This is a genomic window from Bosea sp. RAC05 (genome assembly GCF_001713455.1).
Taxonomy (GTDB): domain Bacteria; phylum Pseudomonadota; class Alphaproteobacteria; order Rhizobiales; family Beijerinckiaceae; genus Allobosea.
This window is the reverse complement of sequence record NZ_CP016463.1, coordinates 57,672-170,290: the sequence shown is the minus strand read 5'-3', so window position 1 is coordinate 170,290 and position 112,619 is coordinate 57,672. Positions and strand designations below refer to the sequence as shown.

109 protein-coding genes, 1 tRNA gene and 2 CRISPR repeat arrays (2 of these 112 cut by a window edge) are annotated in these 112,619 nt (G+C 62.3%); of the genes, 61 read left to right on the top strand and 49 right to left on the bottom strand.

Going from position 1 to position 112,619, the window contains the following annotated elements:
* The 3 genes from BSY19_RS00850 to BSY19_RS00840 all read right to left on the bottom strand — a co-directional run.
* Nucleotides 1–274, bottom strand: partial view of a helicase HerA domain-containing protein gene (locus tag BSY19_RS00850; RefSeq protein ID WP_069052421.1) — the beginning only. 1,316 nt of this gene lie to the left of the window's left edge; 274 of the gene's 1,590 nt are visible here — the first part of the coding sequence; the start codon lies at nt 272–274; its stop codon lies beyond the left edge, outside the window.
* Nucleotides 271–987, bottom strand: a complete 717-nt coding sequence (locus BSY19_RS00845; protein ID WP_150129355.1) for a hypothetical protein — start codon at nt 985–987, stop codon at nt 271–273. Before BSY19_RS00845 ends, BSY19_RS00850 begins: the two co-directional genes overlap by 4 nt.
* A 112-nt stretch (nt 988–1,099) precedes the next feature.
* Nucleotides 1,100–1,717, bottom strand: coding sequence for a hypothetical protein (locus BSY19_RS00840; RefSeq protein ID WP_069052419.1), 618 nt, complete (start codon nt 1,715–1,717; stop codon nt 1,100–1,102).
* A gap of 142 nt (nt 1,718–1,859) precedes the next feature.
* On the opposite strand from BSY19_RS00840, the gene BSY19_RS27270 reads away from it, so the two are divergent.
* The 3 genes from BSY19_RS27270 to BSY19_RS00830 all read left to right on the top strand — a co-directional run bounded on the left by BSY19_RS27270 (nt 1,860) and on the right by BSY19_RS00830 (nt 5,041).
* Nucleotides 1,860–3,749: a hypothetical protein gene (locus tag BSY19_RS27270; RefSeq protein WP_150129354.1), complete on the top strand. Its 1,890-nt coding sequence runs from the start codon at nt 1,860–1,862 to the stop codon at nt 3,747–3,749.
* A gap of 81 nt (nt 3,750–3,830) precedes the next feature.
* The gene (locus BSY19_RS00835; protein WP_069052418.1) at nt 3,831–4,100 is read left to right on the top strand and encodes a hypothetical protein; all 270 of its coding nucleotides are present in this window, start codon (nt 3,831–3,833) and stop codon (nt 4,098–4,100) included.
* Nucleotides 4,097–5,041, top strand: coding sequence for a hypothetical protein (locus BSY19_RS00830; RefSeq protein ID WP_150129353.1), 945 nt, complete (start codon nt 4,097–4,099; stop codon nt 5,039–5,041). The genes BSY19_RS00835 and BSY19_RS00830 overlap by 4 nt, the downstream gene beginning before the upstream one ends.
* Before the next feature lie 140 nt (nt 5,042–5,181).
* On the opposite strand, the gene BSY19_RS00825 is transcribed toward BSY19_RS00830, so the two are convergent.
* Together BSY19_RS00825 and BSY19_RS00820 are read right to left on the bottom strand one after the other, a co-directional pair.
* Nucleotides 5,182–6,600, bottom strand: coding sequence for a type II toxin-antitoxin system HipA family toxin (locus tag BSY19_RS00825; RefSeq protein ID WP_171905051.1), 1,419 nt, complete (start codon nt 6,598–6,600; stop codon nt 5,182–5,184).
* Nucleotides 6,597–6,911 (bottom strand): helix-turn-helix transcriptional regulator, encoded by a 315-nt coding sequence (locus BSY19_RS00820; protein ID WP_069052415.1) that lies wholly within the window; start codon nt 6,909–6,911, stop codon nt 6,597–6,599. The genes BSY19_RS00825 and BSY19_RS00820 overlap by 4 nt, the downstream gene beginning before the upstream one ends.
* A gap of 384 nt (nt 6,912–7,295) precedes the next feature.
* On the opposite strand from BSY19_RS00820, the gene BSY19_RS00815 reads away from it, so the two are divergent.
* The 4 genes from BSY19_RS00815 (at nt 7,296) to BSY19_RS27265 (ending at nt 9,623) form a co-directional block, all read left to right on the top strand.
* Nucleotides 7,296–7,790 (top strand): LexA family protein, encoded by a 495-nt coding sequence (locus BSY19_RS00815; protein ID WP_335622295.1) that lies wholly within the window; start codon nt 7,296–7,298, stop codon nt 7,788–7,790.
* Nucleotides 7,787–9,070: a Y-family DNA polymerase gene (locus BSY19_RS00810; RefSeq protein WP_069052413.1), complete on the top strand. Its 1,284-nt coding sequence runs from the start codon at nt 7,787–7,789 to the stop codon at nt 9,068–9,070. Before BSY19_RS00815 ends, BSY19_RS00810 begins: the two co-directional genes overlap by 4 nt.
* 11 nt (nt 9,071–9,081) lie before the next feature.
* On the top strand, nt 9,082–9,393 hold the full coding sequence (locus BSY19_RS00805; RefSeq protein ID WP_150129352.1) for a hypothetical protein: 312 nt from the start codon (nt 9,082–9,084) through the stop codon (nt 9,391–9,393).
* A gap of 80 nt (nt 9,394–9,473) precedes the next feature.
* Nucleotides 9,474–9,623, top strand: a complete 150-nt coding sequence (locus tag BSY19_RS27265; RefSeq protein ID WP_150129351.1) for a transcriptional regulator — start codon at nt 9,474–9,476, stop codon at nt 9,621–9,623.
* Nucleotides 9,624–9,628: 5 nt separating this feature from the next.
* Here BSY19_RS27265 and BSY19_RS00800 read toward each other — a convergent pair whose 3' ends face one another.
* The 5 genes from BSY19_RS00800 to BSY19_RS00775 are packed head-to-tail and all read right to left on the bottom strand — an operon-like array spanning nt 9,629 to nt 19,741.
* Nucleotides 9,629–11,269, bottom strand: coding sequence for a Na+/H+ antiporter (locus tag BSY19_RS00800; protein WP_069052411.1), 1,641 nt, complete (start codon nt 11,267–11,269; stop codon nt 9,629–9,631).
* Between the two features lie 48 nt (nt 11,270–11,317).
* Nucleotides 11,318–12,175 carry a hypothetical protein gene (locus tag BSY19_RS00795; RefSeq protein ID WP_069052410.1) on the bottom strand — a complete coding sequence of 286 codons (858 nt, stop codon included), beginning with the start codon at nt 12,173–12,175 and terminating at the stop codon, nt 11,318–11,320.
* Between the two features lie 53 nt (nt 12,176–12,228).
* Nucleotides 12,229–12,483, bottom strand: a complete 255-nt coding sequence (locus BSY19_RS00790) for a hypothetical protein (RefSeq protein ID WP_069052409.1) — start codon at nt 12,481–12,483, stop codon at nt 12,229–12,231.
* Nucleotides 12,483–19,265, bottom strand: coding sequence for an ATP-binding protein (locus tag BSY19_RS00785; protein ID WP_150129350.1), 6,783 nt, complete (start codon nt 19,263–19,265; stop codon nt 12,483–12,485). The genes BSY19_RS00790 and BSY19_RS00785 overlap by 1 nt, the downstream gene beginning before the upstream one ends.
* Nucleotides 19,262–19,741, bottom strand: a complete 480-nt coding sequence (locus BSY19_RS00775) for a hypothetical protein (RefSeq protein ID WP_069052406.1) — start codon at nt 19,739–19,741, stop codon at nt 19,262–19,264. The genes BSY19_RS00785 and BSY19_RS00775 overlap by 4 nt, the downstream gene beginning before the upstream one ends.
* 176 nt (nt 19,742–19,917) lie before the next feature.
* Here BSY19_RS00775 and BSY19_RS00770 point away from each other — a divergent pair, with 176 nt between their 5' ends.
* The 5 genes from BSY19_RS00770 to BSY19_RS00750 all read left to right on the top strand — a co-directional run bounded on the left by BSY19_RS00770 (nt 19,918) and on the right by BSY19_RS00750 (nt 23,186).
* Nucleotides 19,918–20,220 (top strand): hypothetical protein, encoded by a 303-nt coding sequence (locus tag BSY19_RS00770; protein ID WP_069052405.1) that lies wholly within the window; start codon nt 19,918–19,920, stop codon nt 20,218–20,220.
* Nucleotides 20,220–20,714 carry a hypothetical protein gene (locus tag BSY19_RS00765; RefSeq protein WP_069052404.1) on the top strand — a complete coding sequence of 165 codons (495 nt, stop codon included), beginning with the start codon at nt 20,220–20,222 and terminating at the stop codon, nt 20,712–20,714. The genes BSY19_RS00770 and BSY19_RS00765 overlap by 1 nt, the downstream gene beginning before the upstream one ends.
* A 122-nt stretch (nt 20,715–20,836) precedes the next feature.
* Nucleotides 20,837–21,652, top strand: coding sequence for a hypothetical protein (locus BSY19_RS00760; RefSeq protein WP_069052403.1), 816 nt, complete (start codon nt 20,837–20,839; stop codon nt 21,650–21,652).
* Between the two features lie 34 nt (nt 21,653–21,686).
* Nucleotides 21,687–22,235, top strand: coding sequence for a hypothetical protein (locus BSY19_RS00755; protein ID WP_069052402.1), 549 nt, complete (start codon nt 21,687–21,689; stop codon nt 22,233–22,235).
* 147 nt (nt 22,236–22,382) lie between these two features.
* Entirely contained in the window at nt 22,383–23,186 is an 804-nt protein-coding gene (locus tag BSY19_RS00750; RefSeq protein ID WP_069052401.1) for a hypothetical protein, read from the top strand.
* Between the two features lie 12 nt (nt 23,187–23,198).
* On the opposite strand, the gene BSY19_RS00745 is transcribed toward BSY19_RS00750, so the two are convergent.
* Nucleotides 23,199–24,551 (bottom strand): hypothetical protein, encoded by a 1,353-nt coding sequence (locus BSY19_RS00745; protein ID WP_069052400.1) that lies wholly within the window; start codon nt 24,549–24,551, stop codon nt 23,199–23,201.
* A 253-nt stretch (nt 24,552–24,804) separates the two neighbouring features.
* Here BSY19_RS00745 and BSY19_RS00740 point away from each other — a divergent pair, with 253 nt between their 5' ends.
* Both BSY19_RS00740 and BSY19_RS00735 read left to right on the top strand, forming a co-directional pair.
* Complete coding sequence (locus tag BSY19_RS00740; protein ID WP_150129349.1) at nt 24,805–26,289, top strand: exonuclease domain-containing protein; 1,485 nt, start codon at nt 24,805–24,807, stop codon at nt 26,287–26,289.
* Nucleotides 26,286–27,206 (top strand): hypothetical protein, encoded by a 921-nt coding sequence (locus tag BSY19_RS00735; protein ID WP_150129348.1) that lies wholly within the window; start codon nt 26,286–26,288, stop codon nt 27,204–27,206. The genes BSY19_RS00740 and BSY19_RS00735 overlap by 4 nt, the downstream gene beginning before the upstream one ends.
* On the opposite strand, the gene BSY19_RS00730 is transcribed toward BSY19_RS00735, so the two are convergent.
* The gene (locus BSY19_RS00730; protein WP_069052397.1) at nt 27,187–27,528 is read right to left on the bottom strand and encodes a hypothetical protein; all 342 of its coding nucleotides are present in this window, start codon (nt 27,526–27,528) and stop codon (nt 27,187–27,189) included. The two genes, BSY19_RS00735 and BSY19_RS00730, sit on opposite strands and share 20 nt — an antisense overlap.
* Before the next feature lie 379 nt (nt 27,529–27,907).
* On the opposite strand from BSY19_RS00730, the gene BSY19_RS00725 reads away from it, so the two are divergent.
* Entirely contained in the window at nt 27,908–30,655 is a 2,748-nt protein-coding gene (locus tag BSY19_RS00725) for a putative Ig domain-containing protein (RefSeq protein WP_069052396.1), read from the top strand.
* A gap of 187 nt (nt 30,656–30,842) precedes the next feature.
* Here BSY19_RS00725 and BSY19_RS00720 read toward each other — a convergent pair whose 3' ends face one another.
* The 3 genes from BSY19_RS00720 to BSY19_RS27255 all read right to left on the bottom strand — a co-directional run bounded on the left by BSY19_RS00720 (nt 30,843) and on the right by BSY19_RS27255 (nt 32,785).
* Entirely contained in the window at nt 30,843–31,922 is a 1,080-nt protein-coding gene (locus BSY19_RS00720; RefSeq protein WP_069052395.1) for a sigma-70 family RNA polymerase sigma factor, read from the bottom strand.
* 396 nt (nt 31,923–32,318) lie between these two features.
* A complete protein-coding gene (locus BSY19_RS27260; protein ID WP_150129347.1) occupies nt 32,319–32,573 on the bottom strand; it encodes a hypothetical protein in 255 nt (84 codons plus the stop codon).
* Nucleotides 32,570–32,785 (bottom strand): hypothetical protein, encoded by a 216-nt coding sequence (locus BSY19_RS27255; RefSeq protein ID WP_150129346.1) that lies wholly within the window; start codon nt 32,783–32,785, stop codon nt 32,570–32,572. Before BSY19_RS27255 ends, BSY19_RS27260 begins: the two co-directional genes overlap by 4 nt.
* A gap of 230 nt (nt 32,786–33,015) precedes the next feature.
* Here BSY19_RS27255 and BSY19_RS00710 point away from each other — a divergent pair, with 230 nt between their 5' ends.
* Both BSY19_RS00710 and BSY19_RS00705 read left to right on the top strand, forming a co-directional pair.
* A complete protein-coding gene (locus tag BSY19_RS00710) occupies nt 33,016–33,429 on the top strand; it encodes a hypothetical protein (protein WP_150129345.1) in 414 nt (137 codons plus the stop codon).
* A gap of 11 nt (nt 33,430–33,440) precedes the next feature.
* Nucleotides 33,441–34,088, top strand: coding sequence for a hypothetical protein (locus tag BSY19_RS00705; protein WP_069052392.1), 648 nt, complete (start codon nt 33,441–33,443; stop codon nt 34,086–34,088).
* 18 nt (nt 34,089–34,106) lie between these two features.
* On the opposite strand, the gene BSY19_RS00700 is transcribed toward BSY19_RS00705, so the two are convergent.
* Both BSY19_RS00700 and BSY19_RS00695 read right to left on the bottom strand, forming a co-directional pair.
* A complete protein-coding gene (locus BSY19_RS00700) occupies nt 34,107–36,359 on the bottom strand; it encodes a hypothetical protein (RefSeq protein ID WP_069052391.1) in 2,253 nt (750 codons plus the stop codon).
* Nucleotides 36,360–36,432: 73 nt separating this feature from the next.
* On the bottom strand, nt 36,433–36,612 hold the full coding sequence (locus BSY19_RS00695) for a hypothetical protein (RefSeq protein ID WP_069052390.1): 180 nt from the start codon (nt 36,610–36,612) through the stop codon (nt 36,433–36,435).
* A gap of 80 nt (nt 36,613–36,692) precedes the next feature.
* Here BSY19_RS00695 and BSY19_RS00690 point away from each other — a divergent pair, with 80 nt between their 5' ends.
* A complete protein-coding gene (locus BSY19_RS00690) occupies nt 36,693–37,427 on the top strand; it encodes a hypothetical protein (protein WP_150129344.1) in 735 nt (244 codons plus the stop codon).
* A gap of 9 nt (nt 37,428–37,436) precedes the next feature.
* Here BSY19_RS00690 and BSY19_RS00685 read toward each other — a convergent pair whose 3' ends face one another.
* The 3 genes from BSY19_RS00685 to BSY19_RS00675 all read right to left on the bottom strand — a co-directional run bounded on the left by BSY19_RS00685 (nt 37,437) and on the right by BSY19_RS00675 (nt 39,952).
* Nucleotides 37,437–37,727 carry a hypothetical protein gene (locus tag BSY19_RS00685; protein WP_150129343.1) on the bottom strand — a complete coding sequence of 97 codons (291 nt, stop codon included), beginning with the start codon at nt 37,725–37,727 and terminating at the stop codon, nt 37,437–37,439.
* A gap of 117 nt (nt 37,728–37,844) precedes the next feature.
* Entirely contained in the window at nt 37,845–38,915 is a 1,071-nt protein-coding gene (locus tag BSY19_RS00680; protein ID WP_069052387.1) for a hypothetical protein, read from the bottom strand.
* An 8-nt stretch (nt 38,916–38,923) separates the two neighbouring features.
* Nucleotides 38,924–39,952 carry a hypothetical protein gene (locus tag BSY19_RS00675; protein ID WP_069052386.1) on the bottom strand — a complete coding sequence of 343 codons (1,029 nt, stop codon included), beginning with the start codon at nt 39,950–39,952 and terminating at the stop codon, nt 38,924–38,926.
* A 207-nt stretch (nt 39,953–40,159) separates the two neighbouring features.
* Here BSY19_RS00675 and BSY19_RS00670 point away from each other — a divergent pair, with 207 nt between their 5' ends.
* The 3 genes from BSY19_RS00670 to BSY19_RS00660 all read left to right on the top strand — a co-directional run bounded on the left by BSY19_RS00670 (nt 40,160) and on the right by BSY19_RS00660 (nt 42,664).
* Nucleotides 40,160–40,639, top strand: coding sequence for a PH domain-containing protein (locus tag BSY19_RS00670; protein ID WP_236840363.1), 480 nt, complete (start codon nt 40,160–40,162; stop codon nt 40,637–40,639).
* A 181-nt stretch (nt 40,640–40,820) separates the two neighbouring features.
* Nucleotides 40,821–41,591, top strand: coding sequence for a DUF6088 family protein (locus tag BSY19_RS00665; protein WP_083247297.1), 771 nt, complete (start codon nt 40,821–40,823; stop codon nt 41,589–41,591).
* A complete protein-coding gene (locus tag BSY19_RS00660; RefSeq protein ID WP_069052384.1) occupies nt 41,588–42,664 on the top strand; it encodes a nucleotidyl transferase AbiEii/AbiGii toxin family protein in 1,077 nt (358 codons plus the stop codon). The genes BSY19_RS00665 and BSY19_RS00660 overlap by 4 nt, the downstream gene beginning before the upstream one ends.
* Here BSY19_RS00660 and BSY19_RS00655 read toward each other — a convergent pair whose 3' ends face one another.
* Nucleotides 42,665–43,603, bottom strand: coding sequence for an AAA family ATPase (locus tag BSY19_RS00655; protein WP_083247296.1), 939 nt, complete (start codon nt 43,601–43,603; stop codon nt 42,665–42,667).
* A gap of 1,418 nt (nt 43,604–45,021) precedes the next feature.
* Here BSY19_RS00655 and BSY19_RS00650 point away from each other — a divergent pair.
* The 3 genes from BSY19_RS00650 to BSY19_RS00640 all read left to right on the top strand — a co-directional run bounded on the left by BSY19_RS00650 (nt 45,022) and on the right by BSY19_RS00640 (nt 48,034).
* Nucleotides 45,022–46,032 (top strand): replication initiation protein, encoded by a 1,011-nt coding sequence (locus BSY19_RS00650; RefSeq protein ID WP_069052382.1) that lies wholly within the window; start codon nt 45,022–45,024, stop codon nt 46,030–46,032.
* A gap of 212 nt (nt 46,033–46,244) precedes the next feature.
* On the top strand, nt 46,245–47,315 hold the full coding sequence (locus BSY19_RS27250; protein ID WP_150129342.1) for a hypothetical protein: 1,071 nt from the start codon (nt 46,245–46,247) through the stop codon (nt 47,313–47,315).
* A 284-nt stretch (nt 47,316–47,599) separates the two neighbouring features.
* On the top strand, nt 47,600–48,034 hold the full coding sequence (locus tag BSY19_RS00640) for a hypothetical protein (protein WP_069052380.1): 435 nt from the start codon (nt 47,600–47,602) through the stop codon (nt 48,032–48,034).
* Here BSY19_RS00640 and BSY19_RS00635 read toward each other — a convergent pair.
* On the bottom strand, nt 47,996–49,672 hold the full coding sequence (locus BSY19_RS00635; RefSeq protein WP_150129341.1) for a hypothetical protein: 1,677 nt from the start codon (nt 49,670–49,672) through the stop codon (nt 47,996–47,998). The genes BSY19_RS00640 and BSY19_RS00635 overlap by 39 nt on opposite strands.
* 1,051 nt (nt 49,673–50,723) lie before the next feature.
* On the opposite strand from BSY19_RS00635, the gene BSY19_RS00630 reads away from it, so the two are divergent.
* The 8 genes from BSY19_RS00630 (at nt 50,724) to BSY19_RS00595 (ending at nt 57,800) form a co-directional block, all read left to right on the top strand.
* Nucleotides 50,724–51,260, top strand: a complete 537-nt coding sequence (locus BSY19_RS00630; protein ID WP_069052378.1) for a DotD/TraH family lipoprotein — start codon at nt 50,724–50,726, stop codon at nt 51,258–51,260.
* A 94-nt stretch (nt 51,261–51,354) separates the two neighbouring features.
* Nucleotides 51,355–52,368, top strand: coding sequence for a type IV secretory system conjugative DNA transfer family protein (locus BSY19_RS00625; RefSeq protein WP_069052377.1), 1,014 nt, complete (start codon nt 51,355–51,357; stop codon nt 52,366–52,368).
* A gap of 5 nt (nt 52,369–52,373) precedes the next feature.
* Nucleotides 52,374–53,606: a type IV pilus twitching motility protein PilT gene (locus BSY19_RS00620; protein ID WP_083247294.1), complete on the top strand. Its 1,233-nt coding sequence runs from the start codon at nt 52,374–52,376 to the stop codon at nt 53,604–53,606.
* Nucleotides 53,607–53,661: 55 nt separating this feature from the next.
* Nucleotides 53,662–53,892 (top strand): IcmT/TraK family protein, encoded by a 231-nt coding sequence (gene icmT / locus BSY19_RS00615; protein ID WP_236840355.1) that lies wholly within the window; start codon nt 53,662–53,664, stop codon nt 53,890–53,892.
* Nucleotides 53,893–53,910: 18 nt separating this feature from the next.
* On the top strand, nt 53,911–54,942 hold the full coding sequence (gene parM / locus BSY19_RS00610; RefSeq protein WP_069052375.1) for a ParM/StbA family protein: 1,032 nt from the start codon (nt 53,911–53,913) through the stop codon (nt 54,940–54,942).
* Nucleotides 54,943–54,955: 13 nt separating this feature from the next.
* Entirely contained in the window at nt 54,956–55,522 is a 567-nt protein-coding gene (locus BSY19_RS00605; protein ID WP_069052374.1) for a hypothetical protein, read from the top strand.
* A gap of 18 nt (nt 55,523–55,540) precedes the next feature.
* Entirely contained in the window at nt 55,541–56,686 is a 1,146-nt protein-coding gene (locus BSY19_RS00600) for a secretion/conjugation apparatus DotM-related subunit (RefSeq protein ID WP_069052373.1), read from the top strand.
* 82 nt (nt 56,687–56,768) lie between these two features.
* Nucleotides 56,769–57,800, top strand: a complete 1,032-nt coding sequence (locus BSY19_RS00595) for a hypothetical protein (RefSeq protein WP_069052372.1) — start codon at nt 56,769–56,771, stop codon at nt 57,798–57,800.
* Nucleotides 57,801–58,891: 1,091 nt separating this feature from the next.
* Here BSY19_RS00595 and BSY19_RS00590 read toward each other — a convergent pair.
* Both BSY19_RS00590 and BSY19_RS00585 read right to left on the bottom strand, forming a co-directional pair.
* Complete coding sequence (locus tag BSY19_RS00590; RefSeq protein WP_069052371.1) at nt 58,892–59,476, bottom strand: hypothetical protein; 585 nt, start codon at nt 59,474–59,476, stop codon at nt 58,892–58,894.
* A 77-nt stretch (nt 59,477–59,553) separates the two neighbouring features.
* Entirely contained in the window at nt 59,554–60,243 is a 690-nt protein-coding gene (locus tag BSY19_RS00585) for a hypothetical protein (protein WP_150129339.1), read from the bottom strand.
* A gap of 152 nt (nt 60,244–60,395) precedes the next feature.
* On the opposite strand from BSY19_RS00585, the gene BSY19_RS00580 reads away from it, so the two are divergent.
* Nucleotides 60,396–61,472 carry a hypothetical protein gene (locus tag BSY19_RS00580; RefSeq protein WP_150129338.1) on the top strand — a complete coding sequence of 359 codons (1,077 nt, stop codon included), beginning with the start codon at nt 60,396–60,398 and terminating at the stop codon, nt 61,470–61,472.
* 18 nt (nt 61,473–61,490) lie between these two features.
* Here the strand turns inward: BSY19_RS00580 and BSY19_RS00575 are convergent, their stop codons facing one another.
* Nucleotides 61,491–62,291, bottom strand: a complete 801-nt coding sequence (locus tag BSY19_RS00575; RefSeq protein ID WP_150129337.1) for a hypothetical protein — start codon at nt 62,289–62,291, stop codon at nt 61,491–61,493.
* Between the two features lie 256 nt (nt 62,292–62,547).
* On the opposite strand from BSY19_RS00575, the gene BSY19_RS00570 reads away from it, so the two are divergent.
* From BSY19_RS00570 to BSY19_RS00560, 3 genes are read left to right on the top strand one after another with little or no spacing between them, the layout of a single operon-like run.
* A complete protein-coding gene (locus BSY19_RS00570; protein WP_150129336.1) occupies nt 62,548–63,303 on the top strand; it encodes a hypothetical protein in 756 nt (251 codons plus the stop codon).
* On the top strand, nt 63,303–65,420 hold the full coding sequence (gene ligA / locus BSY19_RS00565; RefSeq protein ID WP_069052366.1) for an NAD-dependent DNA ligase LigA: 2,118 nt from the start codon (nt 63,303–63,305) through the stop codon (nt 65,418–65,420). Before BSY19_RS00570 ends, ligA begins: the two co-directional genes overlap by 1 nt.
* Nucleotides 65,421–65,455: 35 nt before the next feature.
* Nucleotides 65,456–66,133 (top strand): hypothetical protein, encoded by a 678-nt coding sequence (locus BSY19_RS00560; protein WP_150129335.1) that lies wholly within the window; start codon nt 65,456–65,458, stop codon nt 66,131–66,133.
* Nucleotides 66,134–66,136: 3 nt separating this feature from the next.
* On the opposite strand, the gene BSY19_RS00555 is transcribed toward BSY19_RS00560, so the two are convergent.
* Nucleotides 66,137–66,736 (bottom strand): hypothetical protein, encoded by a 600-nt coding sequence (locus BSY19_RS00555; protein WP_150129334.1) that lies wholly within the window; start codon nt 66,734–66,736, stop codon nt 66,137–66,139.
* A gap of 126 nt (nt 66,737–66,862) precedes the next feature.
* On the opposite strand from BSY19_RS00555, the gene BSY19_RS27245 reads away from it, so the two are divergent.
* Nucleotides 66,863–67,267 (top strand): hypothetical protein, encoded by a 405-nt coding sequence (locus BSY19_RS27245; protein ID WP_150129333.1) that lies wholly within the window; start codon nt 66,863–66,865, stop codon nt 67,265–67,267.
* A 154-nt stretch (nt 67,268–67,421) separates the two neighbouring features.
* Here BSY19_RS27245 and BSY19_RS00545 read toward each other — a convergent pair whose 3' ends face one another.
* Nucleotides 67,422–67,715, bottom strand: coding sequence for a hypothetical protein (locus tag BSY19_RS00545; protein WP_069052362.1), 294 nt, complete (start codon nt 67,713–67,715; stop codon nt 67,422–67,424).
* A gap of 244 nt (nt 67,716–67,959) precedes the next feature.
* Between BSY19_RS00545 and BSY19_RS00540 the strand changes: the two genes are divergently transcribed.
* Nucleotides 67,960–68,997, top strand: a complete 1,038-nt coding sequence (locus tag BSY19_RS00540; RefSeq protein WP_150129332.1) for a DNA cytosine methyltransferase — start codon at nt 67,960–67,962, stop codon at nt 68,995–68,997.
* Here the strand turns inward: BSY19_RS00540 and BSY19_RS00535 are convergent.
* From BSY19_RS00535 to BSY19_RS00525, 3 genes are all read right to left on the bottom strand, one after another.
* A complete protein-coding gene (locus BSY19_RS00535) occupies nt 68,994–69,692 on the bottom strand; it encodes a DUF262 domain-containing protein (RefSeq protein WP_171905050.1) in 699 nt (232 codons plus the stop codon). The genes BSY19_RS00540 and BSY19_RS00535 overlap by 4 nt on opposite strands.
* Before the next feature lie 75 nt (nt 69,693–69,767).
* Complete coding sequence (locus BSY19_RS00530; protein ID WP_150129331.1) at nt 69,768–70,658, bottom strand: DnaJ-like cysteine-rich domain-containing protein; 891 nt, start codon at nt 70,656–70,658, stop codon at nt 69,768–69,770.
* A 51-nt stretch (nt 70,659–70,709) separates the two neighbouring features.
* The gene (locus tag BSY19_RS00525; RefSeq protein ID WP_150129330.1) at nt 70,710–72,677 is read right to left on the bottom strand and encodes a hypothetical protein; all 1,968 of its coding nucleotides are present in this window, start codon (nt 72,675–72,677) and stop codon (nt 70,710–70,712) included.
* Between the two features lie 186 nt (nt 72,678–72,863).
* Between BSY19_RS00525 and BSY19_RS00520 the strand changes: the two genes are divergently transcribed.
* The 9 genes from BSY19_RS00520 to cas2e all read left to right on the top strand — a co-directional run bounded on the left by BSY19_RS00520 (nt 72,864) and on the right by cas2e (nt 83,491).
* On the top strand, nt 72,864–73,619 hold the full coding sequence (locus BSY19_RS00520) for a hypothetical protein (protein WP_069052357.1): 756 nt from the start codon (nt 72,864–72,866) through the stop codon (nt 73,617–73,619).
* A gap of 94 nt (nt 73,620–73,713) precedes the next feature.
* Nucleotides 73,714–74,717: direct repeats of the CRISPR family, unit length 28 nt; unit sequence GTCTCCCCCGCACGCGCGGGGATGGACC.
* A 141-nt stretch (nt 74,718–74,858) separates the two neighbouring features.
* Nucleotides 74,859–77,456, top strand: a complete 2,598-nt coding sequence (locus BSY19_RS26815) for a CRISPR-associated helicase/endonuclease Cas3 (protein WP_083247292.1) — start codon at nt 74,859–74,861, stop codon at nt 77,454–77,456.
* Between the two features lie 90 nt (nt 77,457–77,546).
* Nucleotides 77,547–79,091 carry a type I-E CRISPR-associated protein Cse1/CasA gene (locus BSY19_RS00510; RefSeq protein ID WP_150129329.1) on the top strand — a complete coding sequence of 515 codons (1,545 nt, stop codon included), beginning with the start codon at nt 77,547–77,549 and terminating at the stop codon, nt 79,089–79,091.
* Nucleotides 79,088–79,654, top strand: a complete 567-nt coding sequence (locus tag BSY19_RS27240; RefSeq protein WP_150129328.1) for a type I-E CRISPR-associated protein Cse2/CasB — start codon at nt 79,088–79,090, stop codon at nt 79,652–79,654. Before BSY19_RS00510 ends, BSY19_RS27240 begins: the two co-directional genes overlap by 4 nt.
* A 26-nt stretch (nt 79,655–79,680) precedes the next feature.
* The gene (gene cas7e / locus BSY19_RS00500) at nt 79,681–80,802 is read left to right on the top strand and encodes a type I-E CRISPR-associated protein Cas7/Cse4/CasC (protein WP_069052353.1); all 1,122 of its coding nucleotides are present in this window, start codon (nt 79,681–79,683) and stop codon (nt 80,800–80,802) included.
* 2 nt (nt 80,803–80,804) lie between these two features.
* Complete coding sequence (gene cas5e / locus BSY19_RS00495; protein WP_069052352.1) at nt 80,805–81,515, top strand: type I-E CRISPR-associated protein Cas5/CasD; 711 nt, start codon at nt 80,805–80,807, stop codon at nt 81,513–81,515.
* Nucleotides 81,515–82,288, top strand: a complete 774-nt coding sequence (locus BSY19_RS00490) for a type I-E CRISPR-associated protein Cas6/Cse3/CasE (RefSeq protein ID WP_069052351.1) — start codon at nt 81,515–81,517, stop codon at nt 82,286–82,288. Before cas5e ends, BSY19_RS00490 begins: the two co-directional genes overlap by 1 nt.
* A 1-nt stretch (nt 82,289) precedes the next feature.
* Entirely contained in the window at nt 82,290–83,180 is an 891-nt protein-coding gene (gene cas1e / locus BSY19_RS00485; protein ID WP_069052350.1) for a type I-E CRISPR-associated endonuclease Cas1e, read from the top strand.
* Nucleotides 83,177–83,491 carry a type I-E CRISPR-associated endoribonuclease Cas2e gene (cas2e, locus tag BSY19_RS26810; RefSeq protein WP_171905049.1) on the top strand — a complete coding sequence of 105 codons (315 nt, stop codon included), beginning with the start codon at nt 83,177–83,179 and terminating at the stop codon, nt 83,489–83,491. Before cas1e ends, cas2e begins: the two co-directional genes overlap by 4 nt.
* A gap of 60 nt (nt 83,492–83,551) precedes the next feature.
* Nucleotides 83,552–84,433: a CRISPR direct-repeat array (repeat unit 28 nt; unit sequence GGCTCCCCCGCACGCGCGGGGATGGACC).
* Between the two features lie 64 nt (nt 84,434–84,497).
* Here cas2e and BSY19_RS00480 read toward each other — a convergent pair.
* From BSY19_RS00480 to BSY19_RS00465, 4 genes are read right to left on the bottom strand one after another with little or no spacing between them, the layout of a single operon-like run.
* A complete protein-coding gene (locus tag BSY19_RS00480) occupies nt 84,498–84,740 on the bottom strand; it encodes a hypothetical protein (RefSeq protein WP_069052349.1) in 243 nt (80 codons plus the stop codon).
* Nucleotides 84,741–84,758: 18 nt separating this feature from the next.
* The gene (locus BSY19_RS00475; RefSeq protein ID WP_150129327.1) at nt 84,759–85,139 is read right to left on the bottom strand and encodes a hypothetical protein; all 381 of its coding nucleotides are present in this window, start codon (nt 85,137–85,139) and stop codon (nt 84,759–84,761) included.
* Nucleotides 85,136–86,887, bottom strand: a complete 1,752-nt coding sequence (locus BSY19_RS00470) for an SNF2-related protein (protein WP_069052347.1) — start codon at nt 86,885–86,887, stop codon at nt 85,136–85,138. Before BSY19_RS00470 ends, BSY19_RS00475 begins: the two co-directional genes overlap by 4 nt.
* Complete coding sequence (locus tag BSY19_RS00465; RefSeq protein WP_069052346.1) at nt 86,884–87,234, bottom strand: hypothetical protein; 351 nt, start codon at nt 87,232–87,234, stop codon at nt 86,884–86,886. The genes BSY19_RS00470 and BSY19_RS00465 overlap by 4 nt, the downstream gene beginning before the upstream one ends.
* A gap of 245 nt (nt 87,235–87,479) precedes the next feature.
* On the opposite strand from BSY19_RS00465, the gene BSY19_RS00460 reads away from it, so the two are divergent.
* Nucleotides 87,480–87,854, top strand: a complete 375-nt coding sequence (locus BSY19_RS00460) for a hypothetical protein (protein WP_150129326.1) — start codon at nt 87,480–87,482, stop codon at nt 87,852–87,854.
* A 7-nt stretch (nt 87,855–87,861) separates the two neighbouring features.
* On the opposite strand, the gene BSY19_RS00455 is transcribed toward BSY19_RS00460, so the two are convergent.
* The 4 genes from BSY19_RS00455 to BSY19_RS00440 form a co-directional block, all read right to left on the bottom strand.
* Nucleotides 87,862–88,395 (bottom strand): hypothetical protein, encoded by a 534-nt coding sequence (locus BSY19_RS00455; RefSeq protein WP_069052344.1) that lies wholly within the window; start codon nt 88,393–88,395, stop codon nt 87,862–87,864.
* A 59-nt stretch (nt 88,396–88,454) separates the two neighbouring features.
* On the bottom strand, nt 88,455–88,991 hold the full coding sequence (locus tag BSY19_RS00450) for a hypothetical protein (RefSeq protein ID WP_069052343.1): 537 nt from the start codon (nt 88,989–88,991) through the stop codon (nt 88,455–88,457).
* Between the two features lie 67 nt (nt 88,992–89,058).
* Entirely contained in the window at nt 89,059–89,625 is a 567-nt protein-coding gene (locus tag BSY19_RS00445) for a type 4 pilus major pilin (protein WP_069052342.1), read from the bottom strand.
* 218 nt (nt 89,626–89,843) lie between these two features.
* Nucleotides 89,844–91,424 (bottom strand): AAA family ATPase, encoded by a 1,581-nt coding sequence (locus tag BSY19_RS00440; protein WP_171905048.1) that lies wholly within the window; start codon nt 91,422–91,424, stop codon nt 89,844–89,846.
* A gap of 101 nt (nt 91,425–91,525) precedes the next feature.
* On the opposite strand from BSY19_RS00440, the gene BSY19_RS00435 reads away from it, so the two are divergent.
* Nucleotides 91,526–92,182: a hypothetical protein gene (locus BSY19_RS00435; RefSeq protein WP_069052340.1), complete on the top strand. Its 657-nt coding sequence runs from the start codon at nt 91,526–91,528 to the stop codon at nt 92,180–92,182.
* Nucleotides 92,183–92,211: 29 nt separating this feature from the next.
* On the opposite strand, the gene BSY19_RS00430 is transcribed toward BSY19_RS00435, so the two are convergent.
* From BSY19_RS00430 to BSY19_RS00420, 3 genes are read right to left on the bottom strand one after another with little or no spacing between them, the layout of a single operon-like run.
* The gene (locus BSY19_RS00430; protein WP_069052339.1) at nt 92,212–92,559 is read right to left on the bottom strand and encodes a hypothetical protein; all 348 of its coding nucleotides are present in this window, start codon (nt 92,557–92,559) and stop codon (nt 92,212–92,214) included.
* On the bottom strand, nt 92,549–93,130 hold the full coding sequence (locus tag BSY19_RS00425) for a 3'-5' exonuclease (protein WP_069052338.1): 582 nt from the start codon (nt 93,128–93,130) through the stop codon (nt 92,549–92,551). Before BSY19_RS00425 ends, BSY19_RS00430 begins: the two co-directional genes overlap by 11 nt.
* A complete protein-coding gene (locus BSY19_RS00420; RefSeq protein WP_069052337.1) occupies nt 93,127–93,522 on the bottom strand; it encodes a hypothetical protein in 396 nt (131 codons plus the stop codon). The genes BSY19_RS00425 and BSY19_RS00420 overlap by 4 nt, the downstream gene beginning before the upstream one ends.
* 176 nt (nt 93,523–93,698) lie before the next feature.
* Here BSY19_RS00420 and BSY19_RS00415 point away from each other — a divergent pair, with 176 nt between their 5' ends.
* Nucleotides 93,699–94,628, top strand: coding sequence for a hypothetical protein (locus BSY19_RS00415; protein WP_069052336.1), 930 nt, complete (start codon nt 93,699–93,701; stop codon nt 94,626–94,628).
* On the opposite strand, the gene BSY19_RS00410 is transcribed toward BSY19_RS00415, so the two are convergent.
* The gene (locus BSY19_RS00410) at nt 94,594–96,912 is read right to left on the bottom strand and encodes a hypothetical protein (RefSeq protein ID WP_069052335.1); all 2,319 of its coding nucleotides are present in this window, start codon (nt 96,910–96,912) and stop codon (nt 94,594–94,596) included. The two genes, BSY19_RS00415 and BSY19_RS00410, sit on opposite strands and share 35 nt — an antisense overlap.
* 294 nt (nt 96,913–97,206) lie before the next feature.
* Here BSY19_RS00410 and BSY19_RS26805 point away from each other — a divergent pair, with 294 nt between their 5' ends.
* A complete protein-coding gene (locus tag BSY19_RS26805) occupies nt 97,207–98,226 on the top strand; it encodes an RNA ligase family protein (protein WP_236840354.1) in 1,020 nt (339 codons plus the stop codon).
* Between the two features lie 117 nt (nt 98,227–98,343).
* A complete protein-coding gene (locus BSY19_RS00400; RefSeq protein ID WP_069052334.1) occupies nt 98,344–98,661 on the top strand; it encodes a hypothetical protein in 318 nt (105 codons plus the stop codon).
* Between the two features lie 86 nt (nt 98,662–98,747).
* Here BSY19_RS00400 and BSY19_RS00395 read toward each other — a convergent pair whose 3' ends face one another.
* Entirely contained in the window at nt 98,748–99,455 is a 708-nt protein-coding gene (locus BSY19_RS00395) for a hypothetical protein (RefSeq protein WP_069052333.1), read from the bottom strand.
* Between the two features lie 185 nt (nt 99,456–99,640).
* On the opposite strand from BSY19_RS00395, the gene BSY19_RS00390 reads away from it, so the two are divergent.
* The 6 genes from BSY19_RS00390 (at nt 99,641) to BSY19_RS26800 (ending at nt 103,522) form a co-directional block, all read left to right on the top strand.
* On the top strand, nt 99,641–100,309 hold the full coding sequence (locus tag BSY19_RS00390) for a hypothetical protein (RefSeq protein WP_210184375.1): 669 nt from the start codon (nt 99,641–99,643) through the stop codon (nt 100,307–100,309).
* Nucleotides 100,310–100,391: 82 nt separating this feature from the next.
* Complete coding sequence (locus BSY19_RS00385; RefSeq protein ID WP_069052331.1) at nt 100,392–101,543, top strand: hypothetical protein; 1,152 nt, start codon at nt 100,392–100,394, stop codon at nt 101,541–101,543.
* Nucleotides 101,544–101,658: 115 nt separating this feature from the next.
* Entirely contained in the window at nt 101,659–102,306 is a 648-nt protein-coding gene (locus tag BSY19_RS00380; RefSeq protein WP_069052330.1) for a DsbA family protein, read from the top strand.
* 84 nt (nt 102,307–102,390) lie between these two features.
* Nucleotides 102,391–102,468, top strand: a tRNA-Ile gene (locus BSY19_RS00375).
* Nucleotides 102,469–102,600: 132 nt separating this feature from the next.
* Nucleotides 102,601–102,930: an aminoacyl-tRNA hydrolase gene (locus tag BSY19_RS00370; RefSeq protein ID WP_069052329.1), complete on the top strand. Its 330-nt coding sequence runs from the start codon at nt 102,601–102,603 to the stop codon at nt 102,928–102,930.
* A 13-nt stretch (nt 102,931–102,943) separates the two neighbouring features.
* Entirely contained in the window at nt 102,944–103,522 is a 579-nt protein-coding gene (locus tag BSY19_RS26800) for a hypothetical protein (RefSeq protein ID WP_236840353.1), read from the top strand.
* Nucleotides 103,523–103,578: 56 nt separating this feature from the next.
* Here BSY19_RS26800 and BSY19_RS27235 read toward each other — a convergent pair whose 3' ends face one another.
* The 3 genes from BSY19_RS27235 to BSY19_RS00355 all read right to left on the bottom strand — a co-directional run bounded on the left by BSY19_RS27235 (nt 103,579) and on the right by BSY19_RS00355 (nt 105,518).
* Nucleotides 103,579–104,052, bottom strand: coding sequence for a hypothetical protein (locus BSY19_RS27235; protein WP_150129324.1), 474 nt, complete (start codon nt 104,050–104,052; stop codon nt 103,579–103,581).
* Between the two features lie 125 nt (nt 104,053–104,177).
* Nucleotides 104,178–105,143, bottom strand: a complete 966-nt coding sequence (locus BSY19_RS00360) for a S1 family peptidase (RefSeq protein ID WP_069052328.1) — start codon at nt 105,141–105,143, stop codon at nt 104,178–104,180.
* Between the two features lie 15 nt (nt 105,144–105,158).
* A complete protein-coding gene (locus BSY19_RS00355; RefSeq protein ID WP_150129323.1) occupies nt 105,159–105,518 on the bottom strand; it encodes a hypothetical protein in 360 nt (119 codons plus the stop codon).
* A 240-nt stretch (nt 105,519–105,758) separates the two neighbouring features.
* On the opposite strand from BSY19_RS00355, the gene BSY19_RS00350 reads away from it, so the two are divergent.
* Nucleotides 105,759–106,982 (top strand): RNA-guided endonuclease InsQ/TnpB family protein, encoded by a 1,224-nt coding sequence (locus tag BSY19_RS00350; protein WP_069052326.1) that lies wholly within the window; start codon nt 105,759–105,761, stop codon nt 106,980–106,982.
* Nucleotides 106,983–107,037: 55 nt separating this feature from the next.
* Here the strand turns inward: BSY19_RS00350 and BSY19_RS00345 are convergent, their stop codons facing one another.
* On the bottom strand, nt 107,038–108,090 hold the full coding sequence (locus BSY19_RS00345; protein ID WP_150129322.1) for a hypothetical protein: 1,053 nt from the start codon (nt 108,088–108,090) through the stop codon (nt 107,038–107,040).
* The gene (locus BSY19_RS27230) at nt 108,087–109,127 is read right to left on the bottom strand and encodes a hypothetical protein (RefSeq protein WP_150129321.1); all 1,041 of its coding nucleotides are present in this window, start codon (nt 109,125–109,127) and stop codon (nt 108,087–108,089) included. The genes BSY19_RS00345 and BSY19_RS27230 overlap by 4 nt, the downstream gene beginning before the upstream one ends.
* A gap of 211 nt (nt 109,128–109,338) precedes the next feature.
* On the opposite strand from BSY19_RS27230, the gene BSY19_RS00335 reads away from it, so the two are divergent.
* Entirely contained in the window at nt 109,339–110,289 is a 951-nt protein-coding gene (locus tag BSY19_RS00335; RefSeq protein ID WP_083247289.1) for a crotonase/enoyl-CoA hydratase family protein, read from the top strand.
* A 62-nt stretch (nt 110,290–110,351) separates the two neighbouring features.
* Nucleotides 110,352–111,953 (top strand): hypothetical protein, encoded by a 1,602-nt coding sequence (locus tag BSY19_RS00330; protein WP_069052323.1) that lies wholly within the window; start codon nt 110,352–110,354, stop codon nt 111,951–111,953.
* Between the two features lie 372 nt (nt 111,954–112,325).
* Here BSY19_RS00330 and BSY19_RS00320 read toward each other — a convergent pair whose 3' ends face one another.
* Nucleotides 112,326–112,619 carry the 3' end of an ATP-binding protein gene (locus BSY19_RS00320; RefSeq protein ID WP_069052321.1) on the bottom strand. 1,572 nt of this gene lie beyond the right edge of the window, so only the last 294 of its 1,866 coding nucleotides appear in the window; the start codon falls outside the window, past its right edge — the gene reads right to left on this strand; the stop codon is at nt 112,326–112,328.

Below are 112,619 nucleotides of genomic sequence, written 5' to 3'. Positions count from 1 at the left end.
CAGGCAGCGACATGTCGAGGAGCAGGACATCGTCCTCACGCCCGGCGTCGCGCGCCATCTTGCGGATCTGACGGTAGGCGCTCCTGTCGCCTTTTCCGTCGATGAAGATGAGACCCCGCCCGGCGCCGATCGCATCCCCGGCCATAGAGCACAGCAGATTCGTCTTGCCGCTACCTGTCGCGCCGAGAACGAAGATGTGCCGCTTCAGCGCTTCGTCGTCGATATGCACGGCTTGGCCGCGATCATCCAATCCCAAGCGAACAACGGCGGTCATCGGCTTTTCTCCACGACCCGGAAGCCACCGAATGTGCCGCCACTCTCAACCCAAGAGACGACCTCCATAGGGTCGACGTTCAAGACGATTGTCCGGACACTGGGCGCGATCTCTGCGACCAGTTCCTGGGGGAGGGTTTGAATTGCGCTGGCCCAGTCTCGCCCCTGCAGAGCGCTTTTCAGCGTACGACCACGGGCCTCCACGAGAGACAGCAGCGACTTGGCCTGAGCCGACAAGTCCGACGAGGGCTTGAGCCAGAGCATGATCTGCGCTGTGCGAACCATCTGCGAGATCTCCTTTTGCCCAATCTCAGGGATCCAGGCATGCACAAGGCCCCATGCCCTGGCCGCTTCCGGATTGTCATGAGCAAAACAGGGCTCGCATGTGGGCGGGCCTTTGGGGCCGGCGAACCGGATCGCAGCCTTTGCGGAGAAGCCGCAGTGACTGCATTTGGCGATGCCAGTCTTAACTCCCAGGCCATGCCAATGACGGACGGGCCACGTCCGGAGGAAAACCTGGTCGCCCTCACCCGCCCCGGTCTCTAGCTCCTTTAAGAATTCGTCGATCCAGGGGGAACTCAACGCAGCGTCCGACATGCCTGCTCCATTGACTGATGCCGACTCCAGCATCACCGCGCAGGTATCATTGCGGAAGATTCCGTCGATGACGAATCGCAGATTGCGATTCCTGTGTGGATTGAGCCGGCGATCCAATCATCGCGCACGCCGAGCCGATCACGCTCGTGGATCAGTACGGACAGCGATCCATGTTATCGGACGACAGACATATGGAGCCTGTGCCGGCCGCTTATTGTCAGACTCGATATTATGGCGCAGGCGAGCGCGGTGCCAGGACGGGCTTGCAGACGCTGCGGGGATCGTCTTCGAGGCGGATATAGGTTACCACCTGACCATGCTCGTACTTGTCGCCGAGCTTGGACGTCAGCAGACGGCAGCCGTTGAACTCTCCGCTGCTGGCATAGGTCTGGACGCTTGAGTACTGCTCGTGACGGCGCTCGATGACGCTACCGTTCCGGTCGAAAACGTCCTGCAGCTCCTCGGAGTGGAATCTGGTGCCGCCATAGGCGTCCGACTCCGTATAGGTGCCCTTGCCCTGGTAGGTGTTGATGTAGAAGCTCGGCAGGCGGAACGAGATGCGCGCACCGGCCCACAAAGGCGCTCCATCGGCATCGAAGACAGGCTGACGACCCTTGTTCGCGGGCCCAAGCGCCTGATCGCTGGTCGGAACGTCGAAGGCGAAGACCTCAACGTCGGCTGCTCCTTCCAGCTCTCCGAGCGCGTCGATATCCTTGACGCGGGCCACGACCCGGAAACGACCCTCTTCGGACTGTTCCCAGAGCAAAACGTTCCCCGACAGCGGGTGAGCCTTGCCCTTGGCCCGCGGCTCCTCAGGCGGGAGCGCGATGGTCGCAAACCTGGTCATGTCCGAATCTCCTCCTGGGCAGGATGAACATCGCGCGCGAAACCGACAACCTATTGGTGGATAGCCGGTTGGCCACATGCATCAACGATTGCCCCCGTAATGTATGCATCGCAGGATAGAAGGTAAGATTCACGAGGTCCCGATGCTGTTTGATAAAGTTCAATCCTTGGGCAGGACGATCGGATCGAGAGTCATGCTGGCTCTGTGCGCAAAAAATGCTGGCCGGGCTATGCCTCCTTGTCCTTCCACGCCTCCTTCTCCTTCCGAGGGGCACGGGATTGTCAATCTCGGCGAACGAACCGCTATTTTCATTCGCTCCGGCAGTCTCTGGCATGGCGGATGCCGTCTTTTCGTCCTTGGCTTCGAATACGGGAAGCTGATCGGACTTCGCGATTTTGAAAGCACCTGCACATCCCCTGAGAAGGCCCGAGAAATCGCAATCGGTGCCGTTTCCGAGATGAATTTGAGTTCATTCAAGGATGAAATGCGGCAAAATTCACATCCATTTTTCTCTATTGGAATTGCTATATTCCCATTTCTGAGTTCGTTTACTTCATCTGAATTTCAATACGATGACATAGCTTCGTCTATGGCGATATCATTGAACACAAGTGAACGAATTTCATATAACTGCGCAGAGATCTTGTATTCTGTTTTCAATTCGGCGCTTTCGAATTCAATAAAGCACGTATTTAATCATACCTATCCAAGATGCGACCGTTATTCGATGATTGAATTTGAAGTCGGCGTTAGAATACTATCCAGCAATATCGTCAATTCTGATGCTCATATTGAGGCTCATCGCGTATATAAGATGCTTCGTATTGCTATCGCCGATAGTGATAGTTGCTCTGATTCGGCGTTTGGGCTTGCTTCAGACGCTCTTATTGATATTGACATTCCCGACGATAAAATTAAAATTCTTCTCAAACGGATGAAACATGTCGATTTATCGCCTCTCTCGCCATCATACATAAAACTAATATCTCAGCTTCCGACCGATTATATCCCGTTGAAAGGTGATATTGTCGGATGGAAGCATCTGTGCTATTTGTTGCCTATCATAGCTAATTTTGTTGATTCTGGAGTTGCTCTGAATAGCCTTTTGCGTGGCTTGAAACCCGACTGGCGCGCGCTCTCTCAGCGTCTATTTCCAGAAATGAAATTTGATTCTGCGTCAAATGCGTCCGACGATAGGAGGCTATTTGTACAGCTTTTAATTGCGGTTATGGATGTAAACACACATTTTACAAACACTTTGTATAGTCCTTTACATGCTTATCATAACAATGGAATTGGACGTGATTGCGCCGATATCAATGTAATTTTTGACAAACAAAATCTATATAATTGCGTTATGGTTTCGCGCCGTTGGCATGCTGCTATGCCAGTCATGCCATATGGCCCATCTGTTGCTTGGGGTCGCTACATCGCAGATTGGTCTGATCCTGAAACAGGGCTTGTTATAACGCAACTTATCAGCGCCCAGATGATGAGCGACGAAGGGGGATCAGGGCCAGATTCTTCAGGCGTTATGGGGCTTGACCACTGCGTTGCGACCTATGTCCCAAAAGCTGCATCTGGAAAGAGTACGATCGTTTCGGTCCGCCGTCCGATAGGCACCTCGATGGAGCGCGTTTCGACCGCCGAGCTCATGCTTGCGCAAGCGGGCGAGAATTCTTCGTATGTCGACGTCGTTCAGCATCAATCGCATGCCAATGCCAATCCTCCCGAAGATGCGGTTAGAGCTCTTTCTAACTATGTGAAGAAGATACAGATTGGTGAGATAGAGGTCGACTTCAATAAGCTTGAATCGATGGAATCCAGCGGGATAGATGTCGAGGCGAAGTGTGGCTACGATTGGCGAAATGCAGATAACCTGAGCGCTGCGGTACGTGCTTGGGAGCCTTTCCTCCCTCGACGCTATCGCGGTCTGGACTTGACCTCTCTCTATGGGATGTTCGCAGAGCAGGTGTCGAAACGAGGCAATGCGGCCAATCCACGTGTTTCTGAGGTAGCCAATCAGGATTGACTCGCACAACGCGTCCTGGCGGCTATCCTCGCGACTTATTAGACTTCTCACGCTTTCCGCGCAACGGAGACCCATCAATCCATGACCTCCTGGGTCAATTCACTCGACAACGTCGATCCAGCGGTGGTCGCAAGAGCAACCGCCCTGGAGGCCGAGAAGCAGCAGATCATAGGCATGCTCGACAGCTGCCTGAATGAAGAAGCTGCACTGTTCATGGAGCTCTATCACTCCGGCCAGTGGACGCGTCGGCAGATGATGATCGCGGCCGGCTCCACCATGAGCCACGAGGTGGTGAACCGACTGCCGCCAGTCCTGCCGCGGCAGCGTCGCCGTCCTCAGATTGCAGCGTGAGCGCCATGACACAGGCACAGGCTATCCAGAAAAGCGGCGGTTCCTGGCGCATCCATGACACCAAGCTGCTCGTGCAGTGGCCCAATGCCATTCCGATGCATGTCGGCGAGGATTCCAGGAAGAAGTTCGGTCACATCCTCAAACTGCTCCGCGATCGCGGCTTCAAGGTCACGGCCGACCCCGAGATCAAGGCGCGCAGCCTGCTCATCTCGCCAAGCTATCGCTATGGCCGCCGCGGTGACCTGCAGCTCAACACGCATGTCTACCCGACCGGCGCCGAGTTCCATTTCTACCAGGACACAAACCGCACCCACGCCCGCTCGGGTCGGTACGACTTCGACCAGCGTCAGAAGATGCCCTACCTCACGGGGAAGCTCTTCGATCTCGTGATCCGCGACATCGAGCGGTACCTCGCTGGCGAAGGCTTCGTGAAGCACACGAAGATCGAGACCGCGAACCCCGACCCTCTCGCGTACTTCAACGCTCATTGGTCAATGTCATCCGACCCGACGCGTGGACCGCTCCGGTTCAAGCGGGGAGCCGACGGCTGGCCCGCCGACAGCGAGATCAATTGCTGGGACCGCAAGGATGCCGACGGCATCGTCCTGAACCATGGCGACACACGCCACTACCGCAACCACAAGGGTCAGCTGTTCAAGGGTCGCGTCTATGGCGGGATCAATGGGCGCTGGCTTTACGTCTACGGGCCCGGGGCACGCGACTTCACCCATGTCAGCAATTGGGAGTTGTTCACGGCCGCGCCTGGAGCACCGCGGCGCGACTTCGGAAAAGCGAAACGCGACGCACGTCTCGACAAGGATCTGCAGGCTGCCCTCAAGGACAAGGACTACGGGAAAGCCGCCAAGCTCATCGACGTGATCAAGCGCCTGGCCGAGCGCGAGAACTCCGTCGCTGCTGCCCAGGTCCAGCAGGCGGCCTAGAACTCGGTTCCGTTCATCACTCCGATAGCATCCCCCGCCGCACCCAGCGGCCTATAACACGCAGGCAATCGCAATCGGTGTCGTGATCTGGTACCCGCCGCCCCGGAAGGGGCGGCTTTTCCTTGTCCTCGACGGATTCGTCACATCGAAAAAATGTGGGACGACCCGTCTGCCCCTTCGTCCCGATCGCGCGTCTGATCCGGCGCCGGCACCTGATCGGGCTCGCGAGCCAGCATGGCCGGGATATCGGCACAGCGCGCTGCGATATCGTCGATTGCGATCCCGATGCGCGGCGACCATTCCGGCGTTCCCTTCATCGAGGCCTCGACATCGACGGCAATGTCGGGAAGGCGCTTGGCCATCGCCAGGAGCTCGCTGCGAACCAGGCCTGGCTGAACCCTGGCGTCGGAGGCGAACCGCGCCCAGTGCTGCCCGGTGAGCCTTGTGGGATCGAACTCTCCACCAACTGACATGGCCAGTCGGGGCTTCACGGTCTTGAAGCAGTCCCGGAACGCAGCAGCCGAGTTGATGTCGTACAGCGGCGCCAGACGATAACCGTCAGCTCTGCAAATAAGCGAATAGTTTTTACCATGCGCGTCTGGGTTGTTCCAAAGCACTTGACCCAGAGCCCGGCGCAGCAGTTCGATCTTGGATTCTGATGGATTGACCGTGCTCTCCATCAGCTTGAACGCCGACCTCCAGCTCGGCCCACCCTCGTCCTCGTACTTCTGCGTCGGCTTCACGTTCATGGCCTGGCAGAAATCGATCTGGTGGATGCGTCGCAGCCGCGGCTTGCCGTTCACCTGGCTGATGACGCGATCATAGCGCGCGATCAGCATGTAGTGGACGTCCTCCGCCATCAGCACACGCGACTTCGGGACCTTCAGCCCCATCGCGCTCGCGACGCGCAGACAATAGTTCTCCAGGCGGATCGAGTCGGGCAGCCGCTGGATGTCGGCCTTCAGGATCTGAGCAGACGGGTAGCCGTTGCGCGGCAGGCAGACCTTGCCGTTCTTCACGAGAACGGCCGCCTTGTCGTTGACGCCGGCGAGCGACAGCCGAAAGCTCTCCTCGGCTGCAAACAGCGGCCGTTGAGGGAGCTCGCGGATCAGCTTGGCAAGGTCGGCCTCGCTCAGCTCCTGATAGTCCTCCGGCACGTCGTCCTCGAGGACGATCGGCTCGTCTTCGGCCACGATCGAGACTGCGCCCGCACAGTCGCGGCCGATTTCGCCGAGCAGGGAGAAATCGTTCTCGCCGGTGACGCCGAAGATCGATCCCAGGATCTTCCGATGATTGGGGTTGTCGGGCAGAAGTCCGGCGAGGAACGGTTCGACAACGGTATGGCCGTGCACGCCTTCGCGGACCGGCAGCGAAAGCGACAGGGGATAGGCGCCAGAGCCCGCCTTATCGATCCAGCTGTCGAGATAGCGCAGGGACAGCCGGCCGTTGCGATGATGGCTCAGGCGAGCGATCGGAACGCCGCCGATCCGGACCGAGAGCGCCTTGACCTCGTCACCGCCGGAGGGCCGGCCACGCCGGATGGTGGTCTCTGCATTCACCACTTCGGTCCTCCCTGGTCGACGTCGATATCCATCTCATCGACTGCCATCTCATCGTCGGCCTGGAGATCTGGCATCGGGGCCGGTTCGCTCTCCCAGATCATCCGGATCCCGAGCGCCCGTGTCAGCGCGAGAGCCGTCTCCAGGCGCAGCGACCCTTCGCCCTCGGCCTCGGCTACCGTTTTTCGCGATACGCCGGCCATAGCCGCCAGCTCCTCCTGCGAAATCTTTGAGCCGTTCGGACCTGCAGCCTCGCGCGCGGCGCGCAGGAGAACTTTGAATTCGCCGATCGACCTGATCTCGGTGCTCATGGCGCCCATCATTATGAACCGAATTGCAGCCTTATGGCCGCTACAGGTTACATATTGCGCCCCATGATCGACAAAATCAAGTCAGACACCTACGGGTTACATTATGGGTTTCGTGTTTAATGAACCTAACCCTAGTCACCTATGGGTTACACATTGCCATATATCCTTCGATAACTGATCGCGTGTAACCCATGGGTTTCAACGTTCTCGGTTACGTCGCTGCCTCGTAGCCTGGTGGCATGACCGTTCAGCCCATATCCTCGTGACGCCGCTTTCGAGCACTGCCTGAGGCCGCTTTCAGGCCCTGCGCGATTGCGCGGCCGACAGCTTCAAAGGGCCCATAGCACGCAGGCAGCTGGCCGCGTTGCCTTCCCCCTGAGGGGAATGTCGCAGCCCTCGGCGCTTGACTCCAAATCGCGTTTGTTCCTTTTATGTTCTCATCAAGGGAACGCTCCGATGCATCTTTCACCCGTCTTCATGGGCCCTATTGTCATGCTTCCGCTCTATCGGAAGCCTGTCTGCGCCGGCTTCCCGTCCCCGGCCGACGATCATCTCGACTCTCCGATCGATCTGGCGCGCACGCTGATCCGCAATCCCCCGGCGACCTTCATCATGCGCGTCGCAGGCGACAGCGCCATCGACGTCGGGATCTTCGATGGCAGCCTCGTGACTGTCGATCGCTCTCTCATGCCGCGCGATGGCGATGCCGTTGTCGTCGACGTCAATGGCGAGCGATCCGTGAAGGTGTTCAAGCTCTCCGGCGGCCGATCAAGTCTCGCGTTCGGCAACCGGCGATACCCGGCCTATGAGCCTGGCCCAGACGCCGAGATCGAGATCTTCGGGGTGATCACCAATGCTGTGCGACGTTTCCGTCCATGACGGGGTCGTTTGCCCTCATCGACGGCAATTCCTTCTACTGCAGCTGCGAGCGCCTGTTCGAGCCACGGCTGCTACGCCGGCCTGTGATCGTCCTGTCCAACAATGACGGCTGCGCAGTGGCCAGGACGGCTGAGGCCAAGGCGCTCGGGATCAAAATGGGTGACCCCATGTTCAAGATCCGAGACCTGTGCAAGCGGGAGGGCGTCACGGTTTTCAGCAGCAATTACACGCTGTACGGCGACATCAGCCGTCGCATGAACGAGGTCTATCGCGACTTCGCCGCCCAGATCGAGATCTACTCGATCGACGAAAGCTTCCTCGATCTCACCGAAGTCGCCGAGGCAGATCGCGAGGAGCTCGGCCGCGATCTGCGGTCAACCGTGTCGCGTTGGACCGGCATCCCGACCTGCGTCGGAATAGGCCCGACGAAGACGCTGGCCAAGCTCGCCAACAAGGTCGCCAAGTCGACCCCGCAGCTCAACGGCGTCTGTGACCTGACACATGCACGCGCCCGGGAGGAATGGCTCGCCCTGGTCGATCTCGAAGACATCTGGGGCGTTGGACCCGCCAGCCAGGCCAAGCTCAGGGCCATCGGCTGCAATACCGCTGCTGACGTCGCCTCAATCGATCCGAAGCTGGCGCGCAAGCTGCTGACGGTCGTTGGCGAGCGCATCATCCACGAATTGCGCGGCACGCCCTGCATCGAGCTGGAAAGCCTGGCTCCAACGCGAAAGGGCTGCGCCGTCACCCGCAGCTTCTCATCCAGGATCGAGGACCTCGACACCCTGCAGCAGGCCGTCGCTGCCCACGCCACGCGGTTGGGCGAGAAGCTGCGCAGGCACGATCTGGCGACCGATCACATCACGGTCTTCTACCACACCAGCCCCTTCGACAGCGCCGGACCTCAACGGTCTGCATCGACGACGGTGCGGTTCCCCGAGGCCACCAACGACACCCTTGTCCTCGTGCGCGCAGCGCGCTGGGCGACGCGACGCCTCTGGAAGCCGGGATATCGCTATAGCAAGGCCGGCGTCGTCACCACGGATCTGGTGCGGCCGCAATACGCGCAGCGCGCGCTGATCGGAGGCTTCGACCAGGAGCGCGGCGCCAGGCTCATGGCGGCCATCGATCTGTGCAATGCGCGCCACGGCCGCGGCACTGTCGCGCCGGCGTCCGCCGGTATCGCGCGCCAGCAGCAACGCTGGACGACCAAATTCGAGATGAAGTCGCCGCGGTACACGACCCGGCTGGAGGAAGTGCCCGTTATCGGCAGTGCGTAGGAGTGAGCGTGATGAGTTTCGACGACGTCTACCCGTACCAGATCGAGGTCGAGATGCCGTCATCGGGCGCCGATGACTGTGTGGCAGCCATGACGGAGTGGCTTGCCTACTGGGAGGTCGAGCATGCGGTTCGCCCGTCGAGCGCCGGCGCCAGGCATCTCACGCGATTTGGCTTCACGGATCTGCGATATGCGCGGGCGTTCAAGATGGCGTTCGGGGGCACACTCTACCTCCCGGAGGACGAGATCGAAGCCCTGAAAGTGCAGATGGACATCGAGGAGGAGGATCGCCTGGAGCGCCTGGCACGGTCTTATCCGGACTGAACCGGGCTACTCGACGTCCGATCCGGAACAGGCAATGCTGCCGCCCGTTTCCGCATCAAGCCGACGCGAAGGAGACGACGATGGTCATCGCAACCCATGAGGACTATCAGGCCGCACTTGTGCGCGTCGCAGAGCTGGCAGGTGCACTCGAAGACACGCCCGAGGATGCCGAGCTAGCCGCCCTGTCCGAGGCCGTTCTGGCCTGGGAGGAGAGCCACCCAGAAGCGTGACGCGATCAGGCCGGCGTCAGCCTGGCTTCCAGCAGATCGATCTCGCGCACGAGCTTGCGCCCGATCTCGTCAGGGATCTGGTTCGAGCGCACGAAGCGAAAAACAGCCTCACGTTCGGCACGCAGTCCCGCCAGCCGCAGATCACGCTCGATCTGATCCATACGCTTGACGAGATCGGCCTCCTCGCCCGTCTTCATTCGACCATCGATGCGCTGCCTGTAGATCTCCATGATCCGGGCGCCGACGTCGGCGTAGAGGTCTGCGTCGTTGCGACCCTCGCTGAGACTGTGCTGGGCGCTCTCGATCGAGCGGATTGCGGCCTCGGCTGCAGCATTGCGGACCTTGTCTTCCTGCGCCTCGTGCGACGGCTCGGGCGGCAACTCCAGGTTCTTCAGCAAGAAGGGCAGGGTGACGCTGGCAGCGATGAGCGAGGTGATGATCACGCCGGCAGCGAGCAGGATGGCGAGGTCTCGGGCCGGGAAGGCGGCGCCGCTCGACAGGGTCAGCGGTAGCGTCAAAACGCCTGCAAGCGTGATCGCGCCGCGGACGCCGGCCATCGACGTTGCCGCGATCAGCCGCCACCCCGGAATGAATGGCTTTTCGCCGCGGCGGGCCGCGCGAGCGAGCGTGAAGCGCAGCGAAACCCAGACCCAGCCGAACCTCAGCGCAGCAAGGGCGATGTTGATGGCGGCGATATAGACCAGCAGCCAGAGCGGATCCTGGTGCCCTGTCTCGCGGACGACCTGCGCAGCGCTGGCCCAGAGCTGTGGCAGCTGCTCGCCCAACAGAACGAAGATGATCCCGTTGGCAGCGTACTGGATCGTGTCCCAGACCGCGTTGCGCCTGACGCGCGTCACCGCCAGGGCCTGACCTCGCTGCTCGACATAGCTCATCGAGATGCCGGCAGCGACCGCAGCCAGAATGCCGGAGCAGTGGAGGTGCTCGGCCAGAATGTAGGCACCGAAGGGGATCAGCAGGCTGATCAGGATCTGCGAGCCGGTGTCCTCACCCAGCCGCCGGGAGATCCAGTTCTTCAGAAGCGCTGTCGTCCAGGTCGTGAGAATGCCGATGGCAATGCCACCCAGAGCCACCCACAGAAACGTCCCGAAAGCGTCGAACAGCGAGAAGGTACCCGACACAGCCGCGGCGACGGCAAACCGCATGCACACCAGCCCGCTTGCATCGTTGAGCAGGCTTTCGCCTTCCAGGATGTGCATCAGGCGCTTGGGAATCGGAACACGCGCGGCAATGGCAGAGACGGCGATCGGATCGGTCGGAGACACGATGGCCGCCAGCGCGAACGCGACCGGGAGCGGCATGCTCGGGATCAGCCAGTGAATGAAGTAGCCGACTCCGACCACGGTCAGGATTACGAGGCCCAAAGCGAGTTCAAGGATCGTCCCCTTGTCGCGAAACAGGCCCTCCTTGGGGATCCGCCAGCCGTCGAGGAAGAGCAGGGGTGGAAGGAACAGCAGGAAGAAGATGTCCGGCTTCAGCTCCAGCGCCACATCGGCAAAGGATGCGATGACCGCGCCCAGGGCGATCTGAACCAGCGGAAGCGGAACAGGTGCCGGCGACAGCCTGACCAGCATACCGCTGACCACGACGGCCAGCAGCATCGTCAGGATAATGGCGATCGTCTCCACGAAGTCTCCAGTCTCGAACTCAATTGGCGCTACGCATGCCGGCCACCGTCAGGGCCCGGTGATGGCAGGGGCGCCCGCGCGCAACGCCTCGACCTGGTCGAAGATGAACTCTCCCTTGTAGAGCGGTCGCATATCTTCCATGTCGCACGGCTGGGTCGAACCATGTACGAGACACTGGAAGACGTCCCTGGCCCGAGCGAAGGTGTCGAGGAAGGTTTCGCCCGGCCGGCTATGGGCGATGAGGTCAGACCAGGACGAGCGCAGCTTCTCCGTGACCGGTTCTCCGTAAGTCAGGAAGAACGAGAAGCCGAGCCGGGGCTGGACCGAGATGTCGATGTGATCGAAGCAGCGCAGGTCCGGATGAGCTGGGTTCAGCGACACCGCCATCTCGGTGCCGTGAGCGCCCGTCAGCACGTCCTCAAGCTGATCGATGACGGCGGCCTCGCTGGTGAAGCCCAGCTGCGGAACGGCATGGAACGCCTTGTAGACCGGTGCCTTGATCGTCAGGCTGCTGTTGACGTCGATGCGATGGTCGCGGCGCCAGGCAACCTGCCCATCGCTCTCAGGCGATGACAGGATTGCGTAGTGGAAGCGCTTGCGCAGATCGTCGAGGGACTGGATCGGCTTGATCTGGGTGAAGCCACGGACGGACCCGCCACTCAGCATCTCCTCGACACCGCACTTGCCCCACTTCAGCTGGGTGGCATAGCTCGGGTCCGATCCCTTCTCGACCATCCAGCGCAGCAGCTCGAAGGCCATCTCGACGCTGATCGGGTGTGGCCAGAAGGAATCGGGACGGACCAGATCGATCAGCGAAACCCGGAAGTTCCGCCTGCGCGCCGCAGGCTCGCCGCCTTCGGCGAAGTAGTTGTTCCGGAGCGCGGCAGCCTGTGCAGTGCGGGACATGGGTGTTCCTGACTTCTGATGCCTGGCCAGTGTCCGGGCCAAGCGCGAAATGATCAAACGCCCGCCATCTCGCGACCGCGCTTGGTCAGGCTCCAGATCGTCGTGCGCCCGACTCGCTTGAGCTCGATCAGCCCATCCTTGCGCCAGCGCTGGATCAGCCGATCGGCTTCTCGATAGCCGGGACCATTCGAATCCCCGCAGGTCCAGAACACCTGGGTGAAGGTGAAGGGCTCGCCGCTCTTCATCCTGGCTTCCATCTTGGCGCGCCTCTCGGCCGCCTCAAGCACCTCGCTCTCGGTCATCGGCATCAGGCTGCGAGCCTTCCGTCGGCGCGCAGCTTCTCTGCCGTGTCCGCGATCGTCTTCAGGATCGGGTTGAAGACGACGTACTTGCGCTCGCTGCTCGCCGTCTGCACCGAAGCCAGACCGATGCGCTGCGCGAAGTTGATGAAGCGGACGGTGTTCGGGCAATCCTCCAGGAAGTCCTGCACCATCTTGAGCGTGAGATCCTCGCCCATTCCGACCATGGCGCCGGCCTTGGTGAACCACTTCCTCGTCGGGATCAGGATGCCGAGGCGCTCCAGCAGATTGCCGTTGATCATCTCGTTCTCGAACCAGCTGCGCAGGCTCGTCTCCTTGTCGTCGACACCAGCCACATGGCGCATGGCATCGGCCGCGAGGTTGTTGAAGTGCCCGGTGACAGCCTCGAACACATCGCGCTCGGCCCCGATGAGCGTCGCTCCGAATTTCGAACCCGCCCTGTCCAGCATACCCTCGGACCACCGCCGCAGGTTCAGCCAATCGAAGGCGACCTTCCTGTTGTCCTGGTCCTGCGACAGCCGCATCGTCTTCGTGGCGCCGGCGACGAACAGCACGCGCACCTCGGGCACCCCCATCATGCGCTTGTTGTTCAGGACGACGCTCGCCGCCTCGCGGATCCAGTCCATGCCCCAGTCGAGCTTGTCGTCGATGACGATGAGGTGCTTGCCCGTCTGAGCGCAGAGCTTGCGGATCAGGGCCCCGAGATCGCCGATGCGCTGGAACGTCGCCGGCAGATGGACTTCGTACTTGAAGCCGTCCTTCTCGCCCTCCAGAGCCTTGGCTGCGAGCTTGATATCGGACGCGTCGGTTCCGCTCAGCACCATGATCGGGTTCTCGCCGCGGAAGATCTTGTCGATCTGGCTGCCCGTGAGCGGCGAGATGTGATCGGCCTCAGCGCCCTGGGCCATGCAGCCGGTCCGGCTCATCGAGCGGCGGTTCTGGCGGAAATCGAAATCCTTGGTCGGCGGTGCCGACAGGAAGCCCTCCAGACGACGCTCGATGGTCTCCCGCGATCCGAGCAGGCGGCGAATCGACGGCGAGCGCAGAGCCCAGCGATCATCACCGACGCGGCGGATCAGGCCGAGGCCCTCCATCTCATCGACTGCATCCTCGACCAGGGCCAGACCGTCGATGCCACCGAACATCGAAGCCCAGAAGGACTGCGCCTCGTGATGGACCTCGCCGATGGTCATGCCCTCGGTGTACTCACCGCTGGCGGCCCGGCTGAGATCGCCGCTGGCGATCACGTTGGCCAGGAGCAGATAGCGGCGATCGTGCTCGATCGAAATGAAGAACTGCCTCGTGACCTTGTCCAGGATGTCCTTGTTCATCAGCGCGTCTCGGACCATCGTCTCGTCGATGATCACGGGCAGGGTGGCATTCGCCGGCATCGGCCGATTGTAGAAGTGCTCGACGAGCTCGGCCGCCATGACCTGGAGGAGAGAGGGGGCATAGTTCGCCCGGCTCAGCAGCCGCCAGACAAGATCACGACTGGCAAAGGCGAAGCCCAGCGCCGCCATCGGACGGGTCAGCAGACGCTCTGCCTCCGACAGCTCCGCGCCGACGAACGGGCCGATGCGGACCGCCCTGTTCAGCTGACGAAGCGGCGCGTTGCCGTCGCGAGCCAGGCGCGACACGTTCTGAAGACCGGCGAAGACGACCTTGAAGCGGCGCTGGGACTGCTCCATCAGGTCCTGCAGGGCGAGGAATGCCTTGTAGTCGTTGGCCGCATCGACCTCGATCAGGTCATCGCACTCGTCGAGCATCAGGAGAACGCGACGGCTCGCCTTGGTGTCGAGGAAGCGCCGGATCCCGTCGGTGAAGGCCTCGCTGGTCGACACCTTCGCCTTGAACACCTCCGGCATGGCCTCCGAGATCTTCGACCAGACATCGGACACGCGGCCACCCTCGGACTTGCCGACGCCCTGGACCGACAGGTGGGTGATGACGAGCCCGGTCTCGGGGCTGTGGCGGGTGCCGACGATGTGCAGGAGGGTCGCGGTCTTGCCCGAGCGGCGGGCGCCGTAGACGATGCACGGGCCAAAGGGATCGGTGATCAGCTCGATCTCCGACTGACGCCCGACGAACAGCTCGCCGACGGCACCCTTGCCATGGTCACGGAACGGCGCGGCGAAGCTGAAGGGCTGCGCGAGCTCGATGATGGAACCAGCACGCAGCGACGGCTCGGCCGCAGCGGCCGCGGCAATCGCCATGTCGACCACCAGCACCTTGCGGCGGTGCTTCCGGCAGGCCTGGCTGAAGCGCAACCGGTCGGTCGCCGGCACGAGGCTCGTCACGATGACCATCGAGCCACCCACGCCACGCCCACTGAGGAACTTCGCGATCTCCTGCTCGCCGGGCAGGGTCGGAGCCACCAGCAGGTTCCAGCGGCCGAGCGTCTGGCTCCCGAAATCAGGCAGAACGCTGGACAGGTCGTCCTTGGGCACGTCGAGCCCGATCTGGAAGGAGATGCCGCGCTCGCCGCCGATCGGGAAATCGATCACGCGCTCAGCACTGCCCTCGGTCGTGATGCCGAGCTTGGCGAACCACTCCACCAGATTGCGCATGATGGCGGGCGTCGTGGCGCGCTGATCGCGAACGACCTTGGCGAGCTTGTCGAAGCCGTCCAGGAAATCGCGGGCGGCACCGCGACGCCCGGCGCCGATGCGGCCGAAGGCGAGGGGGCCGAAGTTGCGACCGTTACCGGCATGCTCGATGGCATTGCTCAGTGCATTGGACTTCTGGCTCTCCAGGAAGTCAGGCACCTGGGGGAAGAACGACTTCAGGCCGGTCTCGTTGGTCCCTTCCTCTGGGATCTCGACCCCCGCCTCAAGGTGCGAAATCCACTCGGCGGCAACCACCAGGTCGTCAGCTTCCACGATCTTGCGCACCCGGTCGATGGACTTGCGGTCAGCCTTCTGAGCCAGCTCCACGGCATCAAGCTGCGCGTTCATCTCGGTGCGGCGGCGAGCGTTCATGGACCGGCCGCGGGTCGAGATGAAGTCGATGACCTCGGAGACGCCGGCGAAGTCGACGATGGTGCCGGGCACGTCGTCCTCTTCGGTGCGCAGCTCGCTGACGATGTCGAGCGGCAGCACGGACGTGTCGATGATGTCGATCCGGTCCGCGAGGCGGGCGGCCTCGTCCTGCTCGGCAGGATCGCCGCTGCGCTCGATGGTCTCCAGGGTGCGACGAGCCTGCTCCATCCGGCCATTGATCTCGGCCCGGACACTGGCGACCGAAGCCGGCAGGGATTTGGTGAGATCGGTGGCGTACTGGCTCTCGCCTGAAGCCTGCAGGTAGTCGATCAGCAGCTGGGCCGACGAGAACGAGCCGCGCTTGACGTGCTCATTGTAAGCGGCGCCGACGGACTCCTTATCGAGCGCGATACCCTTGGCCTCGACGATAGCCGTGCCGATCTGGAAAGCATCGACACCCGCCGGGAGCCAACCACGGCCGTGGCGCATCCCATCGACCAGCGCCATCGGTGCATGCAGAGCGAAGAGGTGATCGAGGCTACCGGCCTGGGTCACGGGCTCGCCGTCGATGATGTTGCGAACGCGATTGAGGGCTTCGAGAACGGTCGCCACGGCAGCATGCAAAATGGCCTGCGTCGGACGGATCGAGCGCGTTGCGACAATAGCCGCATCGAAGGAGGTGAGCAGCAGCGTACGGATTTCGTCGTAACGCTTGCGCCCGGCCTTCTCCAGCTCCTGACGCGCAGCACAGGCCGAGACGTAATGAGCGCACCAGTCCGCGATATCCATCACGGCGCCGACCAGCACATTACGGAACGAGCCGATGATGGGAACGCGGCGGCTCGGGCCCTTGGCGATGGACTCCTTCGTCGACTGCACGAGCCTGTCGGCTGCGTCCTCGGTGCCGTACCGCTCGGCGAAATTCCGGGCCGCGTTCAAAGCAGCGGTCTCGGAGATTTCGAGCTGAGCGACCAGCGACCCGACCGGGCCGGACCGGTTGGTCAGGGCCTTGGCGGTCTCGGCGCCGATGGGCCAGTTGCCGAAGTTGATGCGAGCCAGCTTCGAGCTCGCCTGGATGATGCTGCTCTTGGCATCGTTGAGATCGGAACGGGCTTCGGCAGTGTCCTTGAGGGACCGGAACAGCTCGATCGTGAGCGGCTGCCCATGCTTGTTCACGGAGCGAACGGATTCCTTCAGAGGAAAGACATCCTTGTTCCAGCCTGCGTCGAAGGTCGTGCGCTCGACGATGAGCATGGCGGCCTCATGCCGGCCGATCAGGGCCGGCTCGATGGCCCCTGCAAATGCCAGGAGGCGCCGGGCCTGCGAGGTCTCATCCGACGGGAAATGAGCCGGATCGATCTCGAAGACGCTGTTGAGGGCGGTGTCGACCTCCTGGGGCATGCCGCTCACCGAAATGGTCGACAGGTTGAGCTTGCCGACCATGGCGGCAACGCGCATCTCAGGCGCCGAGAAGGGCATTACCTCTCCCACGGCGTCGGCCGCGACCGCGAGGTGATAAGCCAGGCCGAACTGACGATCGGCAACGTGACGGGCCATGGCCTGACCCCACTCGCCCAACGCCTCCTCGGCCTCCTCGGCTTCGGCGGCCAGATCGCTCGATGCATCGACGACAGGCGTTTCCTCGACGACCTCTGCAACAGCAGGAGCACCAGCCTCGAGGCTGATATCCCTTGCAGCCGCCGGCAGGATCTCAACCTCGACCGCGGCCAATTCGACGGCGGGCGCAGCCGTCGGCTCGTCCACGGCGACGGCCTTTACAACCGGCTTCTCGGCCGACCGATCCGAACCCTTGAGCCATGCCGACAGGGCATCATAAGCCACGCTGTAGGCCGTGCTGGTCCGTCCGGTGGCGACACTGATGTCATGCACTATATCTGGGCTGAACTCCGAGGCCTTCATCTTCTCGTACAGCCCAGCCAGCGTGACGCCCGCAGCCTCTGCCTCGGAGATGGCCGCGACCGGCGCCTCCATGTCGGACTCATCCAGGATGCGGCCAGCGGACCTCACCTCGTCGAGCATCGTCGCCAGAGCGGTAGCGGTCCGGGGATCGTCCTTGGTGCGATAGCGTTCGATGCGCGCCAAACGCTCGATCTGCACCTGTGCAGCTTCCAGCACCCGATCGGCACCAGCTGCCCTGTCGGCGGCCGCACCGGCATCCATGGCCGCGACGACTATGGCATCGAGCTCCGACACCTTGGTCTGCAGCACCACCATCGACGTCATCGCCTGATCAAGGGAATTGCGCGATGCAGGAAACGACCCGGCGGCCAGTGCCTGTGCTTCGCCGATCAGATCCGCCAGCGTCTGCTGCCATGCAGCCTCCGCAGCGCTGACGATCTTCACTTCCTCCGAAACGGTCGAACCGAGATCGGTCAGGGAGGACGGCAGCGGGCGAGTGGCGGTGTCGATGGTGATCAAGGCAGCTTCCTCAATGACGGGCAGGGCCGCGGTCGTTTCGGGATCGATTGAAAGGGTGGGGAGGGACTGAAGGGGCAGAAGAGGCGCCGCCGGAGTGCCATCCTCCAAGGGAAGAGACTGCACTGAAGCGAGGCAGACCTCAGCTCGTTGGAGCCACTCTTCGTGACTGGCCAGCTGACCCCGGACTTTCATTTCGCGGCCCGATAGCTTGTAATTCAGCCAGTACAATGACCCGAGCTTCTCGTAGTAAATCTGGAATAACTTCGCTCTGCGCACACATGTCGGATCCACCAGCATGTGCACCAATAATGCTTCCGCACTCGACCTCTCGATGCCGTCATTCTGGAAAAGCGCGACATCAACAACGATATCTGTGATCTTGCCGATCTTATCGCCATTCTTTAGGGAGATCTCTCCATATTCTTCTTTTTTGCCAAACAGAGTGACATTGTCTCCCGTTTCCTTAAACAGATCTGCGACAATCCTCTTCAGCTCCATAAGCGCTGATGCGTCGTCGATGATGTCGAGAATGTAGTTTGCAAGATCATCCGTGTTGGCGTTCGTGCCCGTGCGCCCGATCTGCGCAAAAACCATTTCCACCTGATGATCTGAAAGCGCGATGCACGACCCAATCATCTTGCGATCAATGCCGTAATCGATCGATCGCGACCTCGCGATCATATCGTCAGATAGGGCGATCATTTTCAGGTAGGCGGAAATTGCGGTCTCATGGAAATCCCTGACGAATCTCCGCGCAAAATCACCGATCTCACCCGTGCACTCCCAAAGCGTCTCAACGACGCAGTCGCACAGGGGCGGGCAACCGACCGTCATGATCAGAAGACCAAAAATCAGCTCCTGCGCGAAATCGTTGGTCTCAGGATCATCGACAAGCGTGGGCAGCTCAACGAGAATCTCATCGAGATACTCTGCCAGGGTCGCAGTTCCGGGCTTGAACTCCGGCCCGAGGATTTTAACGGCTCGGTCGAACAGCGGCGCAAGCGCTGTCTTCGTAGCCTTCACGTTGATAATGTCCGGCTCAGCAGCCAGTCCGATATTGAAAGCGATCGCCCATTGATCGAGCTTTCGCAGCAGCGCTGGGAGGAAATCGGCCCGGCGCTTGCAGCTTGCTAATTCAAGATCACTCGTCGTCGCCCGCGTTTCTTTCGCGAATAGGGACGCAATCCGGTCTACCCGGTCTTTCGGAAGATGAAGATTGGACTCAAACCAAGCCTGGTCGGCGAAGGCAGGAAGCTTGGGCAGAAAGACTATGTCATGCCTAAGGTTAACAAGTTGCTCATCGGTCACGATGAGCCGCGGTGGCTGCGCGAGGCCCTGTGATGCGCTGATCATTGAGCGCCCCCGTTGAGGAGCGCGCGACAGGCCGCAATCTTCCCGCTGATGAAGGCGTACTCGTCTGACGACAGGCGAACACATGTTCCGCCATCGTGCAGGCTGACGACGATGCCGCCGCCCTCAGACGGCGCCGCGCAGATAACGCGCTGACGCGACAGCGCCTCTGACAGGGTGGCGACGTCGCTGCTGATCATGACCTCGCCGACAAACAGGAAGACACGCTCACCGTCGAACGCCAGGGCGATACGCCGCTCGACGTCCTCGACAACGGTCAGCTCGACGGCCGTTCCAGCCAGGGCAAGGAGGGTTTCCCGCAGCCACCCACGGAAGGCAGTCGCGACCGTCGTGTTCCCGATAGGCTTGAGGCGCTCGGCAATCTCACGAACGGTCGGACGTCGACCGGCCTCGATGATGGCTGCCGCTGCAGAGGCAACGTCGCCTCGCATGGGAATGGATGTTGTGATCGCGCTCATAGTCCATGGACCCAATTTCGTCCCGGACCCTAACCGCCTATGGATCGAATATGCAATCCATAAGCGAGTTCAGATCGCAGCAATCCCCGGGTTGATTAACGGTGCATTCCGAGATTGCCGTGGCTTCAATCTTTCGATGCCACAGGATAGCGTCGAGGGGTGACAGGAGATGGGAAATGAATAGGCCGATTATCGAGATCGCCGCGCCGGTCATGGAAGGGCTGGCGCGGATCGACATCAAGGACGCTCAGCGCTCGGACATGCTTCATCTCGACCACGAAGAGGTCGTCGAGACACTCGCCATTGGCGACGAAGCGCTCCTCGACCTGATCCTGGAGAATTGCGGTTCTGACGGCGTCGAGATCCTGAAGTCTGCTGCAGATGCCGGCGTTGGGATCAACCTGGATGGGCACGACGTCGAGGCGGACGTTCTGATGCGCTCGCTTGGGCGTCTCGAAGCGAATGGGAACACGCTCTGATGGTCGACTTCGCGAAACTGAATGCCGAATGGCGCGCGGCAATGACCCCCGAACAGCGCGAGCGCGCCGATCGGATCGAGGCGGAAATGGCTTTGATCAAGGCGACGTCGCGCCCGATCACAGCCGAGTTCGAGCGCCTCGGCTGGAAGACGGCGCCCGGTGGCCTGGCTGCGATCAAGAGCGGAAAGCGCGTCGAGCGCGAGCGCCATGTGGAAAGCCGATACACGCGCGAAATCAGCATCCAGATCGAGCCTCGTGATGGTGGAGCGCGCGAGGTCATCCAGTTCTGCGGTGCCGTGACCGGCTACGAGGCCTTCGAACTGTCGACAGATCTGTGCGGACAGATCGTGGGAGCGCCGACCGGCGATCGCTGGTACATCTGCGCCGGGACGCCTGAGCGCTATGACGCCTGCTCGGTCGCAACATCCGATGTCGTCGCCTATCTGCGCGAGATGCGACCCGACCTGGTCGGTAGTCCCAGCCCCAGCCTCTGACAGCGCGATAAAGGATCTGCTGAGCGATCCTTGCCAAGGTTACCTTGCGTGCTATCCAATGCCTGTCCGGCTCACGCAACCGATAGCCTGATTCACAAACTCATCCGGAGTAGAGGTCGACCATGGGCAGTCTGACGACATGGTTTGCCTCAACTGCCGCGGCGATCAATCCAAAGATCGCTTCACATCGCAGCGCTGGTCACTTCGCAGCAAGCTTCCTGGCCTTTGGCGCCTTCGTCATCGCGACTCAGGCGGCTCTACCCGAGGGTGCGCGAACATCGGTAATCCTGCTGTTCTTCATCGGGTACCCGGCCGTCCTGCTGGGCGCAGCAGTGGCAGCAATTCGCCTCAATGCACCTGGGTTCGTCGCAGGCCCGGCCGCCTACACGATCGCCAGCATCGCCATCATCGGGCAACTGATGCCGCAGGCGTTGGCCCACGCTCGGCCTGATCAGGCAGTGTTTCGGATCCGCGCGCCGCAAGGCAGCCACGATATCGTTCTGGACGCCTCCAACGCCGAACGCCTGGCCAGACGCCTCGTGCAGGAAGGCAAAGCCCAGTCCGTCTTCTACGTCCAACGCCGCCGAATCCAGCGTGTCGTCGCGGCAAGCGTACCGGATTGCATTCCCGAACAGAGGTGCCTGACCAATCGCAATGCGTCTCCGGGCGACGAGCACATCGAGTATTCCAGCCAGTGGTCCCCGGCGGCAGGGTTCAACCGTGAAATCTTGCGGGAAAAGATCGATTTCGTGGGCACTGGAGGGCGAAGGACGCTAGCCGAGAAAACGACACTCGGTCGCCGCGATGTCCTGTTCATCGTCCCCATGCCGGTTTTCATCTTGCTGCCGTCGCTGGCATCATCGGGCCTCACAGGCGAGTCGGCGTTGCGCGATACCGCGCCTCTGCTGAGCGAGTTCTTCGACCAGGTTCGGCGCTGAAACGACAGGCGCACATCGGTAAGGTCATCTCTCTATGTCGAGTGTGCATTGGGCAGCCGTCGTCGCCTCGGGTTCCAGGGAAGATGTGGCCAGCTTCGCCGAAGCGGCCCGGTCCGGCTCAACCCCCTTCGCCCTCTCCAGCCTCGCACCCTTCCCGCCCAATCTCGACGAGCCCCAAGCTACTTTTTGGCGCGAGAGAAACTGGGGCTGCGCTGAGATCAGTCCCGATGACGTTCATGGCCCTTACGATCTCAATCTCGACGGATCGGCGCTGAGGTGGAACTTCTTCTGCTCGGGCTCACCCTGGCCCGTATTTGTGAATGCGAGCCTCCTTCATCCAGACCTCTCGATCGACGTCGTCATCGTCGAGCCCGATACGGGCATCGCCTGCGCCCGTCGCTACCACGCAGGAGCGCAGATCAAGGTCGTCGAGCTGTCTCCTGAGGCCTTGGGCGAGATGATGGATGAAGCAGATCTCACGGAAACGTACCCTGAGGCCGACGTCCTGGAGAAGCTCGTCGAAGCTCTTTCATCCGGACCAATTGAACAGATGTGTTCCAATTCATCCCTTAAGCCCCAATAAACTGGGGCACGGCTGTGTATCCTGACATGATTTGTCAGCAAGAACGGCCGTCCGGATGAAATTGGCCCCATAAGTTCCTAAGCCATCTTGCTGCATGCAACCTTTCCGGGAACAAACGAACCTAGCCGGCTATTCGCGGAGAGTTCGTTGCCTCGCCAGTTTTTCGACCAGTATTACGACTTGATTGCGAGGCGAGGGGAGGCTGCTGCGCTTCTGCCAGAAGTCGTTCTCGGCAACAGCCGCTCGCATTCGCTGATTTATGTCCCCTTCGAGCATGTCAACTCGGCGGCGAAAATCTGCTTCGTCGGCATCACGCCTGGCCCCAATCAGATCAGCGATTCTTATGCTGCCGTACGCAATTTGGCATTGCGAGACGAGCCTCGCCAGGACATCCCCGAGCGCGTGAAGCGATACGCAGCGTTCGGTGGCCCCGCGATGCGTCCCAATCTGCTGCGGCTGATCAATGGGACGGGCCTGTCGGATCTCCTCGAAATCAGCGATGCAAGTCAGCTCTGGGGCGATGCATCGCACCTGATCCACTCGACATCCGTGGTCCCTCACGCGGCTTTCAATGCCAACAGCAAGCCATTCAACGGCTCCTTCGAGGAGGTTATGCGCTCTCCTCTCCTGAGGGAGAGCTTCGAGCTCGACTTCGTCGCCAGCCTGCCTGCTCTTTCCGATGAATGCCTCTTCGTCGCGCTTGGCCCGACACCGCTCGACGCCCTGCGCTGGTGCGTCGAGCGCGGGCATATCGCTGAAGATCGCCTCCTGGGCGCCTTCCCGCACCCGTCGAGCAATGGTGGATCGCAGACCGACCTCTACCTCGGGACCAAATCGATCGAGGACCTCAAAGATCGCGATCCGGTCCGGCTGCGGGGATATCTCATCGACTGGGCATCCGAGCTGCGACAGAAGATCGAAACCCTCAGGTCCGCGAATCCGCGGCCCTGAGGGGCTTCCCGATCAGGCGGGCTTCGGGCCAGCGGTTGGCCTCAGGTCGAGCGACGCAGCCAGTGCGGCAGCCTGCGCACCGACATCGGGACTTACCCCGCTGACGAAGGCCAAAACACCGACAGCATCAAGCCTGGCGAGCCATTCGAAGGGCACACTGCCTGCATTGTCGATCCAGATCATCTCGGGATCCATCCGAATCCCGCTTTTGAAGCGCTGCTCGAAGTCCTCGCTTGCTGCGTCCAGGATCATGATCCTGTAGCCGGCCTCGGCCATCAGCTTCGCAGCACGGGAGGCTGTATCGACGTCGGCCAAAACGATCGATGCCTTGCTCCAGAACTCGAACCCTCCCGGCCGGATCTCGTCGAGCGCATAGGGAGAAGCAGAGTGTCTCACGAGCTCCATCTGACCGACGTCGGCTCCATTCTCGTCGAGGAGCTGAACTCCTGGCGCCAGATCGCCATACCCGGATTTCCTGATCCTCTGATCAAGTCGCGCCAGTTCCTCGTGCGAGGCGCCTGACATCCAGTGCGCCATCAGCGCCAATCCAGGTATCGCTTGCTCGCTGAATTCTTCGAGACCGGTGTCCCAAAACGAGAGAGGTCCGACGGACTTGAGGGATGTTGAAATGGTGAGATGGTCGCGCTTGTCTGCGACGTAACGCTTGCCAGTCGGACGAAGGGTCAGTGGATCGATTTCCTCGTCCCACGTTCTGCAGATGGCTTCCATGAAGGCTTTGATCCGCGGACGAAAGGTCTCGTAGATCGCATCTCCCCACTCGACGTCATGCTTGGCCGCTGCGGCGAGCAGCCAATCGCAGAGAAATCCCGCGATCAACGGATCGTAATCGGCATGGCGCCCGAAAACGGCCGCCAGTCGGCCGGCGACGTCGACCTCGTCGGAGTAATCCTCAACCAGGTTGGCAATCATCCCGGTCATCAGCATGCGCCAGCGCAGCAGGAAGGCCAGCTGGGTGTATTTCTGCCGAGGCGTCAGCGCTTGCCAGTCCCCTGCGGGCTTCTCAGCAAAGAAGGCCTTCTGTCCGACAGACAGCACCTCTTCGAACGATGGCCCAGTGACCGCAGCCAAGCAGCCGGCGGCTGCAGATCCGGCAAGTCCACCGTCGATATTCGTAATCCCAGACAGAACCTCCAGCCGCTCGGCAAATGCGTTGGGATCAAGATCGCGCAACCTGACTTCAGAATGAGCCACAGCCTTCTGCCAGGCTATCAGCGCGGCATTGCTGTTGAAGCCGAGTCCCAACGCGATCGCTTCGGCACGATGCGACGATTTCGCTGCTGGGATGCTGGCACCGAGGAGCGTGCGCATGCGCGCAAGAAGTTGAGCCGAGACGATGATCTGCATGGCGGACACCTTTCCACAGAGGCTCTCGGCTGCCGATTCCGCGAGGCCCCCACTGGTCGGGTAGCCGCAAAACCATGGTCTCGAAGTTCAAAACCCGTCTAACCCGGCAGCAGGTTGGGTGGGCGATACCTGCAATCAGCATGCCTGAGGCGCTCGACGATTTCAAGAATTGATGGCACGAATCGAGATGTGATCCACAACGTGGTTTCGGATCATCCTTGGGCGCTTGCCTGCACACCCAGACAGAGGCCCCATGGCTGATCGCGATCTCTTCGAAACGGCTCCCACCGGCGGCCTTGCCGCCTTGAAGAGAGCAGACGCTTCGATGCCAGCAAACGACGCCCGGCCGGCACCCGTGTCCGACCTGGTCTGTTACGATGCCGAGACGTCCGATGCGGATGTCCGGCATGGTCAGATCCTCCAGTTCGGAGCGGTCTCGGCCGACGCCAACTTCCGGCCCTGCGCCGAGACGCAGATCAGGATCCGGCGCTTGCCCTACATCGTCCCGGCGCCAGAGGCACTGTCTGTCACGGGTTTCGACCCATACGACCTCGATGACCCATCGCTGCCGACTGAATTCACGGCGGCCCAGCAGATCCGGAAAGCGCTGGCTGTTCCCCATGGCGGGACGCGAATCTTCCTGACCTTCAACGGGATCCGGTTCGACGATGAGATGATCAGGACCATGCTGGCGCGCAACCTGCTGGACCCATGGGTCACATCTGGCCGGGGCAATCGCCGCGTCGATGTTCTCTCTCTGCTTCAGGTCGTGAATGCAGGCGAGCCTGGTGCGATCGCAGTTCCACTCGATCTGTCGACCGGCAAGCTCAGCTTTCGCCTGGGCGCCGTAGCCACGGCAAACGCGATCGACATCGTCGCTCATGATGCAATGGGAGACAGCCGCGCAACGCTCGACCTCGCGCACCTGATCCACACGCGCTGCCGTTGGGCCTGGGACGTCGTGCTCGCCTGCGGCAATGCCGATCTGGTCGAACGCCAACTCCGGGCCGCATCAACTGGCTCGATCGTGTGGGCCTTCTCGCATTTCGGCGAAGCGGACTTGGCACCGTGCCTGCCAATCTGCGCAGACGGAGGGCGCCGGTGGATCCTCGCAGATCTTCGACATGCTCCGAGCGCCATCCCGTCCAGCCTCGACGATCTCGGCCCGCTCAGTTTCGGGCGAAGCACGCCTCTCAAGGTCATGAGGGCAGCCGCAGCCCCTGTCATCATTCCCGGTCATGAGATCGCGCGCTTTGGAGCGTCCGTGACCGATGATCTCATGGCCAACGCTCAGGCCTGGCGGGATGCAACAGCGACGCGTGAACGCATCACAGCTGCTCACCAGAGCCACAGCTACACCGATCGAACCGACCCGACTTCAGAGGAACGGCTCTATGACGGCTTCTATGGGAACCAGGACAAGCAGGCTGTCAGTCGCTTCATCGCCGCTGCAAGCTGGGACGAGCGCTCTCGCATTGCATTCCAGGACCCAAGGCTGAGCGACTACGCGGCGCGCCTTGTCCTGACCAATCTGCCCCCTGGAACCGAACTCGACGCACGCCTGGACCAACTCTCGGCCAGATGCGCTTCGGCACTTGCCCGGCCATTCGCCGGAAAGGACAGCCGTTGGATGACCATCGATGCAGCAATCGACACAGCTGACGCCCGCTGGATTCAATGGGCAAGCGAAGCGTTCCCCGCTCTTGGACTCAGCCCGCCGGCCGGGGTTCGCCCGTGACCGACCCCAAAGGCTTGCCAGCCTTGTTCGATGTGATGCCAGGTGTCCGTCGGCCGACGACAGGTCCAGTTGCCCGAATCCATGAACCACGGATCCGCACCCTGCTGCCTCGAGGCTTCGGCGGCGAGTGGCCTGGGCCGGGTTACATCGGGCTGAACGTGCCGCGATCATCACGAGCTGCAGCGCTGGCGCTGGGCGCCGGCCATGACGAATACCAGCGCTTCTTCGTCGCGCGCAGCCAGGCTGTCGACCCCAAATGGCAGCCTTACCTGCCGCTGATCGCCCGCAAGCACTTCAAGCCTCTGTGCGTCGACATGATCCCCGAGAGTTCGTTTGGGGCGTCCTTGAAGAACCTGCTCACCGATTCCAGCTGGAACGAGATCAGGCGCTCGTCCTACCACGCCTCAGGAACCGTTTGCCTTTGCTGCGGCGAGGGCAGTGGGGCGCTGCAGTGCCACGAGGTCTGGGACTTCGACGATCAGCCGGCGGGCGATGGGTGGCAGACGCAGAGGCTGAAGGGCCTCCTGGCGGTCTGCGGCCCCTGCCACATGATGTTCCATCCCGGGCTAGCGAACATCCGCGGTCTGTCCGAGGACATTCAGAATCGCCTGCGGACGATCAACGTCTGGTCGTCGGACGAGTACAATCAGCACGCCCAGCACGGAAACCGCATGCACGCGATCCGCAGCCGCGTATCCTGGCGGCTGGATTTCAGCGATTTCAAATTGCCCGAGCTTGAGATCGACCCCCAATGGCAGCAGGTCGATGACGCTGGGACCTTCTCGCGCACCCTGCCAATCGGCCGTTGCGTGACGCGTATCACAGGGGTCGCCTACCGCTACAAAGGAAAGCCCCGCATCCCCGGTGAAAGTCCGGAAACGCGGGGCTTTGATACGATCATGCGGCCCGGCGTGTGAGGCCGGTCCGGCTGGTGCGACCAACCGGACTGAAACGGCGGCTCGCACCCTCCCGTCCGCTCTTGAGGCGATGCCCGACCGTCACGATTTTGCCCGCGGATCCCAGGACCACGTAGACATCGAGGTGCTCCTCGATGGCCTGGTAGCCTTCGTCGCCGAGATAGCGCCGCAGTGACTGACGGCTTTTGCGATCCATCTCGACCACGACCGCCCCAGCGTGATGACGTTCCCGGCCGAAAGTCGTCACGTGGTCGATGACGTCGAGGGGAATCGCGCGATTGCGCTGGCGGTGCTGTGCGTGGCTTGAAAGCTGCAATTCCATGACGTCCTCCTGCGATCCGAGTGATGTGCTTCCGCATTAAAGGAAAGATGGCGCAATTCAATAGAATGGGGCGTGCAACCAAGGACCGTGCCTAAGGCCGCCTTACCAATTCAAAGATAGTTCGATTCGGGCCAAGGACCGCCCGCCTATTGGCTCCGCTGGCGAGCCTCTGGGCCCAGACCTGGCTGGGGATTCGAGTTTAGCGATCAAATTGGTGGATATCGGTATCGGGCGAAGTGACGTGTTGATCCTTGGTGTCTGATCACGCTATCTTTGATCATTCCATTGTGGGATGCTTGAGGCGAAGTTCAGAGGTCGGATAAGGCCCTGATTCAATCTCCTGGGTAAGCCACAATCCATTGCCAGAGACGGACTCGCCATGAACTACCTGAAGCACGGACGCATCGCCCTTGCAGCCGTCATGTCCCTGACAGCCGTCATTCCTGCTGGATCCCAGGAATCGAGCTACTACTACCGGCAGCTGAAGTCCGGCCCGACGGGCACGGCAACGCCGCCGTCAGAGAACTCCAGCCCCCTGGCATTCAGCCTCGCAAGCCAGATGCCGGCCGAGGCGATGACCGGTGTCTCGATCCCGCAGGTGAGCTGGACGCTTTCGGGGGGCAAAGCCCCCTATTCGGTGACCGCGACCGGCGCGCCATCCGGACTGGGCGCGACGTCCGTCTTCGGCGGCATCCCCACCCAGGCCGGCGATTACACGGTCACACTCACGGCACGGGATTCGAGCTCGCCCGCAAAGACGCAGTCGATCTCGCGCCCGATCACGGTTTACGCTCCGCTCAACGCTATTCCCAGCGCAACCCCGCAGGGCACAGCCGTCGTCGGGCAGCTGATCTCGCCGGTGAACATCGTCGCCAGCGGCGGCAAGCAGCCCTATGCCTTCAGCGTCGACGGGGCGCTGCCTCCCGGCGTGAGCTTCAATCCGACGACAGGCGTGCTTTCCGGCGCGCCCAGCGCTCCCGGCACCTATTCCTTCCGTCTTCGCGCGGCTGAGGCTTTCCAGCCTGCCGCGATCATCGCCAGCGACCAGTACACGATGGTCGTCTCGGCGGCGGCGATCACGTTCGATGTCTCGCAGGCTCCCCCGAGCGAGGTCTTCGTCGGAGCTGGCTTCTCGACGCAGCTGTCGGCCGGCGGCGCCCCCGGACCGTACGTCTATTCCGGTTCGGATCTGCCTCCCGGGATGTCCGTCAGCGGCAGCTCGTTCAGTGGCACGTTCTCCACGGCAGGCACCTACACCTACCGCCTGAAGGCGGACAACGGTCAGAACGATGCGACCCGCCAGTACACGACCGTCGTCTACGCGCCGTTCTCGGCCTCGCTGTCGGGTGTCCCTCAGAGCGACGTTGTGGCCGGCACGCCGATTACCAGCGTGACGCTGACGCCGATCGGAGGCAAGGAGCCCTATACCTACGGGACGACCGGATCTCTGCCGTCCGGCGTGGCGTTCTCCAATGGCGTACTGTCGGGAACGCCCACGACCCCAGGCCTCTACAGCTTCGGTCTGAGCGCATCGCAGTCCTTCGGCAACACGCCTGCGTTCACCACGCCGACGTTTACGATGAACGTCGCGGCTGAACCCATCACGCTGACCTTGGCGCCGACGCCGCCGACCGAAGTCATGGCCGGGACGGCTTTTTCAACAACCCTGTCGGCGACCGGCGGGCCGTCTCCCTACACCTACAGCGGAATCGATCTCCCGAATGGGTTCAGCCTCGCGGGTGGGACGCTCACGGGCACGTTCAACACGCCCGGCACCCAGAACTACTCGCTGAAGGCAGTGAACGCTCACACCGAGGTGACCAGATCCTTCGAGACGATCGTCCATGCCCCGTTTTCGGCGAGCCTGTCAGCCGCTCCGCAGTCTTCGGCTCTGACCAACCAGAACATCGCCCAGGTCTCGGTTCAGACGACCGGCGGAAAGCAGCCCTACGTCTTCGGCTCGACGGGCACGATCCCGCCCGGTCTGAACTACACGGGTGGCGTTCTGTCTGGCAGGCCCAGCACGCCTGGGACGTACACCTTCGTTCTGACCGCTTCCCATTCATTCGCCGGCGCCCAGACCATCCCGAGCGCCGAATACACGATGGTGGTCTCCAACCCGCCGCCGCTCGCGTTGGCTGCTCAGGCGCCTGTCGTCGAGCAGACCAGGAATGTCGCGATCACGCCTGTCCCCATGAACCCGTCAGGTGGCACGGCGCCCTACAGCTATACGCTGATCGGCACACCGCCTCCGGGGATTTCGGTCGACACCAACGGCCAGATGAACGGCGCTCCGACAACAGTCGGCTCCTACACCTTCCAGGTTCGCGCGACCGATTCGACGCCCGGAACTGCCCAGGTCCAGGATACGCAGCAGTTCTCGATGACTGTGCGTGAGCCCGTCAACCTCACCTCGACTGCCCTGCAACTGGCGACGGTCGGTACCCCGTACAGCTTCCAGCTGACGGCAACGGGCGGACTCGGGCCGTATACGTACCTGATCACTGGTCTGCCGGCGACGCTCAATGGCCCGACCTCTGGTCTGATCACGGGCACGCCGACCGAGGCCCAGAACTACACCAGCCTCGTCGTCAGGGTTGTCGACAGCGTTGGGCGGAGCCAGACAGTCAACACCGTGTCACTGACAGTCCAGCCGCCTCCGGCCGCGGCCATTCCGCGTCCGACCTCGGTCACTGCTGCAGGTATCGACGCTGGCCAGGGTCAGTGGGTGTTGGCTGCGGGGGCCAATGGCCTTTACGACGCCAACGATGCAAGCGGAGGGCGCTCGTTCGCTGGATACGAGAGCGGTGGTTTTCCGAGGGCTCTGTTCCAGTACAACTGGTCAACAGCCAACAAGGCGAACTGCGTAATCGTCGGCATCAACAACTACGGTGCACAGATGAGCTTTGCGATCTCGTTCAGGCTGAACGGCAGCCCTCTCGGAACTACGAGCTCCGTAACCATCCCCAGTGGTTTGAGCACACGTACGCTCCAGCTGGTCGGCGCGACCGGCAACCCCGATATCAACCAGCTTCTCCCGCAGGCCATGGGACCGCACACCAACTACCTGATCCACACCTTCAAGGCTGGATCATGGGACGGGTCGGTCTGCCAGACCTCGTCCTGATCGCTCAGGAGTTCCATCAAGGGCCGGCGCAAGCCGGCCCTTTTCGTTTGTGATCTCAGTGGCGTGCGGTGATCGTTCGGTCGATTTTATCTGCGGATCGTCAGGCCAATGCGAACCAACGCCGCTTCACCCACACTCATCCCGAGCAAGTAAAAATCCCCGGCAGCGATGCCGGGGATTTTTGTTCTTAGGCCGCTTTGCGCATCGCACTTCGCCTCGATCTGGCTGCGACGATGATCGACACCACCTGCTCGCGGTCGCAGCCGAGCTGACCTGCAATTCGGGACGCCGACATCCGCTTGGCGTGAAGTCGCTCAACCTCGTTTGCCACGACTGCAGTTTCACTGGCGCCAGGTTGGGCGCTGGATGGAGCGCGTTCAGCCGCGCTTGCAAGAACCCCGACAGAATCCCGATTGCTGGCGCTGCGCAGACGAAGGATTGATCGGCGCAACTCGCCCATCGCCTTGACCTCGATCTGGCGGATCCGTTCCCGCGTGACCCCGAACTCGATCGCGATATCCTCCAGAGTTGCCTTGTCGTCTGCGTCCGCCAAATACCGCCGCTCGATGACGTGGCGCGACCGAGGGTCGAGTCCTTCGACAGCCCGACGGACGATCATACGGTTGCGTTCTCCGTCGATGGCATGTTCTGCGGCTTCGTCTGGCAGCGGAGCCTCGTCGATGAGGAGATCGCCCCGCTCTGTCCCGGTGTCGTCATCACTCGCGGGCGCGTTCAGCGACAACTCCCCGGAGCTTGCCAGCACGATCACCTCGACCTCATCGATTGGCGCGCGCAACTCGGCCGCGGCGCGTTCCAGCACCTCGCGGTTGGAAAGCTCGGGGTGGCGGGAGGAGATCTGGGAGCAGACGGCGCGCGCCTTGAAGAACAGGCTCTTGCGCAGCTGCGATCTGGCCGACCTCACCAGTGACGCATGCTTGACCACGTATTCGCTCAGCCCGGCTTTGATCCACCAGGTGGCATATGTCGAGAAACGAACCTTGTGATCGGGGCAGAATTTTTCGGCCGCGGTCATGAGCCCGATCTGCGCTTCCTGAAACAGGTCGTCGAAAGGAACCCCGTAGTGCCTCAGCCTGATCACGTGTTTCATGACCAGACGCCCATGGGACCGGAGGATGACGTCGAGAGCGGCGCGATCGCGCGTCTCATGCCATCGCCTCAGCAGGTCGGCTTCGACCTCGGCGGTCAGATAGGGGGCAGTGCGAACCTGCTGTGAAAGGGCCAGGCTCAAGCCTTCAGTGGAGGACATCGACGACCTTCGGACGAATCCTTCAGCCGAGGACCGGCCTGCTCACATCGGATTCGCCAATCCATGGTCAGGCACACCCATGACTCCAACAAGCGCCGGATCAGCGAAATTCGACGCAGTAGCTTGCGCTGGCAAATGAGCCTGAGGGGCAGGTACTGCCTTGCTTCGGGAAAGCGCGCCTGGACTCAGATCGAAAGGCCTCGCAGCATTCGCCGGACGCGAAGTAGCCCGTCGGGCAGGTCCCGACCCGCACGATACGGTCTTTCCCGTTTTTGGGGAGGCAGTAGATCCCCTGTGCTGCCACAGCAGAGGCTGCCACCAAGAGCACGACAAACGATGCCAGCACGCGCATTCAGATCACTCCAAGCGGCCTGACCCGGACAGTTCGCTCCGTCATCAATGCAGAGAACTCGACCTGGTTTCGTCAGGTGTATCGAGGAGAGCCACACGATATCCGACGATGTCGTCATCGCTGCCATCATGCGTCCAGTTCAGCCGGCTTGCTCGCGCACAGCGGATGCGCTCACCGAAGGCCGGATTTGAAGGCCCGCGGTAGATCGGCCAGATCACAGCCTCATCGGTCTCCGGAGAATGATCTCCACCCTCCCAGGTTTTGAGCACGGCACTGTCGAAGTCAGGAAGGTCGCTCATAGGGCACCGAGCAGCCGGTCGGCCGCCTCGAGGCGCGCGTCGCTGACGCCACGACCCAGGCCTTCGCGATAGACGTTGACCAGTCCGGCGAGGTAGCCACGCTGATAGTCGCTGTCCGGCGGATCGTTGAGGAAGCCCTCGATGGCCTTCATTACGAAGGGCTCGACACGCCTGGCGTCGAAATCGATGACATTGGAAGAACTGGGGGCCATTGACTGTGATCTCTCGATGAATGTCTCGCAGGCTACGGAGGCTCGCGCGACACAGCAAATGGCGATCGTCGCAATCCACCAAGAACTGACCCTTGAATCCTCGCATCCCTGCTGACTTGCGAGAGACCGCGATAGCGTGAGCCATCATCAGGAGATCTCTCGCAATGCCCGGGTACAACGTCTCATTCGACGAGGCCTCGACCGACATCACCGCGGCCGAGACCGGCGGCGTGCCATTCGCGATCGCGAAGAAGGCTGCTCTGGAAGAGCTCGCCGGCGTCCTCGGCGATATCAACGAAGGCGATGCCAGCGGTCGCCTCGATGACGACCCGGACATGGAGACCACGATCGAGGAGCAATCGACCAAGATCGAAGCAACAACCGAGACAGACTACCGCCCAGATGCAATCGCGCTGACCGATGACCAGCAGAAGCTGGTCGATGCGCTCGTCGAGGATGGCGACGGGATCGGCTTCTACACCCAGATCGTCGACGAGACGATCAATGTCCCGGCGACCGTGCAGAGGTGGATCGACGGCGAAGCGTCACTCCAGGACGTCATCGACGATGCCGAGGAGTGCGGATACCACGAGAAAACGGTCGAGATCGCGAACCTCCTCCTTTCCCCGGCTCCGACAGTCTGAGGCTCACGACAATGGCGAAGGTCTCAGAAATCAATCAGCACGACTGGATGGCCGTCCGCACGACCTTCACCGACGGCACGAAAGCCAACATCACATGGAACTACGGCGGCGTTTCGGTGAGCGTCCGCCCGCTCGACCCGACCCGCAGTGAACAACTCGCTTTGATCGCGTCGCAGGCATGGGACCGAATGGCCGAGCCGTCCTATGTGCACACCAATCCCGGCAAACAAGCGAAAGCATTCGCAGAAGCTGCCAGGGCAGCGCTCTCGCTCGACCATTTCCTCGAACTGTCGCGAGCGGCTCTGCAGGTCACCGGTGAGCGACCCAAGCCCCGAAACGCAGTGGCGGCCCCGAGCACCGCAACCGTTGCCATGCGTTCGCTGAGAGGCGGAACGGAGTTCAAGCTGGCATTCCCGACCGGCGAACGCATCGAGCTCAAGATCAACAAATCCAGCGTGGGTATGCGCATGGATCCGCCGATCCAGTCCCGGCAGGATGAAATCCTGAGGGCCATTCTGACGGCCAAGATGAAGAAGACGCTCGACGACGAGGCCATCATCGAGATCGTACAAGCGACCGTGCCGGGCTCACCCGACATCGCCACGTGGCAGGACGAGTTCATTGCCGGGCTGAAGCCGGCGGCAGCTCCCAGGCCCTGAGGACGATGCGTGTCTCGGTCATCCCGGCTTCGGACCGGGATCCGCGCTGCTCGCCAGGTACTCCTTGCCTCCATAGCGGCGACCGGTCGTCCTGACGATGAGAAGCCCTCTTTTGACGAACTGGGGCGCCTGAAGCTTGATCGTGCGCCCGAACTGCCTCTCGATCTCCTTCGCGTTCCGCCACTCACGGCAGAACTCCATCAGCTCCCGAAATCGGGTCGCCGTCCGGGTGTCGCCATCAAGGATGACGCTGGCGACGACGGCAGGTGATGGCGGTTCGATTTGAGGGGCCTGGCCGGCAGCCGCCCAGAAGCTGAAGCCTCCAGCAATGGCCTCTGTCAGCACCCGCCGGTCGGCTGTGATCGCAACGAACGCCTCTCTGGACTGGATCGCGAAGCGGCTCCGGATCGCCTTCTCGCTGCGCCACTGGCTGCAGAACTGGACGACATCACGAGCAAGCACCGGACGCCGATACAACCCGGAATCCAGCACGATCTGGCCGAGCTCCTGCATTTGGCCGAGCGCTATCCCCATCAGAAGCTCGCTTCCCCCAAGCTCGTCGACGAGCCCTTTGAAGCCGATAGGACGGTACGCGATAGCGTCCAGAACACGCCTGCGCATCGCGGCCAGATCTTGAGGCGATACCCCCAGCTTGAGTGCGCGCTGCGCGCCCAGATATCGCACTGGGGTTCCGGCGTGACCGGTCACGAGCACCATGGCCGACGGAGGTACGGATGCCAGGATCTGGTAGATGCGCTCCCTCGACAGCCCGAGCGCTTTGGCCAGCGCCGGCATTGCTACAGGCTGGGTCATCCGATTCAGTGCTGCAACGAACTTCGCAGTCGCCACCCCTTCTCGACGTGCCCCATGCTCCCGTCTTGAGCGATGAATCGGAGTGTGTTCAAGCGCCATCTCCCCAGCCAGTGACTGCATCGTGGTGCGCTCGATTTCCTCATCCCAATCGCCGACTGCCCCGCTCCAGACGTACCGCGGTGCGGCCGCTTCACTGCCGTCGCGTTTGATGCAGGCCACTTCGCCGGCGCGCGCCATGTCCATGATGGCTTCGACGACACGGTTCCGTGGTTGCCCGGCCATCTCGACCAGCTCGTCGATGGAAGTCGGCTCGGCCATCAATTCGAGCAGGTCGCTCGTCGCGATCACCCCATGGTCGCCGTCGTTGGGGTCCACATGGTCGGGGAGCTTTGGATCGGGATGATCGCGAAGCGACACGCTGTAGGCGATGTGCTTGCTCGCCCTGACTGGCCCCTTGGCTTCATGGCCCGATCTCAAATCGACTGCTTTGACGATCGAGGCGTTGCGCCGCCCAAGTTCCAGGGCGGCGCATACGCGCCCCGAACTGAGCCCGGTTTCGGCTGCCCAACTCGCGACCGGCTTCCATTCGCCTCCAGCTCGAACCAGCTGCACCAGGTCTGAGATCCAGACGAGAGGGCGATCTGATCCTCGTGAGAGGCGCGGAACCGACAGCCTCACATTGTCGCTGTAGACGATAGCTGGCCGCTGATCCTGGAAAGCGTGGAACAGGGGAGGGGCCGACCGGAGGCCACGATCGATCAATTCGACCGCGAGTGCCTTCGGCATCTCCCACCATTGCCAGGGTATCAATTTGCCAGGCTTGTCGGTGGGTAGCGCGTCGAGTGCCTGAAGAAGCGCCCACAGTCTGTCGGGGCTGTTGCAGAAATTCCGTATGAGGAAGTCGTCGATGTCGGCCGGGGCGTAATCGACTGCAGCGACGTTGACCCTCGAATCCCATCTCGGCTCGCAGCGTTTCCCGTTCGGGTCGATGCAAGCCAGGGCGCCGGAGCGCATGCCGAAGCGCACGACCTTGAGGAGCGAAGACCTGGGCACGTCAGGTAGCGCAACCTCACTGATCGGGGTCCAAGCTCGCAACATCGCAGCCAACTCGACTGCCTTCGCCTCGACATCAAACGCTGGCAGAATGGGCTTTCGATACGAGTGGGCCGACGGGGCTGTCCGACCAGCACTTTCCGGCGACTTCCGAACAGCGGTTGCTGGCTTCGCTTCGCTGCCGGTTTTGTCGACGAGCTTGAGGTGGGGGCGAATGCCGTTCGGATAGGCTCGGCCATTGGGGTATCGAGCCAGCTCGACGATCTTCTCGCGCTTCAGCCGATTGACGGCAGAAAGGGCCCTCTTCCGGCCGGCCGTATCGAGAATACCGAGATCCGTGCAGATTTCGCTCAGGGATGCCTGCCGGCGAGCAATCTCAAGAAGCAGGGTCTCCCGCAAATCCATCTCAACATCCCTGCCGGGCCGAACCGGTGTCTCGCTGACCTTGTACGCCGCAGCCAGCGAGACGCCAATCTGGTTACCGCTCGTCGCGATCGTCGACCCGCTCGCAGCGGATCTGGTCGAGGACACCCTGGAAGCGGCGACGGTCGCCGAAAGACATGTTCTTGTCAGGATGAACGCAGCCGTTGGCTTTCCAGCCCTTGCACATGAGGCATCCGGCTCGCGCGTTCTTGGGACGCTTGCGCTTGTGGTTCATGACGATCGTTCTCCGGGTATGCCGGTGCGCCCCGATGGCGCCCGCATATGTTCCGAAGGCTGAAGATCAGAGCCATTGAAATGACCGCCCTATCCAGTGACGCAAAAGGATTTACGCCTCGATCCCTGAAAATCAAGTCGAACTCGATCCAGTTCCATCAGGAGACTGCCGGTCATTGCCGTGTCTGCCTGAAAGCGTTAATGCACAATCAAAATCGATCTTCGGAGATCACCATGAAACTGGCTGTCCACGTCCCGAAAATCGGATCCAAGGCTGCCGGTGTCATTGCTCCCCGTAGCGCGATCGTCTCCGATCCCAGCACGAACAATGAGCGCGGCATCCTTTGCTATTTCGAGGGCAACATCCTCGGCGCACCAAACATGAAGGCCTTTCACGATCGCATCTGCGTTGCTGCCGGGCGCCTCGAACAGGACTATCCCACCAAAGCCGTCGCTCGATTTCCCGTGGCGGACCTCGTGCCGGTCGCGCTTTACGACACAGCGCTCAGGGCGATCACGACCGTCTACAACGGAGAGATGCTCGCCAACTGGGCCGATGAGCCCTTGATCGAGATCACGGGCCGTCGGCTGCCGGCGGGCCAGGCGGAATGGGATCTCGCGATCATTGCCGCCAAGGGGGCCAGGCCTGTCGCGCATGGTCAGATCGACCATGTCCTGCCCTTCAGGACACGCGCAGGGCAGCTTTTCTTCTTCTACAACGATGGATCGAAGCAGGTTGAAGTGCTTGGGGACGACGATCCCCGGCTGATCCTGTTTTCGCCCGAAAGCGCTTCTGCTCCTGGTCTGCTCAGCTGAATTCCGGCGTCAGGCGCTTTTCTGGGAGCGCAGCTCGTTGCGACGGGCAATCGCGTTCGTCGCCGCCTGGGCCAGCGTCCGGCCGAAACCCAGAGCGTCCTCGGTCAGAAAGGGCGCCTTCGCGACATAGGACTTGTGGTCGATCACAGCCTTTGCTCCCGGCATGCGCACAAGCCAGGGCGACGGGCAATTGGGATTGTATTCGACAGCAAAAGTCATATCGAGCAGGATCGCCGGCACCTCGATTGGCGTCATTTCGATCTCTTCAGGGGATTTATTCCCGGGCGTGGCATCAGTCATCCAAGCGCTCCTTCCGTCAGGTCTGGATAGAAACGCCGCTGCATGAATGGGACAAGCGATCTCGACTGAAACAGCTCCTTAATCCACCATTCCATTATGGAATTTGGTTACCGCAGCTCAGAACGTGAGCGCGCCGAGCCCGTCGTCGTTTTGCGGGATGACCAGCTCTGGTGATTTTGGAGAGATCCGGATCCCGGCAATTCCAATTTCGAGCTCTCGCTCGATCTCGACGCGCTTGGCATCCTTCACTTTGTCCAGCAGGCCGGATGTCGCGAAGAGATCCAGCTCTCGCTCGATGGCCTCAGGAGCGTCAACGTTGTTCTCCCGAACCAGAACCAGCCCCCTGGAGAGCCTGGCCATAGCGTCGAAGCCTTCCGGAGGAATGGCCGGAAGGCAATGGCCCACAAGGCGCAAGAACCGGTAAGCAGCAGCTTCAGCGTTGCGCTCCTTCTCGAAGACAGACGGCACGAGGTCCTCGTCGTAAGCTTCGACGGCATAGGAGGTGAGGCTGGAACTGAACATCACCTCGCCACGGAACCGCTTCGCCAGAGCCGCTCCAAATTCGCAGCCGGTTTCATATCTCAAGGCCGAAAACATCGTCGAGCTCGGCGACCAGTGATTGTCGACCGTGAGCGAGCCATGCCCGCCGCCGTCCGGATAATAGACATGGAGATGGGGCGGGCCGCGGCGATCATGCAGCAGACCATCGACCAGAAGCATTTCCGAGCACATGGCCCTCACTTTGGCTTGGATCTCCTCGAGGCCTGAACTGATGACGCGGTCGACGTTGAGTGGCAGGGCATCGAGGATACCATCGGCCGGATAACCCCAAGGGCTGTTCCTCAAATGGTTCGGCCCATCCAGAAGCTTTCTGGTCTCCTCGACAGTTGCAATCTGCAGCAACTGCCCAACATCGGTGTGCAGAACCCAGCCTCGACCCTGCCTGTTTCCCAACCCTTCATGCTGAGCATAGAGATGCCCTTCGTGGGAGAGCCGCGAAAAGACGCGCTCAGGCTGGGCGCCGGTCGTCGCCCTCACGCGGACCGCTTCCACCAAGTCTGATCTGGACACGGACGGGATATCGACATCGATCTCGGCCTTGACGTGAATCGTCCGCTCAGTGCGGCCGCGCCGAATGACGCATTTGACCGGGTAAGCGATCGGAACCTTGAAAGAGAGCTTGTTCATGGGATTTCTCAGAGACCGGGAGTGATTTGGCCAAGACCGTCGTCTTCGACAGTCGGCGGCGCCGGATCGCTGGGCATCATGCTCAGCCCAACATTCGCCATGCGGACCTGGCGATCCATCTGCCGGCGCTCGTCGTGGCTCGGCTTGAAGAAGTAGTCCTGCGCCCCAAACGCATCGATCTCCGCGCAGAGCGCGCTGGAGATGTCGGAGTGACGCTCACGAGCCTCGTTTCGCAGCCGGGACAGGTTCGCCAAGGCTTCCAGGCCTTCCGGGCGCATGCGGGCCACGAACTCTCCCGCTTCTCGAAGGAAAGTGGACGCCGCCACATCGCACATCATCGCCTTCAGGGGCGTTGGAGGCAGCAGCTCGGGTCTCCAGATCCTCAGCCGGACCGCTGAGGCATAAGCATTGGCGAACGGATCGTGGACTTTGGCGAGATAGCATTCCTGCAGGAAATGCCGGGCCTCGACCATGCAATCGAGAGGGAAATTCCAATGCATGACGAGCGGCCGCTCCTCGACCGTCAGGGAGCAGTCATGCTTGCCTCCCCGCGAGGGCGACACGGCAATGGCCGGCACTGCAGCTCGCTTGTGAAGCGCCCCATCAACGCGAACCATCGCTCCAAACACGCCAGCCAATTGAGCCACGACGTCATCGCGGCCGTCATGAACGATCCGGTCGATTGTCAGAGGAAGATCGTCGACGATTTCGTCATCGAACGCCCATGGTGACCTGATGTCGAGAAACGACATGGCTTCCTGCAGCGAGAAGCCGGCCTCGATATCGGCCACGACCTCGCGTCCGCTCCGCAACAAGGTTGAGCGGTAGCACTCTCCGCCGAAGCCGATCACCCTCGTCGTGAAGGAGCGCACATCCCGATAGTCGATGTCAGCATCGACCGCGACTTCGCACTCCGACGCAGACAGGTCCGGGATCTCGAACTCGACCGCGTCCTGGCGGAAGAAGACCTGCTCCTTCCGGGCCCTTTGGCGAACGGCGGTCACCGGATAGGCAAACGCGACGCGTAGCTTGGTCATCAAGGATCTCTGCGTTTGCCAGAGATCGCTCCGGCTCAATCAGCAGAATCTCGCATCGGATCGTGAAAGGCGCAAAATCGAATGCATCGGATCGGTCGAATTGTGTGAGAGTGGCGACTCGCTGATACTGTCGGGATGACACGGAATCGCGAATCCATCCTTATCGATACCGCCTCCCAGCCCCTGTGGCTCTTCGCCTTGGACCTTGTGATCAAGCAAGCCTTGGTCGTGGGGGCAGGCTACCTCCTTCCGCGGATCGCACCTTCCATCGTCCCGTCCGACTTCGGATTATCGGGGGACATCCTCGGCTCGCTCCATCCAGCCCTGACGTTCGCGCTGCGCAACTGGGTGCCCGCGCTGATGATCCTCGTTCTCGGGGCCTGGTATGTCGGAGTCATGGCCGCCCCCTCCGTCCGCATCACCACCCAGCGCGTCATCCTGACCAAGGGCTTCTTTGTGCGGACCTGCGATGAGATCGAGCTGTTCCGCGTTCGAGATGTCGTCGCCAGTCAGACCCTGCTGCAGCGCCTGGCCGGGGTCGGGAATGTGACCATCGAGGCATCCAGGGACCTGAAAGCGGAAACCTTCGAACTGAGCTCTTTCGACCGCCCGTTCGAGATCCGCGAACTCGTCCGGGACGCCTGGGCCAAGGTCGGTCAGCCACAGCGGACGCTCAACGTCGACTGAGCTCGTGCCTTTCATCGGCGCGAGGCATTCTGAGGCTGTCGGCATCCCGAATTTCGGGTGCCTTCTGTAACAGATCTGCCCCGGAATCTTGCAGGCCTCAGACGTGATGACCGGCCCGTTAATTTCAGGTACGATCTGTAACAGAAAATACCCGAAATTCTCGCGCCCTCTGAGGCATCAAGTGTCTGACAACGAGATCGAAAACAACGAACCCAAGCGGCCTGTCGGGCGACCTCAGTCCCAGGCGCGTTCGACTATCGTCCGCCGCATCCGACGCGGCGCTGCAACAGGCCAGGTCTGGTCTCTCAGCGACTTCACGGATCTGGGTTCCCGCCATGCCATCGAGCGCATCATGCAGCGTCTCGTCGAAGCTCGTGACATTCAGGCAATCGGGCGCGGCCTGTTCTTCCTGCCGCGCAAGAACCCGCTGACAGGTCGCCTCACCAGCCCCGGGGCGGAGGCTATCGTTCAAGCGATCGCGCGGCGCGATGGCCTTCGCCTGGTCGGTGACGGGATGAGCGCGGCCAATGTGCTCGGCCTTGGAACAGGTGTCGGAGCCCAGTCGGTCTGGTTTGCCGATCGAGCGCGCGAGCCGCTGTCACTGGGAAACCAGCGCATCGAGATCCGCCAGGCTCCGAGCTGGCTGCTGAAATGGCAGGGCAGGCGGGCAGGCATCGTCGTGAACGCTCTCGCCTTCAACGAGAGTGCCTACCGAACCGGCTCGGGCTGGAATACCGCGGAATGCCAGGCTGGCCTCGATCGCCTCAGGCAGGTCGCAGGATCCGAGGAGGGTGCCGGCCTGACGACCGATCTGCGGCAGGGCTTCGCCGGTCTCCCGCTTTGGATGCAGGACTTCCTGCGGCCGCTCCTGAATCCCGACGCGCAGCCGGCCTGGACGAACGAGCTGCCCATTGACCACGACGAGACACCTGAAGAAGGCCCGCGCCCATGAAGGACTTCATCAAGCTCTTGAAGGCCCCAAAGCGCGATCGACTCGCTCTGTTCCAGGAGACAGCAATCCGTCTGGGTACCACTCCGGCCAATGTCGAGAAGGACCTGATGGTCTGCTGGACTCTGGACGCGCTCTACAATAGATCAAAACTTGGTGACACCCGCTTTCTATTTAAGGGCGGCACATCTCTGAGCCGCGTACATGGGCTCATTGCTCGTTTTAGCGAGGATTGCGACCTATCTGTATTCAGAGCCGATCTCGGAATACCTGTTAATGCTTCTGATCTTGTATCAATGTCTTCGAACGGACGCAAGCGCGTCCTTGAGGAGATCCGGCAGAAGTGCGGCGCCTTCATCTCGGGCCCGGTCGCCGACGAGATCGAACGCATCGCCAGGGAAGATTGCGCCAGGGCCGGCCTTGCGCCTGATGCGATCCGCATCATCCGCCAGTCAGACGACCCGGACGGCCAGACGCTCTATGTCGAGTATCCTTCGATTGCCTCTCAGCCTGGAGACTATGTCCGGCCGCGGGTGATGATCGAGTCTGGCGCCAAATCGGCTGTCGACCCTCACATCACCAATGTCACGATCGCGCCCTACCTGGCAGAGGAAGTCCCAGGCCTAAACCTGCGCGTCGGCAACATCGTCGCCATCGAGGCCGGCCGCACCTTTGGCGACAAGGTCGTCATCGCACACGGGATGAACCGCTGGGCAGCGGTGCGCGGCGAGGTCCTGAAGGGCGGCAACCGCATGTCGCGGCACTATTATGACCTGTACTGCTTGGCGAAGGCCGGGATCGCGGACCAGGTGCTCGCCGACGGTCACACCCTGCAGGACTGCATCGGCCACGCGCGGATGTTCTTCAACCGCACACCATTCGAGCTGGATCGCGCTGCCGCCGGTGAATTTCATGTCATGCCGACGGGCGACGTTCTCAAGGCTGCGCGGATCGACTACGAGGCGATGAAGACCATGATCTTCGGAACCCCTCCCGCTTTCGACGACATCCTCGAGGCCATCGACGACATCCAGAGCAAGCTCGACCATGAGCTCTCGCCGGCGCCGCTTCCCTGATCAGCTCAGCTTCTTCTGACCCTCCGCCCAGAGCACCAGCTCTGCCTGGATCGCTTCCTCGATGGTTTTCGGGTTTCCGAGCTCCGTTGCCAGGACGAAGGAGCGCATGACGTTGCGAGTGAACAGCTCGGCATCGGAGAAATGGTCCGGTGCGATCCGCCAGGCGACTTCGACCAGATCGGCCTTCTCTGGATCGGGGTCGTGACCAAAGCGCCGGAATTCGTCCAGCATGAACCCTGGAAACCGATCAAGCACCGGTCGAGGCAGCTCGATGCGGATGTTGAAGCGGCGCCAGATCGCAGAATCGAGCATCTGGGCGTGGTTGGTCGCCGCCATGCAGATGACATGAGACGGAACGTCGTCGAGCTGGACCAGCAGCGTCGACACAACCCGCTTCATCTCGCCCGACTCCTGATCGTTGTCGCGCTCGCGGCCCAGCGCATCGAACTCGTCGAAGAACAGAAGCGTCGGCTCGCGTTTGGCGAATGAGAACAGACGCAACAGATTGCGCGACGTCTCACCCGCCACCTTCGAGATCAGGTCGTCATAGCGGACCATAAAGGCCCGGATCCCGAGTTCGATCGAGATCGCTCCGGCGAGAACCGTCTTACCGTTTCCCGGAGGCCCAATCAGCAGAGCTTTGTGACGGGGATCTAGGCCAGCCTTCTCCAGCGCCTTCGCATGACGAACCTCTGTCATGAAATCACCGACGATCTGCTCGACCTCGGGCGGCAGCTTCAGCGACTTCAGATTCTTTTTCGGGCGGAGCGGGGACAACCCGATCGGCAGCTCGGTGTCGGTCTGGAACAGATCCTCGATCTCGCGAAGGAGAATGCTGTCACCGCTGCCGTTCGCCAGCTGCATCGCGTAATCACGCAGACGATCCGTCTCGCCGCGCATGCCCGCGCCGATTAACTGGAGAATCGTATCCCTATCCATCGTCACCCTTCCGATCAAAAAGGAGGGTCGAAGGATTCCATTTTTCAGTCAAGGATCAACAGCCCGAATGAGGCGGCTATCCTCCAAGTGAATTGCTGTTCGGTTGCGCTTTCTGTCTGTTCGCCCCAGCGAGGTCTGCATCGTGCCACCTCTGACCAACCGAGCCTTGCCGAAGGCTCGATCTTGCCGACGGCTCGACCCATCCATGTCTCGATGCCTGAGTTGGCACCAGAATGTCGCGGAACCGACCTGGAAACCCAACTCCCGCGGAAATGCCACTCAGAATGCCTGATGCCTCACAACCTCCTACACCTCATCAGAAGGCGTAATTGCCCCTGTACGAGCTTCTATGACGGTCGTTTTTCCGGAACTCAGCTCTGTCTTCGATACGTCGGCTGTCCGAGCGTGGTCACCCCTGCGGAACCCTGGTGAGCCCGCGCACGCCTGCCATGGACTTGGCGGACATTCTGATCTGCCCCGCCGGCCGGCGCACCGCTCGCTTCAGCCAGACCGCGGCGCCTATTCCGAGGCATCGCCCATCGCTGCCATGGTCATTCATGGCGAACGATGGAGGAAATGCGAGGGGAATGGCGATCGCTCTTTTTCAACCGAAGCCCACCCTTGCCCAGAGGACAGTGAACCAGTGAGCGACCCTGCCGCCACTCTGCTCTAATGAAACTATCGTTTCAGTCACAGCCATCTGGATGAAACTCTCCATTCAGCACGGAGAGCCTATCGAGAAGCCGCCGACACCCGACGCCGCACCGCCTGCGTTGTCCCTCAGGAATCGCCGAGATCTCTCCCTGCGTGCCAGTCCGGCGTCAGCCACCTCCGGTTTTAAGGGGCTTGGAACTGGGGTGGATCGACAGATATCCCGGCTCAGCAGCATGCTCGGGTCTGACCCGAGCATCTCTTGCAAGGGCGCCTGCACCAGTACGCTGCCTCTGCGCGTCCCGATAGCACCTGGGCCGTTTGGTACTCCCGATGCCAGAAGGTTTGTCGCCGGACATGGCCCGACGACAGGGGCCCACCTCGCGAGGCACTCCACCAACGCGTGGGAGGACCCCATACCGGGCGCCAGGGGGCTCGAACAGCCGGATCGAGGGGGTGTCGGAAAGTGGACCTAAGGGGTGTCGGAAAGTGGACCTAAGAAGCCGCTCAACCCCGGCAAAATCGGGGCCCGATTCGCAAAATCGGCATTTCCAAGCCCATCCGAAGCCGCTTAGGTCCAGAAAACTGACAGCGAGGAGACCTATGGATGAGTTCTTAGGTGCAGTTTACTGACAGGCCGCATCGCTTAGGTGCAGTTTACTGACAGCCAAAGCGACTTAGGAAGCCGCACGCCCGGGTTCAGGGCTTCCGTGACAGCCGTCAGCATGGCGATATGGCGACACAGTTGAAGGTGAGCGACCATTCCCATGACGGAACTCTACAAGGTGCTGAAGGAGCCCGCTGACCCTGGCAACCCTGCCGTGGTCTATGACATCGCGTTCATGCACCGCTCGCTTTGCATTTCCGGCCTCCCAGTCCGTGAGCAGAAGCCCAACCTGGATGGCACGCCGTCGACATTCGTCCGTAAGGGCCAGCGCTTCACCATGCGCATGACGACGAACAACCTCGACATCCCAGACACCAACACCACGATACCGATCGGTGTGCCCTACGGCGCCAAAGCGCGCTGTCTCGTCCTGTGGATCGCGTCCCAGGCGAGCCAGTCTTCCTCAAACAGCAATCGCTGTCTGGAAATTGGGCCGATCAAGCAATGGCTGCATGGCATTGGCATCGGCATCACTGGCGACCAGATCAATCTTGCTAAGGCTCAGCTGATCAAGCTCAGCCATACGAACGTGAGCGTGACCGTCCGAACGGCAGCTGAGAGTTGTGAGGACATGCTGGTGTTTCGCAACGATCAATTCATCGCGTCAGGCGCCATCGCCACCGACGATATGTATCACTATCGGGATGGGCGGCTCGACAAGGTGCGTTGGCCTCAAGCTATCAGTATCCCCGAATCGACCTGGAATCAGTTTCGACGCGAAATGGTCCCTATCCCGATGGAACGGCTGCGCATGATCGCGCATTCCGCCACCGCGATCGATATCTTTATGTACCTGAGCTACCGGCTGCCCCGTATTCCTGTCGGCGAGAAGGTCACCGTCACTTGGCGCCAGCTCGCCGAGCAGTTCGGCGGATCGAGCGATCCAAAGTCCCAGCCGCCCTCCCACTTCAAGAAGATCTATTCGAACGGGATCCAAGCCGCGCTGAAAGCATATCCCGAAGCACGCATCGACGAGGTTAGCGAAGGCCTCGTACTTCATCATAGCGACGTAGCGAGCCTTAGGCGCGCCTATATCGCTTCGTCACCGATCGCGCCCGCTAAGCCCACGCTCGTTCGGAAACGCTTCACAGCTCCGGAGGCTGCTGCATGAACCGCGCATAGAAAACGCCTGCCGGGACGGCCATCCCGGCAGGCGTTGATCGAACCAAATCGCCCCGAGAGGCAAATCAGTCTTCTTCCGACACCTGAAGGCTATTCCCCTCCCGATTCAGCGTCAAGCACCGGATGTCCGCGTCCGAACGATGACGCCTGGGCTCTCCACAGCTCGCAATCGTCCTGGCGTCAGCCGGGCAGGGAAGACGCTTGTCCGATATCCGCACACAGATCCTGCTTGCCATGGCCGGTGTCCCCGAGGGCTTCGAACCCTTTGCGGCGGCATATCGCGGGGTGGTCGAGAACAGGTGGACCGTCGAGGATATCGATGAGCTTCAGAAATCTCTGCCCACACCCGCTTCGCTGCGGACCGAGATCGGCAAACTCAAAAGACGCCTGAGCCGCCCCCGCAAGCCCTATCGCACCAGATCACGCCGTGAAGGCGAACGCGGTCGTGGGACATTCGGGCGAGCGGTCAAGCGCCACAGCATTGATGCTGCTCTGGACATGAACCTGCGCGACGGCGCCGTTCGTTTGCTTGAGCTGCTGATCAATCGCGGAACCAGGCGCCCGATCGAGGTCTGCACCAATTGGCTCGCAACAGACCTGCGCAGAACGACCCGCACGGTCCAGACCTATTACCGCCAGCTGGAGGCGCAGGGCTACTTCGATCACCTCAGCGTCAATCGGAAGACCGGGCGAACCACCATCGTCCTGTCCGCGCGTTGCGAACCGCCGCCATGGCGCCCCAAGCACTCTTCGAAAAACAAGACCTCGAGGCTGACCTCTTCTGGCGACCAGGGTGCGAAATTTTCGTCGCACACAGTCGACATAAAGTCAGACTCTATTTGCGTTTTGGCTTTTGACGACGCGGACAAACACGCTGCCTCAATGGCGACCCCGGCAGCTGCAAATCCGGCCTCGGCCCGCATCCCACCAGGAGCGGCACACGATACAGCTTCAGACCTTCAGGCTTGCTCGCCCCATGGCACTGAACCGGCTGATCGCGCCGCAATCCCTTCGACCGCAGGCTCGATCCCGCTTGCCAACGCGAGCACCGATCCGACACCGGAAACCGGCGATGAAGGGATATCGGAGGCAGGCGCCTGTAGAACCAGAAGTCGTTCGCCCCGGCTTTCACCACCCAATGGGCCAGGCGAGGCCACAGAGCCGTCCAAGAGCTTTCCGACGAGGCTGATGCCATCCGCCATATCGAGCGCAGCCGGCAGGCCCTGGGTCAGCCGTCATGCTGCGCATCGATCGCGGGACGGCCCTGGATGACGAGCGGCCTACCGCCTCTCCTGATCGACTGCCAGCCGCACGCACTCTCCAGCCGGTCAAGCTTCGATGGCCAAGTCGCCGATCTGGCGCAGCCATGCTGCCGGGTTGATGAGCAGGCAAGGCCAGGCGCTTTCTCGGGGGACATCGCCGCCTGCGCTCTGGCGAAATCTCGACGTCACCGCTCCATGGCAACAGCCGCAGCCCCCACCTGGGGATTGCGATTGCCTTGACGCGCGTTCGGCCGGCCGATTCTGTGGGTGAACTTGATTCTCCTGGGAGCTGACATGGAGATCGTCCGCAGCTGCCCAGTTGGCCCAGCCGAATTCGGGCTGACCATGAACGGTTGGCATGTCTGCCGCTCAGGTGACACCGAGATCCTGTTGAGCCCGCGCCCCGACGGGGAGATCAAGATGACGGTCCTGATCTACGCGATTAAGTGGTCGCGGACCTGCAAGGGCGGACCTGGTTGCGTCTGCATCCGGACGCCGGCGCCGGGCTGGCTGCCCGATCCCGCCTGCAAGACGATCTATGTCCGCGGCGAGAGGTCGTTGAAGTCCGTCTCGACGCACGACAGCCTGTTGGACGCTCAGGCTGCCTTCCGTCAGATGGTCGCGCTCGGCTATGACGGGATCGATCTCGATACGACGATCGACTGGAGCGATGCCGCCATGGCCCTGGCGTCAGCGGCCTGGATCCTCGGCAACGAGGTCCTCGCCTGAGACGAGCTGCACGTCCTCCCCCTCAGGCGTGCTGAAGTCTCTCTTCGAGATCTTGAGCTGCTTCATCCTCTCTTCGACGTTGACCAGGATCCGCCTGACGCTGGCGATCTCCTCGGGAACACCTCGCACCGACTCCACGAGGTCGACAGACCAGCCGCTCGGCTTCTTGGCATAGGAGGTCGATACCGTCTCGTCGACGATGTGACCGACCATCGCCGAGATTTCGGGGCGCGACAGCCCGCGCGCGTGCTGATTGGCGATGAACTGGTGCCGGCACGAATAGAGCGCGAAATGATATTTCCGCTTCGACCAGAGCTTCTTCTCACCGATGTCGTACAGCATCTGGGAGCACTTGCTGAAATTGAGATCGAACTGTCCTGCGGCATGCCACTCGCGGCCTCGACGAGACATGCGTTCGATGATGGCCCGCTTGCCATCCGACAGTCCGGTCAGGTCGAGGGTCCGCGCAAGCCCATTGCCTCGACCGTTCGTCGCCTTGGCGTTGATAACAAACAGGTAGGCGCGCTTGAACGTCTCGCCAGGGGCCGGAGGGAACTCCTTGTACTCGGTCGTCTTCCACTCCGACGGCCGCAGTCCCGTCATCAGACCGGCATCAATCCAATCGCTCAAGAAGTAGGACGTCTCTGACCGGCGGTGGAGGCGCAGATAGTTGACCACGATCAGGTAGTCGGGGTGGGGGAATTCCTTGCGCTTCTGGGACGACGTCTTCTTGGCCCGGTCCGTGGTCACGACCTGCGCCTTCTTCGAGCGCTTCGCCGTCGCCATCATCTCGGCTTCGTTGGGGTCGGAGTACTCGATCATATCGATGGCCTGCTCGGCCTTCTCGGTCGCAAGCGGATGCAAGGCCGCCAGGATCGATTGCCGGTACTGGCGCCATGTCGACGGCTTTAGGGTGTAGCGCAGCCCGATGCACCACGTCGCGAAGTCGACCGGGTCGAAGCTCTCGACGTCGAACTCGATCCCGCGCTCACGACGGAAACGCTTGATGAGATCCTGACCGCGCTTCAGGTAGGCCGCGGCAGTGGCTGCCGTCCTGGTCGGCTTATTGGGTGTGCCGTCGATGTGATCGATCCGATTGGCGAAGACCTTCGCCTCCATGCCGGCTTTGACCGCCTGACGGATCTCCTCGATGACCGACGGCGTCGGCGCGACCGCGATGTTCTTTCCCAGCCGCATGCTGCGCATCGGTGTCCGGCCAGGGGAGGGCATCGCCTCAACCTGACTGAGATCCTCAGGCAGCTCAGAGAGCTCCTTGCTTCCAACTTTTGATTTCGCGCCGGTGTCAACATCGACACGCTCCCCTTTCTTCGGGGGCACGGGACGGGGCGGCCTCGTAATCGCTTTCGCCTTCGTGTCAACATCGGAGACAGCCGGGCTCTGCCGGACTGCCCGGTCCGCGCTCGTGTCAACATCGGAGGCGATCGCCCTGGGGGCGGCCGGCATCATCGCGGCCCACCTGTGGGGCGGGTCGTTCGAGGCGCGGGCCGAGCGCAGCAGGGCCACGCCGCCGAACTGCGGCATCGGGCGGCCACCTGGCAGCCTGGGGTTCACGGCTTGCCGGGAGCCCTCTTCAGCGGCTTCTGCGTGACTGCTGCTGATCTGACTTGTGTCGGTCATCGACGCTCGCTTGCCTTGTTTCCTGGGGCTCCTGGCTTCGATTTCGAGGATGCCAGCTGCACGACTTCGAAAAGCGATGCGAAAGCATACCCCCCGAACGCCCCCGTTACTCAGTACAAATGTAACACTAATCAAGGACTCTGCAACGCCAAACCAAGAATTGCGGCAAGGACCGATCTGGCGATCCGTAGAGCTCGAACCTGCGTCCTCGGCGGTCTCGGATTTTTGTTACTTTTGGCCGAATGTGCGTTGCAGATTCCCGGTTACGATGGCTTGTCCGGCGCGGCTTTGATGAGACCCCCACAGCTTCATCGGACTCCGCGACTCATGACCATGATCCGCCATGAACACTCCAGGTGAACGATGGCGGATCATGGGGATTTCATGGGCGGCAATGCCCGTCTTCGAGGAGTGGCCTCGATTCACGATCCGTTCTCAGTCGTCGAGGTGGCTGCCGGCGCCCAATCAGCCACCGCCATCGGGCACCATGGCCTCCCCATGGCTGATCCAGGCATCTGACAGCCAATTTCCGAGCGGCATTCGAGAGCCCGAAACCCCAGTAAAATCCCCATGTCGCGCCATGTTTCACCATGGCTTGCGATGGCGGATCAGGCATGCCGGGAAGAGCCTGCCCAATGGCGGCTTGGGCGACATCAATTCCGTGACAAAGCCCGAATTCCGGACGACGGCGCAGATCGTTTGGGCCTTTTGCAACGCAACCCAAGGCATTTGCAACGCACGGCCAAGCGAATGAATCGCGCATTCGGGAAGAGGTAACGCAGCCTGAGTCGGAAGACACACGAGGCTGTGGTTTCGCAACAGAAAACCCGGCGAATGCATCACTAATCCACGGGTGCACACGGTACCATGTCAGCCCGACACGGTACGCACAGCGTACGCTGTGCGCCCGCTGTCCACCTCAGAGTTCAAGAAAGGATTGCCAAATCGCAGAGATCGAAGGACGATGGATTTGCAGACGGTGAAAGGATTGCGATTAAGGACCGGCAAAGGAATGCCGAATCGGTCGCGAGCCACGCCAAGGAGAGATCGTATGACACTGACCCGTAGGGCGCTGGTTTGCGCCGCGTTCGCGACGTCGCTGACCGTGATGGGAGGCTGCGCCAGCAAGGTGGCCGTCGAGGCCCCTGTCGTCGAAGGCCCGGATGCCTCGAAGCTCCTGGCGGAGTCGGCCGATCGCGCCGCCCGCGCCCAGGAAGAGCTCGCCCGGATCCAGACCGCACGCACCGCCCCCGTTCCCCGGCCGGTCGAGGAGAACCTCGCAGGCGTTCCCGACGACCTGCGTCGCACCGCCACCATGGAATGGTCCGGTCCGGCCGAGGAGGCCGCCCGTCGTATGGCGGCAATCGTGGGCTGGGACTTCCGCGTGATCGGCAACGCGCCTGCGACCCCGGTGATGGTCAGCGTCTCGATGCGCGACATCGCCGCGGTGAAGATCATGGAGAACATCGGCCTGCAGGCACAGCCCTTCGCTCAGGTCGCCGCCATCGCAAGTCAGCGCCGCATCGAGTTCAGGCACCTCGCCGGCGGCCGGGCTGTTCGCGCGACGTCCGACCGGATGACCAAGTGACAGCCGCTCACTCCCAGGGAACCTCAGCCATGAGCTTCGTCCGCAAGGCCCTGCTTTGCTCGGTCGCGGCGTTCGCCCTGGGGGCTGCGCGACGATGCAGCCTCCCGCAGCGCGCGACCCTTCCGCGGTCAACCCCGACTACAAGGCCGGCCGCCTGGAGATCCCGGTCTCGAACGTGCCCAGCCTCGAGGAGGTGGTGAACAAGGCACCGTCGCACGACAAGGTCGCCAAGACTGGCGAAGACAGGCTTCGTGGCGGCGCCATGAAGGATGCCGCGCTCTCTTACGGCGCCCGCGCCGGCCTGGCCTGGGAAAGCCGCATCATCAACCGGATGCTGCAGGAGCGTTCGGCTGAGATCGCCCGCACCTATGATTTCCAGCGCACGATGATCAAGGGCCCGGAGAACGTCACGATCCTGCCGCCGGTCATCTCGGAGGCCCGCCAGGCCTGGGAGACCAGCGAAGCCGGGAAGACCCTGCGTGTCGCTGACACGGTCTATGAGATCGTCGAGCAGGCCAGGTTCTCGGCCGTGCCGCCGTTGTGGCAGGCCTATCTCGTTCGCGACTACAAGACGCCTGAGGCGCCGCCTGACAGCCTGCTGCCGAAGGATTCCACCGAGCGTGCGCAGTGGCGCGACTGGGTGAGCGAAGGCTGGGCCATGGGCCAGAAGCAGGCTCGCGAGATCTTCCAGGCCGACCTGGAGCGCCTCGAACGCGATTTCAACGGCATGGTCCGCTACAAGGCCCTTCTCGAACAGGGCAAGGTCTCTGCGCCCGTCGTCGCAGACGCTCGCTTCGGCACGACTGGCACTGGCCAGGACATGCGCGTCAACGATCGCGCCATCCGCATCACGCGTGACCCGTCCCTCCAGGTCGGCAATCCGCAGGGCTGGAAGTCGGCACCGACGACGCCGGGCCCGGAGGGCACCACCACCGGTCATGCTCCGGGTTCTGCTCCGGCGAAGGTCGAGAGCAAGGAAACGCGCCCGGCACCAAAGCCGCGCAGCGCGCCCTCGACGCGTCGCGCCTGGGATGGCGCGAACAAGCCTGCAGCTCCCGTGGCGGCCCCTGCCGCTCCTGCCCGTCCTGCAGCTGCGGAGACGTTTTGACCGCTATGGACACGCAGCTGATCGAGCGGATCATCGACGAACCGGCCCCGGTGGCGCGCGCGAACTTCGCCGCGCGCCACGACGGCTCGTTCTATGAGTTCGCCGGCGGCTTCACCCACGACAATTTCGACGATCTGCTCAAATGGGCTGGCGAGCGCAAGGCGTCCGACATCACCTTCCAGACCAACGAGCCTGTGAAGTCGGAAATCGGCGCGCAGATCGTGCCGATCACCCGACGAGCCCTGTCGAAAAACGAGATGGAGGACCTCGCCCGGCACGTCTACGCCGCGCATGGTCCCGGCATGGTTCTGGCTGGCTATGACCTCGATCCGTCCCATGAGGTCCGGATCGGCGGGCAGCTCTTCCGCTACCGCGTCAACGTCACCGGCATTCGCGTGCCACAGTCGACCGGCATCCAGATCACCGTTCGAACGCTTCCCCAGCGCCCGATCCCGCTCGCGCATCTCAACGTCGAGGAGGGCATTCTCGCCAACAAGCGCCCCAACCAGGGCCTTTTCCTCGTGACCGGCCCGACGGGCTCGGGCAAGTCGACCCTGATGTCCTCGATCCTGGGGGATATCGTCTCGACACCCAACGCCAACGAGAAGGTGCTCGAATACGCCTCGCCCATCGAATACGTCTATGACGGCATCGTCGACCCGTCCTGCTCGGTCGCCCAGACCGAAGTCCCCAAGCATCTTCGCCCGCATGACGGCGGCGGCGCGGACTCGCAGGAAAGCCTCTGGGGCTACGCGATCCGCAACGCGTTGCGGCGCAAGCCGACCATCATCAGCATCGGCGAGGCGCGCGACAAAGCCACCATCGCAGGCTGCGTCGAGGCGGCCCTGACCGGTCACCTGGTCTATTCGACCACGCACGTCATCGGCGTCGCGGAGACGCTGCGGCGCCTGATCCAGCCGTTTGGCGGCGATGAGAAGCGCGCCATGGGCTACGACATCATGCAGTCGATGCGGGTGATCGTAACCCAGCTGCTCTTCCCGCGGGTCGGCGGAGGCAAGGTCGCGTGCCGCGAGTTCGCGATCTTCGACGCCGCGACCCGCAATCAGTTCCTGACCAAGAACCCCGACGACTGGCCGGCATTCGCCCGCAAGCTGATGGTCAGCGGCAGGATCATGTCCCGGACCATGTCGGAGAGCGCCTACCAGGCCTATCGCGCAGGCGCGCTGAGCCGCGAGGACTGGATGCGCATTGTCTCGGCCGAACGCGAATCCACCTGAGGAGGCGACGATGGCCCATTGGCGAGAGACATCCAAACCTGCCCGGTTCTTCAAGGTGGACGCGCGCGCCGGGATCTTCGTGATCTTCACGCTGGTCCACTTCCGCGTGTGGACCGTCGCAATGACCCTGATGATCATGGTCCTGTTCTGGTTCCTGGAGATGCGCGGAATGTCGCTCGTCGCGGCCTTCCGTGCGCTGCGCGCCTGGATCATCGGCGATCACCGGCCAGCACTCGGGCGCTTCAAGGTTCGCGCGAAAATCGACTTTCAGAGACGGCCCGACTGAGGCCCAAGGAGCAGCATCATGACCAACAGCATTCTCGTGGCCATCGACGACGGCTACGCCCAGACGAAGATCTTCGGCGTCTCACCGACCAATCCGGGCGAGCGGCTTCGGACTGTCTATCGCACGTCGCTGCGTCCGGGGCGCCTGCGGCTGGCCTCGATCGGGGGTGAGGGCGTCGTCGACTGCTATCGCACCGAGGAGGGTGACGAGTTCACGGTCTCCGAGGATGTCGCCTCCGAGAACACCCAGTTCGACAGCTTCCATGTGTCGACGATGAACCGCGTCCTGGCCCATCACGGTCTGGCACTGGCCGGCTACCGCGGGCTCGACGTCGATCTCGTGACCGGCCTTCCGGTTGCGGACTACTTCGCCATCGACGGCGGTCTGAACCAGGAGATGATCAAGGCGAAGACCAGCAACCTCCTGAAGGGTGTTGAGCCTGTCTCCTCTTCGGGTCCGCTTGCGGTCATCAAAACCGCTGACGTGGGCTGCCAGGCCGTCGCAGCGCTGTTCGACTACGCCCTGGACGACAACCTCAACCCGCGCGAGGGCGTCGATATCCGCGGCAAGGTCGCCATCGTCGACATCGGCGGCCGCACGACCGACATCGCCGTTGTGGTCGGCGGAAATCAGATCGACAACGCCTCCTCTGGAACGCGCAACCTGGGCGTTCTCGACGTCTACAAGCTGCTCGAAGGCTCGATCCAGAAGAAGTTCGGGATCCGGGACTCCATCCCGATGAAGGATCTCGACGCGACGGTTCGGTCCGGCACGATCCGCCTCTGGAACAACGACGAGGACGTCAGCGACCTGACGCGGACGGCGATCCGCGAGATCGAGAACCAGATCCTGCGCGAGGTCGAGCGCAAGCTCGGCTCGGCCGCCATGATGAGCGCAGTCGTCTTCGTCGGCGGTGGCGCTGCCCTGTTCAAGGACGTCTCCTCCACCCTGCGCAACGGCTGCACGGTCGAAGATCCTGAGTTCGCCAACGCCCGCGGCCTCTGGAAGTACGCGATGCTTCAGGAGCGCAAGGGCCGCAAGGCGGCCTGACAGGAGCATTGAGGTGGCAAGAAGGAACGTCAATCGCAGGGCGCAGCGCGTCAGCGTATATTTCTGGCCGAACGTCGAGGTCGATAAAGTCGTCATCGACGTCATCAACACGCTCAAGACGGCTGGGCGCTCCTCGGATATCCTGCGCTTGGCCATGCTGCGCGGGATGCGCGAGCTCGTGGAGAGCGGCGACATGCCGCCGGCTCTGATCGATCGGCTCGACCTCAAGCGGCGTCTGTCCGTCCGGATCCCGTCTCCGGACCGTCCCATGCCGGTCTTCCAGATGCCGGTCATCTACACCCCGGTTCCGGTCTCCCCACCGGAGTCGAACGAGCCTGGGCACCCTCTCGACGCACCTGCACCCGTTGCTGCGCCGGCAGCACGACGGTCGGCGAAGGCCCAGGCGAAAGCGGCTGAAGCTGCGCCCCTAGCGGAGCCGGCGTCTATGCCGTCGTTCACCGAGGCCGCCATCATGGACATCGAGGCAGCCGGCGATGGGGGTGGAGTGCCTGACATGCTGTCGGGCCTGATGGGCCTGATGTCGTCGAACCGCGCTTCCCGTGAAGCGCCCGAAGCCTGAGTGACCTGAGAGAGCGATATGGCAGCCAAGAACGACCAGCAGGGCAACCAGCACCCGGAGGCCACCTTCATCGTCCTGTGTCTCGTCCTGGCGGGCGTGGCGTACCTTCTGTGGCACTTCTTCAGCGGCTACATCATCCGCGGGCTGTTCCCGATCCAGTGGCTCCAGATCAAATTCATCCAGCTCACCTCCGGCATCGGTAGGACCGGAACGGAGGTGCTCCAGTTCGTCGAGGCAACGATCAAGGGCGATCAGGACGCATGGACGATCGGCATTGCCGATTTCTGGGCGATCCGGACGATCGTGGGAGAGCGTGTCCAGTGGCTCATGCTGGGGTTGACCAGCATCTTCGTCGCGATCCTGGTCAAGCGCAGCTTCAAGACCGACGCCTACAAGCGCGAACTCTCGCTGAATGGCCTGATGTCCTACAACGCGGAGCATTGGCGCACGAGCACGTTTTCGGTCGCATTCGATCCCGACAAACTGTGGCCGCAGATGGCCCCGCAGCGTGCCCCAGGAGAGTGGCTGCGAGACAACGAGATCAGCTACCAAGGCGGCGATCTCAACAAGGCCAAGGCCGAGAGCGTCATGGCTGAGCAGCTCGGGGTGCTGTGGCAGGGTATCGACAACGTCGCTCTGCACATCCAGGTCATGCTGATGATCATCGGCGCGCACGCCGTCAGCCCGTCGTCTGGGTCGAAGAAGAAGGCGTCCGATAAGCTCCGCGGCGATATCACCGTCGCCTATACGATCCACAAGGATCCGGCCAAACGAGATGCGATCGTTGCCAGCCTGATCGCTCCGTTCCTGGCCAGCCCTGACATCACCAAACTGATCGTCGAGGTGACCAAGAAACACGCCTGGACCGCGACGATCCTCATCGAGTTCCTCGAAACATCTCGAAAGGCCGCAGGCGTGCTGCCGTCGGCGGAATTCCTCTGGCTGAAATCGATCGATCGGCCGCTGTTCTACGTCCTCAACAACGTCGGGCGCCGGAAGTACCATGTCGAGGGCGCAGGTGCGATGTCGCACTATTTCTTCGAGAAGGGCGCCAAGCGCGGCCTTTCCGAGCCCCGTGTCGAGAATGCAGTTGCCGGCATTCTGCACTATCTCAAGGTTGAGAAGATGGTGGATGACCTGAGCCAGATGCCGTCCGACACTTGATCCTTCAATCCACCGCACTGCTTATGAATCGGACGGCTGATCCAGCCGTCCCACGAGTCGCCGCCAAGGCCTGGAGTAGCCGATGACGATCGCCCGCAAGGTGATGAAGCACGATCCTGGAATGCGCTTCATCGTGATCGAGGAAGACGGCCTGCCGGCAACGACGGAAGTCGTGCGGATGGAATCCGGTTGGAGCATCCTCCGCAAGAAGTCCGGTCAGTCGATCGTGCTGCTGGAGAACCAGCGCGAGGAAGATGCGCGTTCGGTCCTGGAAGGGATGGTGCAGAGCCTGAAGCCCGCGTCCGATGCAGCTCCCCAGCAACCGGCGGATCCGTCGCCGGCGGCCGCATCGATTCCCCGCACTTATCGCTTCGTCGGCCCCGCCGCTCTGTCTGGCACCCTGGTGCTCGGCGTGCTCGCCGGTGTCGTTCTCTATGACGCGGCGAAGGGCGTGAACAAGCTGGTCTATCGCGAACCCGTCAAGGAGGCTCCTGTAGCCCCGCAGGTGAGCGAACAGCCCGCTTCCCCGCCTCCGGTCGTCGGTCGCGTGACAACGCCTCCTCCGGCCATCCCTGCGCTTCCAGGCGTGGCCGCAGCGGTGACGGCGACACCACCGGCGCCGCCCAAGGCTCCCGAGCCCGAACTGGCAGCACCTGCTGCCCTGAAGGACGCCTTGAAGGATGGACTCAAGCCCGAGACGCAGGCTGCTATCGATGCCGCTCGCAAATCCGTTGCGACGACAGGCGCCGACAAGGCACAGGGCGAGCTCGAACAGCTCCAGGCAGCCCTGGCGCAGCTCAGCGCCAACGAAAAGCTGACGCCTGATGTTGTGCGCCAGCTCCCGCATGATCTGGCTCAGAAGCTTTCCGAAGCCGGCGTCGTGGCCACGGCCGAGGAAGCCGCTGCGGCCGCCAAGGCGCGGGGCCAGAAGGAACTCCGAATCGTGCGTCTCGAACCCGCCATCATCGATCGTCTGCGCGATCGCGACGGCGTCGCATCGGTGCCGGAGGCCGGCTCCTGGGCCCTGACGAACAACTCCGTGGTCATTCCTCTTCCGGGTGGCGGCGACATCAAGCGCCCCGAAGATCTGAAGACATTCCACCTCCAGCCCTGAGCGCGGAGGGCTGAGATCAGACAAGGCGACCGGTCGCTCCGGTCGCCTTTTTCTTTGGCCGCTTTGCGTCTCTCGCCATGAGCCGCCATGGACCGCCATGGCAGCTCATGGCGGCCAATTTCATCGGACTCCGCTCCCGATGGCGCCACCGGGCACCCCCGAAAACCCAGTAAAATCCCCATGTCACTCCATGCGCGTCCATGGCGAGACATGGGCGATCGGCATCGAAATGCAGGCGTGCCGAGCAGTCTTTCCCCCAGGTGCTCTGATCTTCCAAAAATTGAGCCTCTGGAAACGACTCGCAGAGCGTCAAAAGCGTGACCGCATGACTCTCGGGTCGTTTATGGCTACGCCCCGAGAAACCGCTGTTTCCACGCATTACAAGCGTGTGCGGCGCACATGGTACGCACATGGTACCATGTGCGCCCGCTCTGCGTACCATGTGCGCCGCACACCTCATTCGCCAGCCTCTCGGTGACACCTGGCCCGTGCCGGTGCTTGCCGATCACGGCATCACGCGAATGACACGCCCCCCGCCACGAGTGAGCGTGTCTCAGCGACCGCTCGGTAGTTGCGACCTCGACCTGTTTGCGTCCAGAAAGCAGGCGAGCGCCCAAGATGCGGTCGTCAAGGAAGCGCAACTGAAGGGCGCTTCACTTGCTCCGCTCTGCGCGTCTCGTCGACCGGCTCCGGATCTGTCTGCAAGAGACTTGGTCGTTCGCATGTGCCCGCCGCGACCGGACTGTTTCGGCCCCAGACGTCCATGTGCACACATGGAGAGACGGATGCCGAAAAAGCACCTCGATGCAGACCATCAGCGCCGGCACCGCACGGCTGTCAGCAAAGCGATGAAGGACGTGGTCGCCCGATCGACCTGCCCTTCATGCAGCCGGAAGTCAGCACTGAAGCGAGAAGACTGGGCAGGGTTCGTGCTGCTGACCTGTCGCTGGTGCAAGCACGAGGAAGGTTACGACACCCTCAGACGGGGCGGATAAGACGAACCATCGACCGGCTGACGGACGTTGCCCCTGACAACAAAAAACCGGCGAAGCCATGGGCCCGCCGGTCTGGATTTTCGATTGCTCTGGCTGTCAGCAGGACATTGCCATCTGCGGCTGCAGCTTCGCTTCGAGCGCTTCGATCGCAGCCAGGTTTGGATCGCCGGCGATTGTCCTCACCGAGATGATTTCGCTCTCGGAGACCATGGCGACCGCCTCGATCGAGCGACCCTGCTCCCGGCGCAGCACGACGAAGTCGCAAGGGTCATCGTTTGCCAGGCCCAGCTCCGAGCGCTGCGCGACGCGCTCGGCCTCGGTAGCGGCGCGGATCCAGAGATAGCCGTCACCCGATGCGACAACCTCGGCTGCGCGGATCTTGTTGCGTTCCTCTCGCGGCGTCTGGGACCAGGCACGGATCATACCCTCCGGGGTGAGAAAACCCCGCGTCCGTTCCCCATTGACGTCATGGAGGCGCCGAAGGGCTTCGATGGCAGCTTCCGCGGCCGCACTGGCTGCTTCAGCACCCGTGTATCCCTTGGTGCCATAGGAAGGACCGACCGGGTAGGTGCCGTCGATGACGCCGTCGTCGAGCACCAGGATGCGCTCGCGTGCGATGGCTGACTTCAAGCGGGGATCGTCCTGACGGGCGAAGCTCTTGATGACGAACATGCGGTCCATGGGATCCTCCGGTACATCTCGGAGAACTGTCGCCGTAGTGCATGAAAGGCACAAAGCAGCGGCCCGGCCGCTCATGCCTAGAGCGTCGGAGCTGGCTTGCTCGCGTGGAGCTCCATCAGACGCTCCATTTCCTGCTCTTCCGCGAGTGCGACGGCGCGTTTCTGGATCAGGTCCCGAAGGGCCTTCTCGGCCTTGGCGATTTCCTCGTCGAGGCGGAAGACATTGTTCGATGCGTAGATGAGTCCGGCTTCGGCGAAGCGGCCTGGCTCTGTCTCGATAGCGGTTTTGACCGCTCCGCGCATGATCTCCATGAGTTCGCGGGTCGCGCCATCAGGGGCCTCGACCATGAACTGGCCATGTCGATTGGCCTTGAATCTGAAGGCTGAGTTGGGCCCGGATTCGTAGTGAGAAAGGATCTCACCATTCTTGACCTCGAAGCCACAGGAGGCGTTGAGCGCGATACCGCGGATCGTCACCGTGCCCTCGACCTTGACGTAGGCTGAGCGGGCCGAGTTCGGGAGGACATCGACAACGCCCTTGGGCGTCTGGATCTGGAGCGATCCGACGTCACTCCTGAATGTCCGCTTCATGGGTACCCTCCCGCGCAAGTTCGACATCACCATTTCCTTGTCCTGCGAAAGTCGCAACGCCTCCTGCCGTTCGTGACGCGCCCATACCATCGTGGTGCGCACACCCGCTGACAGCGGCGCGTGGACAGGCACGTCCCGGCCCATCTCGCCAGCGAACCAAGACAGTGGGTCGGTCACATCCGGCGACTATGGGGCAGCAACCTCGTTCTCGGACAGCGGGAGCATGTCGCCCTGAAGACATCCTTCGAGGGCAAGCACCGGCGAAACTGCAGCTGCTGACTTTCGCCACCCGACAGTAGCTTCGACTGACGATTTCAACGGGTGGTTCGATGTCGCAAAAAGTCGCCTGGGTCGAGCATGCAGCCGGCATAAGAGGGAAGGGCCGCGGCCAGCGTTCCCACAAATGGGTCTGGATGCGCCTGTCGACGCCAATCTCGATCCGCGAAGCCGAGGCGTTGTCCGAGCCCGAAGCTCTCGTCACGTCCTATGAGCGGTTCACCACCGATCGCGCGCCGCGCCAGAAGGAAACGGTCAGGCGGGCGACACCTGGTCACGACGGTTCACTGTGGAGGCCCTTGCAAGATGGCGAGGGTCGCCCGCTCACGGCCGCCGGACTGGCCAACCTCGAGGCGAGCAGACGCGCCAAATTTTGGCCGGTGCCGAAGCCCTACAGCCGTTACGGCGAGCTGCTCCTTCCCGAGGCGGATGTGATGATGGCCATCACTGCGCTGGATGTCGACGGACGGCCGCTTCAGCGCGCTCGTGTTGGCCGCGTCGCCGAAAGCCTGTGTGAATTTGCGGGCGTACTCTGGCGCAAGGACCCGGAACCGAGCTGGGTCATCGGACTGGACGGGGGGCGGGCTGTTCTCGACTACGCCCGCGGCCTGTCCAGCAAGGAGATCCCGGGCCTGCGTGTGCGGATCGACCAGCGTGATGAGGCCGAGGCCATCGCGCGAGCGCTCGGAACGGCCAAGAAGCCCAAGCTGTCGAAAATGAGGGTCGAGAAGGCTGACGCGCAGTTCCTGTCCCTGGAGGCCGTTCCCGCCACGATCCAGGCGATGACCAACGCTGTCTGGGCGATCCGCCGAGAGGCCAGGATCAACGGTTGTGGCCATACCGGGACGATGGAGGCCGACGCAGCCTTACAGGAAGCCTGGGTCTACGGGGCGGACTGGACAGGTGTCGCGTCGAAGCTGCAGGCGTTTGCGGAGGTGGTCGCCAGCGATGTTCGCAATGACTACCACAATCGCCATCGCACCGACTTCTTCGACGTTCGAGCGTCCGGCTACGGCTGGGCCAATGTCATCGAGACCAGTGTCGCAGCCGGACTGTTCCCGCGGCATGTCGGGGAGACCCTCGTTGCCTGTCAGGATACCGACGAATCCATCGCCGATCTGGGCTTCTGAGGACCAGCTGCAGGCCGATCAGGGCTTGGGCGCCTGCTCGGCCTGCAGCTGCTCGATGGCGTCGTCGAGGTCCTCGATGGCGACATCGTTTTCCGTCGATAGCGAGATGAACCTCTGCATCTCGGCGCCGTGATGGGCGGCGTTGCGGGTGAGGTATTCCCTGGTTCGCAGCTTGTCCTTCTTCTCGTTCGACATGACCAGTACGCGGCCCTCCAGAGAGGCAGCCCATTCTTTCAGGGCTTGGGCGAGCGAGTTCAGCATCTCCTTCGGAGCTGTGATGCTGATGCTCATGTTGCCGGCAGGATGAAGGATGAGATCGGGATGCATCTCGATACCGCCCTCGGCCAGATGCGTGACGCCGTGGATGAACTCGACTGTCCTGCCGCCGAAGCTGAAGGCTCCCGGCACACTGGCAATGGTCCCGATGCCATAGCAGCCCGTCACCGAGATCTGGCCGAACTCGGGGACATCGACGACATGACTGTCAAACGCGAACGGATCAGCCGGCCTGTCCTGCGTCGCATACGGGTCGTACAGGGGTTTGGCGTTCAGGGTGTTGGCGCCTTCCGGCGTCCAGACCTTGCCGTTGTAGGAGACCTTGGCAACGAGTGCCCCGCTCCGGTCATGGACGTCACCACCCGACCAATTTCTGGAGCTGAGATCGTTGTCATCGATATACTTCCGGCAGACGCGGGATGCCTCGATGAAATTAACGACAGGCTTGCGCATGTTCGCTACCCCTGGGAGGGGGCGATCCGGATCCTGCGCATAAGTTGGGTTGCCGACGGACGACAGCGTGACGGTGTAGCGCATGGGCATGGATTTGCTCCGAATTCGACCCTGAAAGGCTACCCGAGGGCCTGGCAATCGACAAAAGAGCGTGTCGAGACCGCGTTTTGGGGCGTTCGATCCTCTATCCACGTCAATTTAAGTGCAGCAGGAGCATTTCATTGTTCCTTGAGAACTAGCCGGAATAGCTTGGACTGAACGGAGCCGATCCTGACGTATGGAAAGGTTGGGCATCCCAGTTCGAGGTGCAGAGATGACAGTGACCAGCAGTTCCTCAGAGCAGGCCATGATGAGCCTGATCGCATGGGTCGAAGCCCGTCACCGGCTGTTGGAGCGGGACTTCGACACCCAAATCATGCTCCTGAAGCTCCTGCGGAGCGCACTGCCAGGCTGCAACCCTGATCTTCGGCACCAGTTCTTCCGCTCGTTGCGCGGTGACCTCATGGGCGCAGTCGAGTTTTTTCACGCCGTTCTCCCGGGCTGGAATTACATGCTGGAGAGCAACGACGCGGCGCCGCTGTGCCGGATCAACAACCCTGCCTCCCGCGGCAAGCCCTTCTTTGCCAGTCACACGTCCACTGTGCCCGGTACGCGCGGATGCATCGCCTTCGCCATGATCCTGGCGACGCTGCGAGCGTCCCTTTTCGACATGCAGAGCCGCCTTCCGGTGGCGTCCACAGCTGCCCACCTGTCCACTGTCCCGGCTCTGATCAATCAGGCAGAGCAGGGCCCGGCGACGGCAGCGACCGCTCCGGAGCTGCTACCGGTCGACATTGCGCCAGCCGGGCCTTCAATCGAGCTGCCGACCGCCGTCGCCGGATCTGCCTCGAAGGCTGTTGAGCCGGCCATCGCGATCCCGACGCAAAACGCGATCGCAGATGCGACGGCAACTCGTCCGATCGTGTTTCCCGTGCGCAGCGAAGTCGTGCAGGTTCCCCGCGGCGATTATCAGCCCAATGCCCTCGATGAGCTGGCCACGATCGAGCACATGATGGCCGACCGATTCCCGGACGTGTTCAAGAAGGTGGCCGAGCACGCGTGATGGCAACCACCACCGAGATCGCCGCTGCAAAACTGGAGCTCGAAACGCTGGCGCGAGACATCGCCCGGCACGACAAGCTCTACCATGGTGATGACGCCCCCGAGATTTCCGACGGTGATTACGACGCCCTGCGCCGGCGCCTGACCGAGCTTGAGCTGGCTTTCCCGGAACTCAGCAGCATCGCAGCTGCAGCCCATGGTGTCGGGGCTGCGCCGTCGGCTCGCTTCTCGAAGGTGAAGCACGCGATCCCGATGCTGTCGCTCGGCAATCTCTTCGTCGAAAGCGAGGTGCCCGAGTTCATCGCCCGCATTCAGCGCTTCCTTGGCCATCCCCCTGGCAGCGCGATCCGCTTCGCAGCCGAGCCCAAGATCGACGGCCTGAGCTGCTCGATCCGGTACGAGAACGGGCATCTGGTGCGCGCAGCCACCCGTGGCGATGGCGAGGAGGGTGAAGACGTCACCGCCAATGTCCGGACCATCGCCGACGTCCCTCAGATCCTGCGCCACGCCGACAAGGCGCCCGCTGTTCTCGAAGTTCGCGGCGAGATCTACATGTCGAGGGCTGACTTTGCCGCCCTGAACCAACGCCAGGCTGCAGCCGGTGGAAAGCTCTTTGCCAATCCGCGCAACGCCGCGGCCGGGAGCCTGCGCCAAAGCGATCCCAAAATCACGGCGTCGAGGCCGCTGCGCTTTTTCGCCTATGCGTGGGGAGAGACCAGCCGGCCACCGCTTGGCGGGCATCTCGGCATGCTCGAAGCGCTGTCGTGGATGGGCCTGCCGGTGAACCCGCTCACGACGGCTTGCGCCTCGGCAGGCGACCTGATCGCGTTCTACCGCGACATCGGCGCCAGGCGAGCCACGCTCGATTACGACATCGATGGCGTCGTCTACAAGGTCGACGACCTCGCGCAGCGCGAGACGCTCGGCTTCGTGTCGCGCTCCCCGAGATGGGCCATCGCGCACAAGTTCTCGGCCGAGAAGGCGACGACCATCTTGCGAGACATCGAGATCCAGGTCGGTCGCACCGGCTCGCTGACGCCTGTGGCGCGGCTCGAACCCGTCACGGTCGGCGGCGTGGTGGTATCGAACTGCACGCTTCACAATGAAGACGATATCGCGCGCAAGGACATCCGGATCGGTGACACCGTCACCGTGCAGAGGGCAGGGGACGTCATCCCGCAGATCCTGGGGCCGGTTCTCGACCGGCGCCCAGCCGAAGCCAGGCCTTATGCCTTCCCGACGCGCTGCCCGGTCTGCCAAAGTGAGGCGGTCAAGGAAACGGACGACAGCGGCGAGCTTGCCGTCAGGCGCTGCACCGGGGGGCTTCGTTGCGACGCCCAGGTGGTCGAGCGTCTCAAGCATTTCGCGTCGCGCGAGGCACTCGACATCGACGGGCTCGGCGAGAAGCAGATCCAGTTCCTGTATGACAGCGGGCGCATTCGCCAGCCGGCCGATATCTTCCGGCTGAAGGCAGAGGATGCCAAGCGTCCCGATCGGTTGGCGCATTGCGAAGGCTTCGGCGCCGTCTCGGTCGAGAAGCTGTTCAAGGCCATCGACGAACGCCGCACGGTCGCGCTCGATCGCCTGATCTACAGCCTCGGGATCCGGCATGTCGGCCGAACGAACTCGCTTCGCCTGGCCCGCCACTACGGGTCTTTCGACGCCTTCCTCGAAAACGCTTCGTCTCCGACAGGGCGTGCCGCTCTCAACAGCATCGAAGGCGTCGGACAAGCAGCGATTTCCTCGCTGGACAGGTTCTTCTCGGACGAGACCAGCGCGATCATCGCGTGGGATTTGGGATCGATGGTCTCGGCCATTCCGCTGGCGACAGCACGGCAGGACAGCCCTGTGTCTGGAAAGATCGTCGTCTTCACGGGCACCCTGCAGCGCATGACACGCGACGCTGCCAAGTCCGGCGCCGAGTTGCTGGGGGCCAAGGTGTCCGGCACAGTCTCGAAGAAGACCGACTATGTCGTCGCCGGCCCCGGCGCCGGCGAGAAGCTCGACAAGGCGCAAGCCTTGGGCGTGACCGTTCTGACGGAAGATGAATGGATCGCATTGACCGCTGCTGACCAACCGACGACCGCCGATCTGGTGACGACGGAAGGGCGCGCATAATGGCCTCCGGACACCAAACTGCTGAGGTGAGTGCCATGATCGAAGCAGGAAACCCGAACGCTTTTGACGAGGCTCTGGAGGTCTCCGCCAGCGACTTGGTCCGCTTTGAGGCCAGCCGATCCCAGGCTGCCTCGGTTCTTTCGACGATGCCGCGCCGGGATGCGGAGAAAGCCGTTATCGACACCATTCTGGGGAAGAGGAGCGTGAGCGGTACCGCGGGCAGCAAGAGCCTTTGGCTGCTCGACGATGCCTTCCTGAGCTACACCAGCGCGGACGGTGAAGCGGCGATGGCTGACATCGCCATGGATCTCGCCTCTCGTTTCGAGTTGCTCGACCCCGGTACCAGCCTCTCGGTGTTCTTCGCCCGAGATGCTCACGGGCAACCTAACAGGCTTCTCATCATCGAGGCGCGCGCGGCGATGCGCGACATTTTCGAGAACAGCAAGGCGCTGCTCAAGGCGAGGATCTACGCCAGCGCAATGGCCGAGCACATCACGACCGTGCGCGAAGTTTCCTACTACTCCATCGCGGACATCGGCGATGAGTTTCACGCTGACCTCAAGCGCACCGGATTCAACGCGATCTTCTCGCGCCAAGAGCCGGTCCTCTATCGTGACTTCCTGGTGGGGAAGTCCGACGACGTGCCGCTCCACTTCTTCATCCTCGCGCCGGCCGCCCTGCTCACGATGATCCAGGCCCGGCTGGCTCGATAGTCGTCACTCAGCGCGAATGGCGATGCGCCCTTTCTGGATACCAGTGACCGGGCGGGAGCTGCTGGTGCGCATGATAAGCGTCGCCAACTGCTCGCTCACCGCTTGCATGAAGTCGATCTGCCCGGACTGCGCGGCCATTGACTGCATGTCCGCCAACACCTCAAGGCGGGCCCGCTCATCGATGTTGGCCGCAATCATCGAGCGCGCGAAGTCGAGCACTGGTGTTGCGAACATGACTGCGACGGCCGCCATGACCAAGATCCGCCTGCCGGAGCTCATGGCACCCCTGCTTTCCAGTAGGCTTCGCAACGCCGTTATGAAGGGGATGGCAACCGGAAAAGAGGTCATCGCCCATCCAAAGCCAAGAAACATCTGCTCACGCGTGTAAGAGACATCGCGAAGGCTGCCGATCGGCAGATGGAACAGCCCGTGGTCGAAGGGGCTCAATCCGAGATCACGAGCTGCGATCCAGAAGACCACCGCCGATGGGATGCAGGCGATCAGGGTGACGAGGATGGTGTACTTCTCCTGATCGAGAAACCAGAGGACGCGATCCCGAACGTGCATGTGATCGTGCCCCTGTCGCCCTGAAAACAGCGCCAACGCTGGTTCATAGAAAATGGACGGTCAAGGACGCGACTGCCGTGTTGCCGAATTTCCCCCGGGCGATCGCGCTCCGTGACGCCCGCTCCCGTCCAAAACTCGAACTCGATATGGTAGAAGCTCAGGATGCCGTTCTTTCACGCCACACTGCGACGTCATCTCCCCAGCATCACTCGATATGGGCTTGGCGCGCGAGGTCATGGACAGAACTGGCCAGGTTGTGCCGAAGGGGCCTATCTCAGCACCCACCCAGCGGTCTGCGTCGCCGTGATGATCGAGCATTACATCCAGTTCGGCGAGCCCGGAAGCGTTCCGGCCGAGCACCTCAAGGAGATCTGCATCCTCGTCATCGACGACAGCAGGGTCGACGCCGACCGGCTGGCGCAGGATCCCCAGGCAGAACGCAAGGACAGCCTGATCTATGCAGGAGTCATCGATGTGGCCGGCATGCCTGTGATCGACATCGAGGCGGCCTTGGCGTTCGAAGCCGAGGAAGATTACCCATCACATCCGAAGCCGATCCTGGCCTAGTAGAGCCAGGAGGGCGTCACGATGCGCAAGTCAGAGATCAAGGTGATTTCGACACGTTCGACATGCACGGCAGCCAGTCATATCGCTGGCGCGTTTCTGGAGAGCTTGCCTTGGAGAAGCTCGCCGCCGCGATCCGGACCGCTGAGCGGAAGGCTCAGGTGGAACAGGGCCGAGAGGTTTTCACGGCGCGGTGACGCAGCCGCCGGCCGGCCAGCATCCCGTTCACGATCAAGGCCGCTCGATCAAAGCCTGACACCTCAGCGGAAAATCCGGCAGGTGTGGAAATCTCGATCTGCCCCGCAGGACAGGCCAACAGCCGCGCAACCAGGACCCGCTGCTGGCTCCTGCCGCCATAGATATCCATCGACAGCGCGCCTTTGAGCCCGGCGCCGATGTGGTCGGCCGTGATGGCTGATCTCACGCTGGCGGATGTCTCGATGACTTTCACTCGGTGACCCTTCGTTGGCGCCTGCCATCTCCTGAGGCGAGGGCTTGTTATCGGACATTCCTAAACGCGAGCTGAAACAGCCGGTTCCTGGGCCGGATTGCCGCGGCGATTCGATGGTTATGCCTACCCGATCCTTTAAGCCGCTTGCGTTATCCACAATGAATCCAATGTCGGCCGACGCGCAAGGGGATTAAATCGAGAGAGCCAAGATCGTGATCGTGGATTGGCGCCCTAAGCCAATCCATTGGCATGGACGAATCGGCGATCCCAGGACACTTTCATTCCTTCATGGCAAAGGAATGATATGCGAGTCCTCGATCTCTTCTGCGGCGGCGGCCTTTCATCCCAGGGTGTCCACGATGCCGGCGGCATCACCGTCGCAGGTGTCGATATCGACGCCTATGCCCGCTCGGTGTTCGCAGCCAACAATCCTGGCGCGCGACTGTACGATTGCCGGGTCGAGGATCTGGATCCTTCCCTGATCGAAGCCGAATGCGGTGCAATCGACGCGATCGTCGCGTCACCCGTCTGCACGCACCACTCGATCGCGCTCGGCAACAAGCCCAAGGACACCGTCACCCTGGAGACGGCGCTGGGCGTCCTGAAGTTCGCCGGCGTGCTGCGTCCGAAGATGATCATCATCGAGAACGTCGAGAAGATGCGTTCCTGGTCACGCTATCCCGAGCTGCTGGGTGGCTTGGCTCGTCACGGCTACAGCGTGACGCAGCATGTCCTCGACGCGAGCGATTATGGCGTCCCCCAGTCGCGCGAGCGGCTGTTCCTCGTCTGCATCCTGAACGGGACGGCGCCAGCATCCATCCCAGCCCTGCGGCATGATCGGCCGACCGTGCGCTCGATCCTGGATCCCAAAGGCCGGTGGCCGACCAAGCTTCTCGCCGACAAGGCTGCCTCGACCCGCAAACGTGCCGGCCGCGGCATCGAGGCCCTGGGGCCCAACGAGGCCTTCATCACGGTCTACTACGGCAGCGACGGCGCCGGCTGGCAGAGCCTTGATCGGCCTCTACGCACCGTGACGACGCTCGGACGGTTCGCGCTGGTCGAGCCCGGTCCCCAAGGCCACACGATCCGCATGCTGCAGGTCGAGGAGCTCAAGCGGGCCATGGGTCTGCCGTCGAGCTTCAAGCTGGGCAGCGGGACAGTCCGGTCGCAGACGAAGGTCATCGGCAACGGCGTCTGCGCGCCGGTTATGGAAGCGGTGTTCCGTGAGGCGGCCATCTCGGCTGGTCTGATCGCCAGGCCAGACTCGGCCATCGCCGCCTAGAGCGACGGCGCTGCAGGGGCGTCTTCGAGCGCCCAGGCCATGGCGTCGGCGAAGTCCTGTTCCGACATCGGTACGCCGACCCTGGCGATATGCCGGAACGCATCGAGTGCGTCGGCCGGCGAGGCGCGATCGAGGATCGTCGTGGTGCACTGAGCCGAGCGAACGGCCTTGCCGAAATGATCGAGCCAGGTGATGGCCTCGTCCGAGATGTCGATCTGCTTCTCGCGCTTGCGGATAAACGGCCAGAGCTTGGTCGAGTCGTGTACGATTCCGGCCGGCACAATCAGGTGCTCGCCCATCACCTCGTCCTCGTGCGCGAACCGAGCGCGCCTCTCATGGGTGTCGAAAACGAACAGCTGCTTTGAGCCCCAGACCTCGCGTTCCGCCTCTGACAGCAGGGACAGATCTGGCATCGGGTCGCCGGGCATCCGGAGCGACCAGGCAAAGGTCGCGAGCCGGTTCTGACCATCGAGAATGATGCCCTTCGGCTCACCTGCGGGCTCGATCGGCCCCAACCTGGTGCGGCCGACCCTGGAAACGTCGACAGACGCATCTGGCTCCCAGATCAGGATCGATCCGATCGGCCATTCCTTGGTGATGCTGGTCCAGAATGCTTCGACATCCGGCCCTCTCCAGACATAGGGGCGCTGGAACGATGCAGGCACGAGCTTGCCGGCCGCGACGTCGCGCAGCACATCCATGAGGAACGAGCTCCGGGTCCGGATTTCCATGGCGTGACGATTCCTTCGCTGCACAGCGCAGTCAGCATCCTACATCGAGGGAGCGGATGCGTGCTCCCATTCTTCCTCGCGCACCTGCTCGGCGGCTTCGGCTTCCTGCCTCGAGGCAAGGGTCGAGATGACTTCGAGAACCGCCACACGGTTCAGGATCGTCCGCGGCCAGCCGGGGCGCTCGTCATGCCCTTTCACGGTGCCGCGCAGCAGGACCTTGTCGCCGACATCCAGCGTGAAGGCCGACGTGATCGAAACGAATGCACGCCCCTCGTCGTCGGCCATAGAGGTCAGGTGAACCTCCTGCATGCCGCGACCCTTGAACTTCTTCGACAGGAACGACGACTTCGCCCGGCAGGTCACCACGATGTCCATGCGTTCGCCGGGCGTCCCGACCGGGACCGAGTTGGCATAGAAGGCGCGCTCGTTGGCGAGCCGGTCCAGTGCCTCGGGAAGGGCCTTCAGCTGAGCGTCCGTCAACCCGCCCCAGGTCTGGCTTGCAATGACCAAACGCTGGACGAACTTGTCCTCGCTGGCGAGCGCGCGCGCCCAGAGCTCGGGATTGGCTTCGACGAATGCCTGATGCTTGGCGGCGATGTTCGCCTCGCGCTCGGCCTGTCGAGCGACGCGCGTGTCGGCCGCCTTCTTGCGTCTGCGATCAGCGGCATCGAGTTCGGCCGGCGTGTAGAGCCGCGCCTGGATGAACTTCTCACCCTCGCCGTCACAGGCGATGCAGGCCTTGCGCCGATTCTTCGACCAGCGGCCCGACCCGCCGCAGCGCGAGCACCCCTCATAGGTCTCACCAAAGGCCTTGCCGGCCTCGTTCTCGAAGACCTCGCCTTTGTGCGGACTGCCGTCGGCGAAATACATCCCCGAGGGGCTATACGGCCGCGCGCCGTCGGCTTCGTCAATGGATTCGGTGTCGCTCATGGTGGCAATCGTGCCACGCGATCATGCATGGCACGAGATCCACCATGCGGGTCACTTCCCCAGGTCGCGGATGTTGGAAAACAGGCCGTGGACCAAGTCGACGACGTTTTCTGTGTCGGTCAACATTCGGATATTGGCCTTCCAGGTGTTCTTGTATGTCCCGCATTTGGCCTGTTCGATCATGGAGTCGAACAGGCCAAGGCCGAAGGACTCGGCGTCGATGCCGAACTGAGAGGCGGCCATCGATATACCACCCTTCACCAGAACCTCGAAACCTGCGTCCTCGTACGTATTCTGGAAGCAGGAGAGCACCATGTAGATGTCGTCGATGGGCGGGCGCTCTTTCAGCAACTCAGTCGCATGCCAGTACGGCTTGCCATTCTTGGTCGCCTTCTCGATTTTGATGATGACCTCGTTGCGAACCCCAACCGCGTTGCTGATCGTGATCGAGTAGCTGTTGCTGAACAGGCCCCAGCTTGAATTCAACGCGACAGCGAAGCCGTCCCTGCCAGCCGAACAGGCGAGCAGCCCGAAATTGATGGGTCGCATTTTCCCGTCGCTTTCGACGAGGATGACGTTCGAGTACTCGATACCGATCTTCTCGACCGCGTTGACGGCGTTGCGGCACTGCAGCCGGCTCGATTCCTTGGTCAGCTGATCGCATTTCTGCGTGATACGGGCATTCATGGCAGGGTCTGTCGACCAGTTTCGCTCACAGAATTTCTTGAGCATCAGCTGGGCTTTTTCGGTCAAAAGCGCCTTGCCCTCGAACTCGGTTTCGAGCTCGCTGTAGACCGACTCCGCGATCTTCTTGACGAGGGGCTCGATTGCAGCGGCGAAGCGCTCGTTGGCAAGCTTCCCGGCTGACGTGTTCGCAAGGCCGAGATCGGGCGGCTGGAAGAGATTGCCGGCCACGACCGCCTCGGGCTTGGGGTTCATCTCGATCACCCGGTTCGCGGCCTCGTCGACGCGGCGATAGACCTCGTTCTGATAGGCAACGGCGCCGTTGGCTTTGACGCAGCCCTCATAGAGAGTTGGCTGCAGGCTGGATGGAGCCCCCGACGATGAGACGGCTGATGTGCAGGCAGGCTGCAGCACGCCGTACATTTTCGGCGCGGACTTCAGGCTGGACACCACCTTGGCCAGCACTTGGGGCTCGAATTTGGCCAACTCCGCCGCTTTCTGAGCCGCGGCGACGCGCGCCTGCTCCTCAGCTTTCCGCGTCTGCTCCAAGGCGACAGCGGCCTGCTCGGCTTCCTTCTTCGCGGCTTCGGCCCGCTCCATCGCGATCTTACGATCGGCCGCCGCCTTCTGTTCGGCAGCGAGGCGCGCCGCCTCCTGCCGCTTTGCCTCCAGGCTTGCGTAGACAGGCTTAAGCTCGACCTCGCACGCCTGGGCGATGCCCTTGTGATCCGAGGCTTGATGGAAGTGCAGCCCGAGAGCGGGGAACCACGCTTTCCTCACTTCGTAATGCTGGCAGACTGTCTCGGGCGTCTTTGCCAGCCCACCTGGACCATTGCTCGGCTGCAGCACACCATTGCCGTCGAGGCGAGCCGCAATCCACTTGACGACCAGCCTCGCGGTCTCAGGCCGGTTCTGTTCGATGCGAGCCTGTGCGGCCAGCATACAGCCGACCGAGAGGTTGTTCTGAAAGATGGAGCGCGGCGGTTGGTAGCGCCGATCGTTATCGGTGAAATACTTGGTGGAGAATTCGAAATGCCACTTGCCGATGAGGTCGACGCAGATGCTGTTCGGAGACGGCTGAGGACCGTCGATGACAGGGATCTTGGCGACAACCGCGCGTATCTGGGCGACGATCTCGTCCGTCGCCGCCTGCCCGACATCAGCCTGCTTATCGGCCAGGATAGCCGCCGCGCGTTCCTGCACCTTCACATAAGCCGGGCGATCGACCTCGTTCATGAGCTGGGCGGAAAATCTCCACTGCGTCTGCGCCATCGCACCTGAGGATGCGACAGACGCGAGTGCAAGAACCAATGAGCGAAGGCCGGTTGCGGTCATTCTGACTTCCTGACAGAACTGTGTCCTGCCTGGATAAATGGATCCGATCGAGTATCCTTTAAGGATGGTGAGGCAAGCATCCGGATCAAATAAACGGTGCGTTAGCTATGGTATCCCGGATCGCCACAGCGGACACCTACTGACTTTCAAGCACCTCCATCACACTGGCGTCAGATGGAGGGATCGATGCAGCAGCTCAGGGACATGATCGAAGCCGAAGGCCTCGCCCCCCACGATTTGGTGATCGCTGGCCGGATGAGCCTGAAGTTCGGCAAGCGCACGACCAACGTCTATGACGAGGAGTGCGACGAGTGGGTGCCCTACGTCGCCGACCTTTCGATCTCACGCGCCGGGCAGGTGGTTCAGCATCTCGACGCCACGTCGGAGGCTTTCGTCGAGCTGGCGAAGACGCTGACGAGCGTGGTTCGGCTGCCCTTGCATGCGGTCTTCGTTCCGGTCGATGCTGCTGGGCCGGCTGAGACGGCGTCATTCTCCTATCCCTATGGGATGATCGATGCGCTGGCGAAAGCCGACGACGTGTTCTTCGAGGCTCTCATCACCGGAAACGCGGAGCAGCTCAACGAGGTCGCGTGGACCCGATTCCAGCATACAGCCGAGTTCGCGCAGGGCGCCTGGACGCGGGATGCCTTCATCGCCTTGAAGCGCGAGTACGCGGCCTCCGACTATGCCATCGGGCTGGGCCTCAACGAATACATCGGCTGGTTCATGAAGTCGGCCGAGGCGCTGGATCCCTCAGGAGCGCTGAAGCCCGAAGTCGTGGCCCAGGCGGAATCGATGCTCGACGCCTGGTCGGAGACCGACACGGAAGGCCAGAAATTCTGGCTCAGCCGCAATCTGGAGGTCCACCCCCGTCACCAGGCACTCTATGGCCAGCTCGTCGATGACCGGCTGGCGGCCAAGGCCCCAGGCATGGGGCGCTGAGAGGCCTAGATGTGCCTTGGCAGGCCCGCTGATCACGAGCTAGATTCGGCTGCTATTTGAAAAGTCGATTCTTCACCGAGGTTTAGCACCTAGAGTCTCCCCCGCACGCGCGGGGATGGACCGCAGATATCACCAGTGCCTGCCGTTCCGGTAACGTCTCCCCCGCACGCGCGGGGATGGACCCGATATCTGTGCCGTCATGGCGGCTCAGGGTGAGTCTCCCCCGCACGCGCGGGGATGGACCCGCATCGAGGACGTAGTACAGGACGTCCTTCAGTCTCCCCCGCACGCGCGGGGATGGACCTCCTGAGTGACGGTCGCCAGACCGTGCTGCCTCGTCTCCCCCGCACGCGCGGGGATGGACCGTCATAGCATACGACCGTCTTCAGACGTGGGCGGTCTCCCCCGCACGCGCGGGGATGGACCTGCGAGCCACCCTGGCGCGGCAGGCTCCGTCCTGTCTCCCCCGCACGCGCGGGGATGGACCTCGATCTCAAATGATCCCACTCGATTTTCGGACGTCTCCCCCGCACGCGCGGGGATGGACCGGCCACGGAGCGGGAGGACGAGCTCGATCGAAAGTCTCCCCCGCACGCGCGGGGATGGACCCGGGCGTACAAGGCGGCGCCGAGAAGCATGAGTGTCTCCCCCGCACGCGCGGGGATGGACCCTGACCGGCCCGGCGGTGCTCCTCGACAATCCGGTCTCCCCCGCACGCGCGGGGATGGACCCGCTGGAGGACGAAGCTCGTATCGAGGTCTTCAGTCTCCCCCGCACGCGCGGGGATGGACCGCAGCCCCGCCGTCGCGACCGCCCCAAGAGGTCGTCTCCCCCGCACGCGCGGGGATGGACCTTCGCGACCGGAAGACGTCGCCTCGCGCCGCTCGTCTCCCCCGCACGCGCGGGGATGGACCGTACATCATCACCGATCCTTCGGTCGAAGAGCGGGCTCCCCCGCACGCGCGGGGATGGACCGCTGTGACCTCCAACATGATGCGCGAGGCTATCGGCTACCCCCGCACGCGCGGGGATGGGCCGAAGGGTCGCATCACTGACGATCAGGCGCTCTTGTCTCCCCCGCACCCGCGGGGATGGACCCATCTCCATGACCGCCGTCCCGCTGACGGGTCGAGCTCCCCCGCACGGGCGGGGATTATGACTCACATCGATACGGAATAAGGATGACGCGCGCCCGTAATTGGCGATCATAAAGGATCGTGTTTTCGATTCGGGATAGAGATGATAGCCTCATGGACAAGCGCCGACGGTCCTTGGGCGAAGCTCTCTCATGGTCCCGACGGCGAGATCGAAGCCTGGCATAGCCTCGTCGATCACTCAGCGGATGTAGCTGCATGCTTCGAAGCAATCCTGGCGCTACCGATCCCGTCTCGGCGCATCGCGAAACTGGCTGGGCGTGACGAGCTCCCAGAATGCTGGATTGATCGGCTGTGTGCACACGTCGCCTTGCATGATTTCGGCAAGGCGAACTCGGGTTTTCAGGCCAGAAGCAGGGTTGGTGCACCTCTGATCGGGCATTGCCGCGAAGCCTGGGTCGCTGTTCAGGATGAAGACATCCGCGCTAGGCTTGCGTCCGTTCTGCCATGGGCGGAGATGGAGCAATGGGGCCACCTGGATCCTGTTCAGCTCGTCGTCCTTGCCCACCATGGTCGACCGCTCGCTCCTGTAGATTTCGATCAGTCTCGATTGGCTCACTGGCGCTGCATCGGAGGCTTCGACCCTGTCCAGCAGCTGAGACCCCTCGGTGATGCCGTTCGATCATGGTACCCGAAAGCCTTCCAAGTGGACGGTGAACCTTTACCGACAGCACCAGCATTTTGGCACGGGCTGCTTGGCTACATCACGCTCGCTGATTGGCTTGGGTCAGACACGCGATTCTTCCCCTTCGCAAACGGTCGGGAACCCGACCGTATTGCTTCATCGAGGATCATGGCCAGAAAGGCGCTGCAGGCGATCGGTTTTGACCCCTCGTCCTCCAGAGTTAGCCTGGCGTCGCGCCCATTAGCCTTCTCCGCAGTGTCGGAGCATCCCCCTCGGGACGTTCAGACGGCAACCGGGTCATTCGAAGGCAATGTCGTCGTATTGGAATCCGAGACCGGTTCGGGAAAAACAGAGGCCGCGCTTTGGCGTTTTGCCCGACTGTTTGAAGCCGGAGAGGTCGACGGGTTATACTTTGCGCTGCCCACGCGTGTCGCTGCGACCAGTCTGCATGAGCGCGTCTCAAAGGCAGTCGAGACCCTGTTCCCAGATCCGGCATACCGGCCCGCGGTGACGATGGCAGTTCCGGGTATGGTGGCGCCCACAAATGATCAGCAGACCGGTACGGAGCTGTGCGGATCGCCTGACCTGACGGAATCTCCCGCCGATATGCGTTCGGCGAGCATGTGGGCATCCGAGGGACCGAAGCGTTATCTAGCCGGCACCATCGCCGTCGGTACCATCGACCAGGTCCTGCTGGCGTCTCTCAACGCCAAACACGCACACCTGCGGTTGTCAGCTCTGGCTCGCCTCCTTCTGGTCGTCGACGAAGTTCACGCTTCAGATGCCTATATGGCGTCGCTTTTGGGCAATCTCCTTGCATTTCATCGGCGCGCCGGAGGTCACGCGCTCCTGCTGTCGGCCACTCTGGGCTCCAATGCACGCGACAGCCTATTGGGCACACCACGCAGATCGGTGCCTTTCGAACAAGCTGTTGCTGCTCCCTACCCAGCTCTGTCGAGCAACGCTTGTCCCGATCCTTTGGCGCAGCCTGGCAACGGCAGAGACCGAACAATCGCGATTCAACTCGACACACGGATCGGGGATCCGGCTGCAGTTGCCGGGATCGCAATCAAGGCCGCCGGCCTCGGCGCCAAGGTTCTTGTCATCCGCAACCTGCGTCGCGATGCGATCAAGGTGCTCGAAGAGTGCAAACTCGCGGGCGCCCAAGACCTGCTGTTCAAATGCGGAGGCGTTGCGACCCTTCATCACGGGCGATTTGCCAGGGAGGACCGTCGAGCACTTGATCGTGCTGTCGAAGGAGCAATCGGGCTAAAGCGGCCAGCGGGCGGAACGATTGTGATAGGGACGCAAACGCTGGAGCAGAGCCTCGATATCGATGCGGACCTGCTGATTTCGGACATCTGCCCTGCCGACGTGCTTCTCCAGCGGCTAGGCCGACTTCATCGGCACGATCGAGGCCGTCGACCCGCTGGCTTCGAGGCCCCTCGCGCTGTTGTCATGGCGCCGAATGACCTCGCAGGCCTGTATCATCGTGGCGAGCATGGCATCGGGTTATTCCAGAGCAACGGGCAATCGACGCCCTATCCGTATTCTGACGTTCTGGCGGTCGAAGCGACGCGACAGGCGATCGTGGATTACCCGTCCTGGGAAATCCCGATAATGAATCGGCTTCTTGTCGAACTGGCCACCCATCCCGAGGCAAGAGCCAGTCTTCTTGACCGGCTCGATCCATCCGGCGGCTGGGAGGAATCAGACGCGATAGTCACCGGCCGCGGCGCTGCTTACAAGTTGCAGGCTGGGTACGCGCATCTGCCATTCGATTCGGCCTTCGATGATCAGGCGGTTGTCATGAGTGATGACCCCTTATCAACCCGGCTGGGTGAAAAGGATCTCCTCGTTCAGTTCCCCGAAAGGCTTCCCGGGCCATTCGGCTCGCCTGTGAGCTCAATCGCTATCCCTCATTTCTGGATGCGAGGCTTGAACGGTCTGGATGAGCCTGTTCCGACAGAAATCCGGCGCTCTACCGACGGGTTCTCTTTCCAATTTGGATCGTCACGATTCGTCTACGATGCCATGGGTGTCCGTCCGGAAAAATAAGTCGAATTCCACAAGAAGGATTGTTGACGACATCGTTTAGGAATGAAAGGCTGATCCATATAAGCATCTGCATAAGCCTTGGAGTATTGCATGCCTCATTCGCTCCTGACGGATCCGATCTTTCGGGTCTCGCTGACGGGTGGCGATTGCGAGCTGACTCTGCCTGGCTTGCTGACCGCTCTCGTCAAGGACGATGTTGTCGATCTTCCGTCTGTGAGACCGCACCAGAGGCAGGCCTCGCATTCCTTTCTCTGCCAGCTCGGAGCGATCGCTGGTCAGAAGGCCGAGGGTGATCTTCCTGTCTCCGAGGATGTCTGGCGGCACTTGCTGCTCGCATTGACTGGCGATGGCGGCGAGACCGCGTGGGAAATGGTGGTGGCCGATCTCACGAAACCCGCCTTCATGCAGCCGGCGATTCCCGAGAACTCCATCGCCGCACTGAAGGAGACGGAAACCACTCCCGACGTGCTCGATATGCTTGTCACGTCGAAAAATCATGACATCAAAGCATCGCGCCTCTCGATCTGTCGGATGGAGCACTGGGCGTGGTCTCTGATCACCCTTCAGACGCTCGAAGGCTTCTTGGGTGCTGGCAACTACGGCGTTGCCCGCATGAACGGCGGCTTCGCATCGAGACCGCTGGTCGGTGTCGTGCCCGACGGCGGAATTGGCGCACGCTTCAAGCGTGACGTCGAGCGAATGATCGACATTGCCGGCGATGTGTCTGCCGAATTTGGTTTCAAGCCAGAGTCGTCCAGCGCGCTTCTTTGGACCATTCCATGGGATGGGAAATCGCAGCTGCAACTCGTCGATTTGCATCCGTATTTCATCGAGGTTTGCCGCCGTGTCCGCTTGGTCGAGACGCCGCGCGGCATCATCGCCCGCCGCGGATCCTCATCCGCTGCACGGGTTCGCACTGATAAGCTGCTTGGCGGCATTTCGGGCGATCCCTGGGCACCGATTGATCAGCGGAAGGCACCTGCGAAGGTCCTGACGGTCGACGCTTCGGGCTTTGACTACAAGCGGGTCACCATGCTGCTGGATGCCTCCATGTATCGGCCATCACCGATGCAACGATGGGTGGCTTCCGACGGCCAGTCGGGGCTGAGCCTGCACTTCTGCGCGACTGTGCGCGGTCAAGGCGGGACTGACGGCTTCCACGAGCGCCGGATCCCGGTGCCACCAGGGATCGCCCTTCGGCTTGCCAGGCGCACTGATGCATTCGCGGTTGCAGCCCGGCAGGGCGTCGAAGACGCGGCCGCCGTGCGGCGTAAGGCGCTGTATCCGGCCCTGCTGTGTCTTTTCCAGAACGCGCCTGAAAGCCTCGACTTCAGACACTCGGCAACGGAAGCCAGATCACAGCCTTTCCTCGATGGCTTCGACAGCGCCGTCGACGCGGTCTTCTTCGAATGGACGTTCGAGCACATCGGTGCCGACGGCGATGCCGAGACTGTCCGCGATATCCGGACGCGCTGGATCAAAGAGCTTTCAGCCTTCGCCAAGGCTCAGCTGGCTGCAGCTCTGGCCACTACGCCGCGACTTGGAGTGCGGAAATACTTCAGCTCGGGTGCGGCTCAGTCGGTCCTCGAGGCGAGCCTGAGGAAGCATTTCGAAGAACTCAAGGACGCAGCATGACGACGACAGATACGACTAGGCCGGACTCACGCTCTGGATCTCTCACCGAGGTTCTGGACGCTATTGCCGGTCATCTCGGCACGCTCGTCCGTCAGAAGGCTACGGGTCAGATCGCGAACCTTCGCCGACTTGACGTTTCCGCACCCGTCGATCCGGCTTTCCATGCGCTCATCGCAAAGCATGTGCCCGATCATCTCTTCCGAACCCGCGGTGCAGCTGCGGACGAACCCGGAGGTGAGATGGACATGGTGCGGCGGTTCGCGACCGTCGTTCAGATCATGGCTGATCGCCCTGACGCGCTGAGCCCGAAAGGCATGGGCTCGATCCTGGGCGAGGTCGGACTGTCTGAGCAGCGGCTCGCCATGCTGCTCAGCGCCCGAGGCGCTACATTCGCTGCCCTGGCTCGCAGAACAGCCAAGCGCGTCGTCACCGCTGGATCTCCGCTCCCGTATCGGGATTTCGGACGCCTTCTTCTGCTCGACAGCAGACCGGACCACGAGCGGGAGGCCGAGGCGACCCGCATCAGGGTGGCGCGGGATTTCCAGCGCTCATCCGCCCACTGACCCTCATTCGACCTCAAGGATTGATCATGACCGCTCCCCGTTTTCTGCAGATCCACTGGCTCGCCTCGTACCCTGGCACGCTCATCAATCGCGATGACTCGGGCCTGGCCAAGCGCCTGCCTTTCGGCGATGCGGTTCGCACGCGCATCTCATCGCAGTGCCTGAAGAGGCATTGGCGGACAGTCGAGGACGACTGGGCGCTGAATCAGATCGGCCCCGAGATGGCCGTGCGCTCCCGCGAGGTTCCCGAATACCGCGTCCTGCCGGCGCTCGAAGCTGAGGGAGTCGCGACTGACGAGATCCGCAAGGCAGTCGTTCTGGCCTTGGCGCAGGCGCTGTACGGCGACAAGGCCGAGGACGTCTCGAAGCGCCAGGCGCTCCTGCTGGGCGAGCCCGAGATCCGCTACCTGATTTCGAAGGTCAGCGAGATCGCGGCTGCAGCTGCCGACGCGAAGTCAGCCGGCGAGGCTGTGAAGACTGCCTTCAAGGAGGAGAAGGCGAACCTGTCATCAATGCGCAAGAACGGCGTCCTCGAAGCCGGTCTGGAATCGGCGCTTTTCGGCCGCATGGTCACGTCGGACCGGGCTGCGAATACGGATGCGGCCATCCATGTCGCGCACGCACTGACTGTTCACGCCGAGCAGGGCGAGTCAGACTACTTCACAGTCGTCGATGACCTGGCCCGTGACGCCGGCGAATCCGGCGCAGGTGGCATCTTCGACACCGAGCTCACAGCTGGCCTCTTCTACGGCTACGTCGTGGTCGACCTGGCTCTCCTGAAGAGCAACCTCGGCGGCGACGGTGCTCTCGCAGGCAAAGTCTGCGAGCATCTCGTCCACCTGATCGCAACGGTCTCTCCCGGCGCCAAGAAGGGCGGCACAGCACCCTACGCATTCGCGGAAGCTCTGGTCGTTGAAGCCGGCAGCCGCCAGCCCCGCACGCTGGCGAATGCGTTCCGCCAGCCCACCGCAGCCCGCAGCGAGGCAGCCGCCGCGGCGCTCGCTGCTCACCTGTCGTCGGTCGACGAGGCATACGGTGCTCATGAGAAGCGCCACCATCTCAGCCTGCAGCCAATCGAGGTACCGAACTCCAGTCGCATCGGTCTCGATGGGCTCGGCAAGTTCGCCAGCGCCATGGCGTCCGCCTGAACATGCTGGCTTTGCTCATCAGACTTGAATCGCCGTTGATGGCTTTCGGTCGGGAAGCGATCGATCAGAATGGGCCCACCCGGGCTCATCCTGACGCTTCGATGCTGACGGGATTGCTGGCCAATGCCTTGGGCTATGACCGGACCGAAGCCGAGCGGCATCAGCGCCTGCAGGACAGGATGACCTTCGCGGTTCGGCTTGATCGTCCTGGATCGGAGCTGCGGGACTTCCAGACCGCGCAGCTCGCCAAGGCAGATACCGGCTGGACGACGCACGGGGTGCCGGAAGGCCGTCGCGGCGGCGGCGGGACATATGAGAGCCCGCACATCCGCTATCGTCACTACCTCGCGGATGCATCCCTGGTGGTGTCGATTGCGCTGTCGGACGCCGATGAGGCTCCAACTGTCGACGAAGTGGCAGACGCGCTGCGCCAGCCCGCGCGTCCAATCTTCATCGGCCGCAAGCCGTGCGTCCCGTCTGCGCCACTGCTGATCGGCGTCGTCGAGGCGCCGACGCTTCTGGCTTCCTTCGACCAGGCACCCCTGGCGCAAGCGGCGTCCTCATTTCGTTTTGTGCTCCCCGAGCATGAGGCTGAAGGTCTCGACCGAGTCGAAGTCGTGCGCCTCACCGGTCATCGCGATTGGGTCGCCGGCATCCATTCCGGGCAGCAGCGGCGCGCCATCGTTTCGATCCCAGCCAAGGTGTCTCCGTGATGCTGCACATGATCCGCCTGAATCCGGACGTCAGGCAGGCCGCTGTCTGGGGCGCCGCGAACAACCTGCTCCGAACCGCTGACGACCAGGGCTATCTCTGGCACTCGCTTCTGGCGGCTGCCTTCGGCGCAGCTGCACCGAAGCCCTGGCGCCTCGTCGAGCCAGATGGGCGTGCCCCTTACCTCGTGGGGTACACGGCCGCCGACAAAGCCGAGCTTGTCGACGCGAGCCAGTTCGCAGATCCGCTCGTATCGGCAGCGCTCGGGCTGGACGAACTCGCCGTGAAGCGCATGCCGGTGGAGTACCGGGCTGGTCAGCGCTTCGGCTTCCAGATTCGCGTTCGCCCTACGGTTCGCAGCAGCATCGTGCTGGATGGCGAAGGCCAGATGGTCAAGCGCGGCGATCGAGGCCAGCGCATCGAGATCGACGTCCTCCAGCACGCCATGCTCGTTGCCCGTGAACAGGGCACAGGGTCAGACATTCCGCCGGAGACGGTCTACGGGCAGTGGCTACGTGACAGGCTCTCTGACCTCGGCGCCGATCACGAACCCGAAGCGCTCAAGCTCACGTCGCGGCGTAGGAGCGCCATCGTGCGCCGTGATCAGAGCAGAACACTGCGGGTCCACGGACAGTCTGGTGGCGGTCCCGACGTCGGCATCGCCGGCGTTATCAAGGTCGTGGATCCCGCCGCATTTCCCTCCGTGCTCGCGCGGGGAGTCGGGCGCCATCGGTCCTTCGGCTTTGGGATGATGCTATTGGAGCCGCTGAGGTAGCATGCTCAGCGGTCGCCTCGGTTTAGAAACAGCCCGACTGCCTCATGCAGATCGCCACGGGCTGGTCTACCTGGATCGCGGTAGGCTGTCGGTTGAAGACGGGGCGCTATCTTTCTCGGGCGTTGGCGGCGGGCCCGGCGGTGGATCCGCTGGTGATTACGTGATCCCTCACCAATCGATCTCTCTCGTCCTCTTGGGGCCCGGCGGTAGCGTTACGCAAGACGCACTCAGGACCCTGGCCCGCCACGGCGCCGGCCTCGTCGCCGTCGGTGAAGACGGTGTTCGCCTTTATACGGCTCCCCCGCTGCTCTCCGATTTCTCTCACTTGGCTCGGCGCCAAGTGAGCCTGTGGGCGGACGCCAAGCAGGGCAGGATGCATGTCGCACGTCGAATGTACGCGATGCGGCTTGGCGAGCTTCTGCCCCATCGAGACATCACCGTCCTGAGGGGGATCGAAGGATCCCGAGTCAAAGAGACCTACCGGCTTTCAGCGCAGCGGATCGGTATCAAATGGAATGGCCGATTCTATGATCGCACCAATCCGATGGCTGCCGATCTACCTAACCAGGCTCTCAACCACGCCTCCAGTGCTCTTGAGGGTGCGGCAGCTATCGCGGTCACTGCGACTGCCACTATTCCTCAGCTCGGGTTCATCCACGAGGACTCTGGTCAGAGCTTCGTGCTGGATGTAGCCGATCTGTTTCGCGATCAGATAACCGTGAACTCGGCGTTCCGCGCCGTCAAAGCCGTCCAAGCTAACCCGACATTGTCCATCGAGAGAACGGCTCGCCGCATGGTAGGCGAAGCACTTCGCAAACAATCGGTCATCGCGTGTATGATCGACCGCATCAAGGCGCTCTTTGCGCCTGACGAGGAGGCTGCGCCGTCATGACCATGACGGTTTTCATTACCCGAGATGTTACCGACCGGTTCCGCGGGTTTCTCGCATCCATCATGCCTGAGGTGTCGCCTGGGGTGTTCACGTCGCCAGCCTTGCCTAAAGGTGTCCGAGACCGTGTCTGGAATGTGCTATCGGACTGGTGGTCACAAGTTCCCGGCGGCTCGATCCTGATGATTTCCAAAGACGACAGCTCTCCTGGCAGGCTCAGAATCCTGTCGCTAGGGACGCCGGTGCGTGATGTCGTCGATCTTGACGGAGTGCTGGTCGGCAAGCGCCGAAGACCGAATGCAGCAGCTCCATAAAACCATTTCTTGCTACCCGCTTTTTGAAATCGTAATCTTTTCATCGACTTCTACCTAAGAGGCTCCCCCGCACGCGCGGGGATGGACCTGCTACGGACATAGGCCTGGATCGCCTCTTCGGGGCTCCCCCGCACGCGCGGGGATGGACCTTCCTGGACCCCCTCCTGGTGGCTCTGCCACTCGGCTCCCCCGCACGCGCGGGGATGGACCTCCTACACAGATCGCCCAGGTCCTTGCCCTTCTGGCTCCCCCGCACGCGCGGGGATGGACCCTCAGGCGCCACCGGACGGGCCAGCGCGATAGCGGCTCCCCCGCACGCGCGGGGATGGACCCACTGGCCTGGAGATGCTCGCCCCGGGCCGGAAGGCTCCCCCGCACGCGCGGGGATGGACCGCCTCGCACGGGTGTCCGCGGTGTCATCATGACGGCTCCCCCGCACGCGCGGGGATGGACCGGTATGACGCCACAGATTTGGCGTTCTGCGACGGGCTCCCCCGCACGCGCGGGGATGGACCGCTGATGAACATCAAGCAGCTCGGCGCCGACGTGGCTCCCCCGCACGCGCGGGGATGGACCCCTGGGCCGTGTCTCAGCTCAGCACCCGTCCGTGGCTCCCCCGCACGCGCGGGGATGGACCCGCATGCCAAAGATCCTTGGCGAGATCGCGGACGGCTCCCCCGCACGCGCGGGGATGGACCCCGGCCAGCGACGGTTCTGACCGAAGGTCAGATGGCTCCCCCGCACGCGCGGGGATGGACCTCGCCCGCTGCACGGTGGTTTTGCCAACTCCCGGGCTCCCCCGCACGCGCGGGGATGGACCCGTCATTCGGCTACGGCATCAGCAGAGTGCGTAGGCTCCCCCGTACGCGCGGGGATGGACCCTGCACCGACCTCGAATGGGTCGCCAGCCGATGGACTCCCTCGTACGCGCGGGGATGGACCTGCTTACAAGAGCGCCGACGATTTGCCTCTGGCGGCTCCCCCCGCACAAGCGGGGATTGTCTACCTATCGTTGAGCCGTTATCGGATCTGCCGCGGCATCAGCCTCTATCAGCTGCGCCAGCTGGTCTCTCGCGCTCGCGTCCTGAGCCTGGGTAACGGCATCGATCAGCTCGTCCGGGATGTCGGCGCCAGCCTCGCGCATCGCCTGCAGCAGATCGTGCGCGACCAGGTGTCGGCAGATCTGCGGGAATGGGAAGTCGATGAGTTTCTCCACGAGCTGAAGAAGCGCTCGATCCGGGACTGCCATGGCCGCGCTCCAATGCCGCTACGCGACGTCGACGGCTGGCCCGACCGCGGTCGCCAGCTGACTGGCGTCGATGGCCCGAATGGCTGCCACGACGTCTGCGATCGCGCGATTATAGGCCTCGTCGTCAGAGATCCCTGTAGCATCGGTGAGCAGCTCGGCAAGCGCAGCTTCGATGCATGCTTGGCGCATTGTCTCGGTGCTGACGGCCGCGGCAGCGATTTCGGTGTTGTGCTGGTCGACGACGGCCTGGGCCCGGGTCTGCGACAGGCCAGCCACGCTCAGGCTCAAGCTCGGGCCATAGCGATCGTGCGGAGCGACATCGGTGCCGGACGGCGAGGGCGGGCGGTCGATGATGAAGAGCCCATCGTTCATCGAGCCAAGGTGCCAAGCTTTCATCATGCCAGTTCGAGCTCCTGCTGGCGGGCCGACTTGCGGACTTCCTGAGCGGCCTTGGCGACATCGATGCCGCGGCGAGCGAGCCAATCCTTGGCCATGGCGTGAAGGCGGCTTTCGTCGGACTGCACCGTCTCGATCGCGGAGTAGGGGCTCTCGATGCCGCGCGCCTGTGCCGATTTCAGGCCCAGGATTTCGGTGATGGCAGGATCTGACCCACCGTCCGCCGTCAGGTAGTAGGAATCGACGTATTCTGCCGTTTGGCCTTCGCGATCCAGTCGCCCTTCAAGCTGGCGGTGCCAAATCGGAGACCAGTCTAGCTCCCCAATGACAAGTGTATGGCAAACGGCCTGCAAGGAGTCGAGGCCGGCTCCAGACCTCAGTGAGATCATGAATAGCTGGGCGTCACCGTTGACGAAGGCGTCCTCGGATTTGTTCTTCTGCGACACCGATTCCGAGCCGGTGTACATGACATACTTGATGTCAGCGAATTCTTTCTTCCAGATTTCGTAGACTTGCCTGTGGTACCCGGCGAGAACGACCTTCAGACCGGAATCCAGCAGGATCCGGACGAAGTCCGCGACCCCCTTGGCCTTGGCCACGCCGGTCGCCTGACGGAGCAGGATATCGAGATCACGCGCAGCCTGCCCGCGCTCGACGAAGCTTCCGGACACAGATCGAATGGCGAGCGTTCTGGCCATATCCTCGACCTCGCGCTCGGCTGAGACGTCGTAAGCGATCTCCTTGACCACGCGGTTGACCAGGTCGTCGGCAGACCGAACGATCTCGCTGGCGACATCCGCCTTGGAGCGGCGAAGCATGAGATGGCGCTCGCGGAGGAAGGCGCCGAGAGCATCGGGATTTCGAACGCGCTTCTCGTCGCCGGCGCACCACTCGCGCACGAATTCATCGCGTGTGCCCAACGGGTGTTCGCCTATGAACAGGAATGCCAGGATTCGATAAGCCTCGATGCCATAGTTGGCCACCGGCGTTGCACTCAACCCCATCCGGTACCGGACATTTTCGGACAGCGCTTTGCAGGCCACGCCCTTCGACGTCTCGAAGCCGTTACGCAGGGCCTGGATCTCGTCATAGATCACGGCCTTGAAGAATCCTGTCACGAAGACGGAAGCCCAGCCGCGCACGTTGCTGTACCGGAACAGGTATACATCGGCTGGCGGAAGACTGTAGGGGACGGTGCCTTTGATCTCATGGACGCGGAGGTTCGAGATCGACTCGATGCGCGACTTCCACTGACGGGTCAGGTTCGCGTCCATCACCACAGCGGCCGGAAGCGCATCCGGGGTCGAGGCCAGGAAGCCGATCGAGGTGTAGGTCTTCCCCAGTCCGACGCCGTCGCCCAGCAACAGCCCCTTGGCCTTCTGCAGCAACGCAATCGCCTGCTGCTGATAACGCCGGATGACGACGCCGGGCTGCAGCCCGATCACGCCGGGCGGCGACCAATTCGGCATCAGGACCCGATCAAGATCAGCCTGGTACGTTTCGTAATCCAGCCGGCGCGTTTTGAGCAGTTTGGCGTCAGCTGGTGAGATCGCCAATGGATAACGGGAGAGGAACCAGTCGATATCTGCGCAGACGCCGGCCTCGTCCTGAAAGCGGAAGCGATCGCCCTGAGCCTCGGGCACGCGAGCAAAGACCCGCTTCAACTTCGCGACAACCTGTGGCTCGACCCTCTCCATGATCCAGGAGCGAGTGTCACGATCGAACGCGATTTTCCCGAAGGTCCGCTTCACAGCCAGCCTCTCCCGAGCGAGGCCACGTAACAGCTCTTGCCGTCGATCTCGGGCGGGAAACCCATCGACACGGCCGTCAGCAGCACGACCGATTTGATGCGGTCATGCGCGCAGTAGCGCGAGACCTGGTCATAGATGTTGCGCTTGCCGCCCTTGATCTTGACCTCGATCCCGATGTCGCCATCGACGATGAAGTCGATGATGTCCTTCGACGACAGGCGCACCTCGCGCTCGAAGGCGATACCCTCGGCGGTGAACACCTCTTCGATCCGGGTCTGGAGGTACTTCTCGTCCGTCAGCGGGAACCGCCGCTGGTGGAAAAATCGGACAAGATCCTCGGGGGACATCGGCACTGGCAATCCTTGAAGTCGAAGCTCGAATCGAGCGACCATCTCATGGTCGATGGAACCATCGATCCATGAAACATGAAAAGGATTGGCGGCTCGAAGCACAGGCCTTTGTCGGTTTCGTCGCGCTGCTATCCACTGATTTCAGGGCAAGCCAGAAGGAGGTCGCGATGCATCACGTCCGTTCCAACCGATCGGGACGTCGCACCCAGGCCCAGCCGGCGCGGCTTCTGTCACGCCGCCAGTTGCTCGATCTGGCCGAGACCGTCGCCGCTCACACCGAGGCCTCTCTCGCCCTGGCCGGCATCGACGAGCGTTTCGAGGCCTTCATCGAGATGGAGTTCTCGCGCAGCGCATCCAGCGACCAGGCTGCCGATGACGACGATCTGGTGATCGCGTTTCGCCTGGATGAGGATCTCGAAGAAGATGAGGAGGACAGCAGCCTGCCCGTGTTCCTGACCTGCGGCACCGACGGCGCCATCCACATCATGATCATGGATGGTGCGGGCGAGATCCTGCAGGGGCCCGCCCGCGGGATTGACGAGATGGACACGATTCTGACCGACTTCTGCGATGCCCTCGTCGAGCTGCAGGGCGAATTTCGGCCCATTCTGCACTGAGCCGACGCTACAGGGCGGGCGCCGGGCTTGGCTCTGGCGCTGCCTCGATCGCGTCGAGCTCCATTTGAGCCTGTGCCGGCGAGAAATGCCCCCATTCGACGGAGGTCTCGCTGTAGCCCCAGCTACGACCCGTCTTGACGAAGGTTTCCGTGACGCAGCCGCAGAGTTCGCCGGCCTTCCAGGCAGCATAGGCTTCCATGATCGGATCGAGCATGGCCCGAGCTTCATGGATGTCGAGATGGGACGGAGGAAGCCACCAACGTTCGGCAGGTTCACCGTCGGCGGCCTGCCGCAGTCGATCTCCGTCGCGCACGAGCGGCAAGGCGCCTTCCATCGGCGCGCTGTCCAGCTTGCCGCGCTGTCCATTGTCCGGGAAGAAGTGCGTCGGTGGCCATGGATCGATGGCCACATAGCGCACGACGATTCGCCGCCCCTCGCTCGAAAGGCGCATGCTGCCGGCCAGGGGCTCGTATGCCGTCTCAAGCCCGGCAGGCAGGGTCGATTCGTGGGCGCTGGGCGCGGCTGGCGCTGCGGTCATCATGGTCTCCGAGAAAGGATCGCACTGACCATCCTATGGACCGGCGCATTCATCAACGACGATCAGGTCGCAGGAGAGAACTCGGCCTTGGGCTCGGCAGTTCCCGGATCCCGTGGCCAGGTGCAGTCGGCATAGAGGCTCATCGTCAAGCCGATCGAGGTCGCCAGTGAGGTCGGATTCGGATCAAGCCGAAGAACCATCGACACGGCATCCACAACGACGAACGCCAGAAACATCAACCGGCAGGTGCGCCTCATGCGATCCTGGCGCGACAGTTCGGCAAGGACGGCGTAATACCGAGCAAGTTTGGGCGTCCAGGCCGATCGGGCGTCACGAATGAGTGGCTTCAGCCTGACACGCCACATCAGGACGAACACAAAGCAGCTCCAGGTCAGAAAGCCGGCCGCGATGAACGCCACCGGCAGCGAGCCACTGAGGCCGAAGTCTCCCACGACCCGCAGGGTCGACAATGCGATGCAGAGCGCGAAGAAGGCGGTTGTGACCGACAGGATCGCTGGCAGGGAATAACCGCGCTGCGACTGCAATTTTCCGAAGAACGCGTCGGCCTGGACGATGAGAAACTCGTCAATGTTGGTCATGTCGACCTCCCGAAATGAAAACGGAGGGCGCGAGCCCTCCGTTCGTGAACCCGATTTCGGCGATCGATCAGCCGGCCACGGTCCAGGTCAGCGTGGTGGTGCCCGAGCTGCCGCAGCTGGCCTGGGCGGTCGACGGCGCGATCGGCGGCGGGGTGTCCGTCGACGGCGAAGTGCCGAAGTTCAGACCGACGATGGCACGGCCCATGTCCATGGTCGCGAGCTTGATGCAGGCTTCCGCGGGCACACCGGCGAAGGTGATGTAGAAGCCGGAGTCGGCGCCGCCACCGGTGTTGGTCGGAGCGACCGTGATCGAGCCGTTGAAGGCGTGACGCAGCCCGCCGCCGGCGACGTTCATCTTCGAGGGGAGCGAGGAGGCAATGGTCGTGTTGGTGAGCCCGGAGAAACCGGCCTGGCCGGCATAGGTCGAGCGAACGGTCTGCTGGACGTTGGCGAGCTGGCTGGCCGCATCGGCGACGCGGCTGTTGGTGCTGGCCGACTGGAAGAGAAGCAGCGCGCCGGCGACGACGATTGCGAGAAGTCCGAGAACCGCAGCGGCCTCGATGAGCGTCAGTCCGCGGCGAACACGAGCGGCTGCGCGGACGATTGGGGTGGTACGAGCAGCGATCTCGATCATCTGCAAGGATCTCCTGGTGAGTGACAGGCCGGCGTCCGCGAGGAGCCGCGGTCCATACGGAACAAAGGAGCAATCTCCGATTCCGGAAGGACTGACAAGGATTAACGTATCATCCACTCAGGGTGTCAACTTGAATCTACCAATTTCGAAGGATTGATTCCGGCAACAAAAAAGGGGCGCCGAAGCGCCCCTTCCCGAATTCCGGCCCAGAGACGGGCCTACTGCATGGGCATGTCGGCGGTGCGATCAAGCGCCTCGAACTCGGCGATGGCTGACGAGACGATGGACTCGAATGCGTCAGCGAACGCCCTGGCCGACCGGTTCTGCTCGAACCAGCGACGCAGGATCATGATGTCCTGAGCCGTGAGCCGCGGCATGCGATCGCGACGGATCCCGCGGTCGTGGATGAAGTCCTCGGTGACGGTTGCCAGCAGCGTCTCGAAATCCTCATCGCGAGGCGGCGGGACCACGATGACCTTGAACCGATCCCGCAGCGCATGAGGGACGCCCTGCAGGTTGTTGGCCGTCGCGATGAATGTGACATGGGCAACGTTGACCGGCGCCATGAGGCACAGATCCTGGTAGCTCTGCGAGCCGACCAGTTGCAGCAGGGCATCCGAGGCGCTGCCGTTCGAGCTGTTGCCCTTGCTGGTCTTGTCGATCTCTTCGAGCACATAGGCCGGGTTGGCCGTGTCGTGCTGGCACATTCCCAGTGCGATCGCGCTCGGGCGCGACGTCGCCCAGCTTCGGGTGACAGCAGAGACGCCGGCGCCATCGGAGACGCCGCCGAGAGGCAGCACGGTCGTTGCAAGCCCGGCGAGTTCGCATACGAAGCGCGCCAGCGTCGACTTGCCCGATCCGGGCGGGCCGACAAAGAGCATCGGCGGGAGAACGATCGGGCGGTCGACTTCGGCCGCCCTCAGGACAGCGAAGCTGGTTTCGATCCGGTGAGCCGCGAGGTCAGCCCAGGGCCAGCGCTGCCGAATAGCGTTGCCAATGGCGCCCGGCGCTGGAAGCACGCCTTTGAAGGGCAGCTTCCGCCCAACCATCGTGCCATAGCGCTTCCCGAGATCGACGCCTTCGCGAGACTGTGGATCACCGATGTAGGGAACGACGACTGCGCCGAATTCGGCATCGGGCGGCATCGCCGGGGCAGGCTGTGGCGTTGCGGGACGATGGGGAGCCTCCGCGAGCTCGCGCAATGTCCGCCCGCGATTCCGGGAAGCGGGAGACCGGGGATCGCGATGATCGGCGACGATGGCGTCGACACGCTTCAGGCTGCCGGGGCTCGCATGCTCCAGAACCGTCAGCCATGACGCCGACAGCTCCTCCAGATCGTCCCTCTCGTCCTCGAATGCCGAGCTCAGGGCGCAGGCCTGGGTGATCGCAACCATCTGCTCGATGGCTTCAACGCGGCCCTTCTGGGCCGCCAGCCACATCCAGCATCTGACCTCGTCGATGTCCTCTTCCTCGCAGACGCCGTATGACGCAGGCTCGCATGCGATGGCATAGGCGATATCGGCGGTGACGCCGACAGCCAGGAGCGAGTCGGCGAGCGCGGGATTCCGGGTCACAGCGCTATCGCGCAGGGCACGATAGACCTGGTCGACCTCCGCCGTGGTGAACACGTGCGGCCTGCGCCAACTGGAGAGCAAATCTTCGGCAGTGATGATCACGCGGGCGTCTCTAAGCTGACTGCAACGGGCACCTATCACTATCGCACGCCACTTAACATCGAGTAAACAATCGAAAACTATCCTTCGAACATGGAAGTACGGACATTTAGAACCATTGGCCATCGCTCTCATTTTTGAGGAATAGACATCACTCTATCCATCTTTTGCGACGTCCGACGCCATCCGCTGCCTGCCTTTCAAGGATTGCGTCTAACGTTTGGATCATGGATCTGAACGGACAGGACAGGCCGACGCTGCGTCGGATTGGTTTGACGGCGACCTCGCTGGAGCCGCTGCTCGATGCGATGGCCGATATCGGGCACCGTTCGATCGGTGAAGGCCATCATGCCACCGTGTACGACGTCCCCGGTCACCCCAGCCTGGTCGTCCGCGCCGGCAACGGCGTCGACGGAATGGCGACCTACATCGTTCACGGCCGGGTTGCGCTGCGTCGCTTCACCGGCATCCATGTTCCAGTCGTGCACGATCTGCAGATCACTGATTGCGGTGGCATGGTAGTTCTCGCTGAGCGCCTTGAGGAGATCCCGGACGAACCGATCTGGCAGAGCCTGATCGAGGCTGCAGAGTTCGCGCTACAAGGACGCGCGAGCCCGGACCAGATCGCCTTGCTGGCCGATCAGCAACCCGATTTCATGGAGTTTGCCCGCGAGCTGCGCTCCGTGTCCGGCCGCTCGCACTTCGACACCCGCGAGGGCAACTTCATGCTGCGGGGAGGAGACCTCATCCTGTCAGACCCGTTCGGACAGTGCTTGTTCGAAAGCGAGGTCGAAGCCTTGCGATCCCGGCTGCCATTGCCGGCACTGGGTCGCGTTCCACAGCCATCTCCGAGGCGCGATACGGCCTGCCCGCTGGTGCTTTGAAAGCGCTCCAGTCGCACGCCTTGAGCAACTCAGCGGACCGAATGCGTCTGCTCGGCCGCTTCCAGATCGACGATCTTGCCATCGATGACCGAGAACGCGCCGCCTCTGGCGATAGCGGCCTCGATATCCCGGACCAGAGCCGGGTTCTCAGCCAGGGCTCGACCGGTGCCGTTCAGGGTGTAGTGCTCGGCGCCACCACCATCGTCGAACGATAGCGCAACGACGCGGATCAGGCGCGTGACGGTCTGCCGGGAGATCCGCTCGGCGCCCATCCAGCAGTCGAGACCGTCACAGACGATCTCGGCGTCCTCCCAGTTCTGCGCGCGCTCGGCTGCTCGCAGAGAGCGAAGCACCTCGATCGAGCGCTTAGAGGGCATGGGTCACCTGCAGTCTGTCCCTCATGCTTTCGAGCATGGCGGCAAACAGCCTGACCGTGTTCCTGGCGTCGATCACCGCTCGATGCTTCTGCCCTTCGAATGCCCGCCCGAAGCTTGCCAGAGCATCCTCGAGGCTGGGCCGCGCGCTGGAAACGCGCACGAGGCCGTAGAGCGTGCCGATGTCGATCAGGTTGCTTCGGGGGAAGGGGTTCTCGACGCCGGCGTCAGCGCAGTCTCTGGCCAGAGCGCCCCAGTCGTCTCCCCAGGTGACCAGTTTCTTGTTTGTCGGGCCAAACGCCTTGATCGAGCGCATGACCTCGGCGAGCGGCCGGCCGTGGGTTTTCATCTCTGCAGGCGTGATGCCGGTGAGGCTTTCACAGAAGGGCGAGATCTCGGACCGGGTTGGGCGCACGAGGAAACGCACTTCCCGCTCGATGGCATGGGAAAGTGAATTGGCTTCGACCAGCCCGATCTCGATGATCTCAGGACGCATGCCAGGCGGGATGTCGCCATCCCAGCAGGTCAGCTCGAAGTCGAGCGCGAGATAGCGCTGGTTGCGGGAACTGCTCATGGCGTCGATCCGGGCATGGCGCCCATGTTCAGTGCCCTATCGGCCACGGGCGAGACCTCATCGAGAAAGGCCCGCAGCAGTTCGACCTGCGGGCTGGCATCCGTGTAGGTCGCCTCATCGGACAAGAAGGTCTTCGCCCCGATCTCAACGGCGATTTGCCCTGGCGAGTGCTCCCAGGTCCGGAAGCGTGCCTTCTTGATCGAGACGGCCCACTCGGGCGCCTCGGCCAGCGCGGCGCAGAGCTCGCAGAAAACACCCTCGTCGAAGATGCGGGCGATGTCGGGCACGCAGGCGTCGATCTGCTTTGCGATCGCGTCAGCACGAGCCGCGGCAATCTTGCGACCGGAGAGCATTTCGGTGTTGCGACCGATCATCATGGCGTGCGCCATCATCGGCAGGTCACCCAGCTGGAATTCGAAAATCGCTGTCCTGCGTGAGTTTGTCATGACTGCCCGCTAAAGGATTGATCTACCCTATAGAGGACAACCCCTGCCTGATGTAGGCCGGCATGGCGCAAGCTGGTAGCAATCCCCGAAATCATGCTGCGTCGTTCGAGTCGATTCTGCCTATGAAGCCGATCATCCCCACGGTTCCTGCCTGGTCTGCTCTTGAACTGCGCTCTGTCGAGCCGAGTTACACGCGGGAGCCCCTGGCGCCGACGCGCGCCGATCTGCGCAACCTGGGCTGCTCTGAGGAGACTATCGAGCATCTGTTTCCGAACCCGAAGACGGAAGGCGTCTTTCTCGATCCATCCGAGTGGTTCTGGAAAGATCGAGCCTGGTTCAAGCATACGCCGCCCGACGTGATGGCCGACATCGCGCGCATCTCTGGCGGCTTCTTCAGCGATCTGTCTCTGACCGATCAGGCTCAATTGCTTGGCGTCGAAATCAGAACGATCCCTGGCGAGCGAGTGCGCGGTGAGAGGGGCAAGTGGCGCTCTGCCGCCGGCCTTGCCGTCGATATCGAGGAGTTTGCGCTGGAGGCCCTGTTGCAGCCCGGTGAACGAGGCACCTGGAACGAGGGCAAGTCCCTCAACGCCTTTCACCTCCTCACTGCCAAGGTCTTCGAGAAGATGCATGGGCACTGGATTGGCTTCGAGGAGACCAATCGGCGCCCCTACACCGCGTCTGCAGCCTACACGCAGAAGGTCCTGGCCGCAGCCCGAAGCGTTCTTGACGATCCCCGAAGCGTCTACTTCAAGCTGCAGAGCTATTTCGACCACCTGATGAAGGCGCCGATCAGCGAGGTCGAGCGCTTCATCGATGTGGCAGGACCCGAGCACATCCTGCGCGTCCTGGATCATGGTTACACCAACGGCACCAGATCGATGTCGGGTCACCCGGACATCACGATCCGGGGCGAAGGGCTGCGGTTTATCGAGGTCAAGCATCGCGACCGGCTCCACGGCAATCAGGCCGATTGGATTCTGAGTGTCGCGAAGCCGCTGGGACTCGATGTCGAGATCATTCGTGTGGCTGACGAGAAAGGTCCTCGTTGATGTCATCGGCAATCGCCGCAATCATCGCAGCCGCTTCATAGAGGCGCATTTTGCGACCGACCGGCATCCGCATGCCGATCTCACCATCCGCGAACGCTTCAAGGGGTTCCTTCATACCGGCGAAGTAGATGTCGGAATCATAAAGCGCCGGCCCTGGTGTAGATCCGCCTGGGAATTTGGCTCCCAGTTTGAGAGCAAGCCTCTGCGCGACGAAGCGCACCACAGGGATGACATCTTTGGGATCATCCTCACCGACATGTGTCACAGCCATCCGGCTCAAGAAGGTGGTCAGTGTGGTCAGGACGTCGCCCTCACCGAAACCACAGTCGAGATTGTCCGGAACGACGATGACGGGGTAACCATCGTCGCGGAAGTGTTCAGCTTCAGGGTCGACGATTTCGACCGCGTTCATCCATTCGTCCCCGGTCAGCTCGCTTCCGATCAACAACTTGACCAATGGTGGTGCGCCGGGGATCTCGGCAAACAGCATTGAGTACGGAACGACAGCCGCGTCTTTCACGCGGAAGCTCTCGCAAATGATACGTTTGAAGGCGTCCCTGCCGTTCGGCCGAGGCCGAGGACGCCGCCCTTTGAAAACGATGCCGGCGCCAGCGATCAGCATGGCATGCAACAGCGCACCGCCAATGTCGCCCATGTGAGGCAGCGGACCAATCCGCCTGGCATCGGGCAGAATCGACATGAGCTCTCCCGTCACTGAAGAGACCAACAGAGGCTCGACGTCACCCTCACCGGTGGTTCCCATCGCAAGCAGGAACGGCCACCGCGTCATGGATCCCTCTAGGTCATCGGGGTCGATCAGCACGGTGCGCTCGTCTGCCGATCCAGGCTTGACCAAGTCGACGATGTAAACTTGCTCGAAGTCAGGGCCCAAGTGATCCAACAGGGATTCGGCGAAGTCGGATTTGATCGGGACCGGGTTAGAGAGCGGATTGAAGATCACCGCAGGCTCGAAGATGGGGGCGCCATTCGCGCCTGGAACGATGATGTGGCAGGCCTCCCGGATCTCGAACCACTCAGGTGCCACGGCCTTCGAATATGACCGAAGTTGGTTGACGATATCGGTGATCACAGGGATACCGAACTTGCCGAGAAACGAACCGAAAGAGACGTCGATCTCAAGGCGCTTGCGCACCGATCCCGGCCTGTTGATGACGTTCCTGCACGTCTCCAGGACGAACAAGCCCAGCTCCTCGGCCATGTACCGGGCAACATCGCCGTCATTGACATCGCCCCATTCGTGATCGACCGCGATGGTCAGCTTGACGAGATCGAGCGGCCCGGTGGTGTCGAACGAGATGGCATGCCGGACGGAGTAGATCGCCTCGACATACTCCGCGTTATCGCCGCTGACGTTGATATTGAACCGGTTATCTGAAGCCGGAGGGATGCGGCTTGCCGGGTGGCCGAAATTCCATTCCGTTTTGATCGCGATCTCAGCGAACTCATCCGGCCCAACGAGACTCCTGCACTCGAAGTCGTCGTTCGCGGTGGTGACTTCGGGGGTCGTGGCGCCGAACTTGGTCGACCGGCTGTTCCATTCCATGGGCAATGTGGTCGAGGCCCCCAACGCGCGGAGCCGCAGCGATGCCGCATCGCTGGCGCCACTCGCCGGCCTCTGCCAGCTCTTGAAGCCGGCGGCACACAGGAACGGTCCGATCTGACGGATGCCCGTCTCGTGATTGGCCAAGGCGGCGCCGACGGCCTGTGCCATCATCATCAAGGGCTTGCCACCGCTGAACGAGTTTCCGAGCACGTGATGCTGGATCGGCGCGATCTTGATCCGCCCGAACACCCCTTGGGCGCCAATGCACCATTGGGTGTAGCAGTCCGCAATCATCTCGATCAGGACCGTCTCTGCAATCAGAATGTCCGTCTCGATGCTGTAATCCCCGAATCCATCGACGATCTCATGGTCGACTGAGAAGACCGACGGGTACGAGGCTTCGTCGAAGAAGATGTTGATGCGCCGGCGGATGATCATGCCCCAGGCCGGCAGGGAATTTGACTGGTCCAGAATGACAGTCGAGCATCCCGTCGCCAGCCCACGCATCGAGAAGCCGAAATGGGATATGGCCTCGTCGCTGCTCGACTGGAGGACCGACTGAATGGCTTCGATGTCCTCGTCGCTGACGATGTTGCCGAGAGGCCCGGAGGGCAGGATCACATTCGTTTCGAGTCGATTCGCCAGGTCCTCCGCCATCTTTTGGCGTGCGGAATGAGGCTCGAACGGAGTCGTCAGCGTGACCTGGATGGTGCCGGGCATATGATCTCACTCACTTCTGCGCTGGCGGATCAGGCCATGGCGCAAATCAATGATACACGTCTTCAGGCTTTGCTTATCGGACGGTTCGATGAGGCGCAACGATGGTTTGGCCGGTAGGTTAAGGATGGCGCACTAAGATCGATCGCATCAATCCACGCCGAGCATGGCCTGTTAATGAATTGATGGTATGCAAACATCCGAATCAATAGCGTGAATGTAATGGCCCAGCCAAAGCTCCTTTCCAGATCCGCCTTCAGCACCGAGACGCTCGCGCGCCTTGGTGGACGATGCTGCGTGCCCGGATGCAGCGAGCCGGCGGCCGATGCACATCACCTGATTGATCGGAGCCTGTTCCCCGATGGCGGGTATTATCTCGACAACGGCGCCCCGCTTTGCTCCCGGCACCACCTTGAGGCCGAGCGCACGACGCTTTCGCCTGACGAGTTGCGCGGCTGGACCGGCATCAAGCAGGTGATCCTGCCGCCCCAGTTCGAAGATGACGAGCGCATCGACAAATGGGGCAACCCGATCCTGGGCAACGGCACGCGTCTCAAGGGCGAGATGTTCTTCGACGAGCCCGTGCAGAAGGCGCTTGCTGCGGGCGGCGTCCTCGACCTGTTCCGCCCATATGTGAAGTACCCCAAGACCTGGCACATGGAGAGCTCGCCCGGTGTCGGCCGCGGCGATCGCGTCCTTCGCGATCTGTCGGCTTTCATCGGCCAGCGGGTCATCGGCACCGAGAAGCGCGATGGCGAGTGCACGACGATGTACCCCGACCACATCCATGCGCGCTCGCTCGATAGCCGGCATCATCCAAGCCGAGACTGGATCAAGGGGTTCTGGAACGCGATCAGATCCGACATCCCACACGACTTCCGGGTTTGCGGTGAGAACACCTATGCGGTCCACTCGATCCGTTACGAGGCGTTGCCGACTTGGTTTGAAGGCTTCTCGGTTTGGAATGAGCGCAACGAGGCGCTGTCATGGGACGAGACGCTGGAATACTTCGACCTGATCGGCAGCTCGTCGGGCCTCTCCATCACGCCCGTTCCGGTCTTCTATGACGGCATCTTCGACCTCGATGCGATCCATGAAGCCTGGGAGAAGCTCCTGGCGGCGGATCGGGCACAAGCGGCTTTGACCGGCCAGCCGGTCCAGGCCCGCGAGGGCTATGTCGTGCGCACCGCCGCAGGCTTCAGGTACCGGGACTTCCGCAATCATGTCGCGAAGTGGGTGCGGGCCGGTCACGTCCAGACGGATTCGCACTGGATGCATGGAGAGATCGTTCCGAACGGGATACAGAGAAGCGGCTGAAGCCGTCGGCGACGTAGCGCGAGCGCAACAGCCCGGATCGGCATTGTTGGGTGGAGCTGGTCCCTCTTGCCAGCAAGGCATCCGGCTGCGAGGTTTTTCGCGTTACCGGGGGACGGAATGCACGACATTGCCAATCAGATCGTCCTGCCCGTCGTGGTTATCCTGACGCTGTGCATGCTCGCGCTCAACGTGATTGCCTTCCACCGGCTCGGCCTGATCTCGCGCGATTTGCGCTGGATGAGAGTGAAACTGCTCGATCTGGAGCGCCTCGTCGCCAAGGATCCACCGCTGATGATGCCCTCGGGCAGGGCCGACAAAGCGCCGCCGGACGTCATCGTCGTCGACGAGCAGGCTGCCAGAGCATTGGATGCAGCCGCAAAAGCTCCGACCGACGGCTCCGTGATCTACCTGACGCCTGGCAGACGCCGCCCATAAGGACGAGCAACGCAGCAAACGTCCATACCGGCTGGGGTGGCTCCGTTGCAGTTCTAAGCTGTCGTGCACTCCAGATGACTGCCGCGTCACCGGCGACGCGCTGAGAGGCAACTCCAGAGCTTGCTGAGCGGCTGATCCGATGACGCAAATTCGATATTCTCGCCCTCGACGAGGGGCTTGTAGATAAGCGAGAAATTCAAGTCCCCGACAATCTGGGCCCAGGCTTCTGTTGCGGCCTTGTATTGATCGTCTGCCTTCGCCTCAACGGGGCTCATCTTCATCAAAACCCACTCGCCGCTTGGGACGAGGTCCTTTTGTGAGCCGTCAGAATTCACATTCGCGAGCGGTCGATAGCTTTGCTCGACCAAGCTTAGTGACCTCAACTGGGCTGCATAGCTATCCGACACGCTGCGCATGATAGCATCGAACTCGCCTGCCCAATTGAGCCGGTCCGACGAGATCGTGCACTTGCCACGAAATTCGATGGCAACACTCACGATCTCAGCCGGTCCCGATCCCGTGTTCATGATCGAGATCTTCCCTTCGCTAAATTCGGTTTTCCCGAATAGCCGGGGGCGCATTGAAGCTGCCTTATATTTGGACTCCATTGCCAATGCCGCACTAGCAATCTCGATAGCTCTGTAGGAAAAATAGCCGGATGTGGCGGCCGAAATCAGGGCTACCGGCAGTGTCAGCACCTGCGCGATGTATGACAGATCGGCCCAGCGACTGCCCGCCGTCTTTTTCAACGGCTCCCTATTCAGCCGCTTGTTTTTGAAGACGGATGAAAACATACCACCTCTCTCTTGGCTCGGACCGTTTCGCACTCAATAACAGAGCCCGATTTCCATCTCCAAGCCCGTGCCTGCCCCCCCCGGCAGACGCCGCCCGCAGGGAAGGGAAGCCTGAGCAGTTTCTGACTGCGACGAAGTTCTTGCCTGCAGGCCGAAATGCTATTCTGGTGCAGAAGGAGCTTCACATGTCGGGATCCAGGCTTGCCTCGTCCGTTCCTCGTAGAGGCCCGCCCACTCCGGAAGCCGCAATGGCGGCATGCCGCGCCATGGAGGCGAAACGCCCCACCATCCCGCGACCGTATGCCCGTGAGCTCGACGACCAGATCCCAGCCATTTACTGGGACGAGATCATGCCATCGGTGCAAGCCGTCCGCGAACTGATCCCGGATCGGTATCGCGAGCTGTTCGAAAGCCGCGTCAGAATGCTCGATTTCTACCTGAACTGCGGGATCAACGCGGTCAGGGACGATGGTTTCCCCGACGAGGCGCAGATCATGTCCGGCATCCTGTGCCTGTCCTGGGCTCACACGATGTTTCGCCCCATCGCGAGGTCCAGCGAGCCGACGATGCTCGATCTCGTCAATTCGCTTCCGAGCGGAATGAGCCGGGAGCATGTGTGCGGTGCGTTGGGAAATGCGCTGGATTCTCTCGATCTCTTCCAGGAGGAGACTGCAGAGCGCCGTCACATGGAAAACGTGATCCAGTTTCTCGGCACGACCCTCATCATGTTGATCCCGAGCAGCTCTGGCCTGAAGGGCGACAATGTGCACGCGACCCTGAGCCGGTACCGGGCGCACCGCGACGCCCGCCTCACTCCGGAGCTCGAACTGGAAAGCTCTGCGCCGCGCTTCTGATGGTGGATACCAATGGTGCAGTCGTTGCGACTTTCACTGCCGCGGCTGACGATCATGCATCGTCACCGGTGGCTGGGCTGTCATGGATCGCGTCAAGTTCTCTGTCCCGTTCGTCTATGAGATCGGCGTCCAGAAGCCTCGAGGCCGCACCATTCAGAACATCCAGGTGCTCGACCATGTCGATGTCGAGTGCCTGCGGCTGTCCTCAGACGAGGCGCCGATCGCGATCCGGGCTGTTGACCCTGTCGCCAACAAAACGGCGGAACGTCGCCTGTTCGACGACAAGCTCTACCGGATGACCAGCCCGAGCATGGGTTTCTGGGGTGCGGCCGATCACAGTGCCATCGAGCATCAGCTCGGCATCCGCTGGCAAGATGGCATGACATCAGGCTGCGTCGGGCGCAGAATGAATTACAGCGCCAACACGCACACGCTTTTGTCCCGCCTGACCTACGACACCCTCTGGGACAAGCCCAAGAAGGAAGCGATGCCGCTACCGGTGGTCTCCGACACGATCGTGCGGGACAACCGAGACGAGGTGGCTGCCCAGGTCGTCAGCATCATGAGCAAGCTCGTCTTCGTCGACGACATTCTTCACGAAGAGTGCCATGCGCCTGCTGTCAGCCTTCAGCGCATGGGCTCCGCCTTCACCGACCCGACCAAGGACGATGGATCCATCACGGCCAGCCTGCTCGATGGATGCCTGCTCCCGTTTGATCGGGGTGCCTGCTTCGACGTCACGCGACATGACATCGCCGCGGTCGTTGCGGAGCACACAGCATCCCTGTTCGACAAGCTGCGACCGAGCCGGCGCATCGCAGTCCGGAACATGCAGCTGGAAATCGAGCGCTTCGACGCGAAGTCGCCATTGTACCCGGAAGCCCGCGGGAATGCCCTCGAAGGCGCCCTGACCATGATCACGATGGTTTCCGATGGGATCGGCATCCTCCCGAACAACACCCGCTCTGCTTGGCTCTCCAGCGAGCGGCTCACCGACCTGGTCCAGCTGACCCAGATCCGCGATGGCTGCCTGCAAGGCCGATACGGCACGCCGCGACAGCTGAGCGAGCTGCTGGGCACAATGCGGCGGCAGGAGCGCACCGCCCATTTCCCGGTGATGGATCGCCATGCGAACGCCGTGATGGAGATGATCGAGACCTCGATCAATGCGGCCGCTCCCGAGATCGACCTGTACGCCGACACCGAGGAGACGCTGTCGGCCCTTGTACCGTGACGTGAGTCGGGGATTGCCGGCCGCTCGCGAATGATTGAATTCGCAGTTCGTCTGATCTCGCAGCATAATCCTTTGGAATCGGACCAACCGATAACGCAACTGCCCAGGACCTCGCATGATCTCGACACGTTTCAGCCGGCGCCAGATCGTCGCCGGCATCGCCACCTCTGCTGCGGCCGCGCTGGCCCCGATATCATCGATCGCCCAGGACGCGAACGACATCCCTCTGGAGCGGCTGCTTTCAGCCGGCGGCCTGCCTGACCTCTGGATCGGCTCGCCCGATGCCAAGGTCACGATCGTCGAATACGCCTCGATGACCTGCACGCATTGCGCCCGGTTCCACAAGGAGACGATGCCGCACATCAAGCAGCTCATCGCCGGCGGGAGCTCGATCCGCTTCGTCCTGCGCGAATTCCCCCTCGATCCGCTCGCGACCGCGGCATTCATGCTGGCCAGGGCCGCCGGCCCCGAGCGGCGCGACGCTTTCGTGGATCTGCTCTTCGACCAGCAGTCGGTCTGGGCGTTCAACGGCCGGCCGCTCGAAACGCTGCCCGTCATCGCCCGGCAGGCCGGCATGTCCCAGGAGGCGTTCGATGCCGTCCTGAAGGACGAGGTCCTCTACAGCTCGATCAACAAGATGCGCGAGCAGGCGTCGACCGAGTTCAAGGTCAATGCGACCCCGACCTTCTTCATCAACGGCCGCCGGCGTGCCGGCATGATGACGGTGTCGGAGTTCGACGGCGTTGTCTCAGCCTTGCTGTAATCAGCCAGGTCCAGCTTAACCAAAGCGGTGGATTGGATGGATCAGGGATTGAATCCATCCGATTCGCCGCCTAGCTTGAAGCATGAGTGGTTAGCTCAGCGGTTAGAGCGACGAGCCTAATGAACTCGGCGGCCAGGGGTTCGATCCCCCTACCACTCGCCAAAACCCCAATCCCGGGGCCACAGAGGACGACGACCATGAACATCTCGCATTGACCTACCGCGGGTCGACCGCACCGCCGAACAGGCGGATGACAAGCTCTATCTCTACGCGCTGATCCGCGCCGATCTCGATATGCCCGCCGGGAAAATGTCATCCCAGGCCGGCCACGCGTACACAGACGCTCTGTGGAACGCCTTTGACCAAGATCCCGACCTCGCCCTTCGCTACAGGCGCGACGGTGTCGGTGGATCCAAGGTCACCCTCAAGGCCAAGAACGAAGCCGCCATCCTCCGTGCTCAGCGCGAGTGCGAAGAGGCCGGTATTCCGCACGCCTTGATCATCGATCGAGATCACATTCTGCCCCCGCACTTCACAGGCCAGCCCATCGTCACGGCGATCGGCATCGGCCCCAGCACGCGCGCAGAAGCCCGGCACATCACCAAGCGTTTCCAGGTCGCCTGAGGAGAGCACCACCATGACCACCATCACCAGTGTCTCCCTCGTGGAGAAGATGAAGTCCTGCGAGCAGATGCCCGGCCTGTCGGTCCTCGACCACGGCATCATGGTCCGCGACTACTACAAGGACCTGATCGGCCACATCCGTGAGGGAAACCCCCTCCAGTTCAGCTGGAGGCTTCCTGAGTGGATCACCGATCCGCGCCTGAAGCAGCGCCTGCTCTGCGATGAGCTGATGGCGACCTATCAGGTCTACCACGACTGCGGGAAGCCGTTCTGTCTCGTCATCGGCGAGGACGGGAAGCGTCACTTCCCCAACCACGCCCAGGTCTCCAAGGACACTTGGCTCAGCCTGGGCGGGGATCCGCGCGTCGCCGACCTGATCGGCATGGACATGGATGCCCACCTCCTCAAGGACGACGGCGTTGCCGCCTTCGCCCAGCGGCCGCAGGCGGTGGCTCTGCTGCTGACGGCGCTCGCCGAGGTTCACGCCAATGCGACCATGTTCGGCGGGATCGAGTCGATCAGCTTCAAGCAGAAGTGGAAGACGCTTGATCGCCGCGGCAAAGCGGTCCTGAGGCACTATCCCGAAGATTGAACTCACCTGCCGTCAGCAACTTGCCCTGCGCCGCCTGTCGGGTGCGCAGGGCATTGTCATTTAGGAAGCGGCAACGCCGTGTCGCAGGCTTCCGGTTTCGGCGAGTAGGTTTTGCAGAAGCCGTTCAAAAGCAGCCTCATGTCCGAGCGCAGGATCGTGTTGGTCTCCGCCTGGGTGGCGATGAGCTTGTCGAAATCCATCATGCGCATGCACTCGGCGGCCGGCTGCGCATCGACCCGGATCGTGCAGATTTCTTCCTTTGATCGCCAAGGGGTGTTCGGGGGCGAGCCTGTACAAGTTTCCGGTGTGATACCGAATTCCGTGGCCCCCCTCGTTACGCCGCCGCCAAACCAACATTTTTCCTTATCCAGGGCAGCCATGCATTGAGAAACCTTTTGGGCTCGGCACTGGGCATCGACGACCGTGATCTTTCCGGACTGGGCCATGGCCACTCCGCCGGCTGCATAGCTCAACAGGATGGCGACTGCTGTGATCGCGCCGCGCGCTGTCCAGGCCAACGAAGTCCTCATCTGCCCCTCCCTGATGCCGCGTCCTGCACGCCAGGGCGCGATCCGGGCAGGCTATATCGCCGCGGCGTCAGAGCAAGGGTGGGTGTGATCATTAATCGGGCTGTGCGGCTGGCGACCGGCCGGCGTTACTCTAGCAGACCGCCTGGCGTGGTGGCCCTGACGACGGCCGGCTTGGTCTCGCAGGCTTCCTTCTCTACGCTATAGGGAAGGCCTGCCTTGTCGAGAAACGCGATGATGGCGCGCGACGACAGTGCATAGGACTGCTGCCCCCGCAGGAAGGTGTTCACGCCAACAACACCGCCGCAGGCGTCGACCAGCGGACCGCCCGAGTTGCCCTTGAACACCGCGGCCGCATGCCGGATCAGCTCTGTCCCCGATTGCGACAGCTCGATCGAGGCGCCCTGGCCCGACGTCAGGGTAAGGGAGGGGATGGTGAAGTCTCCGACCTGGGCCCGGCGCCAGAAGCCTTCTGGCCCGATCGCATTACCTGGAAACCCGGAGGCGACCATGGCGCCGGACGCCGCCGGCGGGGCGAACTTGAGCACCTCGACGCCCGCTGTATCGCTGACCCAGATCGCAGCGAGGTCTGGATCTCCTGGCGTGGATCCCGGTGTGATTGCTGCGATGCTGCCGACGAGGGGCAGGTTGGATTCGGTGCTCAGGATCATGATGCCGCCGGTAGCACTCTCGACGACGTGCCTGTTGGTGACCACCAGGTTGCGGCCGATCCAAAAGCCAGAGCCCTCGGCGACGCCCCTGGCGTTCCTGGCCAGAACCATGACGGTCGCCTTGCGCAGCCGGGCCGGCAGATCCCCTGTTGCTGCTCCAGCAAGGGGAACCGGCCCATAGCGAAACTGGCTCATCCTTGAGGTTGCGACCAGGTCGACGTCGCGGGCGGAGAGCTTGGTGCCCTTCAGCTCATAGGCCAGATAATCACGGTCCGACTGAGTCAGCGAAGACAGCTTGCACGCTTTGGCCCGCTGCAGGCACGGCATCAGCAGCTGCCGATACGCTTCCAGGGGCGGCATCTCGGCAGCCACCGGAGTGGCCAGCAGACTTCCAGCGATCAGGGCAAGCAGCGATGGCTTCATGATGGAGTCCCCGCCCTAGACCGCGGGCGCGGCGCTGGCTGTAGGCTCGGCATGGCCCAGTGCGACTTCGAGCTGCGAGAACCACGCTTCCAGCCGGGCCCAGTCGGCTTCGGCCAGCTGATCTTGCGGAGCGTGGATATCGGCGATGGCGGCCCACATACTGGCCCAGATTGGTTTGCGATCGCGCTCTGGGATCTTGGATACGAAGCTGCTGGCTGGCGCACCATTGATCGCCGCGTCGATCTCTTTGAGCAGGATGTCGGGACGATCGCCCAGTCCGGACATCGTCACGTCGTCGATCTCGTGCAGCGTATGAAGCAGGCAGCCCAGGACGATCTCCATCTCCTCGCTCGTGAAGGCGTCGAGATCGATCACGGACGGGCCTGCGTCCTGGGATGCGGTGTTCATAGCGAGGCCTCGAAGACAGATGATTGCGACGAAGGATTCGACGATCGGTTCATGCTCGGGCCGGGCTCCTCGTCGTGCAAGCACTTTGGCGGTGGCGCGACGAGGAGCCCGATGTCGACTTACAGCGGTTCTTCGTCATTCGAGGTTGACGGGCGCCCAAACCCGGGCAAGGTTTGAGGCGAACGTTACAGGAACGTCCTCTCTCCGATGCTGCTGACCTACCGCTACAAGCTCAAGCCGACCAAGGCGCAATATGCGGCGTTGGATCGGCTGCTGGAGGCGCAGCGTCTGCTCTACAACGCGGCGCTGCAGGAGCGCATCGAAGCGTGGCGCAAGGCTGGAAAGTCGATCTCGAAGATCGATCAGAACAAGTCTCTGACGCAAATCCGCAGCTTCGACGAAGGCTACGCCTCCATGCCCGTGGCATTGTCGCGCTGGTCGCTCGCGAGGCTCGACGACGCCATGGCTGGCTTCTTCTCGCGAGTGAAGCGCGGCCAGAGCCCAGGATTTCCCAGGTTCAAGCCTCTGTCGCGGTGGAGCAGCTTCGGCTTTGTCGAGTTCAAGGGGATCCGTCTGCGCGAGGGGAGGCTGCTGTTCAGCCCGATCGTCGGAGGACTGAAGCTCAACCTGCACCGGCCGGTCCAGGAAGGATCGTCGATTAAGTCATGCACCTTCACTCGCCGTGGCCGGCACTGGTGGATCACCATGGCCGTCGATGTAGCGGTCGTGGCGGGCCATGATGCTCCTGCGGCAGCCGTGGGCATCGATGTCGGCGTGGCGCATCTCGCCACGACGTCTGCCGGCGAGCACTTCCAGAACGCCAGGCCGCGCAGCCGACGTGAGCGGGAGCTTCGCGTCGCGGCTCGGGCGCTCGCCCGCTGCAAGCGCGGATCCAAGCGCAGGCGAAAGGTTCGTGCCCGCCTTGCGCTGCTGCAGCTCCGAGTGAAAGCGGCCCGCAACACTCACCTCCACCAAGTCTCGGCCGAGCTGACGAGGCGCTACGCCTTCATCGCGGTGGAGGACCTGAAGCTCAGGAACATGACCAGGTCGGCCGCTGGGACGGTCGAAGCTCCTGGCAAGAACGTCCGGCAGAAAGTCGGGCTCAACCGGTCGCTGCTCGATGCGGCGCCAGGGCGTCTGATCCAACTGCTGACCTACAAGGCTGAAAGAGCCGGTGGGCTGGTGGTGAAGGTCGATCCGCGTGGCACCTCGCAGGAGTGCTCCTCCTGCGGCGTGACGGTCGAGAAGAAGCTCTCCATGCGGGTGCATCGCTGCTCCTGCGGGACTGTGCTCGACCGGGACCACAACGCGGCGCTGAATATCCTCAATCGCGCGCTCGTCGCGCACGGGCGGGCTAAACCGCCTGGAGACGCCAACGTGGGGCATCAGCCCGTGCGTCGTCTCGGAACCGCGGTCGCCAAAGCCGCGTAAGCGGCTGAAGCTCCCGTAACCCGTCCCTGGATCAACCTCCAATGACGGATAGCCCTTACAGCCCCAACGCGGACAGGCTCTCATCCTGGTCGGGCTCGGGAGCGGGCGGACATCTCTCGAAATCGCGCGCAGAGGTCACGCAAGCTCGGGTGAGGGCGTTCGCGCGGCAAACCCGGGCATAGATACGCTCGGGCATGGACGGCATGTCGAACCGGCTCTCCACGACCTGATCAAGCTGATCGAGAGCTGTGTGGACGGCCGACTGGTCATCGCGGCGCAATCGATCAGCCAGATTGAGCAGGCGGGCATAGGTCGCCATGCCGTCACCAGTGAGGTCGGCGAACACCTCCTCGATCGTGCTCAGCATCAGGCGAATGCCGGCCAGCGTCGACGGAACCGCTTCCTTCGATCTGTCGAGCAGATGCTGCGCAGGCGAGGTCACGAAGTGGAAGTCCACCTTGCCTTCAATCTTGATCCCGAATTCGGTGGCGATACGCCTGGCGTCCTGCACGCGATCAAGCCCGAACCTGAAAGACCTTTCTCCGTGATGGCTCTGAAAGGCCGATAGCCTGCCGCCATCCGTGCGCCAGACCTCCAGCGACATGATCGGCATCTCGGACTTGCGACAGAGACCGCCTCCGATAAACGCCATGCCTCCGAAGATCTCGCGAGCACGCTCGATCGATGCCTCACGGAAATCGGCTGTCACCGCTGTGAGATCGAGCGGCAGGAAATCCCTGATCGGCCCGACATTGTCACCCGACCAAAGCGGCTCGCTATAGCTGATGCGAAGCTCCGAGAGCGCGCCCGCCCTGTCCATGAAGTCGTGCCTGGCCTGGTCGATGTTCTTGATCGAGAGCCCACGGCGATACGAATTGGCGCCGACAAGCTCGTAGAACTCGTCCCTCCACTGGTAGCGGAGGAGGTGATCTTCGCCATGGCTGTTTTTGACGACGGCATGGACTGCCGTGGTCGCCTCACCGAAATCGACAATGGGGATGTCGACCTGGATGATCTCCTCCAGCATGTAGACCTGGGAATTGCGCGAGCGCTTCGGGATGCCATGCACAGCGTAGGGCACGCGAACATCGAACGTCATTGTCGTCATGGCCGGAACCCCGCGGTCGCGGCAGGAGCGCCGACGGACCGAGACATCGTTAGCGCCGCGACCCCGATCGTGACGGCCTTGTTCATGCGCCGAATGCGCGTGTCGGTGATGTCGGGGACCAGGAAGTCTTCATCACTCATCTGCCGCATCTGGCGGATCAGGACGCCTGCCGCGTCCTCGTCACCCGCCAAGGCCAAATCGCGCAGCCGACACATCTCGACGATCCGTCCGATCTCCCCAGCCGGCATCCGGTCGGCGACCTCCTTCATCGTATTGAGCATCATGCGCAGCGCCGCGGCTGCGTTGATGCCCTTCTCGTTGATCAGAAGGTCATCGCCCTCAAAACGATCGACCGTCAGCCTGGTCAACTTGAGGTCGAGCAGGCGCTGGTCGTGTTTATCGATGTTGGCGAATTCCTGAGCGAATTTCAGCGCGTCGTCGCCGCGCGTCAGGGAGAAAGCGTAGTGGCCGGGCTCTGTTTCCGAGCCGTCCTCGAGGCTCAGGATCGAATGGCCCATGCGCGGTCCGCCCTGGTTGTGGGCGGGGTAGATCGGATGCTTGACCGACACGAAGGGCGGCCCGGCTCGCTCGTAGAGGACTCCGTCGCTCTTGAAGAAGTCTCGCTGAAGAGTCTCCTTCATCATGCCTTCGACCCGAGCGGCCAACGCCATATCCGGCCGGCGCTCGCCTGGCGGCAGCAATTTCCGACCTGACGTCACCGCCCACATCCCGGACTGCTGGAGACGCGAGAGAAGCCGATTTGGCAACAGAGAGCCGGGGGCTTCTTTGGCCGTGGGTGTCACTGGCCTGAAGAGCTGCCCGTCGTACCGGATGCGCGTAATCCGGACAGGATATGTCGCCCCTCCGACCGGCTCGACGACGGTGGCGGTCGCTGAAACGGCCAGCTCCGTGTCTCCCACAGAGACTTCTGGAACGTCCCCCTCGATGTCGAGGTGATGGAATGCGCCCGCATCGGGCCTCCCCGCCGAATCGAGCGGGGTAACCGTGAATTTCATTGCGGCTGGGCGTTTCGCCATCTTGTCCTCGTCAGCCAGTTCGGCTCGCTCGAACGGTAAGGGCCGGGCTGGAATACGACAACGGTGACACAAACATCGCAGCGCACAAAAATGTCAGGATAGGCACTTAAGCGAACTTGCGAACCATGGAGCCTTGAAGGATTGTATCTGGACAGATTCGCGTGATCCTTTCTTTGCGCAAGGTCTGACGGTCGACAAAAATCAGGGGGCCATGATGGACGTGTTGGAAAAGAGCGCCGCGATCATCGCAGACGCCGGCGTGATCATGCCCTCGGTTCTGGACCAGGAGATCGGTCAGGACTTCGCGTCGGCGATTGCCGGCGTGACCCGCGATTTCGTCGACATGGCCGCCCATTACGACCCCGAGACAGGCACCCTCTGGTGCTCGATGATCGGCACCGGGCTCCCGAGCTTCACGCCGCAGATGATCGGCGAGATGCAGGAGATCATCGACGTCGCCAAGGCGTTCGGTCAGCACACCGGTGCGGAGCCGCTGAAGTTTCTCGTCCTGTCGAGCGCCCGGAAGGGCGTCTTCAACCTCGGTGGCAACCTCGAGGTGCTTTCCGACAAGATCCGGCGCAACGACGTCGAGGGCCTGCGCGCCTATGCCCGCCGCAGCTGCGACCTCATTCACGCGATGTGGACGAGCCTCGACATGCCCTGCGTGACGATCTCCGTCGTTGCTGGCGATGCGCTGGGCGGCGGACTGGAGTCGGCGCGCTCGTGCAATCTTCTGATCGCCGAGCGCGGGACCAAGCTCGGACTGCCCGAGGCCATCTTCGGCCTGTTCCCTGGCATGGGCGCCTTCAGCCTGCTGTCGCGGCACCTGAACGGTGCGCTGGCCTACAACATGATGCTCAAGGGCGACATCTTCACCGCCGAGCAGCTGCATGACATGGGCCTCGTCGACGAACTCGTCGATCCCGGTACCAGCATGGACTATGTGCGCGATCTGGTGCGCAAGGCGAGTGCGCGTGACCACTTCTTCCGCTGCTCGATCAACGACGTTCGGCGCCGTGTCACGCCCCTGACCATCCAGGAGCTCTATGACGTGACCGATCTGTGGGCTCACTCCGCCATCCGGCTGACGGAAGCGGACCTGAAGCGGATGGAGCGTCTGCGCGGGATCCAGACCAAGCGCTTCCTGTCGCTTCAGGATTGATGCGCGTTCCTTTCTTGGGTTCGTGACAGGTTCATCCTGTGGATGACGTGACCGGGCCTGGCATGAACGACGATTCGAGATTGAATGAAACCGAGACCCGGCGGCCCCGTCGCCGGGTTTCTCTTCGTCTGCCCCCGATGCCAAGGGTCAACATCGGCCGTTGGGTTGGCGACGACGCGCGCCCCGTTCGCGGACTGCAAACCAACAGCGACGTCTCGCGCTTCCTGCTGAAGCGCTCGCTTGCCGATCTGGGAGGCCAGGCCATTGCCGGGCCTGATCCCGTCACGGACGAGCGCATCGCCCGCATGATGGCCTTCGAGACGTATCACGCTGTGATGCGGCAGGGGACCAAGAACGCCCTGACCTGGTACTCGGACGCTTTGCGCCGCGCCGAGTTGCTCGCAGGCATCCTGCACCCCGAACTGATCAATGACGGAGCGGCCGCGGCGCTGGGCCACTGCGCCATTCGCACGAGCGAGCAGGCCCGCACCGTCCTGTTCAGCGCCATGGCCATCACGAGCCAGAACAACACCGTCCAGGAGAACATGCGGTATGCCATCGAGCAGTACCGCGGGTTCCTTGCCCATGGTCGGTTCATCCCCAAGGGCTACGGCGCCAAGGGGCTGTCGATCTTCAACAACCTGGGTCGGTTCAACCAGCTCCTCGACGTGGTCGACGGAGATCTCGATCGCCTGCGGGCGTTCTTCCTGAGCAAGTTCAAGATGTCCGAGCTGCGCGCCGCCGGCGCCAACAACGGCATGCGGATTTCCGGTGTCGAACTGGCGGATGAAACCGTCTACGGCTCGATGGTCTTCGGCCCGAAAATCGGTGGGGCATTTCTAGCCAGCCTCTTGGGTGCAAAAGACGTCCCCACCTTCGACATGTGGTTCACGAGAACCTTCGGGCGCTACACGGGCCGGCTGATGAAAGCATCGGTCAGCGACGTTCAGAAGGAGCGCCTCTCACGAAGCCTGGACGCGAACCCCATGGCTGCCGTTATGGCCGAGGAGGGCTTCCGCATCGCGGGCTCCGACATCCCCGACCTGGTTGACGAGGACCTGCTCAATCTCTGTCGTGATCTGGCGAATTGTTGGGAACGGAATAGGCGGGCGTTAGCTCGGGCAGGATATGACAATCCTTCCCTGTCCAAGCTCAAATCCGAGCTCGATTGGCCAGGGGCTGCGGAGTCGATTGTCAAATCGCTGGGGTCCAGTGTCGATGCTCCCGGAAGCGGGGGCGAGAGGCGGTGGATCCGGAGCGTGGTGACCAGGGCTCTGGAGATCTTGCACGGCAACGGGCTCGATCTCGATGCGACGACACTGCAGGCGGTGCTGTGGTATGAAGAGAAGGCTGCCTGGGACCATCTTGCCGGCCGCAAGGTCGGCGAGCTGAACGTGAGCTATGACGAGGCCATGGCTGACATGGCAAAGCGCGAAGGAGCAGACCATGACCGCATCCAAGCCATCCTCGACGCCGATCTCGACGTCGGATCGCAACGAGATCGAGTTCCAGCGCACGCTGGACGCGGCAGGCCCCGAGCAGGTGAAGGGCTTTCTGTCGGAGCTGGTGACGCTCGCAGAGACGCGGGAGAAGTCGCTGAGCTCGCAGGACGACGAGACGAAGACGAACTGATCGACGAGGATCTGGCCTGCCCAAGCTTCTGAAGGGGAGGGCGGGTCCGCCACCTTCATGAGGGCAAAGCCATGGAACCAGGACCAAACCCACCTCTCGACGCTCTCAAGGCCGAGCTGACAGCGATCCGGACGACTCTGATGGCTGTCGGGATCCGGGCCGGCGGCCCCGGCCAGCGCCGTCCCAAGCCGACCGACCAAGAGATGGACGAGCTCTGGGCGAACACCCAGAGGGCTTTCGAGGCTCTGGAGGCGCTCGATCGCGACACGACACCCGAGCCGACGTTCGCACCCACGGCACCGAGAGATTGCGATATGATATGATACCATCTGGTATCAGTTGGGATCACCTATCGGGGCCATGGCCCGAATGCAGAAACGGCGCCCGATGGGCGCCGTTCTCGTTTACATCGAAGGGGCGAGGGCCAAGTCCGGCTCGTCGACCGGCTCATGGCCAGGCATTTCGATCGGGATGCCCTTGCGCCTGATCGTCTCGATGCGATCGGCTTTCTTGGCCTGATGGTCGGTGAGCATGCCCTTGTTCGCCTTGGCCTGACGGAAAAGAGAGGCCTCGATTTCCTTGATCGCGACACCAAGAACCGGCGTGCTAAGAGCAAGATCATGGACTAATCGATAGAATCCTTCATCATGAACGTGAGATTTCGTATCGGGCTCACCGTGCATATACTCGTGCAATAT

Excerpts from the sequence above, each read along its gene's own strand:
- BSY19_RS00810 (WP_069052413.1), top strand. The coding sequence starts at position 7,787 with ATGACGGGGTCGTTTGCCCTCATCGACGGCAATTCCTTCTACTGCAGC.
- BSY19_RS00450 (WP_069052343.1), bottom strand. The coding sequence starts at position 88,991 with ATGACCAACATTGACGAGTTTCTCATCGTCCAGGCCGACGCGTTCTTC.
- BSY19_RS00425 (WP_069052338.1), bottom strand. The coding sequence starts at position 93,130 with ATGAGCAGTTCCCGCAACCAGCGCTATCTCGCGCTCGACTTCGAGCTG.
- BSY19_RS00655 (WP_083247296.1), bottom strand. The coding sequence starts at position 43,603 with ATGGATAGGGATACGATTCTCCAGTTAATCGGCGCGGGCATGCGCGGC.
- BSY19_RS00680 (WP_069052387.1), bottom strand. The coding sequence starts at position 38,915 with ATGAACAAGCTCTCTTTCAAGGTTCCGATCGCTTACCCGGTCAAATGC.
- BSY19_RS00755 (WP_069052402.1), top strand. The coding sequence starts at position 21,687 with ATGTCGAGTGTGCATTGGGCAGCCGTCGTCGCCTCGGGTTCCAGGGAA.
- BSY19_RS00420 (WP_069052337.1), bottom strand. The coding sequence starts at position 93,522 with ATGATGGCGCACGCCATGATGATCGGTCGCAACACCGAAATGCTCTCC.
- BSY19_RS00395 (WP_069052333.1), bottom strand. The coding sequence starts at position 99,455 with ATGTTTTCATCCGTCTTCAAAAACAAGCGGCTGAATAGGGAGCCGTTG.
- cas5e (WP_069052352.1), top strand. The coding sequence starts at position 80,805 with ATGCTGGCTTTGCTCATCAGACTTGAATCGCCGTTGATGGCTTTCGGT.
- BSY19_RS00580 (WP_150129338.1), top strand. The coding sequence starts at position 60,396 with ATGTCGCAAAAAGTCGCCTGGGTCGAGCATGCAGCCGGCATAAGAGGG.
- BSY19_RS00770 (WP_069052405.1), top strand. The coding sequence starts at position 19,918 with ATGAATAGGCCGATTATCGAGATCGCCGCGCCGGTCATGGAAGGGCTG.
- BSY19_RS00835 (WP_069052418.1), top strand. The coding sequence starts at position 3,831 with ATGACCTCCTGGGTCAATTCACTCGACAACGTCGATCCAGCGGTGGTC.
- BSY19_RS00435 (WP_069052340.1), top strand. The coding sequence starts at position 91,526 with ATGGATCTGAACGGACAGGACAGGCCGACGCTGCGTCGGATTGGTTTG.
- BSY19_RS00635 (WP_150129341.1), bottom strand. The coding sequence starts at position 49,672 with ATGACCGACACAAGTCAGATCAGCAGCAGTCACGCAGAAGCCGCTGAA.
- BSY19_RS00560 (WP_150129335.1), top strand. The coding sequence starts at position 65,456 with ATGATCGAAGCAGGAAACCCGAACGCTTTTGACGAGGCTCTGGAGGTC.
- BSY19_RS00705 (WP_069052392.1), top strand. The coding sequence starts at position 33,441 with ATGGCGAAGGTCTCAGAAATCAATCAGCACGACTGGATGGCCGTCCGC.
- BSY19_RS00415 (WP_069052336.1), top strand. The coding sequence starts at position 93,699 with ATGAAGCCGATCATCCCCACGGTTCCTGCCTGGTCTGCTCTTGAACTG.
- cas7e (WP_069052353.1), top strand. The coding sequence starts at position 79,681 with ATGACCGCTCCCCGTTTTCTGCAGATCCACTGGCTCGCCTCGTACCCT.
- BSY19_RS00820 (WP_069052415.1), bottom strand. The coding sequence starts at position 6,911 with ATGAGCACCGAGATCAGGTCGATCGGCGAATTCAAAGTTCTCCTGCGC.
- BSY19_RS00350 (WP_069052326.1), top strand. The coding sequence starts at position 105,759 with ATGCTGCTGACCTACCGCTACAAGCTCAAGCCGACCAAGGCGCAATAT.
- BSY19_RS00595 (WP_069052372.1), top strand. The coding sequence starts at position 56,769 with ATGACGATCGCCCGCAAGGTGATGAAGCACGATCCTGGAATGCGCTTC.
- BSY19_RS00740 (WP_150129349.1), top strand. The coding sequence starts at position 24,805 with ATGGCTGATCGCGATCTCTTCGAAACGGCTCCCACCGGCGGCCTTGCC.
- BSY19_RS00360 (WP_069052328.1), bottom strand. The coding sequence starts at position 105,143 with ATGAAGCCATCGCTGCTTGCCCTGATCGCTGGAAGTCTGCTGGCCACT.
- BSY19_RS00840 (WP_069052419.1), bottom strand. The coding sequence starts at position 1,717 with ATGACCAGGTTTGCGACCATCGCGCTCCCGCCTGAGGAGCCGCGGGCC.
- BSY19_RS00480 (WP_069052349.1), bottom strand. The coding sequence starts at position 84,740 with ATGGCAGTCCCGGATCGAGCGCTTCTTCAGCTCGTGGAGAAACTCATC.
- BSY19_RS00675 (WP_069052386.1), bottom strand. The coding sequence starts at position 39,952 with ATGACCAAGCTACGCGTCGCGTTTGCCTATCCGGTGACCGCCGTTCGC.
- cas2e (WP_171905049.1), top strand. The coding sequence starts at position 83,177 with ATGACCATGACGGTTTTCATTACCCGAGATGTTACCGACCGGTTCCGC.
- BSY19_RS00380 (WP_069052330.1), top strand. The coding sequence starts at position 101,659 with ATGATCTCGACACGTTTCAGCCGGCGCCAGATCGTCGCCGGCATCGCC.
- BSY19_RS00465 (WP_069052346.1), bottom strand. The coding sequence starts at position 87,234 with ATGTCCCCCGAGGATCTTGTCCGATTTTTCCACCAGCGGCGGTTCCCG.
- BSY19_RS27260 (WP_150129347.1), bottom strand. The coding sequence starts at position 32,573 with ATGAGCGACCTTCCTGACTTCGACAGTGCCGTGCTCAAAACCTGGGAG.
- BSY19_RS00775 (WP_069052406.1), bottom strand. The coding sequence starts at position 19,741 with ATGAGCGCGATCACAACATCCATTCCCATGCGAGGCGACGTTGCCTCT.
- BSY19_RS00700 (WP_069052391.1), bottom strand. The coding sequence starts at position 36,359 with ATGGATTTGCGGGAGACCCTGCTTCTTGAGATTGCTCGCCGGCAGGCA.
- BSY19_RS00805 (WP_150129352.1), top strand. The coding sequence starts at position 9,082 with ATGAGTTTCGACGACGTCTACCCGTACCAGATCGAGGTCGAGATGCCG.
- BSY19_RS00575 (WP_150129337.1), bottom strand. The coding sequence starts at position 62,291 with ATGCCCATGCGCTACACCGTCACGCTGTCGTCCGTCGGCAACCCAACT.
- BSY19_RS00660 (WP_069052384.1), top strand. The coding sequence starts at position 41,588 with ATGAAGGACTTCATCAAGCTCTTGAAGGCCCCAAAGCGCGATCGACTC.
- BSY19_RS00445 (WP_069052342.1), bottom strand. The coding sequence starts at position 89,625 with ATGATCGAGATCGCTGCTCGTACCACCCCAATCGTCCGCGCAGCCGCT.
- BSY19_RS00685 (WP_150129343.1), bottom strand. The coding sequence starts at position 37,727 with ATGACTGATGCCACGCCCGGGAATAAATCCCCTGAAGAGATCGAAATG.
- BSY19_RS00430 (WP_069052339.1), bottom strand. The coding sequence starts at position 92,559 with ATGCCCTCTAAGCGCTCGATCGAGGTGCTTCGCTCTCTGCGAGCAGCC.
- BSY19_RS00730 (WP_069052397.1), bottom strand. The coding sequence starts at position 27,528 with ATGGAATTGCAGCTTTCAAGCCACGCACAGCACCGCCAGCGCAATCGC.
- BSY19_RS27245 (WP_150129333.1), top strand. The coding sequence starts at position 66,863 with ATGCCGTTCTTTCACGCCACACTGCGACGTCATCTCCCCAGCATCACT.
- BSY19_RS00815 (WP_335622295.1), top strand. The coding sequence starts at position 7,296 with ATGTCGCAGCCCTCGGCGCTTGACTCCAAATCGCGTTTGTTCCTTTTA.
- BSY19_RS00625 (WP_069052377.1), top strand. The coding sequence starts at position 51,355 with ATGCAGCCTCCCGCAGCGCGCGACCCTTCCGCGGTCAACCCCGACTAC.
- BSY19_RS00600 (WP_069052373.1), top strand. The coding sequence starts at position 55,541 with ATGGCAGCCAAGAACGACCAGCAGGGCAACCAGCACCCGGAGGCCACC.
- BSY19_RS00760 (WP_069052403.1), top strand. The coding sequence starts at position 20,837 with ATGGGCAGTCTGACGACATGGTTTGCCTCAACTGCCGCGGCGATCAAT.
- BSY19_RS27270 (WP_150129354.1), top strand. The coding sequence starts at position 1,860 with ATGCTGTTTGATAAAGTTCAATCCTTGGGCAGGACGATCGGATCGAGA.
- BSY19_RS00335 (WP_083247289.1), top strand. The coding sequence starts at position 109,339 with ATGATGGACGTGTTGGAAAAGAGCGCCGCGATCATCGCAGACGCCGGC.
- BSY19_RS27235 (WP_150129324.1), bottom strand. The coding sequence starts at position 104,052 with ATGAGGACTTCGTTGGCCTGGACAGCGCGCGGCGCGATCACAGCAGTC.
- BSY19_RS00520 (WP_069052357.1), top strand. The coding sequence starts at position 72,864 with ATGCAGCAGCTCAGGGACATGATCGAAGCCGAAGGCCTCGCCCCCCAC.
- ligA (WP_069052366.1), top strand. The coding sequence starts at position 63,303 with ATGGCAACCACCACCGAGATCGCCGCTGCAAAACTGGAGCTCGAAACG.
- BSY19_RS00475 (WP_150129327.1), bottom strand. The coding sequence starts at position 85,139 with ATGATGAAAGCTTGGCACCTTGGCTCGATGAACGATGGGCTCTTCATC.
- BSY19_RS00510 (WP_150129329.1), top strand. The coding sequence starts at position 77,547 with ATGCCTCATTCGCTCCTGACGGATCCGATCTTTCGGGTCTCGCTGACG.
- BSY19_RS00440 (WP_171905048.1), bottom strand. The coding sequence starts at position 91,424 with ATGGCCAATGGTTCTAAATGTCCGTACTTCCATGTTCGAAGGATAGTT.
- BSY19_RS00490 (WP_069052351.1), top strand. The coding sequence starts at position 81,515 with ATGCTGCACATGATCCGCCTGAATCCGGACGTCAGGCAGGCCGCTGTC.
- BSY19_RS00570 (WP_150129336.1), top strand. The coding sequence starts at position 62,548 with ATGATGAGCCTGATCGCATGGGTCGAAGCCCGTCACCGGCTGTTGGAG.
- BSY19_RS00795 (WP_069052410.1), bottom strand. The coding sequence starts at position 12,175 with ATGTCCCGCACTGCACAGGCTGCCGCGCTCCGGAACAACTACTTCGCC.
- BSY19_RS27230 (WP_150129321.1), bottom strand. The coding sequence starts at position 109,127 with ATGGCGAAACGCCCAGCCGCAATGAAATTCACGGTTACCCCGCTCGAT.
- BSY19_RS00785 (WP_150129350.1), bottom strand. The coding sequence starts at position 19,265 with ATGATCAGCGCATCACAGGGCCTCGCGCAGCCACCGCGGCTCATCGTG.
- BSY19_RS27255 (WP_150129346.1), bottom strand. The coding sequence starts at position 32,785 with ATGGCCCCCAGTTCTTCCAATGTCATCGATTTCGACGCCAGGCGTGTC.
- BSY19_RS00620 (WP_083247294.1), top strand. The coding sequence starts at position 52,374 with ATGGACACGCAGCTGATCGAGCGGATCATCGACGAACCGGCCCCGGTG.
- BSY19_RS00390 (WP_210184375.1), top strand. The coding sequence starts at position 99,641 with ATGTCGGGATCCAGGCTTGCCTCGTCCGTTCCTCGTAGAGGCCCGCCC.
- BSY19_RS00695 (WP_069052390.1), bottom strand. The coding sequence starts at position 36,612 with ATGAACCACAAGCGCAAGCGTCCCAAGAACGCGCGAGCCGGATGCCTC.
- BSY19_RS00690 (WP_150129344.1), top strand. The coding sequence starts at position 36,693 with ATGACCGCCCTATCCAGTGACGCAAAAGGATTTACGCCTCGATCCCTG.
- BSY19_RS00640 (WP_069052380.1), top strand. The coding sequence starts at position 47,600 with ATGGAGATCGTCCGCAGCTGCCCAGTTGGCCCAGCCGAATTCGGGCTG.
- BSY19_RS27265 (WP_150129351.1), top strand. The coding sequence starts at position 9,474 with ATGGTCATCGCAACCCATGAGGACTATCAGGCCGCACTTGTGCGCGTC.
- BSY19_RS00765 (WP_069052404.1), top strand. The coding sequence starts at position 20,220 with ATGGTCGACTTCGCGAAACTGAATGCCGAATGGCGCGCGGCAATGACC.
- BSY19_RS00385 (WP_069052331.1), top strand. The coding sequence starts at position 100,392 with ATGGATCGCGTCAAGTTCTCTGTCCCGTTCGTCTATGAGATCGGCGTC.
- BSY19_RS00525 (WP_150129330.1), bottom strand. The coding sequence starts at position 72,677 with ATGACCGCAACCGGCCTTCGCTCATTGGTTCTTGCACTCGCGTCTGTC.
- BSY19_RS00345 (WP_150129322.1), bottom strand. The coding sequence starts at position 108,090 with ATGACGACAATGACGTTCGATGTTCGCGTGCCCTACGCTGTGCATGGC.
- BSY19_RS00400 (WP_069052334.1), top strand. The coding sequence starts at position 98,344 with ATGCACGACATTGCCAATCAGATCGTCCTGCCCGTCGTGGTTATCCTG.
- BSY19_RS00410 (WP_069052335.1), bottom strand. The coding sequence starts at position 96,912 with ATGCCCGGCACCATCCAGGTCACGCTGACGACTCCGTTCGAGCCTCAT.
- BSY19_RS26815 (WP_083247292.1), top strand. The coding sequence starts at position 74,859 with ATGATAGCCTCATGGACAAGCGCCGACGGTCCTTGGGCGAAGCTCTCT.
- parM (WP_069052375.1), top strand. The coding sequence starts at position 53,911 with ATGACCAACAGCATTCTCGTGGCCATCGACGACGGCTACGCCCAGACG.
- BSY19_RS00720 (WP_069052395.1), bottom strand. The coding sequence starts at position 31,922 with ATGTCCTCCACTGAAGGCTTGAGCCTGGCCCTTTCACAGCAGGTTCGC.
- BSY19_RS00530 (WP_150129331.1), bottom strand. The coding sequence starts at position 70,658 with ATGAGCGACACCGAATCCATTGACGAAGCCGACGGCGCGCGGCCGTAT.
- BSY19_RS00650 (WP_069052382.1), top strand. The coding sequence starts at position 45,022 with ATGACGGAACTCTACAAGGTGCTGAAGGAGCCCGCTGACCCTGGCAAC.
- BSY19_RS00745 (WP_069052400.1), bottom strand. The coding sequence starts at position 24,551 with ATGCAGATCATCGTCTCGGCTCAACTTCTTGCGCGCATGCGCACGCTC.
- BSY19_RS26800 (WP_236840353.1), top strand. The coding sequence starts at position 102,944 with ATGACCACCATCACCAGTGTCTCCCTCGTGGAGAAGATGAAGTCCTGC.
- BSY19_RS27240 (WP_150129328.1), top strand. The coding sequence starts at position 79,088 with ATGACGACGACAGATACGACTAGGCCGGACTCACGCTCTGGATCTCTC.
- cas1e (WP_069052350.1), top strand. The coding sequence starts at position 82,290 with ATGCTCAGCGGTCGCCTCGGTTTAGAAACAGCCCGACTGCCTCATGCA.
- BSY19_RS00630 (WP_069052378.1), top strand. The coding sequence starts at position 50,724 with ATGACACTGACCCGTAGGGCGCTGGTTTGCGCCGCGTTCGCGACGTCG.
- BSY19_RS00725 (WP_069052396.1), top strand. The coding sequence starts at position 27,908 with ATGAACTACCTGAAGCACGGACGCATCGCCCTTGCAGCCGTCATGTCC.
- BSY19_RS00455 (WP_069052344.1), bottom strand. The coding sequence starts at position 88,395 with ATGATGACCGCAGCGCCAGCCGCGCCCAGCGCCCACGAATCGACCCTG.
- BSY19_RS00590 (WP_069052371.1), bottom strand. The coding sequence starts at position 59,476 with ATGGACCGCATGTTCGTCATCAAGAGCTTCGCCCGTCAGGACGATCCC.
- BSY19_RS00370 (WP_069052329.1), top strand. The coding sequence starts at position 102,601 with ATGCCCGCCGGGAAAATGTCATCCCAGGCCGGCCACGCGTACACAGAC.
- BSY19_RS00330 (WP_069052323.1), top strand. The coding sequence starts at position 110,352 with ATGAACGACGATTCGAGATTGAATGAAACCGAGACCCGGCGGCCCCGT.
- BSY19_RS00790 (WP_069052409.1), bottom strand. The coding sequence starts at position 12,483 with ATGCCGATGACCGAGAGCGAGGTGCTTGAGGCGGCCGAGAGGCGCGCC.